Here is a 113,117-nt window from a genome sequence, read left to right as displayed (position 1 = left end):
GCGTCGAGACCACTTATTACGATCCGCGCATCGGCGCCGGCGTCGCCGCGCTGATGCGGCCGAACACGACAGCCGTTTTGACCGAGTCGCCCGGCTCGCAGACGCTCGAGGTGCAGGACATCCCCGCCATCGCCGAAGTCGCGCATGCGAAAGGCGTCTGCGTCATCCTCGACAACACATGGGCGACGCCGCTGTTCTTCCCGCCGCATGAGCGCGGCGCCGATCTCGCGATCGAGGCCGGCACCAAATATCTCGCCGGCCATTCCGATCTTCTGCTCGGCCTCGTCTCGGCGAATGACAAATGGGCCAAGCGCCTGCGCGCCACCTATAATGCTTTCGCCATGTGCCCGGGTCCCGAGGACGTGTTCCTCGCTTTGCGCGGCATGCGCACGATGGAATTGCGCCTGCGCGAGGCCGAGCGCGCCGGCCTCGACATCGCCCGCTGGCTCGCCGCCCGCCCAGAGGTCGCCGATGTGATCCATCCCGCTTTCGAGAGCCATCCCGACCACGCATTGTGGAAGCGGGATTTTCTCGGCTCGACGGGATTGTTCTCGTTTATTCTGAAGCCGGTCCCGCCGGCCGCCGTCGCCGCCATGCTCGACGGGCTGGAGCTGTTCGGCCTCGGCTATTCCTGGGGCGGCTTCGAGAGCCTGGCGCTGCCTTTCGACTGCGCCTCCTATCGCACGGCGACCGAGTGGGCGCCGGGAGGCCCGGCGATACGGCTCTCGATCGGGCTCGAGGATATCGACGATCTGAAGGAGGATCTCGACGCCGGCTTCGCGCGCCTGCGCGACGCCGCGCGGAAAGGGTGAATTTCGACCCTTTCTCGGGATACGTAGATGCCACCGATTTCGCCTATCGGCGAAAGCGCTTAATCAGGTTCGGAGGCGCGACGGAATGTCGCGGGGAGGCGGACTCGAGGGGAGTGGTTTCATGTATCGCGGGCACGGCAGGGTTCTAGATCTGGCGCCCACTTCGAACGAGGTCATGTCGGGAGTGCGGCCTTCGGCGCAGCACGAAGCGCTGCTCGCCTCCTATCTTCTCGGGCTCGGCCATGGGCCTGCCGTGGTGCGCGACCTGATCGTCGCGGACCTCGACGGTTTTCTCGACCTCGGCCTGAAGCGCCGCGCCGCGGATCAGATCGTGGTTCTGCGGGCGTTTCTGGCGCGGTTCCCGGAGGCGAGCCTGACCAACTGAAGCCCATCCCGATCGGCTTCGATGCCGAAGGAAGCGCGAGACGCCGGCGCGGCCGATATGCGCCCGAGACGAAGCCATGGCCGCATGGGAGACAGGCGAAGCCACGACCGTCAAGGCGGAAATGCGCCACGCGGCCGCGCCGAGCAACGAATTCGCCCGACTGTCGCGGCGCCGCCACGGTCGAAGCCGCTGCGTCGCGCTAATCTGAATCGGAGGATCGGATGAGAATTTTTTGCTGGCGACCCCGGTAGGATTCGAACCTACGACCTACTGCTTCGAAGGCAGTTGCTCTATCCAGCTGAGCTACGGAGTCGATCCTCGCAACCTAACATGTTCGCTCGGCGACGTCTCGGTCGCGGTGTCGGCGCGCACGCCCGGCGTGCATATCCTCCGAAGAGTTTCCGCGTTTCGATGCGGCAACCGAAAGCGAACTCGGAGGCGATGAACGTCCCTCCGGTCGTCGACCGCATGGCGACCCCGGCTGGATTCGAACCAGCGACCTACCGCTTAGAAGGCGGTTGCTCTATCCGGCTGAGCTACGGGGTCGTGACGGCGGCTGCGGTCGTCAGTGCGTCCACTGGCCGACGCGCTGCGTCTTGAAATTATCGGCGTAGGAGATGATACGGCGCGACGGCGAGCCAGGCCGGGGCTCCTCGACGCGATAGACGAGCGCCTTGCGCTCGGCATAGGCGATCGCCTCCTCCTTGGTGGCGAAGCGCAGCCTGATCTGCGCCTTGGCGTCCGACGTGCCCGTCCATCCCATCAGCGGATCGAGCTCACGCGGGGTCTCGTTCTCGAATTCGAGCACCCAGGCCTTGGCCGGTCCCGGACCGGATTGCGTCGCGCTGGGGGACGGGCGGTGAATGCGTGCGGTCATATCGGCCTCGGCAAGAGCTGGCTCGGCGCCAGCCAGAAACGAAAAAGCGGCGCTGTGGCGGAGGCTCCGCGCTAATGGTCGGGGCAGCAGGATTCGAACCTGCGACCTGAAGTACCCAAAACTTCCGCGCTACCAGGCTGCGCCATACCCCGTCTCGCGAATAGGCCGCGGAGCCCATTTCCGCCGAACGCCTCGCTAGCACGAGGGCGCGCCGCTCACAAGCGCGAGCACGCGAGCGAGGCGTGCTACCTCTCGAAAATCGGATGTCTGACCGTGTCGCCGACGGCGATCGACAGCCGTTGCGCCGCGCCGGCGGACAGCTCTATGACGGCGAGCGCCGGCCCGCCGGAGGAGATCACCCGTTCCGAATAGGGCTCCGCGCCGAGCGCCACGGAAACGACCTTTCCGGCGCGCGAGACGAAGACCATGTCGAGCGAGAGCGGCGTGTTCTTCATCCACATGGCGACAGGCCGCTCCTCGTGGAAATCGAACAACATGCCGCCGTCGGCAGGCAGCGACGGGCGGAACATCAAGCCCCTCTCGCGCTGGTCCGACGTGCGCGCCACCTCGACGCGCAGCCGATGCGCGCCCGTCGTCGTGACGATCTCGAGCGGTTCGACAACCATTTTCATCGCCTGTGGCGGCGACGATCCGGCGTCCTTCGCGCAGCCGGGAACGACCGAGGCGCAAAGGAGCAGGACGAGAAGCGTCGCGACGACGCTCGAAACTCTCCGTGACAACTCACTCGACATTTTCGCCCTCGCCGCGACCCGACCGCGGAGCGCACGACGATATTGTCGAAACGCTCGCGTTCGACAAGCATTCTGCCATTGCGGTCGGGAAATACAAAGCGGCGCCGAAGCGCGCGTCTCGCTCGGCTCTAATGGGAGGCCGGCAGCGCCGATTCGAGCGGCCGCACCTCGGTCGCCATCAGGCCCTTGGGGCCATCGCCATAGCGCACCAGCACGCTGTCGCCGGGCTTCAGCTCGGCGAGTCCGAAGCGGCGCACAGTCTCCATATGCAGGAAGATGTCGTCGGTGCCCTCGCCGCGGGTCAGGAAGCCGAAGCCTTTCACCCGGTTGAACCATTTGACGATGGCGATCTCATAGCCGCTCGACGGCGTCACTTGGACATGCGTGCGCGCAATGCCGTTCTGCGAGGGATGAATGGCGGTCGACTCGTCCATGCCGGTGACGCGGAACACCTGCATTCCCTTGACGCGCCTCTGCGCCTCGCAGACGACGCGCGCGCCTTCATAGGCCGATTGAAATCCGGAACGACGAAGGATCGTCACATGCAAGAGAATATCCGCGCCGCCATCATCGGGAACGACGAATCCGTATCCCTTCGAAACGTCGAACCATTTGATGGTCCCTGACACTTCGACGAGATCGAGCCCGGCTTCGCCGTTTTCGATATTGATGGTCGACGCGCTCAACTCATTCTGGAATGAAATTTTTGCGCCCAACAGACCAACTCCCCCTGCCGATTCGGAACGAATGCGCTCCGCTCGCCCTCGAAGACTCGAATCGCGACGCTCGCCCGTGAATCACTGTGGTTAAGATATCATCGCCACGCTTTCCTCCAACCGACTTTTTTGTCTCGCGCACCTTCGCTGTGGATACAAAGCCCGAAAATGCTTGGCGTTCCGCGGTCTCGGCAAGAGTTACGCGAAATACCGTACGAGCGCCTTCGGCGAGCCGCCGCAGCTTTGCGAGAGACGAGCGGCCGGCTCGCGCGCGCTTGCGCGGCGCCGATTTTCGCCATGAAAGCGGCGCGATTCGGCGCCAGAGCGACGAAAGGCGGGACGGCGCGGGCCGCGCGGGCCCGTTCGGTCGGGCGATCGGGCTGGACAGAGCGGCGCGAAGCAATATGCTCGTCTGTATGTTGCGGTCCGCGCGAAGCCGCGACATAGTGCGCCGCCGCCGCGATTGGTGGCGCGGTTGACCGGCCGCAATTCCCGCGAGAAGATCGCACGCCGCCAAAGGACACGGACGCTGAACGCATGACTTTCATTACGCCGCGAGACGATCGCGATCTGGCGCAGGACGGCGGCGCCCCGAACTTCGATGTCGCCTCACTCTACGCCGAGCGGGAGAGCGAGCGTTTCGCGCTGCACTCGCAGCATCTCAACGAGATGTGGGTGCGGGTGCTGAAAACGATCGGTTATGACGTCGGATTCGTGCGCGGCGTCGGCCAATATCTCTATGACCGCAAGGGCGCGCGCTATCTCGACCTGCTGAGCGGCTGGGGCGTGTTCGCGGTCGGCCGCAATCATCCTGCGCTGCGCGCGGCGCTGATGAGCGTGCTCGGCGCCGAGCTGCCCAATCTCGTGCAGCTCGATGTGTCGGTGCCCGCGGCGCTGCTCGCCGAGCGGCTGCTCTCCTTCGCGCCTTATATGGAGAAAGTCTTCTTCGCCAATTCCGGCACGGAAGCCGTCGAGGCGGCGATCAAATTTTCGCGCGCGGCGACGGGCCGCGCGGGCATATTGCATTGCGCGCATTCCTTTCACGGACTCACCTATGGCGCGCTGTCGCTCAATGGCGACGAGATTTTCAAAAAGGGCTTCGGCCCGCTGCTGCCGAATACGCGTGAGATTCCCTTCGACGATCTCGCCGCGCTCGAGGAAGCGCTGCGCCATCGCGACGTCGCCGCCTTCTTCGTCGAGCCCATTCAGGGCAAGGGCGTGAACATGCCGGCGCCGGACTATCTCGCGCAGGCTGCGGCGCTCTGCCGTAAATATGGGACGCTGCTCGTCGCCGACGAGATTCAGACCGGCCTCGGCCGCACCGGAAAATTCTTCGCCATAGAGCATTATGGCGTCGAGCCCGATCTCCTGCTCGTCGCCAAGGCGCTGTCGGGCGGCCATGTGCCGGTCGGCGCGGTGCTGACGCGCAAATGGATCTTCGACAAAATGTTCGACCGCATGGATCGCGCGGTCGTGCATGGCTCCACCTTCGGCAAGAATGATCTCGCAATGGCCGCTGGCCTCGCGACGCTCGAGGTCATCGCGAATGAGAAGCTCGTCGAGAACTCCGCCGCGAAGGGCGAGCGTCTGCTCGCAGCCTTCCGCGTCATGGCCGAACGCTACGAGCTCGTCGCGGATGTGCGCGGCAAAGGGCTGATGATCGGAATCGAATTCGGCGAGCCGCGCTCGCTGAAGCTGAAAGCCGCGTGGAACCTGCTCGAGACGGTGAATTCGGGCCTGTTCTGCCAGCTCATCAGCATTCCGCTGTTCGAGCAGCACAAGGTGCTGACGCAAGTCGCCGGCCATGGCAATCACACCATCAAGCTGCTGCCGCCGCTCACCATCGACGATTTCGATTGCGATTGGATCGAGCGCTCGTTCGACAAGGTCATCGCCGAGGCGCATCACGCGCCTGGCGCGGTCTGGTCGCTCGGCAAGACGCTCGCCGGCCATGCTCTGAAGGCCAAGCTCGGCTGACACGCCAAGGTTAACCGAATTGGGAACGCGCCTTGCTCCTGGCAGGCGCGCGACAGGGAGCCGCGCCGATTTGACACGTCGGCGCAAATTTCCGCCCTGCCGCGCTCTGCTTCGAGACGAAAGGCGTCGAATATGCGTATCAGTGCGACGATTCTGTCAGCGGCCTTGCTGGCCGCGCTCGCCGGGCTTCCCTCCCCGTCCCTCGCCGGCGCGCGAGGGCCGGTCGTCATTCGCGGGCTCGGCCCCGATGATTTTTCCCCCCGAGTCGCCGTAAATGTCCGGCCGATTCGCCCGGCCCATTCGCCGCGCCGCTGGCGGGAGCCGGAGCCGACCTATGTCCGCGCCGCAATGGCGCCGCAGCGCTATGACCGCGTCGCGTCGGAAGATGCGGCGGTGTGGCCGCAGCCGATCAGAACGCGCTATCGCACGAATGAATTCGCGCCCGCGCCCTATATCGAGCCGGCCTATTATCCGCAGAGCAATCCTTACGACCGCGCCTATCGCCCCGGCGCCTATACGGCGGCCGATCCGATTCCGCCGAGGCCTGCGCCGGTCTATGGCTATTATCTCGATGAAGGCCCCTTCCCTGCGGCGAGATGAGCGGAATCTCCCCTGGCTTTCGTGCGAAGCTTCGCGAAACGGACGCATTGATCGGCTTTGACGTCATGCGTCTGTTCGCGGCCGGAATGACGCCATAAGGGAGACGCCATGACCATGCTGACCCGGCGCGCCTTTCTGCGGGGCGCGCTCGCCGGCGCGGCTTCCGCCTTCGCGGGAGCGGCCTATGCTTTCGGCTATGGGCCGCTGCAGGCGCCGGGCGTCGCCCGCTATCGCGTCGCGCCGCGCAACTGGCCGAAGGGCTTCGCTTTGGAGATCGCCGCGCTCTCCGATCTTCACGCCTGCGATCCCTGGATGTCGATCGAGCGCATCGACGCCATTGTCGATCGGATGAATGCGCTGAAGCCCGACGTCATCGTGCTGCTCGGCGACTATGTCGCAGCGCTGCATCATTTCGCCACGCCGATCCCGGCGACGCAATGGGCGCGCGCGCTCTCGCGCCTCAGAGCTCCGCTCGGCGTGCATGCGATCCTCGGCAATCACGACATGTGGGACGATCGCAAGGTTCAGCGTCACGGCGGCGGCGAAACGATCGCGCGCAGCGCGCTCGAGGACAATGGGATTCCCGTCTATGAGAATGCGACCGTGCGTCTAGCGCACGACGGCCGCGCCCTCTGGCTCGCCGGCCTCGCGGACCAATATGCGATTTCCGTCGGACGACGCAGATGGAAGGGGCTCCACGATCTGCCGGCGACGCTCGCCGCCGTCACCACCGATGATCCGGTGATTCTATTGGCGCATGAGCCCGACATTTTTCCCGATGTGCCGGAGCGCGTCGCTCTGACGCTCTGCGGACATACGCATGGCGGACAGGTGCGGCTCTTCGGCTGGGCGCCGATCGTGCCCTCGCGCTTCGGCAATCGCTATGTCTATGGACATATCGTCGAGGACGAGAAGCATCTCATCGTCTCCGGCGGATTGGGATGCACGGGCCTTCCGGTGCGCTTCGGCGCGCCGCCGGAAGTGCTTCACATTCGTGTCGAAGCGCCGGCGGCGTGACGCGCCGGCGCGTCCGCCTCACTCGCCGGCCGCCTTCAGCTTCTCGCCACTCTGGCTGCGCGCCAGAAGCTCGGTGAGCGCGCGGCGATATTCGACCGGCATCACCTTGCGGAACTTCGGCTTGTAATTCTCCCAATCGTCGAGGATCGCGCGCGCGCGCGTCGAGCCCGTGTAGCGCAGATGATTGGAGATGAGATGCTTCAGACGCTCGGCGTCGAAGCGCGTCATATCGGTCATCACATCGACTCGGCCATGCTGCTCGAGATCGCCGCTCTGATGATAGGCCTGCGTCATCGCAATCTCCTCGTCGCGCACCGGCTCGAGATCGACCATTGCGAGATTGCAGCGCTCGGCGAAACCGCCGTCCTCATCGAGCACATAGGCCACGCCGCCCGACATGCCGGCCGCGAAATTGCGGCCGGTCTGACCGAGCACGACGACGACGCCGCCGGTCATATATTCGCAGCCATGATCGCCGACGCCCTCGACGACCGCGAAGGCGCCGGAGTTGCGCACGGCGAAGCGCTCGCCGGCGACGCCGCGGAAATAGGCCTCTCCCGCAATGGCGCCATAGAGCACTGTGTTGCCGATGATGATCGACTTCTCCGGAACGATCTGCTTGGCCTCGCGCGAGGGATAGACGATCACCTTGCCGCCGGAGAGACCCTTGCCGACATAGTCGTTCGCCTCGCCCTCGAGCCGCAGCGTCACGCCGCGTGCGAGAAAGGCGCCGAAGCTCTGTCCCGCCGTGCCGGCGGCGCGAATGTCGATCGTGTCCTCGGGCAGGCCCACATGGCCGTAGATGCGCGCCACCTCGCCGGACAGCATGGCGCCGGTCGAGCGATCGACATTGCGGATCGCCGTCTCGATGGATGTCTTCGCGCCGCGGTCGATCGAGGCGCGCGCCGCCTCGATGAGCCGATTGTCGAGAACCTTGTCGAGCCCGTGATCCTGCGCGAAGCTGTGGCGGATCGCGGCGCCCTCGCCCGCCGGCTTGTGGAACAACTTCGAGAAGTCGAGGCCCTTCGCCTTCCAATGGGCGAGCGCCTTCTCCTTGTCGAGCATCTGCATCTGGCCGATCAGCTCCTCGAAGCGGCGATAGCCCATGGCCGCCATCAGCTCGCGCACCTCTTCGGCGACGAAGAAGAAGAAATTGATGACATGCTCGGGCTGGCCGACGAAGCGCTTGCGCAACACCGGGTCCTGCGTCGCGACGCCGACGGGGCAAGTGTTGAGATGGCATTTGCGCATCATCACACAGCCCGCCGCGATGAGCGGCGCCGTGGCGAAGCCGAATTCATCCGCGCCGAGCAGCGCGCCGACGATGACGTCGCGGCCCGTGCGCAGGCCGCCGTCGACCTGCACGGCGATGCGCGCGCGCAGACCATTCAGCACCAAGGTCTGATGCGTCTCGGCGAGGCCGATCTCCCACGGGCTGCCGGCGTGCTTGATGGAGGTGAGCGGCGAGGCGCCCGTGCCGCCGTCATAGCCCGAGATCGTCACATGATCGGCGCGGCCCTTGGAGACGCCGGCGGCGACCGTGCCGACGCCGACCTCGGAGACGAGCTTCACAGAGACATTGGCGCGCGGATTGACGTTCTTCAAATCGAAGATCAGCTGCGCCAAATCCTCGATCGAGTAAATATCATGATGCGGCGGCGGCGAGATGAGGCCGACGCCCGGCGTCGAATGGCGCACTTTGGCGATCACCGCATCGACCTTGTCGCCCGGCAATTGGCCGCCCTCGCCGGGCTTTGCACCCTGCGCCATTTTGATCTGGATCATGTCGGAGTTGACGAGATATTCCGCCGTCACGCCGAAACGTCCAGAGGCCACCTGCTTGATCGCGGAGCGCGCGCTGTCGCCATTGGGCAGCGGCTTGAAACGCTCCGGCTCCTCGCCGCCTTCGCCCGTGTTCGACTTGCCGCCGATGCGATTCATCGCAATGGCGAGCGTCGTATGCGCCTCGCGCGAGATGGAGCCGAAGGACATGGCGCCGGTGGAGAAGCGCTTGACGATCTCGATCGCCGGCTCGACCTCGTCGAGCGGCACGGACGCGCGTCCATCCTCCTCCGCCGTCTTGACGCGGAACAGGCCGCGCAGATTGAGCAGCTTCTCGTCCTGCTCGTTCAAATGCTGCGCGAAGGCGCGATATTTATCCTGCGCATTGGCGCGCACGGCATGCTGCAGCAGCGACACCGTATGCGGCGTCCAGCTATGCGCCTCGCCGCGAATGCGGAAAGCGTAATCGCCGCCGACGTCCAGCGCATCGCGATAGATGGCCACATCGCCGAAAGCGTCCTTGTGACGGCGCACAGTCTCGGCCGCGATCTCGTCGAGGCCGACGCCCTCGACGCGCGTCGTCGTGCCGCGGAAGAATTCGTCGATGAAGCTCTGCGCGAGGCCAACGGCGTCGAAGATCTGCCCGCCGCAATAGGATTGATAGGTCGAGATGCCCATTTTCGACATGACCTTCAAAAGGCCCTTGTCGACCGCCTTGATGAAGCGCTTGATCGCCGTCGGCCCATCGACGTCGGACGGGAATTCCTCGGTCGAAGCCTCCAGCGTCTCGAAGGCGAGATAGGGGTTGATCGCCTCGGCGCCATAGCCGGCGAGCAGCGCGAAATGATGCACCTCGCGCGCTTCGCCCGTCTCGACGACGAGGCCCACCGAAGTGCGCAGGCCGCGGCGGATGAGATGATGATGCACGGCCGCCGTGGCCAGCAGCGCCGGAATCGGAATGCGATCCGGCCCCACCATGCGGTCGGAGAGGATGATGATGTTATAGCCGCCGTTCACCGCCTTTTCGGCGCGCTCGCCGAGCCGGTTCAGCGCCTCGCGCAGACCCGCGGCGCCGGTCGCGGCGTCATAGGTGATGTCCAGCGTCTTGGTGTCGAAGCTGTCCTCTATATGGCCGATGCAGCGGATCTTCTCGAGATCCTCATTGGTGAGGATGGGCTGGCGCACCTCGAGCCGCTTGCGCTTCGCCGAACCCTCGTGATCGAGAATATTCGGGCGTGGGCCGATGAAGGAGACGAGGCTCATCACCAACTCCTCGCGGATCGGATCGATCGGCGGATTGGTGACTTGCGCGAAGTTCTGCTTGAAATAGGTGTAGATCAGCTTCGGCTTGTCGGAGAGCGCCGAGATCGGCGTATCCGTGCCCATGGAGCCGACCGCCTCCTGACCGGTGACGGCCATGGGAAAGAGCAGCAGATCGAGCTCCTCCTGCGAATAGCCGAAGGCCTGCTGGCGATTGAGCAATGACACATCGGCGCGCGAGGCGCGAGGCTCGACGGGCTTCAGATCCTCGAGCACGATCTGCGTGCGCTCGAGCCATTGCTTGTAGGGATGCGAGGAGGCGAGCTCCTTCTTGATCTCGTCGTCGGAGACGATGCGTCCCTGCTCGAGATCGACGAGCAGCATCTTGCCCGGCTGCAGGCGCCACTTCTGCACGATCTTGTCCTGCGGGATCGGCAGCACGCCCATCTCGGACGCCATCACGACGAGCCCGTCCTCGGTCACGAGATAGCGCGCCGGACGCAGGCCGTTGCGATCCAGTGTCGCGCCGATCTGGCGGCCGTCGGTGAAGGCCATGGCGGCGGGACCGTCCCAGGGCTCCATCAGCGCGGCGTGATATTCGTAGAAGGCCTTGCGTTCGGCGTCCATCAGCGGATTGCCGGACCAGGCCTCCGGAATCAGCATCATCACCGCATGGGCGAGCGGATAGCCGCCCTGCACGAGAAATTCGAGCGCATTGTCGAAACAGGCGGTGTCGGACTGCCCCTCATAGGAGATCGGCCACAGCTTCTCGATGTCATTGCCGAACAGCGGCGAGGCGACCGACGCCTGCCGCGCCGCCATCCAGTTGAGATTGCCGCGCAGCGTGTTGATCTCGCCATTATGCGCGACAAAGCGATAAGGATGCGCGAGTCGCCAGGACGGAAAGGTGTTGGTGGCGAAGCGCTGATGCACGAGCGCGATGGCGCTGATGAAGCGCGGGTCTTTCAGATCGAGGAAATATTCCCCGAGCTGCGAGACCAGCACCATGCCCTTGTAGACGATGGTCTGCGACGACACCGAAACGGAATAATGCTCGCGAGCCGCCGGCCCCCGCGCGTAAATCTCGTTGGAGGCGGTCTTGCGCGCGAGATAGAGGCGGCGCTCGAAATCGACATCGCCGGTCACAGAGGGGCCGCGGCCGAAGAAGACCTGCCCATGCACCGGCTCGACCGCCTTCACCGCCTCGCCGAGATCGCTCGAATCGACGGGCGTATCGCGCCAGCCGAGCACGACGAGGTCCTGGCTCGCGGCGGCCGCCTCGATGAATTCCTTCGCCTTGGCGCGCTCCGCCTCGTCGCGCGAGAGGAAGAACTGGCCGATGGCGTAATGGCCGGCCTCCGGCAGCGCAAAACCGAGCTTGGCGCATTCGTCCGCGAAGAACTGGTGCGGAATCTGAACGAGAATGCCGCAGCCGTCGCCGAGCTTGGGGTCCGCGCCCACGGCGCCACGATGATCGAGATTGAGCAGGATCTGCAGACCCATCTCGACGATCTCATGGCTCTTGGCGTTATGCAGATTGGCGACGAAGCCGACGCCGCAGGAATCATGCTCTTTGGACGGATCGTAGAGGCCCTGAGCCTGCGGCAGGAGGGGGTCTCTGGCGTCGATCGCGGTCATGGCGGCGTCTCCCGGGCGAGTCCGGAGGCGGCTCGGCCCGATCGCCGCGCCCGCGTCCCCGTCCCCTATCGTCGAATTCTTCGATTTGCTCCGCAACGCGTGAAGGCGTCATCGGAGGAGAATGGTCAGCAAGGCTGACATATCAGCGGGAAATATTGTTGCCAGATTTACGCGCAGCACACAAGCAATCTGCCGCCACAAAACCGAAATCCCGGCGCATTCCACCTGCCGAGCGCGCCGCCTGCGTCCAAAGCTCGCCGCAATGGTCGCGGAAGCTCCGCTGTCGAGACGGGGCCCGACGATCAATGAAGATGTGGAGCGGTTCATGACGCTATCGAGACTGCGGCCGAAGGTCTTGCTCGCCCTTGCGAGCCTCGCGCCGATCGTGGCCGCGACGCCGGCTGCGGCGGATTTCTTCTTTCGCCCCTTCGGCTACGCCTTCCACCAGCCGGTTCCCGAGCCCGCGCCGAATGTCTCGCCGCGGGCCATCGCCGGAATTCTGGAAGAAGAGGGTTTTCGCCTCATCGGCGCGCTCGGCCGCCGCGGCGATCAAGTGGTGGCGACCGGCGTCGATCGCCGCGGGCGCTATCGGCGCTTCCTCATCGATCCCTATGAGGGCGAGATTCTGAAGTCCTGGCGCGTCGGGCCGGAGATCGTCCACGAAGCGCCGGGCGTCGGCGCGCCCTATGCCGCGCCGAAAGTGGGAGCGACAGAAGACCCTCTCGTCGTGCCGGGCCTCGGCGCCGAGCCGGCTCCGCTGGCGCGGCAGCCGTCAGCCGTGGCCCGACGAACGGAAGCGCCGGTCCGCGACCACGCAGCGGCGCCCGAAACGGTCGCGCGGCCGCACGCCGAACGCGCGCGACCCTCGCATGCAACGAAGCCGCCGGAGCGGCCTCCGACCACGCAGCGCGCCCCGCGCGCTTCGGACAAGCCGGCCTCGCTGCCTCTCGCGCCTGCGGTCAGTCCATCGCCGGCGCCAGCCGCGGGGCCGCCCGCATCGGACAAGCCGCCGACTCAGCCCGTCGCAGCGGCCCAGAAGCCCGCCGAGCCCACAATTCCGCCCCCCGCGCCGGACGCCGCGGCGTCGGGGCCACAGCAGGGCGCCGCTCGGAATTCAGGCGCCGCCGCTGCGACGCCCTCCGGCCCAGCAGATGCGGTCTCGACGGAGCCGTCGAAGGCTCCGCCAGCGAGCGAAACGGGCCAAAAGTCGACACCCGGCGGCTGAATAAAAAAAGGGGCGTCCCGAGGACGCCCTTTTTTGAACAATAGGCGCAGCCTATCGCGTCAGGCTACGCAGATCCCATCCTTTCAACCGGCTCATAAACGATCTGGTCTCCTCCCGGAATTAGGACTTCTTACGCAGAATGCCGAGAAAATAGCCATTGTGCCAGTCACTGTCCTGGTTCGACGGCAAACCGAGATTGGCGGGATGAACGCGACTGTCAGTCGAAAAAATCTCGATGCTGTAGAGAATTTCACATTGAGCGTGGGAGATTGCCTCGAATGTCCCCTCGCTCACGAATTCCCAATTCCAGTCGTCGACGATGAAAGCGAACTCGTCGTCGAGCGCCGGCAGCGCGTACAAGAGACCATCATATTGATCCTGCTTTTCGTGCGGGCCGTCGAACAGGTAGATATTGTGCTTTCCCACAGATCGATAATCGACATCTCGAAAATCGGACGTCAGCACGGAAACACGGTTCTTGCCGATGAACTTGCCGACATTCGTGAAGAACTGATCTGAAGGCCCATCGAACAAAGACCAATTATCGATCGCCGTGGCCTTGATCTTATTGCCATAGAGTGCAGAAACGAGCGTGGATCCTGCGCATGAGCCGACTTCCAGATATCTCGCATCGGGAGCTTCCGCCAATCGATTTATGAGATATCTATATTTCCTCCCGCTCATTCCCGCCATCGAGAGAACCTCGGGAGCGAGTTTCCCATAGTCGAGCTTTGCTTGTTCGAATGCGAGCCTCAGATGTTTCGCGAGATCCGTGGTGGGTTCCCCGGTGAACTGATATTGCTCGATAGTCATAAGTATCAATCCCAAGCGTCAGTAAGTCGAACGGCGCGGGGACCGTTTGCCCGTTTCGTGACGCAGAGTCAAGCCAGCGCTCGCGATCGAATATCGAAAAAAGCGCCGCCCAGCGGCTGAACGAAAAAAGAGGCGTCCCCGCGGGGACGCCTCGATTTTTTCGAAGGCTGCGAGCCGGCGCCGGTCAGGCGGCCTTGGCGTCGATCGTCTGCGCCGGAGCGCCGCCGCCGATCTCGATGCGGCGCGGCTTCTGCGCCTCGGGAATCTGGCGGACCAGATCGACATGCAACAGGCCGTTGGCGAGGCTCGCTCCCGTCACGACGACGTGATCGGCGAGCTGGAAGCGCCGCTCGAAGGCGCGGGCCGCAATGCCTTGATGCAGGATCTCGCGCTTGACGCCGGTCTCGGGCGCAGTCTCCTTGGCGCCCTTGATGGTCAGCGTGTTCTCGCGCGTTTCGATCGACAGATCTTCTCGCCCGAAGCCGGCCACCGCCAGGGTCACGCGATAGTCGTTCTCGCCCGTGCGCTCGATATTATAAGGAGGATAGGCGGGTGCCGCCTCCGGGCCCGCGCCCTGATCCAGCAGGGAAAACAGGCGATCGAAGCCGACGGTCGAGCGATAGAGCGGGGAAAGATCGAAGGGACGCATGTCATTGTCCTCCTAGAAGCGACATGTGGAGCGCGATCGGGATCGTCGTCCCCGCTCGCGCCGGGGATGAAGCGCGTCCGCTACGGCCCGCGCTGAAATTCATGTGGGAACGCGTTTCGCGCCCTGCAAGAGGCGCCGGAAACGGCCCGGTGTCGCAATTTTGTGACGGCGGCCGAGTTTTTCGCCGCGAGCGTGACGATTTCATTGACGCGGGAAATTTCGCGGCTCTAGGGTCGCGCATGGCGAAGCCCCGTTCATACGGCCCCTCGGCGAGACGCGCGTTCGTCTCGACTCTGGCGCTTTGCCTTTTCGCGTTGCAGGCGCTGTTCGCGGCCTCCGTCGCCCGATCTCACACGACGCCGGCAAACGCAGAACTCGGCGGCTTTTCCGCCTCCGCCTATTGCGAGCCGCACAGAGACGGCGGCGCGCCGCCCGCCGATCGCGGCCACGCGCCCTGCTGCATCCTCTGCGTCGGCGGACGCGACGCGCCGCCGCTCGCCGCGCCGGAGGCCGAGGAGCAAGCTTTCGCGACTCCGGTCTTCTCGATCGTCCCGCTCGCCTTTGGCTCGGCGGCGCCGGCGGAACACGAGCCAATCGGCTGGGCGAGCTCCTGGTCGTCGCGCGCCCCTCCCCTCGCCTGATCCGCCCCTCGCCCGATCCGCGCCGCATCCCGCGGCCCCCTTCGACATGAGGAAAGACAGACCGGACGCCGCTCTCGGCGCCCGGCGGACGCCTCGACGGATGGCGCCATGTTCGACAGCAAATTGCCCGACAGCAAATTGCCCGACGGCAAATTGTCCGACAGCAAATTCACACTGCGCGACCTGTTCGCGCGCACGCAGCGCGAGCTGACGCGGCTGCTCGCGCGGCGCGTCGGCCCCGATCACGCCCCGGACATCGTCCAGGAGGCGTTTTTACGCGTCGTGCATCGCAATATGACGGAGGAGATCGCCGATCCTTCCGCCTATCTGCGCCGCACGGCCGTCAATCTGGCGATGGATTTTTCGCGCCGTCGCCGGCTGGAGACGAAGATTTTCATCGCCGACGCCGACGCCTGCGACGCTCCCTCCGAGGAGGCGACGGCGGAGCAGAGGCTCGACGCCGACCGGCGCGCGCGCCTGCTCGCCGAAGCGATCGAGACGCTGCCGCCAAAATGCCGGGAGGTCTTCGTCCTGCGCATGCACGAGGACGTCCCGCAGGACGAGATCGCGCGGCGGCTGGGCATTTCCCGCAATATGGTGGACCGGCATTTGCGCATCGCCATTCGTCGCTGCCGAAACGCGGTCCAATAAAAATTCGCAGAGGCGCATCCCTTTTCGCGCCCTCGTTCGTCTGTAGGAGTGAGGAGTGAGTTTCGACCTATGACCGGCGGCCCGAACGACGACCGTGAGAGCGACGAATCGAGCGACGCCCCGGACGACGCCCAGGACGCGGCTGCTCGGGACGCGGCCGCCCAGGACGCCGCCACGGAGGACGCCGCCGTCGCCTGGTGGGTGAGGCGCGACGGCGCGCGGTTGTCCGCCGCCGAGAGCGCCGCTTTCGAGGCCTGGCTCGCCGATCCCGCCAACGCCGCGGCCTTCGAGGAAATCTGCGCGCTGTTGGGCGACGTGCGGGCGCTGAAGCCGCGCCGCGCCGCCGCCCCGGCGCAGGCGCGAAGACGACTCCGATGGGCCGTCGCGGCGGCGCTGGCCGCCTCCCTCGCGGCGCTCGCGAGCTTCGACCATCTGCGCCTCCTCTGGAGCTCCGACTTCCGCACCGCCACGGGCGAGACGCGCATCGTCGGCCTGTCGGACGGATCGAAGGTCCAGCTCGGCGCCAAATCGGCGATCGCGGTGCGTTACGCCGCCGGCAGGCGCGCGCTGACGCTGCTCGAAGGCGAGGCCTTTTTCGAGGTCGCGCCGGACGCCGCGCGGCCTTTCGTCGTGACGGCGGCGGGCGGCGCGGTGACGGCGCTCGGCACTTCCTTCGACATCGCGCTCGAAGACGGCGGCGCGCGCGTGACCGTCGCCGAGCACAAAGTCTCCATCGCGAGCCGCGGCGAGAAGACGCTGCTCGAAGAAGGACGCCAATGCGACTTCGGACCGGCGACGCCGACGAGCGCGCCCGTTCCCGTCGCCGTGCAGGACGAGACCGCCTGGCGGCGCGGCAAGCTCATCTTCGTCGATCGTCCGCTCGGCGAGGTCGTCGACATTCTCGCGCGCTATCACCGCGCCTTCGTGCTCGTGCCGAACACCGCCGTCCGCAAGCTGCGCGTCACTGGCGTCTTCGACGCGGCCGATCCGATCGGCGCCTTGCGCGCGATCGAAGCCTCGCTCGATCTCGATGCGATTCACATCGGCGATTATCTCGTGGTGCTGCGCGGATGAGGCGGAACGTCGCATCCTGCGCTCGAATTTTTTCGCGCGACGGACGTGCGAGTTTGCGCGCTCCATTCGTCAGAGTTCACAGAGGGACTGTTTCGTCCCGGCTGAGAACTCGGAGAGCGGCGGATGAAGCGGCGATTTTTTTGTCTCGAGAATAAGAACATGGGCGCGACAGCGATAGCGACGGCTCTGAGCGCTCTCGTCCTCGGCCAGGACGCGCCGGCCATAGCGCATGTCGCAATGCCGGAGACGGAACTCGCCGCCGCCGTGCGCAGCTATGAGATTCCAGCGGGCTCCATCGCTCTGGCGCTCAATCGCCTCGCCGACGCCACTGGCGCGCAGCTCGTCTACAAATCGCGGCTGACGCGCGATCTCACGACGCGCGGACTCTCCGGCGCCTTCACGCTGGAAGACGCGCTCGATCGCCTGCTCGCGGGAACCGGCATCGGCTATCGCTTGGCGCGCGATGGACGCAGCGTCGCCATCGTGCTCGCGCAGAACGAGACTGTGCGCAATGACGCCGGCGCCGTTCCTTTGCCGCCGATCGACATAGCAGCCGAGCGCGAGCGCGCGCTGCGCGCCGCCGCGAGGCGCGCGGACGGACCCTTCACGCCGATCGGCGCAACGGAAATCAGCGGCGAAGCGCTCGACGCTCAGCGTCCCAACGCCAGCGACACGTCACAGCTTCTCTATGCGGCGCCGGGCGTCGATCTCTATGAGGCGGGCGGCGTGTCGCGACTGCCCGCGCTGCATGGCCTCGCCGACGACCGCATCAAGATTCTGCTGGGCGGCGTCGAGATCACCTCGGCCTGCGCCAATCACATGAATCCGCCGCTCTCCTATATCGATCCGAACAATGTCGGAAAGATCGAGGTGCTCTCCGGCGTGACGCCTGTGAGCAAAGGCGGCGATTCCATCGCGGGCACGATATCGGTGGAGCCCAAGCCGCCGATCTTCGCCAATCCGCGCGTCGCCTCCGCGCCCGGCCTCGTCCCGTCCATCGCGCCGGGCGTCATCGCCTCCGGCTCCGTCTCGGGCTTCTTCCGCAGCACCAACAGCGGCTTCGGAGTTTCGGGAACGGCGAATGTCGCCACCGAGCATTTCAGCCTGCTCTACAATAGCGGCTACACGCGCGGCTCCGACTATCACTCCGGCGACAATGGCCCCAAGGTTCTCTCCACCGGCTTCATCTCCGAAAATCATTCGGCGACTCTCGCCTATCAGAACGACGGACATCTCTTCACGCTGAGAGGCGGATATCAGAACATTCCCTATCAGGGCTTCGTCAATCAGCGCATGGATATGACCGCCAATCGCGCCTATTCCGTCGACGCCGGCTATAAGGGCGCGTTCGAATGGGGAAGGCTCGAGGCGCGCGCCTTCTGGCAGCATACCGCGCATGAGATGGGCTTTCTCTACGACAAGCAGCCCTCCGATATGCCGATGAATACGTCGGGAACGGATTATGGCTATTCGCTGAAGGCGGAGATTCCGCTCGACCCCTCCAATCTTCTGCGCGTCGGCAATGAGTTCCACGGCAATCATCTGAACGACTGGTGGCCGCCGATCCCCGGCAGCATGATGATGGGACCCGCCACCTATTGGAACATCAACGGCGGCCAGCGCGACCGCGTCGGCACATTCGCGGAATGGGAGGCCAAGTGGTCGCCGCAATGGACGACACTGCTCGGCGTGCGCAACGACACCGTCTGGACGAACACCGGAAACGCCGCCGCCTATGACCCGCGCGTCTCGATCCCGATGGGCATGATGAGCATGGCCAATCCGGACGCTGCCGCCGCCAATCGGTTCAACGCCCGCGGCCATGCGCGCACCGACGTCAATTTCGACATGACGGCGCTCGTGCGCTATCAGGCCGACGAGACGAGCTCCTACGAGCTCGGCTATTCGCGCAAGACGCGCTCGCCCAATCTCTACGAGCGCTACGCCTTCGGCGTCGGCGGCATGGCCAGCAGCATGATCGGCTGGTTCGGCGACGCCAATGGCTATGTCGGCAATCCCGATCTGAAGCCCGAGGTCGCGCATACGGTGAGCTTCACGGCGGCGTGGCGCGACCCGGTCGATCATGACTGGGAAGCGAAGGCGACGCCCTATTTCAGCTATGTCGAGAACTTCATCGACGCCGATCGCATCGGCGGATTCACCGACAAGAATGGAAGCTGGTTCCCCATTCTGCAGTTCCGCAATCACAAGGCGGAGCTCTATGGCTTCGACCTCTCCGGCCGCGGCAAGCTCTATGAGGCGCCGGACGTCGGCCGCTTCACGCTCTCGGGCGTCATCGGCTATGTCTATGGCGAGAATCTCGATCGCGGCGACGGGCTCTATCACATCATGCCGCTCAATGCGCGCTTCGCGCTCGAGCACAAGCTCGGCGGCTGGAGCAGCGCCGTCGAGCTGCAGCTCGTCGACAGCAAGACGCATGTAAACACGGCGCGCAATGAATTGAAGACGCCGTCCTATGGCCTCGTCAATCTGCGCACGAGCTATGAATGGGACGCGTTCCGCATCGATCTCGGCGTCACCAATGTCGCCGATGTGCGCTACGACTCGCCGCTCGGCGGCTTCTATTTCGCCAACTACATGAAGACGAGCATACCCGGCGCCGTGCCCGGACAGGGCCGCTCCTATTACGCCGGCCTGACCATCAAGTTCTGACCCCTCGCCTTTTGCGCGGTCGGGCGAGTCGTGCGATAGACCGGACGAGAGGCGCGATGCGTCTCTCGTCCCGGACGCAGCAGGACCGCCCGACATGCCGCTCACCGAACCCCAGCTCATCGGAACGCCGAACAATCCCGTGCCGCCCAATGCGTCGGTCTTCGCCATTCGCACGGCGGACGGACGCATGTTGCGCGCCGCGAGCTTTTCGCCGCCACGCGGGGCGATCGGCACAGTGGCGCTGTTTCAGGGCCGGGCCGAGTTCATCGAGAAATATTTCGAGACGATCGACGATCTGCTGGCGCGCGATTTTCACGTGGTGACGCTGGATTGGCGCGGACAGGGCGGCTCGGAGCGCGACCTCGCCGATCCGCGCAAGGGCCATGTCGACGATTTCGCGCTCTATCAACGCGATCTCGACGCTTTCATCACCGATGTGCTAGCGCTGAACTGCCCCTCGCCCTGGCATGCGCTGGCTCATTCCATGGGCGGCGCCATTCTGCTCGACCGCGCCCATTCGGCGCGCTCGCCCTTCGATCGGGTGATCGTCGCCGCGCCGATGATCGATTTCGAAGGCCTGCGCTTTCCGATCGGCGCGCGCGCCATCGCCGACACGCTCGACATGTTCGGGTTCGGCGCGATGTATGTGCCGGGCGGCGGCCCGAAATCGCTCGAGGAGCTGCCCTTCGAGAACAATCGGCTGACCTCCGACCTCGCGCGCTTCGCCCGCAACGCCGATGTGGTGCGCGCCGCGCCGCATCTGGCGATCGGCGATCCGACAGTCGGCTGGGCCAACGCCGCCTTCCGCCTGATGAAGCAATTCGCCACGCCCGAATACGCCCGTTCCGTGCGCACGCCGGTGATGGCCTTTCTCTGCGGGCGCGACCGCATCGTGTCCTCGCGCGCGATCGAGCGCTTCGCGCAGCGCCTTCCGGTCGCCAGCCTCATAGAGGTTCCCGGCGCGCGTCACGAATTGCTGATGGAGCGCGGCGAATTGCGCGAGCAGTTCTGGGCGGCCTTCGACGCTTTCGTCCCCGGCGAGACGGTGGATCGCGCCTAGCGCTCTTATAGGAGCGAGCCTGAAGGCTCGCGGTCCATGGGCGCGCTTGGACCGCGAGCCTTCAGGCTCGCTTCTCGAGACACGTCAGCTCATCCGACGCGAGGCGCTAGGGCATGTTCCCGAAAAGTGCGAAGCGGTTTCGGATCACTCGAAGGCGGTCTGGAAGCGCACGATCGCCCGCGCCACTGGCCGCGTCGGCAGATAGCAAAAGGAGTTTGTGGCGATCTTCGCCTCTTTGCAATGCTCGTGCTCGGCGTTCCACTCATAGCCGAGCCGCTCCATGCAGCCGACGATCTGATCGTGCAGCACCCTGCTGTTCTTGTGCCGCTCTTCGGGCAGCTTGGTCTCGCTGTCGAGCTCGCAATCGGTCACGTCGATCTTCAGCCCGGCGAAATAGCGCCCGCTGCTGCTGCTCGTCACGAAGACGAGCTCTGTGGCGACGATGAAGGCGAGGCCGATCGCGAAGGCGACGCGCGCTTTGAACTTGCTGTCGAAATAATCGACCCCGATGAAGGACAAAGCGCCCAGAGCGAAAAGGCCGCCGCCGAGCACCAGCGTCAGCGGAGCCACAAAGGCGGCAATGTCCTCGTTCATCGGCACGTCTCCCGTCTGTTCCCGACAGGGCGCCGCCTTCCCCTCAGTCTCGAGGTAAAATGGAGCAAAAGCTCCAATCGGCAAGCGCCCCGCGGGCGAAGAGAGAACTTAGCCGCGCCGTCGCGGCCGGGCTATTCGAATCTCAGCTGGAATGCAGTGATGGTGCGGTCGAAGCCGCTCTCCGGCAGATAGCAATAGGGATTGGTGGCGACCGGCGCGTCCTTGCAGTTGCGATGCGTCGGCGACCATTCATAGCCGGCCTCCTGCATGCAGCCGAGTATGTGCTTGTGAATGATGTGGGCGTCGCCGCCGAGACGCGCCTCCGGATGCGCCGACTCGCCCTCGAGCTCGCAAATGGAGGTCTGCACCTGCTGCGCCTTGAAGAAGGAGACGCTGCTGCCGGCGAGCACGACCTCCAGCGCCGCGATGATGAAGCCGCCGACGGCGAGCGCCGCGATCGCCTGAATGCGCGACCGCAGAAATTTGATGTCGATGAAGTAGAGGCCGCCGACCGCGATCAGCCCGCATCCGATGACGAGAGCAAAGGGGGTGATGAAAACCGAGAGATCTTGATTCATAGCCATTCCTCCTGCGTTACGAGCGCGAACGCCCTTATTCGATGATCTCGCGATCATCGGTTCAGCAGGAGTCATCAGCCTCTTCGGCGGTTATAGGGGGCACCCCATCCCCTGGCGCGACGGCTCTTGCCCCCGCGACCTTATGTAGCGATTTCGATACAGAAAGGCGGCGGCGACGTCAATGCGACGGAAGACCGCCGGAGCGCTCCGAACTCGGGTCAACGAGCAGCCATCTTTCAATCGTCGTGGCCGCGCTTGTCGCGGCCACGACATGAGCGGAATATCGGCTCCTTCTCCCCCGCGTGTCGCAATGTCTCGGCGTGGATCATCTGCGACAAGCGCAGGCATGACGCGATTGTGTAGGAATTGTTAACCTGGATTCGGAGTCCTGGAAGACGGCCAGACGACTTCACTTCGCCTCGGCGAAGCCCAGCGGCTTGGCGCCGTTCCGCGCCGGAACCGGCTCGCCGCGTGTGGCGGCGGCGATGGTCACGCCCGATTCGCCGCCGGCCGCCGCGGCGATGGCCTCGGGCGTGTCGGAGAGAAAGGCGGCGAGATCGTCGGCTCCGCGCGCCGCGACCTCGGCGAGCGCTTTGTCGTCGAGAAGCGTCCACGGATCGCCGGCGCCCCGCACGGCGATTTCGTCGGTCAGACGGCGGGCGCGTCTGCCATTGTGGTCGAAGACGTCGAAGACATAGGCGAAGCGCGCCGTTCCCTCGGCGCCCGCATAGGCGGTGAGATAGAAGCGCAATCGATAGGCGGACTCCGACTCCCCGGCGGAAGCGATGTCGCGGCTCTCGGCGGCGCGGACGAAGACCGGGCGGAAACGAGCGAGCGCCTCTTCGGGCGCGCCTTCGAGACTGGTGAGCGCCACTGGCGCGCCGCGCGGGCTGACGCCGGGACGTGGCGCCGGACGCTGCCGCTGCGCGAGCTGCTCGGGCCGCGGATGGCCGATCTCCACCGCCGTATCGACGCAGCCGGCGAGCGTGACGGCGCCGAAGGCCGCGCAGAAAGGCGCGCGAAAACGGCGGGCGGAGCGTTTCAGGTCGCGCATCGTCTCCGATTCCCTCCGCCGTATGATGAATGAATTGCTAACAATGATCGACGCAGTGGTCCAGCCCCCGCATTTCCTATCCGCAATTCCCTGCGTCTCCTTTCGCGCCGTGTTTTCGCCTCACTCGCGCCATCGACCGCATCGACGATCAAGCTCACGTTAACCTTACCGACATTCGATGCGCCTCAGCAGGGCGCGCAAAGCTTTCGTCAAGGTTGACGGAACCTTCGTTTAACCCCTGCACGGATAGGACTGGCGACAGTAGAGCCGTCGTCAGAGGAGTTTCGAGGACATGGCATTCGTTTCCGCCGCGCGCGCCCTGCGCTTCGCCGTCGCCCTGCTGGCGGCGGTCTCGCTCACCGCCTGCGCCAAGAACGCCGAGGATGAAAACGCCGCGCTCGCCGGCGCCAATGGCCGCGGCGGCTATGCGGCGCCCGGAAGCCCTCAGGATTTCGTCGTCAATGTCGGCGACCGCGTCTATTTCGAGACCGATTCGAGCGAGCTGACGCCGACGGCGCAGGCCACCCTCGACAAGCAGGTCGATTGGCTGCAGCGCTATGGACGCTATTCCTTCACCGTCGAAGGCCACGCCGACGAACGCGGCACGCGCGAATATAATTTCGCGCTCGGGGCCCGTCGCGCCGAAGTGGTGAAGAATTATCTCGCCTCGCGCGGGCTCGCGGCGCCGCGCATCCGCACGATCAGCTATGGCAAGGAGCGGCCGGTCGCCGTCTGCGATGACATTTCCTGCTGGTCGCAGAACCGCCGCGCCGTGACGGTGCTCTCGGGCGGAAATTCCTGACGCGAAAATGCGCCGGGGCAAGCCCCCGGCGCTTGCATCCTCGGCCGCGATGCGGCATGAGAGCCCCGACGGCGCGCCGTCACCGCAGGAGTGTAGCTCAATCGGCTAGAGCACCGGTCTCCAAAACCGGGGGTTGGGGGTTCGAGTCCCTCCACTCCTGCCAGATTCAAAAATCACACAATAAAATCAGTCGCTTCCGTCCTGTGGGACAGCATCCGTCCCATTCGGTGGGACAGTTTGTTCCCCTGCCGTTTCCCCGATCAGCCTTACGACGCCCGATGCGACGCGCTTGCTTTTCGCCCACCAACGTAAGGTCTCGAGGCCTGCCCTAACGTCATCCAGTCGTCGAGCGTTCCGGCGCCGCCGGACGGTGATCCGCGCAACCTCGACCATGTCGAATGGACCAAGAGCCCCGCCCGTGAATCACCGGCGGGGCTTTTTCGGCGGGGCTTTTTCTGCATTAACGAAATTTGATCGATTGATTTAGGTGGCCAGCAACCGTTCGTTGCTATGGGACCGGCGCGCCAATGATTGGCGTCGAACGAGGTATCGACATGTCGGTCGATCCAGACCTCGCGCGCCTCGTCGCGCGAACAATCGAGAACACCGATCGGCTTCTCGAGGACGAAAAAGCCTCCTGGGACGTCGCCGTGAAGGGCGTCGAGAAGGTTATTGCCGACCTCGTCACTCGCTACCCACAGCACAGCGACTGGATCGAGAAGCAATTTGCAGAGTGGCGGCGCAAGCATGGTCATTGACGCGCGCTTCTTCGCAGGCTGCAACTTTTTCGTTGCGATCTCCCCTGAACCCTGGTCCGATCGGTGAAAATACGGAATCGGCGCCGGGTGGAGGCACATGATTCGAAAAAATCCCACGGAATCGTCGAAGCAGTCGGCGGTCGCCGAATTCGATCGCGTATCGACCATGTTGAGCCTGATCGACTATCTGATTGTCGAGGCCAAGCAATCAGATCCAATGGTCGAATATTTCTTGCAAATGGCGAGATTATCACTGCTGGAAGAGGAACAGGCCCGCGCCGACGTCGAAGGCCGCAATTGACGGTGACGTCGCCTCGACGCATCCCGCGCAACGCGAAGGGACCAGCTGGCGCTTTCCGGCGAGCGACGACGCCGAGCCATCGATCTGAAAACATAGCGGACCGCCGACGCTCATCCTCCGGCACGCGGACAGGTCGTCCTCCGAATTTGTCTACCGGGCTGGAGGCAGCGCCAAAGAGTGGGACAGAGTCATTGACATATCGTTGATATAATTAGATTATTCCGCCGTCAGAAAAGCGGACAATATCTGTCCAACCCGTTGAAACGCAACAGAATGGCCAGCCACTCCACTCCTGCCAGCGCCGTCTCCCGAATTTACACGATCGCTTTCTTCCCCCCGGCCGCTCCGACGAGCGCCGAAATCGCGGAAAACCGCTGGCGAATACAAAAACGCCCCGCCTGTTCATCCGAGGTCGGGGCGTTTCTCGCGCCGGCTCCTGACGGAGTCGGAATCATCTGAGACTGCGAGCGCCCTGTGGCGAAAGCAAGGCGTCGCCGCGTGCTCGAGCCGCAGATCGGCGTGAACCAAATCCCGGCTCGCGACGCGGATCAGTCGGCCTTCGGAATCAGCGCCTTCAAACGCTCCGCGCCTTCCAGAGCCGCACGGCGCGGCAGTCCCCCCGGAGGCGGTCCGCCGAGCGGCGGGCCGGCGAAATGCTCGCCGGGCGGCGGCGGCCGGAAGGGCGGCGGCGGCACAGCGCGCACCGCCCTTCTGTCGATTCTCACCTGCAGCGTCGCGACATAGCGGCCCGCGCTCTCGCGCACCTCGCCGCGTGTCGTCTCGCCGGCGGCAAGCGCGATTCCATCCGTCGAATTCAGCGTGTCGCGCAGTCGGCCGCGCGCATAGTCGCCGAGATTGGCGTAGAGAAATTCGCTCAACGCGTCGGGCAGAAAGAATTGCGAGGTCAGCCGTGCCGCCCCGCCGTCGATGATCTTGAAATGAACATGCGTGGTGCGGCCTGGATACCAGCCGGGATAGATGCTCGAGAAGCGCGCGCGTCCGTCCGCCCCGGTGATTTGCGCGCCCCTCAGAAAGGTCTTTCCGGAGAGATCGAGCTGTCTGTCCTCGCCCTGGCCGCCAAAGCCGGAATAGCGGCCTTGCGCGTCACAATGCCAGACATCGACGCGGGCGCCCGGAAGGACCGCGCCGGTTTCGTCGTGAACGATGAAAGCAATGTCCAGCGGAACGCCGGCGAGCCCTTCGGCGATGTCCGATCGCCGCAGATCGAGATCGAGATAGAAGGGCCCCTCCTCCGCCGCCGCGGTCAAGGGAGGGGCGGCGGATTCGGGAGCGGCGGTCCCCGGGAGCACGGCGGTCGCCGAACCGGCGAGCGCCACGGCCACGAGGCCGCGTCGCGTCAAAGCAATTTTCTCGCGCATCGAATTTCCTTGGTCTTCGTCAGCGCGCCCAGGATGACGCGGCCCGATGTCGGCGGCGCGGCGGAAATTCTCTCCTTTGTTTCGGCTTCGTTTCATCTCGCCGCCGGTCGCCGTGGGGTGGGCTTTCTGCGCGGAGGGGCTATAAGTCGCGGTCGTCAGCCGTCCCGCATCTCGAATGAGCCGATCTCCCGTGAAACGTCCAACGCTCGATTCCTTCCGCCGCATCGTCGTCAAGGTCGGCTCCTCGCTGCTGGTCGATCCACGCGAGGCGAAGGTGAAGCGCGACTGGCTGGCGCGGCTCGCCGGCGATCTCGCGGCGGCGCATCGGCGCGGCGCGGATGTGCTCGTCGTCTCCTCGGGCGCCGTGGCGCTGGGACGCAGCGTTCTGGGCCTGCCCTCCGGCCCGCTGCCGCTCGAGGACAGCCAGGCGGCGGCCGCCGTGGGCCAGATCGCCCTCGCCCGCATATGGGCGGAGACGCTCGGCGATCTCGGCATCACAGCGGGGCAGATTCTCGTCACCTTCGGCGATACGGAGGAGCGCCGCCGCTATCTCTACGCCCGCGAATGCCTCACCCGGCTGCTCGCGCTGCGGGCGGTGCCGGTCATCAATGAGAACGACACGGTCGCGACCTCCGAGATTCGCTATGGCGACAATGACCGGCTCGCCGCCCGCGTCGCGACCATGGCGAGCGCCGATCTTCTGGTGCTGCTCTCGGACGTCGACGGTCTCTACACCGCCCCGCCGGCGAGCGATCCGAATGCGAAGCTGATCGAGATCGTTCCGCGGGTCACGGCGGAGGTGGAGGCGATGGCCGGCGGCGCCGCCTCGCAATTTTCGCGCGGGGGAATGCGCACCAAGATCGAGGCGGCCAAGATCGCCACCACCGGCGGCGCCCATATGGTCATCGCCGACGGCCGCGTGGAGGCGCCGCTCACCCGCATAACGGAAGGCGGGCCCTGCACCTGGTTCCTGACGCCCTCGACGCCGGTGACGGCGCGAAAAAAATGGATCGCCGGCTCGCTCGAGCCCAAGGGCGTGGTGCATGTGGACGAAGGGGCGGCGCGCGCGCTGTTTTCCGGCAAGAGCCTGCTGCCGGCCGGCGTCACGGCGCTCGAAGGCGGCTTCGCGCGCGGCGACTGCGTCGTGATCCGCAATGCGGCGGGCGGGGAAATCGGCCGTGGGCTGGTGACTTACGACGCATTGGACGCGGCCCGCATCATCGGCCGCTCCTCGCGCGACATAGAGGGCCTCCTCGGCTTCAAGGGCCCGGACGAGATCATCCATCGCGACGACATGGCGCTCGCCGGCGACTGATCCGCCGACGCCTCGGATTTTCAGCCGCCGAAACTCGGGCTCCGCCGCGGCCGCGGGTCTTGGCAGAGCCAATGAGCGCTCCCATATCTCGGGCGCCTGCCCGTCGAGAGGGCTGGTTCCAACTGGGAGAGACACATGTCACCCGAAGAACGCCAACTGCTTGCCGGTCTGTTCGAGCGTACGCGCAGCGCCGCCGGCGGTCAGCGCGATCAGGAGGCGGAGAGTTTCATCGCCGAGCAGCTGAAGTCGCAGCCGGGCGCGCCCTATCTGCTGGCGCAGACGGTTCTGGTGCAGGATCAGGCGCTGCAGGCGGCCAATCAACGGCTGCAGGAGCTGGACAGCCGCGTGCATGAGCTGGAGAGCCGGCCGCCGCAGCAGCAATCGGGCGGATTCCTCGGCGGACTGTTCGGCGGCGGGGCGCAGCGCCCTGCCCCGCCCCCGCCGCGTCCGGCCCCGCCGCCGGGCTATGGCCAGCAGCCGGCCTATCCGCAGCAAGCGCCGGGCGGTCAGCCGGGCGGTCCCTGGGGCGCGGCCCCGGCCGCCGCGCCGGGTTATGCGCCTCCCGGCTACGCCCCTCCGGGCTATGCTCCTCCAGGCTATCCGCCGCAGCAGCAGGCGGCCGCTGGTGGCGGCTTTCTGAAGGGCGCACTGGGCGCGGCGGCGGGCGTCGCCGGCGGCGTGCTGCTCGCCGATTCGATCCGCGGCCTGTTCCATGGCGGGGCCGGCGGCGCGGGGAGCAATCTCGGCATAGGCTCAGGCTTCGAGCACGCCAACGCCGGCGGCGGCGACACGATCATCAACAATTACTACGGCGACCAGGGCGGCGGCGCCAATCCCGACGCCGGCTACGCCAATCCCGATCCGGGCGGCCCCGATGTGCAGAGCGCCGATTACGACACGGATACCGGCGGCTTCGACGATGGCGGCGGAGACGGCGGCTTCGACGTGTGATCGGCGGCTCTTCGGTCGAATAGAGTTTGTGAGCGGCGCGCTTCGGCGCGCCGCTCGGAACGACGCGGCGCGTCACTCGAGCTTGACGAGCAGCGTTCCGCCGAAGGTCCTCGGAAAATCCTGAATCTGAATCGTGGCCGGCGCCGTCGGCGTGCCCGCGGTCCAAGTCTTGATCCATCTCTGGTCGGCGATGTTCTTGCTCCAGAGCTGAAAGCTATAGCGACCATCGTCGGTGCGCAGGCCCAGGCCGACATTGATGAGAGAATAGGCCGGCTGCCAATATTGAATGATGGCATGCGGGTCGGTCATCTGCATCCGATCCTGCCAAGCCAGATTGACATAGCCGAAAGCGGTGACCGGCTGATCGAAGCCGCCGAAATCCTTGAAGATCGGTCCGAGCGGGTGATCGTAATTGGCGCCGACGTTCACCGCCCATTTCGGCAGCAGCTCCCAGCGCGTGTTCGAGCGCGATAGAGTCAGCGGCGCGGTGAGGAAGCCCGCGGGCGCGGGACTGGGCGTCGGCCAGATCCAATCGGACGGAGGCGCGGCTTTGGCGAAGTCGATATAGCGCGCTTCGGTGTAAGCGCCGTTGAACCGCAGCCAAAGACGCTCGACCGGGCTCCACCGCCCCGTGAACTCGAAGCCTCTCAGCCGCACATGCGGGACATTGCCGAGATAGGTCTGGCGAAGCGGCTGGCCATTGGACGCGACGAAGCTCGTATCGACCATATTGGACTGAAAATTGAAGATGTCGGTCCAATAGAAATTGAAATTGGCGATGAGCTTCTCGTCGAGCCAGTTGGTCTTGACGCCGATCTCGTAATCCCAATTCTGCTCCGGCTTGGTGAAGAGCGGCTGCCATCCGAGAAAATTCGTACCGGACCACACCGATCTCGCCGAGACATTGACCTGTGACGCCTTCTCGCCACGGCCGACCAGTCCGAACAGCAGAATATTGTCATCGATCTTGTAGGACGGGTTGAAAACGCCGGTCAGCATGTTGCGCGCGCGCGTCTGGCCGCCGGTGTCGTAATATCCGCCGCCGCCGCCGCCACGCACCGCCGTATCGGTCTGAGCGATCGTGTAAGCGGTGTTCCAATATCTCTCCCACGCGAAGACCGAGCCCTCCTTGATCTCGTAGCTGTCTCGCAAGCCGAAAGTCAGCGCGAGGCGATCGTCGACATGCAGAGTTTCCTGCGTGTAGGCGGCCGCCTGGAAGGTGCGTGACGCTCCATCGGTGTGCTGCTCGACGCGATTGAGCAATTGCGGATCGGTCGTCGCCGCGCCGAACCATCGCGCGGCGTTGCTGCCGAAATCCGTGCGGCTGAACGACCAGATTCGCTCATAGAAGGTGAAGAGGCCGAACTGCCATTCCAGCGTCTGTTCCTTCGGAGAGGCAAGGCGCAGCTCCTGGGAATATTGCGCGACATGCGGGTCGCTGAATCCGCTCGTCAGCTCGAGCTCTTCATTCTCGTTATTGTAAGTGTAATTGGGGTGATCGACATAGAAGGCCCAGGCGGAGATGGAGGTCAGCGTATTGTCGCCGATTCGCCAGTTCAGCTCGTTTGAGGCGCTTATGGTCTGCTGGCTGAAGACGGCGCTATGCGTGAATTCCGGCGAATACGGATCGATCGTCGTCATGACGAGATGAAGCCGGTTCCACAAGTTTTGGGCGAATGACGCGCCGACCGTTCCATTCGCATAGATCGGAACGGAATCGCCGATCACGCCAGTGTGGTGGTTCGCGCCGATATATTCGTGCGATGTCCCGTAGCTGAAGATCACGCGATCGGTGATATCGTCTCCGACATAGTAGAGCTGCCCGCGAATTCCCCAGCGATCATTGTTGAGATAGCCCGCGCCCGTCACCTTGTCGTTGATCCAGCCGTCGCCCTTGTCGAAATAGGCGGTCAAGCGATAGGCGAGCTTATCGTCGATGATCGGGCCGGTGACATTCAGCTTCTCGACGACATGGCTGTAATTGGCGAAAGACGTCTCCAGGGTCGCCTTGCGCTCGAAGGACGGCAATTGCGTGCGAATGATGATGTTGCCGACAGTCGTGTTCTTGCCGCCCGCCGCGCCTTGCGGGCCGAGGCCGACCTCGAAGGATTCGAGCTCGACGAAATCGGCCCATTGGAAGCCCACATTCTTGAAGAACACATTGTCGACGATGAAGCCCGTCTCCGATTCCGCGCCATTTCCGGTTCCGGCGCCGACGCCGACGCCGCGCAGGGCCGGCGTCCCCGTCTGGGGATTGGCGATATTGGGGCGGTAATTCGGAGCCAATTGCGAGAAATCGGAGAGTCGATCGAGATGCTCTTCCGTCGCACGCGTTCCATTGATGATCGCGGCCGAGCGCGGCGCCTTCAGCAGGACGCGCTCTTCCTGCCGCGTCAGCCCCTCCTGCGACGGACCGCCGACCCGCACATCTTCGACCTGCGCGTCTTGAGAGAATGCGCCGGGCGGCGCCGCGAAAACGAGCAGAGGCCCGAGCAGCAACGGCGCCGACGACGCCGTGGAACAGAGCCAATTCCGTAGATGTCTGGTAGCGCCGATCATTCGCATATCGCTGTTCCCGCCCATTAATTACATTAATATGGTAGATTTTATATGCATATGCAACAGCCTAGGCGCGGCGGCGACAGCCCCTGAAAGGTTGCAAACTGTATGAAAAATGCACGCCACTCGACAGAAGACGCGCCTTCGCGCGCCACGCATAGCGCCACAAACCATAGTGATACAATATGAAATAGAGCACCTTCTGCACGCGCTCTGCGCCCGAAAGGTCGCCTCGGCGAGATCTGCGCCACCGCTGGAAGCCCGCGACGCTCTATCTTGCGTCCCGCCCGCATTCCCCGTAACACCCTGCCCCCATGTCCGACGCATTCCGCCCCAAATCCGACTTCCTCGCGACGCTCATCGCGCGCGGCTTCGTGCATCAATGCTCCGATTTCGAGGGGCTGGACGAAAAAGCCCGCTCCGGCGAGCTCGTCGCCTATGTCGGCTTCGACTGCACCGCGGCCTCGCTGCATATCGGCAATCTTTTGTCGATCATGCTGCTCTCCTGGCTCCAGCGCACGGGCGGCAAGCCGCTGCCGCTCGTCGGCGGCGGCACCACGCGCGTCGGCGACCCTTCCGGCAAGGACGAGAGCCGCAAGCTGCTCTCTGTCGAGACGATCGACTCCAATAAGGCGGCGATCCAGAAGACCTTCGCGAAATTCCTCACCTTCGGCGCGGGCAAGACCGATGCGATCCTGCTCGACAACGCCGAATGGCTGACCAAGCTCAATTACATCGACTTTCTGCGCGACGTCGGCCGGCATTTCTCGGTCAATCGCATGTTGTCGATGGATTCGGTGAAGCTGCGGCTCGATCGCGAGCAGGAGCTGTCCTTCATCGAGTTCAATTATATGTGCCTGCAGTCCTATGATTTCGTCGAGATCGCCAAGCGCTATGGCGCGAGCCTGCAAATGGGCGGCTCCGATCAATGGGGCAATATCGTCATGGGCGTCGATCTCGGCCGCCGGCTCGGCACGCCGCAGCTCTATGCGCTCACCGCGCCGCTGCTCACCACCTCTTCAGGCGCCAAGATGGGCAAGACGGCGGCGGGCGCGATCTGGCTCGACGGGTCGATGCTCGCGCCTTACGACTATTGGCAATTCTGGCGCAACAGCGAGGACGCCGACGTCGTCCGCTTGCTGAAGCTGTTCACCTTCCTGCCCTTGGACGAGATCGAGAAGCTCGCGGCGCTCGGCGGAGCCGAGATCAACGAGGCGAAGAAGATTCTCGCCACGGAAGCGACCGCTCTGCTGCATGGGCGCGAGGCGGCCGAGCTCGCCGCCGAGACGGCGCGCCGCACTTTCGAGGAAGGCGCGCTCGCGCTCTCTCTGCCCAAGGTCACTGTGGCGGCGAGCGAGGTGGCGGCGGGAATCGGCGTGCTCACCGCCTTTGTGAAGGCGGGTCTCGTCGCCTCGACGGGCGAAGCGCGGCGGCAGATCAAGGCCGGCGGTCTGCGCCTCAACGACGCTCCGGTGATGGACGAAAAGGCCGTGCTCGCCGAGACCGATTTCGCCGACGGCGTCGCCAAATTGTCGCTCGGTAAAAAGCGGCATGTTCTGCTGGAGCGGAGCTGAGACGAGAGTCTCTCCGATCGCGGCAAAGGCGAACCATAAATCCTACTAGATGAGTTCTGCACGGGATGACATTCCTGGAGAAGCGCCCAACTGCCCCCGCGCTCCAAAATAATATTTATATGTTTCAATATGATGCGAGGCGGGGAACGGCGCAGCCATGCGCTTAAATCATATTAAATAGGTAGACATACTGTATATTTTCCCTACACTAAGCGAGACTTCGTACGCGCAGCACGCGAGCCGCTCCAAAGGAGCGGCGGGGGAGCGAGGCGGCATGGTCCGGGGGGACCATTACGGGTCGAACGGTGAGGGATTGATCGAATGGTCAGGGTCGGGGAAAGTTATTCGAATAAGCGTCTGTCTTCGAGCGCGTCAGTGGCGTCCATTCTAATGAGCCTCTCGGTGAGCGCTACGGGCGGCGCGGCGCTCGCTCAGACGCCCGCGCCCGCGCCATCGGCGGCGACACAGAGTCAGGGAGCTGTATCCACACAGATTCAGGATGTGGAAGTGACCGGAGGCACGGAAGCCGTCGGCGAAAAGCTGCTGGAGCAGGTGCTGACCAAAACCCCGCGGGCGGGAAATGTGGTGACGCAGCGCACCCTCGAGGATCAGCAGATCGACACCGTCACCGACATTTCACGCCGCGTGCCGGGCTATCGTCCGAACATCTCGACGCCGAGGCAGTCACGCAATGCGATAAGAGGCGTCGGCGTCGCGGCGGGCGGCGGAACCGGATCGCCATCGGACACCGGCTATTACGTCGACAATGTCTATTGGAGCTTCGCCGGCTTCCAATGGGGCGATCTCATCGATCTGAGCTCGGTGGAGCTCGCTCTCGGCCCGACCGGCACGTCGGGTGGCAAGAACACCAATGTGGGAGCGATCATCCTGCATACGCAGGCGCCGTCCTTCGAGCCGAAGACGACGGTGAAATCGACATTCGGCAACTACAACCACTTCAAACAGACGATCAACACGACCGGCACGCTGATCGAAGACGCCCTCGCCTATCGCTTCGCGGGCTATCTCGACCGCGGCGACGGCTGGATCAAGGATCCGTCCACGGGTTCGACCTATCAGGACACCAATCGCCTCGGATTGCATTTCCAGCTTCTGGGCGTCGGCGATGGATGGAGCGACCGTTTCAGCTTCATCTACAACGCGTCCAACGAGCACAATGACTATCTCACCGGCACGATCGGCGACACGAGCCTCGTCTATGTAAATGGAACGCGCCCTTCGACGACCTTCTTCCAGAACGTCATCAACAAGCTCGGCAAGCCCATTTGGACGATCGATCCCAACACGCCCTATATCGCGCGCAATGGTCGCGACCCGACGCATGTCTTCATGCTGTCGAATGAGTTCAACTACCTGATCGGCGACAATATGCTGACCGCCATTTCCGCGATCGGCTACGGGTCGTTCCGCAACTTGGGATATTCGGACAATCAGCTGCTGCAGCTCGGTCTCGGCTCGGGCAGCATGGACACTTATCTCATGCAGACCTCGCAGGAGTTGCGGCTGTCCTCGCCCAAGGAGCAGGAGTTCGAATGGACGACCGGTCTCTACGGCTATTTGGAATATGGCGAAGACCGTATGCACCATTACCAATATGGCGTCGACACGGCGAAATGGCTCGGCAACGCCGCCGCGCTTCCCGATCTGACGCCCTGGTGGCTCAACAAGACGGGCGACATTTCCTTCGCCGCCTATGGCCAGGGAACCTATCACGTCGATGAAAAGCTCGCGCTCACCTTCGGCCTGCGCGACAGCTATGAAATCCGCTATAGCGCGAATAAGTTTCGGCCGAACTTCTATTACGGCGTGCCCTACACCGTCTGGCAGCAGAACGCCGCGATCATCGCCGGCGGAGGCTACGGATGGGCCGATTCCGGCGGCGAGACAAAACATCACAATGGCGTCGTGGCGGTCTTCAACCCGCAATATCAGGTCAATGAGAATGTCCTGATCTATGGCCTAGTCGGCCGCGGCGACAAGCCGCAATCGGTGAACACGCAAAACACGCCGACCTACATCAGCGGCGTCGCGCAAGGGTTCAAGACCGCCTTCGCCCGGCCCGAAACCTCATGGGATTATGAGATCGGCGCGAAGACCAATTGGTTCGACGGCGCGCTGATCTCCAACGTCAATCTCTATTGGAACGATCTCTATGACTTCCAGATCACCCAGACCAAGGTGCAGACGAGCAGCGCCGGCGTCACGGCCAATGTCTCCTATCTCGGCAACGCCCCGCATGTGCGCCTGCGCGGCGTCGAATTCGTTGAGCGCTGGATTCCCTTCGAAGGGCTGACGCTGAATGCCTCGGGCGCTTATACCGAGGCCCGCTATATCGACTACAAGGACGGACCAGCGCCCGCGGATTGGGGCATCGCCGGCGGACCGGCGACCATTCCGATGAATGGTACGAGGATCAACGGCATACCCTGGTGGCAGGTCAATGGCGGGTTCAATTACGAGCACAGACTCGGCAATGCGCTCGCGGGCCTCGGCGACTGGAGCAATCGGCCAATCACCGGCTTCGTCTATTCGAACGCGTCCTGGTTCAACAAGGCGCAATATACGAACCCCTTCTCGCTGGTCCAATATTGGCAGCCGGCCTATGTGATGCTCGACGCCGGCCTCGGACTGCGCACCGACGATCGCAAATACAGCCTCACCCTCTGGTCGAAGAATCTCTTTAACAACCGGCCCTGGTCGAGCTGGTCGCCGGGCACGTCCTCGGCGCCGACGACTGTCGGAATTTCGACGCAAGGGCCGCGGACATTCGGCGTCACCTCGTCGATCACGTTTTGAAACAGCGCCATTCGATTGTCGGAGACAAAGACCAATGAACGCATCATTTCGGATCGCGGTTCTCGGCGGCGCGCTCGCGCTCGCAGCCTGCAATTCGACGAACCCGCCCAAGCCGGAAGCCGCCGTCGCCAACACCGACTACAAGAAGCTCGGCGGCATTCACGCGCATCACACGCCCGAGCAGCATGCCGCGTTTCTGAAGCGCGTCGGACAATTGCCTTCCGACGATGAAACGGATGTCGGCGGCGGCGGAGGCGGCGGCGGACATCATCACTGAGAACATGCGACACGCCTGCGCGCCTCACCGCGCAGGCGTTCGAACGAATGAAACCGACGCGCCTACCGCGGCGCCGGCGCGCTTTCCGGCAGCCGGCCCGTGCCGGTCCCGTCGATGACGCCGAACACTTTGCGCAACAGGCCGGGCGCGATCACCGATAGCGGATTCACGGTCAGCACCGGCGCGCTGAAGGCGCCGCTCACGCGAAAGCTCACCGCGAAGACGCCCTCGTGCTGGCCGCCGGCGAGCATCAGACCGATGACCGGAATATTCGACACGAGATTATTGAGCCCATAGGCCGGCACGAAAGAGCCCGACACGTCGATACGGTCGCGCGCCATGTCGATATAGCCGTCGACGGTGAGGCCGATCTCCGTCCCCGACATCACCGCGTCGCGCATCGTGAGCCGGCCATTGGACCAGCTGAAGGAGGATTGCACGCGCGCGAATTTCACCGAATCGGGATCGAAATGCGCCGCGCCCTTGTCGTCCGTGCGCGCGGCGCCCTGCATCACCAGCTGGCGGATGGCCGGCTCGTTCTGCAGATAGAAATCATTGATGCGCATGGCGCCGTCGGAACGGCCCTGATTGAGCAATATGGTCGCCGTCAGCGCGCCGCTCTCCATGCGATGATAGAGATCGAGGAAAGAGAGCAGCGCGCCGCCGTCGCTGGTCGAAAGGTCGATCTGCGGCGCGCCGCTCGGATGGCGCGTCAGCATTGCGGCGAAAGGCTCGCGGCCGAAATTGCCGGTCAGCGATAATTGCCGCGGCTTGCCGCCGCGACGCTCGAAGCGAAGATCGACATTGGAGAGGATCTGCTTGCCGTGTCCGGTGACGATCGGCGATTTGAGATCGAGATCGAAATCATCGCTCGCCGGCGGCTTGCCGGCCGTCGCGGCCGAGGGCTGCTCCGCGGAAGGCTGCGAGAGATAGCGCAGCAGCGGACGCACGTCGATATTGGCGCCGCGCACGACGAGCTTCAGCGCGTCGCCGCCGCGCGTCGCCTCGAGGCGCATGTCGTCGCCGGGCGAGAGCTTCACTTGGGAGAGCTTGGCCGAGCGCAGCACGCCGTCGCGCGCCAGCTCGACGACGCCGGAAAATTGCTGCGGCCCCGCCTCCGCCTGCAATTGCTCGAGCGCGGAGCCGTCGGGCCGCTTCACGAGTGTGAAGCTCGCGCGGCCCGGCTTGCCGAGCGCTTTGGTGACGCCGGGCAAGGGATGGTCGAGCGCGGCTTTCGAGAAATCGACCTCGAATTGCGACTCCGAATCCTCGATCGGCAGCTTGGTCTGCACCTGCACGCCGACGACGCCGGTGACGCCCGTAAAACCATAGCCGGCGCGCGCGCGCGCGGCGTCGTCGAGCGAGAGCGACAATTGCGCCTGCGCTTGCCCCTTCTCGCCGGCGGCGCGGCGCAGATCGAGCGTGACCGGCGCGCCGAACACGCGCCCCGCGCCGGTCACGCGCAGCCCCTCGCGATCCGAGACGAGCCGCAGCGCGGCGCCCTCCAGCCGCTCCTTGCCGATGAAGCGCTCCATGGAGAGATTGCTCGTCTCGGCGTCGACGGCGATGCGCGTATGCTCCTCTTTCGCGGACAGGCCGAGCTCGAAATCGATGCGCAACCTGCCCTCGATCTGTCCTTTGAGCTGATTGGCGTCCATGGGCAGGCTCGCGGCCGGCGCGACGCTCTTGAGCGAGAGAATATCGGCGACCGCCTCGACGCCGCCGGCGAGCTTCAATTCGATCCAGGCGGGCGCGGGATCGGGGCCGAGCGAAGGGGCGCGGAAGACGCCCTCGGTGATCGCGAGCCTGCGGCCCGGCGCGCTCTCCATCACGCCCGAGGAGGCGACGAAAGTGACCGTGCGGCCGGTGAGCGCGATATGGCCGTTCATGCCGTTGATCGGCCACAGGCCGGGAACCGCGTCGACGAGCGTCGCATTGTCGAGATCGAAATCGCCGCGCAAGGCGGCGTCCGGCGGCGGCCGCTCATAACGCCCGGCGGTCATCGCCTGCTGGTCGAGATCGGCGGTGAGCACGCCGCTGCGCATCACGCCGGCGGCGATATGCTCGTCCATCCACATGCGCGTCGGCGCGGCGACCTGCGTCGGCCAGATGCGCAGCACGGAGCGGATCGGCGTCTGCGTCGCGCGGATCGCATATTTGAGATGCGTCCCGTCCGGCTGCGCGCCATCGACCTGCGCCGAGGCGGTGGCGTGCACCTCCGGGCCATCGAGGTAGACCCGCTCGACCGTATATTTCTTCGCCGTGAGATCGAGCGTCGCCGAGAGGCCGGCTTTGTCTATGACGAGCGGCGCCTCGCCATGGCGCTCCGGCAGAAAGGCGCCCGGCCGCGCAAGATCGAAGACCAGCGCGAACGCCCCCGACCCTTCCGCCGGCGGCGTCAACGCGCCTTTGAAGCTCAGCCGCGCGACGCCGGTGCGGATCTCGACCGGCTCTATGGCGAGCAGCCGGCGCTCCATGTCCCAACGGCCGGAGATGGAGAGCTCCTGCAGCATGAAAGGCTCGGCGTCGGGCTCCTCGAGCCGGAAGAATCCCTCGCCCGCCGCAAATTTCCCGCTCGCCTCGACGACGCGGCCATCGCCGGCGAGCGCGAAACGCAGATCGAGCGACAAGGGCGCGTCGGTGTCGAAGGGCAGCGTGCGGGCGCCGGCGGCGAGCGCGATCTCCTCCATGGAGAGGCTGCGCAGACGCGCGTCGAGCGTGCGCGGCTCGCCCATGGCGCCCTTGACCTCGACCTCGGCGCCCACATGGCCGGAGGGGCCCGTCGCGCCGAGGCGCAGCCGCCGCGCGCCGGCGGTCTTGTCGAAGCTCAGCGCCAGATCGTCATAGACGATCGTCTTGTCCAGCGTGCGGTCGTCGATGACGAGGCGGGCGTTGGAGACGCCGATCTTGTCGATCGCGCCGACCGGGCTCTCTGGACTGACGATGAAATCCATCAGCGCGCGCAACGCGCCGGCCGCTTGCCGCAGCGAAGGAATGGCGGGGGCCGCCTGCGGCTCGGCGGAGGGCTCGGCCGGCGCCGGCGCATCGAGCGGAATGGCGACCGGATCGGCGCCCGGCGCGGAGATCGCCACCACGCCGTCGGGCAGCACTTCGAGCCGCAGCTCGAGGTCGAGCACGTCGAGCCGGCGCGGGGTCAGCCGGCCGACGAGGAGCCCCTTGGGGTCCACCGACAATTGCGCGCGCGGCGCGGCGATGATGGTGCGCTCGCCGCTCTTCATGGTCAGGCCGTTCACGGTGAGCGTGAGGCCGTGATCCGTGCTGGCGATGGCCGCCGAGCTCAGCGCGAATTGATAGCGATGGATGTAGAGGTCATCGAGCGCCTCGACGATCTTGGGGGCGAGCCAGTCGGAGGCGATGGGGCCGCGGGCGAGCGCGGCGAAAAACGCGCCGACGGCGAGCACGACGACGAGCAGCGCCGACACCGCCACCACCGAAACGCAGCGCACGACGCAGAAGGCGCGCAGCCGGAGCGAGGTGGAGCCGCGCGTCGCAAATCCCAAAAAAAAGCGCGGGATCCGCGCTCCGACCGCCGGGCCCTCATCTATCCTCTGCGTCAAACGCCCGCCCTTCGCTTCGATCGCGCTGGTCCGCTCGCGCCGCCGGGCGCGCCGGCGCCGAATCTGCACGGCGTCGAGAAGATCACAACTCGTATGGCGCGCAACTGGGGATTTTCACCAGAAACTCTTGCGAAGCGCGCCATCCTCTGCATGCTGCCGATTGTAACGGCGGATGAGACGAAAGGAAGGCGCAGTGACCGAGGCGAAGAAATCCACAGGCTTGCGCGAAGGCGACGCCGCCCCCTCCTTCGAGCTGCCCGGCGCCGGCGGCGAGACTCTCGCTCTTTCGGGCTTTTCCGGCAAGAAGCTGGTGCTCTACTTCTACCCCAAGGACGACACCTCCGGCTGCACCAAGGAGGCGATCGAATTCAACGCTTTGAAGGCCGATTTCGCCAAGGCGAAGACCGCGCTCGTCGGGGTCTCGCCGGATTCGCCGGCCAAGCACGACAAATTCCGCGCCAAATACGAGCTGAAATTCCCGCTCGCCTCGGACGAGACGAAGGAAATGCTCTCCGCCTATGGGGTGTGGGTCGAGAAGAGCATGTATGGCCGCAAATATATGGGCGTGGAGCGCTCGACCTTTCTGATCGGCCCGGACGGGAAGATCGAGAAGGTCTGGCGCAAGGTGAAAGTGCCGGGGCATGCGGCCGAGGTGCTGGCGGCGGCCAAGGGGAAGTAGAGCCCTACCCCTGGTTTTCCTGCCCGCCCCGCGGCCATTATTGCGATCATCCTGGACGCCCGCTTCGCGGGCGCCTCAGGACAAGGGGCTGAATTTCGAGCGCTTCGATCGACGGCCGGCGCTCACTGCGCCGGCGCAGCCGCGGCGCGGGCCGCGAGCTGCTTCGTCACCTCGTCCAGCCCCTTCTTCGCCGCGGCGAGCGCGGGATCGAGCGCCAGCGCCTGCTCGAGGTCGGTCTTGGCGCGCTCGAGGTCGTGCTTGCCGCGATAGGCGTTGGCTCGATTGAGCAAGGCGCGCGCATATTTGGGATCGAGCGCGACAGCCTTGCCGAAATCGGCGAGCGCGCGGTCGAAATCGCCCTTGGCGTGCAGCGTCAGCCCGCGGTTGTTGTAGGCGATGGCGAGCTTGCCGTCGCTGGCGATCGCCTTGTCGTAATCGGCCAGCGCATGATCGAGATCGCCTTTGGCCTGATAGAGCGCGGCGCGGTTGAGATAGGCCTGCGCGGATTTAGGCTCGAGCTTTATCGCCGCGTCGAAATCGGCGAGCGCGCGGTCGAGGTCGCCCTTGGCGCGATAGGCGCGGCCGCGATTGGCCAGAGCGGCGGCGGATTTCTTGTCGAGTTCCAGCGCCTTGTCGTAATCGGCGATGGCCTTGTCGAGATCGCCCTTGCCTTGATAGGCGCCGCCGCGGCCGAGATAGGCCGCCGCTTTCGGCTGCGCGGCGACGAGCTTGTCGTAATCGGCGATGGCGTGGTCGAAATCGCCCTTGGCGCGATAGGCGGCGGCGCGATCGGCGAGCGCGACCGCCGAATTGGCGTCGATCTCCAGCGCCTTGTCGAAATCCGCGAGCGCGCGCTCATGATCGCCTTTGGCGTGATAGGCGCCGCCGCGATTGACGAAGGCGGCGACGCGATTCGCCTTGCTCTCCTTGTCGCCGCGGGCGATCACCTCGCCACAGCCCTCTATGCGCTTGTCGGGATCGGCGGAGCGGCAGCCGGCCCATCCGTCGTCCTTGGCCTCGGCGGCGACGCAGAAGAGGGAAAGGGCGGCCGCCAGAGCGAGGCGGAGCGGCGAATGAAACGGGGTCGAGACGAAAGCGAGGGGCGCCATGTGGCCGACGGGCTCCTTATTGTTGACCATTTCACTATGATTTCATTTCGCCGCTTCGAGGGCAATCGGAAAAACTGCGCATTGGGACGGCGTCACCATGCGAATCCGCGTGACAAAGGCGCATAACGGAACGCGCGCGACGTCGTAAAGTCCTCCAAACCGCGGCCTCGGCCGCCGCGATAGTTCATTTTACGAAACAGCTCAATAGATTGAACCTGTTTTTGCGAGGTCCGGAGCCGGCGCCCGGCGCTGGCGGCGCGGCGACGGCCGAGGTCGGTTTGCGCTCGGGCGCGGCCCCGCCTCCGCCCCGAAAGCCCCTCAAATCGGAAAATCGGTCGAAAACATGCGACAAGACTCTTCAGGACCACAAAAAAGTACTCTAAGACTGCAAGCCGATGAGCCTCTTGACCTCTACCGATGATCTCGCCGCCGCCTGCGCCCGTCTCGCCAGTCATCCCTTCGTCACCGTCGACACGGAATTTTTGAGGGAAACGACTTTCTGGCCCAAGGTCTGCGTCATTCAGCTGGCCTCGCCCGAGGAGGCCTTCGCCGTCGACACATTGTCCGAGGGCCTGGACCTCACGCCGTTTTTCGAGCTGATGGCCGATGAGCGCGTGGTCAAGGTCTTCCACGCGGCCCGCCAGGACCTGGAGATCGTCTGGCGGCTGGCCCGGCTGATTCCGGCCCCGCTGTTCGACACGCAGGTCGCCGCCATGGTCTGCGGCTTCGGCGATCAGGTCTCCTATGTCGAGCTGGTCAAAGCCATCTCCAAGGAGAGCCTCGACAAATCCTCGCGCTTCACCGATTGGTCGAAGCGGCCTCTGTCGGCGGCGCAGATCGAATACGCCATCGCCGACGTCACCCATCTCCGGCAGATCTACACGCATTTGCGCGCGCGGCTCGAGCGCTCCAACCGGCTCGACTGGCTCGCCGACGAAATGCGCACGCTGACCACGCCCGAGACCTATGAGCAGAGCCCGGAAAACGCCTGGGAGCGCCTGCGCCATCGCGTGCGCAAGCCGCGCGACCTCGCCGTGCTGATGGAGCTCGCCGCCTGGCGCGAGAGCGAAGCTCAAGGCCGCGACGTGCCGCGCTCGCGCGTGCTCAAGGACGACATGCTGATCGAGATCGCGCTCGCCGCGCCGCGCACGCAGGAGGCGCTCGGCAATCTGCGCGCCTTCCCGCGCGGGCTCGAGCGCTCGCGCTCCGGCGCGGATATCGTCGCGGCGGTGGAGCGGGCGCTCACCCGCGACCCCGCCACCTTGCCGCGCATAGAGCGCGAGAAGCGCGGCAGCTCCAGCGGCGCCACGGTCGAGCTGCTCAAGGTTCTGCTGCGGCAGGTCGCCGAAGAGACGGGCGTCGCCACCAAGATGATCGCCACCGTCGAGGACCTGGAGGCGATCGCCGGCGACGATGCGGCGGATGTGCCCGCCCTCTCCGGCTGGCGACGGACGATCTTCGGCGACAAAGCCCTGCTGCTCAAGGCCGGACGGCTGGCTCTGGCGGTCGAGAAGGGCAAGGTCGTCACGCTCGACTGGCAGGAGCTCGACGAGTCCGCATCGCGCTGAGCTCGCCGGCCGGGTGGGGAACTCCCCCACCTTTTACCGTTAGATATACCTATTCTTATGGGCGGGAGCGGGCAGGCCTCGAGCCGACCCGACTGCGCGCGCGCGCCTGTCCGTTTTGCGACGCACAACTCGTCTTCCAATCTGAATTCATTGTAGAATCGTATAGTTCGATAGATGTCGACCTGCGACAAAGCGCGCCTTGAAATTCTGCTGCTGCGCTGCAACATACGGTCATGTTGCGACGCAATGAGATCTCGACGTGGCTTCGGCGCGTGGAGGCCCTGGGTCGCAGGGCGCTTCCCGGCGCCGCTATTCGAGACGAGGAAGGACAAGACCATGATGACAGCAGGAAAACGCATCTTCGCTCTGGCCCTCGCCGCTGTGCTGAGCCTCACGGCGGGCGTATCCCTGCGCGCCGAGCCCCGCGGGCCGGCGACTTCGTCGCCAGTGACGCTGAAGCCGCTCGCCGCGGTCAGCTTCGACGCGGGCCAGAAGCATGTGTTGAGTTACTTCGTCAGCGGCGACGGCGCCTGCCGGTTGACGGTGATCATCTTCGACGCGCCATCGCTCGACGAAGCGACGCCCGCGACGGCCACGACCCGGCTCATCGTGCCGATCTCCAGCGGCAAGTCGGCCAATCTCGATACGGCTGTCGCCAAGACGCTGCGCTTCGCCTGCTCGGCCGACGCCGCCGCCATGACCGTGACCGCCCATGAGCGCGTCGCGGCCCACGCCGCCTATTGAGGTCTGAGAGAAGCGCCGCCTCCGTTCAGCCGACGGAGGCGGCCGCCTCTATGACGGCCTCGGCTCCGATGAGACGGCCGAGCGCCTTGGAGCGGCTGGCCAGCCGCTCGCTCCCGAGATCGGCGAATTCCCCCGGCAGGGACAGGACCAGCCTCCCCCCATGCACGACGAGCGGCGTGCGCGGCAGAACGCCGGGCATGGCCGCCGTCAGCAGATAGGCGACGCGCAAGGCCGCCGACAGCACGCGCGCGCGCTCCAGCAATCGAGGCGACAGCAGGCCGCGCACCGGCAAAGCGCTCTCGCTCTCGGAACCTGCGTGACGCAGCACCGCGACCAGCGCCAGAAAGGCGCGGCCGGGATGGTCGACGGCCACGAAGGCGGAATTGGCGATCACATTCATCGCCTGATTGGCGCGATAGTCGGGATGGGCGCGCCAGCTCACATCGGAGAGAAAACAGGCCGTGTGGCGCAGCCGCGCCTCCTCCTCCGTCTCCTGCAGGCTGGAAGAGGCGAAAAGCGCGTCGGTCCAGGCGATGAGGTCGTCGCCATAGCCCGGCGCGCGCGCCATGGCCCGCTCGAGCTCGCGCGCCGCGGCGACCAGCGGATCGGCCGCACGCTGCTCCGCCGACAAACGCTCATAGAGCAACCCTTCGCGAACGCCCGCGGCCGAGATGACGATCTCCTTGGGCCGCGCCTTGCGAATCACCTCGTCCAGCACGATCGCCCCATAGGCGAGCAGCGGACGGCGCGCCGTCGAGACCGCGGCGATATCGGCCAGCGCCTCGCTGTCGACGCGCTCCAGAAGGCTGGCGAATTCGGCCGCGTCGCTCGTCGGAATGCGGTAATTATGCATCATGTCGAGCGGATAATTGCGCTGGCGCATATGCAGCCGCGCCAGCGCGCGCCAAGTGCCGCCGACGGCGTAGAAGGCGCGGCCCTTCAGCCGCTGCAGCGGAAGCGCCTCGTCGATCGCCTTACGGGCGATTCGCGCCGCCTGCCGCGTCGAGCGGCTGGCGGCGTCCATCAGCGCGAGGCCGCCGAGCGGCAATGTCACCCCCTCGCCCATCGCGCCGCCGTGAAGGTCGATGAGCTCCAGCGAGCCGCCGCCGAGATCGCCGACGACGCCGTCCGGCTCGTGAATGGCGGAGATCACGCCGAGCGCCGAGAGCTCGGCCTCGCGGCGGCCCGACAGCAGCGAGATCTCGCGGCCGATCGCCTCACTCGCCGCGGCGAGGAAGGCGGCGCCGTTGACGGCGTCGCGCGCCGCGGCGGTCGCGATCACCTCTATGTCGCAGATTTCCATGATCTCGCAGAGCGAGCGGAAGCGCCGCAGCGCCGCCAACGCCTTGCGAATGGCGTCGTCCGGCAGCCGGCCCGTGGTGACGACGCCACGTCCGAGCCCGCACATGGCCTTTTCGTTGAAGATCGGCGTCAGCGCCCGTTGCAGCCCCGCATAGGCGACGAGGCGCACCGAATTGGAGCCGATGTCGACGATCGCGACGGGCCGATGCGCATCCGCGGGCGCCGCGGACTCGATCTCGGCCGCCTCAATCCTCGCGCGGCTTGAGGAGCGAACGCGGACGCCATTCCTTGAGAGACTTGCCACGGCCAGAGAGACTCGGGTTGGTCATGAAGTATTTATGGGCGTTGAACCGCTCTTCGCCCTCGGGGGGTGTTATGCGTAAGGACGAGCCATCCGGCAAGACACGATAGCTCTGTTCGTTGTCGATGAGATTGGCCAGCATGATCTGATCCAGAATCTGCTGGTGGACGGTCGGATTGGTGATCGGCATCAGCACCTCGACGCGGCGGTCGAGATTGCGGGGCATCAGATCGGCCGAAGAGATATAGACATGGGCTTTGGCGTGCGGCAGCGCATGGCCGCCGCCGAAGCAATAGACGCGGGCGTGCTCGAGGAAGCGCCCGACGATGGATTTCACGCGGATATTGTCCGAGAGGCCGGGAACGCCCGGCCGCAGGCAGCAAATGCCGCGCACGACGAATTCGATCGACACGCCCGCCTGCGAGGCGTGATAGAGCGCGTCGATGATCTCGGGATCGACGAGAGCGTTGCATTTGCCCCAGATCGCCGCCGGCTTGCCGGCTTTGGCGAAGCCGATCTCCTGCTCGATATGCTCGAGCAGCCTGGTCTTGAGCGAGATGGGCGAGACCGCCATGCGCTCGAGCCCGGCGGGCTCGGCATAGCCGGTGATGAAATTGAAGATGCGCGAGACATCGCGGCCGATCGCCGGATCGGCGGTGAACAGCGAGATGTCGGTATAGATGCGCGCCGTCACCGGATGGTAGTTGCCGGTGCCGACATGGCAATAGGTGACGATGGCGGCGCCCTCGCGGCGCACCACCATCGACAATTTGCCGTGCGTCTTCAGCTCGATGAAGCCGAACACCACTTGCGCGCCGGCGCGCTCCAGATCGCGCGCCCAACGGATGTTGGCCTCCTCGTCGAAGCGCGCCTTCAGCTCGACCAGCGCCGTCACCGATTTGCCGGCCTCCGCCGCCTCCACCAGCGCGCGCACGATCGGGCTGTTGGAGGAGGTGCGATAGAGCGTCTGCTTGATCGCGACGACATTGGGATCGCGCGCCGCCTGCTGCAGGAATTGCACGACCACGTCGAAGGATTCGTAGGGGTGATGGACCGCGAGGTCCTTCTGCTTGATGGCCAGGAAGCAGTCGCCGCCATTGTCGCGCACGCGCTCGGGAAAGCGCGGCGTGTAGGGCTTGAATTTGAGATCGGGCCGGTCGAGCGCGACGAGCTCGGAGAGATCGTTCAGCGCCAGCATTCCGTCGAGCACGAAAATCTCGTCCCCGCCGACGTCGAGCTCCTCGGCGACGAGGGCGCGGAGCGCTTCCGGCATGTCGGCGGCGACCTCGAGGCGAATCACCGAGCCGCGGCGGCGGCGCTTCAGCGCCGTCTCGAACAGGCGCACGAGATCTTCCGCCTCTTCCTCCACTTCGAGGTCGCTGTCGCGGATGAGGCGGAAAATGCCCTGCCCCTTGAGCTGATAGCCGGGGAACAGCTTTTGCGCATTGATGGCGATCAAGGTCTCGAGCAACATGAAGCGCTCGCGCCCCTGCCCCGTCCCATGCCCCGTCCCTTGCGCGCTCGGCAGGCGCACGAAGCGCTCGATCTTGGACGGCAGGCGCACCAGCGCATGCAGCGTCTTGCGATCGCCCGGACGCACCAGCTCGAGCGCCAGAGTGAAGCCGAGATTGGGAATGAAGGGGAAAGGATGCGCCGGATCGATGGCGAGCGGCGTCAGCACCGGGAAGATGCGCGACATGAAATGCTCTTCGAGCCATTCGCGATCGGATTTGGAGAGATGTCCCGGCTCGACGAGGACGATGCCGACATCCTCGATCTCGCCGCGCAACTCGCGCCAACGCCGCGTCTGCGCCATGGTGAGCAGCGCCACGCGCTCGTTGATCTTGACGAGCTGCTCGGCCGGCGTCAGCCCGTCCTGCGACAGAGTGGCGACGCCAGTGCGCACCTGGCCGCGCAGGCCGGCGACGCGCACCATGAAGAATTCGTCGAGATTATTGGCGGAGATGGAGAGGAAGCGCAGCTGCTCGAGCAGCGGATGATTGCGGTTGGAGGCCTCCTCGAGCACGCGGCGGTTGAACTCGAGCCAGGACAATTCGCGATTGATGAAGCGCTGCGGCAAAGCGGCGAGCTCGTCGGGCCGCTCCAACAGATCGCCCGGCTTGTCCATGACGGGAATGTCCGCGCCGGTGCGCTCGGCCTCGAGATTGTCCTGGATATGCTTCGTCATGCTTTTTCCACCTCTCGCGCGCCGTCGCGACTCTGACAGATTTTCCGCCACCCGGAACCCCTCATGCGCCGCGCGCCGCGTCGAGAAGCTGGAGCAGCTCCCCGGCGAGCGCGCGCGTGACCGGCCGGCCGCGCGAGAGCGCCTCCTCGTCGAGCATGCGCACAAAGGCGCGCGCCGCCTCGAGCGAGCGCTCGAGCCGAAGCGCGACATAATCGACGAGCGTCGCCTCGACCGCCAATTGGCGGTCGCGGAACAGCTTCTCCAGCACGGCGCGAATCAGCGAATCGTCCGGCGCGCCGATTTCTACGACCGGCGCACGACGTAAACGCGACAATAGGTCGGGAAGCGCAATATTCAGCGCGGACGGCGGCCGCCGCGACGAGATCAGCAGCGACCCGCCGCTCTCGCGAATAAAATTCATCAAATGAAACAAGGCTGTCTCATCCGCGACAGCCTCCAGCCCGTCGAGCAGGACGGCAGCGCCGGCGAGCCGGCCGGGCTCCGGAATCTCGCCCGGCGCAACCAGACTCGCGCCATTGCGACGGGCGAAGATCGCGCCGAGATGGGTCTTGCCCGACCCCGGCGGGCCGACGAGCAGCAGAGCGCTGTCCGGCCAGTCCGGCCAGCGCCCGATCATCTCGAAGGCCGCGCGATTGGCGGCCGAGATCAGAAAATCCGCCTCGCCATAGCGCGGCTCGCCCGCCAGATCGAAGAACAGCTGGGCGGGACCGCGGCGAGAATCGCCTGCGCCGGGCATGGGCTCAGCTCTCCCCCGGCGCGGCCGGTCCGAGAAACAGCGCGCTCCGGCGATAACGCCGGATCAGGAAACGCAGGATCACGCCGAGCGCCGCCGCGACCGGCGCCGCCAGCAGCAGGCCGGTGAAGCCGAATAATGATCCCGCCGCGAGCAGAGCGAACATCAGCCAGACCGGATGCACGCCGATCGAGCCGCCGACGAGCCGCGGCGACAGCACATTGCCGTCGAGGAACAGGCCCGTGGAGACGATCGCCACCGCCATGGCCGGCAGGCGCCAATCCGGCCAGCCCTGCACCAGAGCGACGATGATCGAGAGGACGAAAGCGGTGATCGAGCCGACATAGGGCACGAAGCTCAGCACGCCCGCGCTGACGCCGATGAGAAAGCCGAAATTCAAGCCGATCAGCGACAGGCCGATGCTGTACCACAGCCCCAGAAACAGGCAGACGAGCGCCTGGCCGCGCAGAAAACCAGCGAGCGCCTTGTCGATATCGCGCGCGATGGCGCGCACGTCCTCGCGATGGCGCGGCGGCACCAGCTGATCGAGCGTCGCGACCATATCGTCCCAGTCGAGCAGAATATAGAAGGCGACGACCGGCGTGATCACCACCAGCGACGCCATATTGACGAGCGCCGCGCCGCCGGAGACCAGCGATTTCAAGAAGGCGCCGCCCATACGCGCCGCTTCGCTGGCGAGATCATTGACATATTTCTGCGTGTCGAGCGAAGCGTCCGAGGTCGGCAGGCCGAGCTTCTCATAGACGCTCCTCACGAAATCGCCGGTCGCCTCGCGGCTGACGCGGGTGAGCAATCCCTGCAGAGTGGTGAGATAGCCGGGCAGGCTCTCGATGAACTCCGTCAATTGCCGGGTGAGCACCGGGGCGACGAGCACGACGATCACCGCCGCCAGAACGACGAACACCGTCAATATGGCGAGCGAGGCGCCGAGCCGCGAGAAGCCGAGCGTCTGCAGCCGATCGGCGACCGGATCGAGCAGATAGCCGAGCGCGAGGCCCGCCATGAAAGGCGCGAGAACCGAGCTCAGAAAATAAAACAGCGCGAAGACGAATAGAATCGCCGCCGCCCAAAGGGCGAGCGGCCGCTCGAGCCCCGATCCGCCCGGAATGCGGCCCGACTCTATTTCACGCTCCGACATCGTCCGGCCCCATGAGCTCGACCCAGCGCCAGAGATAGACGGCCGCCGAAGCGACGGTCAATGCCGCGACGACGGCCGAGACCAGGCTCGTCGCCCCGGCGAGAGGAATGGCGAAGGCCTCGCCGGCGAGCGCAATGGCGGCGAGCAGGAGCTGCGCCGCCGTCGTCGCCTTGGAGACCGGCAAGGGGCTGAGATCCATCGGCCGCCGTAGCAACCAGGTGACGAACACCGCGCCGACGATCATCACATCGCGCGAGATCACCAGCAGAGCGAGCCAGGGCGGCAGCACGCCCTTGATCGCCAGCGTCGCATAGATGGAGACGATGAGCGCCTTGTCGGCGATCGGATCGAGCACGGCGCCGAGCTCGGTGCGCAGATCGAAGGTCTTGGCCAGCCAGCCGTCGAGCGCGTCCGACGCCCCGGCGAGGACGAAAATCGTGAAAGCGGCGCGCCAATGATCGCCGACGATCATATCGATCGCCGCCGGCGTCAGGACGAGACGCCCGATCGTGATGAAATTCGGCAGCCAACGCAGACAGAGTGAGCGCATGACGATCATATCTGGTGCGCCGCAGGCTCGGCGCTAGACTGCTTTCCGATCCGCGTCGGAAGAATGCGCGCGCCCGTCCCGAATGTGACGCTCCGCACACACGCGCGAAACAGCCGGCCTATTGTCGCTGAAACCGCCCCCGCCGCTCGCCGGGTCCAGACGCTCCAAAGGTTAGGGCGAAAGCGTCGGCGCCGATATCGGTAACAATACCTAGAGCGTTTCCAGCCGAAGCGGACACCGGTTCGGCGTTGGAAACGCGTCAAAACAAAAGTGTCTCGTTTTAAAATAGCGCTCGAAAAGGAATCCATTATGGCCCAGCAAGTTCTCATGAAATTGGCGAATGGCGGCTGCTCCTGCTGCGATCCTCCGCCCGCGCCGGGCATTGCGATCGACGGCTCCGTCGGCCGCGGCGGGCGCAATCTCCCCAATGACGTCCGCACCATCCAAGCCGCCCTGAACAATGTGAGCTCGGCCGATGGCGGCCCGACGTTGAAGCTCGCGGTCGACGGTTTCGTCGGACCGCTCACCATCGCCGCGATCGAGAAATATCAGACACGCAAGCTCGGCTGGGCGGATGGGCGCATCGATCCCGACGGCCCGACGATTCACGCGCTGAATGGCCAGAGCGGCGGCGTGGCCGCGCCGGCCAAAGGCGGCGCCGCGCCCACGCCGCCGCCCAAAGCCACGGCGGAGCAGAACGCCAAATTCGTCGAGCGCATCGGCTTGCTGCTGCCGCGGGCGCGACACTGGATCTCGATGGCGCAGCTCAATATCGACATGGCGTCCGAATTCGTGCGCCGCGCTCCGCCCGGCCGCAGCGATCCGTTTCCCTCGCTGCACGACATCGGCAAATCACAGCTCGGTCTCTTCGACAAATATTTCCATGCCGGAAAACATTCCAACGCGACCAAGCTGCAGCAGCTGCAGAAAGCCAAGCGCATCTATGATTCGATGAACACCGTCATCACCCATTCGCTGCTGCAGGCGCCGATGTTCGGTTGGGGCGTCGGCTATTTCCAGCCGGACCCCGCCGACGGAACGCTCGCCGCGCTCAATTATGTCGCCTACACTTTCTACGGCGGCTGGCAGGCCCGCCGCCCGGACGGCAGGCCGCGGCTTTCCGGCGACGATAATTACAAGGGCCGCAAGGATCTGCGCGAGGACACGATCTTCTTTCCGGTCGGGCAGCTCTTGACGAAGACGGACAATTACATGCTCGAGACGATCATTCACGAGCTCGCGCATTTCGTCGGCCCCGGCGTGAAGAGTCCCGACCGCATCGGCGACCACACCTACGACACCAGGGCCGATTTTCTCACCGTGAACAATTGGACGGCCCTGCACACGGCCGAATGCTACGGCTATTTCGCCGCGGAATCGGCTCTGCGCAACTCGATAACCATACCGATCCACTGATCTCGGAAGGCGTGATCAGCAGGACGCGATCGACCAGACGCGATCGACCGGGCGCGGACGGTCGATCGACGTCTATTTCGACATCGACGCCTATTTCGACATGCAGGCCTTGATGGCGCTCGAGGCCTTCATCGCCTCGAATGTGTCGGCGCAGAATTTTTCGAGGCTCGGGCGCAGCTCGGGATTGGAGGCGTTGGCGCGCAGGCTCATCGCCCCTTCGAGCAGCTCCTTTTGCGCGGCATGAATATTGGCGCGCGGCAGCTCGACCGTGCATTCCTCATAGCGCGTCAGCAGCGCGTCGCAAACCGGAATGCCGGTCGCATCGACGGCGAGCGCCGGCGTGACGAAGAGGAGAGCCGCCGCGAGAGACATGAGATGTTTCACTGCCGAATTTTCCCTTATCGTCCAACCCGGCCGTCCCTATAGAGGCTCTGGCGCAAAAAGAAAACGGGCGACGGGCGCTCGCGCGGCCCGTCGCCCAACTCTGGCGCTGTGTCTCGCGAACGCCCGAGATTCCTTCGCGAAAGGCCGTCACAGCCCCGCGAGATAGCCGGTCGGGTCGACCGGCGTCGAACCTTTGCGCAGCTCGAAATGCAGCTGCGGCGAGCCGACATTGCCCGACTGGCCCGATTTTGCGATCGTCTGGCCGCGCTTCACCTGATCGCCGCGCTTCACATCGAGCTCGCCATTATGGGCGTAGGCGGAGACGAAGCCGTTGGGATGGCGGATCAGCACCAGATTGCCATAGCCCTTGAGCTCGCTGCCGGCGTAGGCGACGACGCCGCCCTCGGCCGCCTTCACCTGCGTGCCCTCGGGCACGGAGATATTGATGCCGTCATTGCCGCCCGAGTTGAAGCCCTGGATGATGCGGCCGCGCGCCGGCCAGCGGAACTCAGGACGCGCGTCGGCGGCGGCCGCGGAGGCGGCGGGAGCGGCTTTTTCCTCGGCCGGCTGCTGCGGCGGGATCGAGGCGGTCGGCGTCTTGTCGATATTGCGCTGCGGCTGCGGAGCCGGCGCGGCTTCGGCGAAACGCTGCGGCTTCTCGGCCTGCGGCGCGGCGCGAGCGATCTCCTTCGCCGGAGCCGGCTCGGGCTTTTTCTTGGCGATCTTCTCGGCGCGGGCTTCCGGCTCCGCCTTGCGGGCGGGCTCCGCCTGAGCGAGCTTGCGCTGCGGCTCGGCGGGCTTCGCTTTGACGGGCTCGGACTTGACGGGCTCCGCCTCCTTCGTCCGCTGCGCGAGCTGCGCGCGGGCCGGGCGGGTCTCCACCTGCTTCGGCGCGGGCGCCGGCCGGGCGGGCTGCGCCTGCACAGGCGCCTGAGCGATCTGCCTGGGCGTCGCGGGCTTCGCCTCCGCTAGCTTCGGCGCCGGCTTTGCGGGCTTCGGCGCGACTTGGACCAAAATCTGCGCCTGCTTGACAGGCGCGGGATGCGGACGTTCCGCCACCGCCTGCTTCTCCGGCTCGGGCTCGACACTCGAGGACTTCTTCCTGGGCTCGGCCGGAGCGGCGGCTTTCTTCTCCGTCTTGCGATCGCGGACATCCGCCGTCCTGGCCGCCGGCTGGGACTGCGGCTGCGGCTTGGGCTGCGCGGCGACATGGACGGGAGCCGCGGCGGCGACCGGCGCAGGAGCGGGAGCGGCCACGGGAGCGGCGGCGGAGGCCCGATAGATCGGGATCACCATCCGCGAGCCCGGATGCACCTCGGCCGCCTTGCCGAAGCCATTGACGCGCAGCAGCGCGTCGACCGGCACGCCATAGCGTGTGGCGATCACGCCGGCCGATTCGCCTTCGGCGACGACCACAGGCGTGCCGCCCTCGGCGCTCCAATGATTATAGGCGCCCGCGATGCGGGCCGGCGCCGGCGCAGCGGCGACGGGCGCGGGGGCCGCAGCGGGAGCGCTGTGAGCGACCGCCTGCGGCGGAGCGAGCGGGCGCTGCTCGACGACGCTGCGGCGCACGGGATTGGTCCCGGTCGGCGCGCGATCGACGCGGCCCACGGGCGCGGAATCCTGGAACGGATTGGTGAAAGGATCGGCGAAGCGGGAAGCGTCCGAACAACCGGCGAGCAGACCGGCGGCGCCCGCTGCGAACATGAGCCGCTTAGCGACCCGCGACAGAAAAACACGACGCTCAATTGCCATGACGCGACCTACACTCGAACGCAACTTCACTGCGCTCATCTAGCCACAGGCCGGTTAAGGGAGCGTTTAAGATGAATGCGAGTTCACCCGCGCCTCGAGGATTTTAGGTAAATACGGGCGCTCACAGAGCTTTGGCGCGACCGGCGAGCGCCGCGCCGAGCCGGCAGGAGCCGATATCCGTCTCGCTCCACAGCGCCTCCGCCTGGCGGCGCGTCAGCCGCAGCCGCTCCACCGGACGAGCGTCATCCGAGGTCGGAGGCTCGAATCGGCCGAACACGGCCGCGCCGCCCGGCGCGAGCGCGGCCAGAACCGCCTGCGGCGGCTCGTGGAAAGACATATGCAGCACGATGCGGTCGAAGAAGCCCTGCGTCTCCTCGGCGGCGAGGCCGTCGCCGAAGCGCGTCTCGACATTGGCGAGCTCGAGCTCGGCGAGCCGCCGCCCCGCCTCGATCGCCAGCGTCTCGTAACGCTCGATCGTCACCACCTCGCGGGCGAGCCGCGACAGCACGGCGGCGCCGAAGCCCGAGCCCGTGCCCACCTCCAGCACGCGATGATGCGGCTCCACGCCCAGAGCCTCGAGCCTGCGCGCGAGATCGGCCGCCGCCGGCATGGTCTGGCCGCAGCCGATCGGCAGCGACATGTCGCGGGCGGCGAGATCGCGGAAGCGATGCGGCGCGAACAGCGCGCGCGGCGTCGTCTCGAAGGCGCGCATGATCGAAAGGTCGCGCACGCCGGCGCGCCGCAATTGCAGGAGAAGCGCCGCGCGAGCCTCGATCGACTGTCCTTCGCCGGCGCGCTCCTCCATTTGGCCCCTATTCGAATGCGGCGGAGAGCCGCGTCAGCGTCGGATGGTCGGTGAAGTCGAGGCGCAGCGGCGTCACCGAAATCTTATTGGCCTCGACCGCCTCGAGATCCGTGCCCGGCCCCGGCGTGAAATTGCCGCGGCGGAAGGATATCCAATAATAGGGAATGCCGCGACCGTCCTTGCGATCCTCTATGTGCATCAGATCATTGCTGCGCTGGCCCTGCATGGTGACGGCGACGCCCGTCACCGCCAGCGGCTCGCAATTGGGGAAATTGACATTCATCAGCACGCCCGGCGGAATGCCCGCCGCGACGAGCTTGCGAATGATGTCCGCCGCATGCATCTCGGCGCAGGCCCAATGGATGTGCTGGCGGCCGGCGAAGAAATCATAGACCTGCGACAATGCGATGGAGGGAATGCCGAGCAGCGTGCCCTCTATGGCGCCGGCGATGGTGCCGGAATAGCTGACGTCCTCGGCGAGATTCTGGCCCGAATTGACGCCGGAGAGAATGAGATCCGGCGGCTTGTCGGCGAGCAGCTTGCGCACGCCCATGATGACGCAATCGGTCGGCGTGCCTTTGACCGCGAAATGGCGCGAGGAGATCTCGCGCAGGCGCAGCGGATCATTGATGGAGAGCGAATGGGCGACGCCCGACTGCTCGCTCTCCGGCGCGACGACGAAGACGTCGTCGCTGATCGTGCGGGCGACGCGTTCGGCCAGCGCGAGGCCCGCGCCGTGAATGCCGTCGTCATTGGTGATGAGGATGCGCATATGCTCACAAACGCTGATCGTTGGCGTTCCGTCTCCCACTCGTGGGAGAAGGTGGCCCTCGCGTCAGCGAGGGTCGGATGAGGGCTCGTCGTGTTCTTCGTGCCCGACGAAGGAAACGCGAGCCGAAAGGGCCCTCATCCGACCCCGCTTCGCGGGGCCACCTTCTCCCGCAAGCGGGAGAAGGAATCGCGCATGTAGATTTCGCTAAGGGCTACCTCGCCGCGGCGATTCGCTCCAGTCCGCCCATATAGGGGCGCAGAGCCTTCGGAACCGTGACGGAGCCGTCGGCCTCCTGATAATTCTCCAGCACAGCGACGAGCGCCCGGCCGACCGCCACGCCCGAGCCGTTGAGCGTATGCACGAAACGCGTCGCCTTGCCCTCGGCGGGGCGGAAGCGCGCGTTCATGCGCCGCGCCTGGAAATCGCCGCAGACCGAGCAGGAGGAAATCTCGCGATATTTCCCCTGCCCTGGCAGCCACACCTCGAGGTCGTAGGTCTTCTGCGAGGCGAAGCCCATGTCGCCGGTGCAGAGCGTCACCTTGCGATAGGGCAGCTCGAGCAATTGCAGCACTTTCTCGGCGCAGCCGGTCATGCGCTCATGCTCCTCGAGCGATTGCTCGGGCGTGGTGATGGAGACGAGCTCGACCTTGTAGAACTGATGCTGGCGGATCATGCCGCGCGTGTCGCGTCCCGCCGCGCCCGCCTCGGCGCGGAAGCAATAGGTGCCGGCGGTGAAGCGCAGCGGCAGCTGCGATTCGTCGAGGATGGATTCGCGAACGAGATTGGTGAGCGGGACTTCGGCGGTGGGGATGAGCCAATAGTCGCTCGTCGGCTCGTCCGATTGGCCATCACCGCGACCGGCGGCCACGGAAAACTGATCGTCACGGAACTTCGGCAATTGCGCCGTGCCGAACATGGCGTCGTCGCGAACCAAAAGCGGAGGATTTACCTCCGTATAGCCATGCTGATCCGTGTGCAGATCGAGCATGAATTGCGCGAGCGCGCGCTCCAGCCGAGCGACGCCGCCCTTGTTCACGACGAAGCGCGCGCCGGAGAGCTTGGCCGCGGTCTCGAAATCCATCAGCTTCAGGCCTTCGCCTATGTCGAAATGCTCTTTCGGCGGATAGTTGAATTGCCGCGGCTCGCCCCAGAGCAGAACCTCGACATTGTCGTGCTCGTCCTTGCCGTCCGGCACTTGCTCGAGCGGCGTGTTGGGAATTTCCGACAGCGCCTTGTCGAGCGCGGCGCTCGCCTCACGCTCGGCCTGCTCGAGCTGCGGGAAATCCTCCTTGAGCTTGGCGACTTCCGCCTTCAGCGCCTTGGCGCGGGCGGCGTCCTTCTCGCGCATGGCGAGGCCGATCTCCTTGGAGGCGCCGTTGCGCCGCTCCTGCGCCGCCTGCAGCGCCCCGATCGCAGCGCGACGCGAATCGTCGAGGGCGAGCAGGCGTTCGGACAAAGGCTCGAGGTTCCGGCGCCGGCGGCCAGCGTCGAAAACGGCGGCGTTATCGCGAATCCATTTGATGTCGTACATGAAAATTCATCCGCCGCTCGTGCGAGGCCCTCATCCGACCCTCGCTGACGCGAGGGCCACCTTCTCCCGCACGCGGGAGAAGGGAGCGGCCGACGTTTCGCGAAAACGAAGGGCGCGATTCCTTCTCCCACTCGTGGGAGAAGGTGGCCCCGCGAAGCGGGGTCGGATGAGGGCCCTTCTCCCGCATGCGCGAGAAGGGGTCAAGCCGTCGTCGTAGACTGCTCCGCCGCCCGTTTCTTCTCGATCCAGCGCACGGAAATGATCGAGGCCTCGTAGAGCAGCAGTCCCGGAATGGCGAGCGCCAGCTGGCTGAACACATCCGGCGGCGTCAGCACCGCCGCCACGATGAAGACGAGGACGATCGCATAGCGGCGCTTCTCGGCGAGGAATTTCGACGAGACGATGCCGATCTGCCCCAAAAGCGTCAACGCCACCGGAAGCTGAAAAACGACGCCGAAGGCGAGCACCAGCGTCATGATCAGCGACAGATATTCGGACACACGCGGCAAAAGCTCGATCTGCGCCTTGCCGGGCTCGTTGGCCTGCTGCATCGAGATGAAGAAATGCAAGAGGTTCGGCATGACGAGGAAATAGACGACGAGCGCGCCCAGCGCGAAAAAGACCGGCGTCGCGATGAGATAGGGGCGGAAGGCCTGGCGCTCGTGGCGATAGAGGCCGGGCGCGACAAAGGCGTAGACCTGCCCGATGACGATCGGACAAGAGACGAAGGCCGCCATGAACATGGCCACTTTGATCTGCGTGAAGAAATATTCTTGCGGCGCCGTGTAGATGAGCTTGGCCTCCGGCCCCGCGGCGATCGTATAGGGCACGACCAGAAGATTGTAGATGTCCTTGGCGAAGAAGAAGGACAGGATGAATGCGCCGAAAAAGGCGAGCAGCGCGCGGATGAGCCGCTCGCGCAGCTCCATCAGATGCTCGATGAGCGGCGCCTTGGTGGCGTCAATGTCGGCGTCGGTCATCTCGCCTGACTTTCGGCAGGGGTCGCGGCAGGCGTCGCGGGAAGCGTCGCGGCCTCGCTCGCCGGCTCCGGCGCGGGCGCAGCTTCGAGCGCAATGGGCGCTTGCGCGGCGGGCGCGAGTTCGACGGCCTTGCTCTCCTGCTCGTCGCTCTCCTGCTCACCGCTCTGTGGCGGAGCCGGCGGCCCCTCGATCGCGCCGACGATCTGCTCGCGCGCCTCTTTGAGCGGATCGAAGGCGACGTCCTTGCCGACGCCGGCGAAGGCCGAATCGACCTCGCTCTTCAAATCCTTGTGCACATCGGCGATTTCGGCCTCGCGCATCGCGTCCATGAACTGGCCCTGGAAATCGGCCGCCATGCGCCGCATGCGTCCGGTCAGCTGGCCGATCTGGCGCAGAACGCGCGGCAGGTCCTTGGTCGGAATCGCGACGAGCGCGACGATGCCGATGACGATCAGCTTTCCGGGATCGAGATCGAACATGGTCTCTTCTGCGCCTGCGCTCGGCCGCCGAGGAAAAGGGTGACGTCAGGCCTTTTTCGCGTCGACCGGCTTGTCGTGAAGGTCACTGGCGTGGGCATGGTTCGCGAGCGGCTGATGGTCCAGAGCCTTCGCCGGCTCCTCGACCTTCGCCTCGGTCTCGTCGTCGGCGAGGCCCTTCTTGAAGGCCTTGATGCCCTTGGCGACGTCGCCCATCACGTCGGAAATCTTGAAGCGCCCGCCGAACAGGATGAAAGCCACGGCGCCGACGATAATCCAGTGCCAGATCGACAGACCGCCCATGGCGCGAACCTCCACTCGTCTTTGTGGGCCGGCGAGGCCGACCGAAACTGTCCGGGAACCTAGGACGGCGGACGCGCAAAAACAAGTTGGATCGCCGCTCCCGCGTCGAATTCTCCGACCGCGCCGATAGGATTTCGGCGTCCCGCCGCGAGACCTTGCGAAAGCGCGCTAATCCTCGGGCGTCTAATCCTCGGGCGACTCCGGCTCTTCCGGCGCTTCGGGCTCCTGCAGATATTCGAGCTCGAGCTCCACCTCGGCCTCTCCCTCCAACGGCTCCTCGTCCTCTTTGAGCGAGGCGTCGTCGGTCGGCTGCGGCACGTCGAACCCTTTGGGCAGGCGGCCGTCGAAGAGGCCTGCGCCGCGCAGCTCCTCGAGGCCGGGCAGATCGCCGATCTGCTCGAGGCCGAATTGCATCAGAAAGCCGTCGGTGGTGCCATAGGTCAGCGGCCGGCCGGGCGCGCGGCGGCGGCCGCGCAGGCGAATCCATCCTGTCTCCAACAGCACGTCCAGCGTGCCCTTGGCCACGGCGACGCCTCTGATATCCTCGATCTCGGCGCGCGTCACCGGCTGGTGATAGGCGACGATGGCGAGCGTCTCCAGCGCGGCGCGGGAGAGCTTCTTCTGCTCGACCTGCTCGCGGGCCAGCACCCAGCCGAGATCGGCCGCTGTGCGGAAGAACCATTTGCGCCCGACCCGCGTCAGCGTCACGCCACGGTCGGCGTAATCCTGCTTCAGCCGCGTCAGCGCGGCCTCGACATCCGCTCCAGCCGGCAGGCGGCGGGCGATCTCGGTCTCGTCGAGCGGCTCGCTGGCCGCAAACAGCAACGCCTCGGCGACGCGCGCCGCCTCGCGCAGCGTCGCCTCCTCGCGGGCGAGCGTCGCCTCGTCGTCGAACAATTCAATGGGTCGCAAGGCTTGCGCCAAATGATCTCTCCCTCGCCTTTGAACCGCGAGCCTTCCGGCTCGCTACTCCGAGGCTTCGCCTGGCGAGCCGGAAGGCTCGCGGTCCAGTTCCGTCTCCCGCCGCCTCAGCCAGATCGGCGCGTAGGCGCGGTCCTGGCGAATGTCGAACCGCCCTTCCCGCACCATTTCCAGCGAAGCCGAAAAAGACGAGGCGCGAACGGTGCGCGCCGTTTGAATATCCACACAATAATCCAACAGATAATCGTCGAGCGCGGTCCATTGGGCCGCGATTCCGGCGAGCCGCTCGAGCGTCTCGCGCGCCTCCGCCAGCGACCAGACATTGCGCTGGCGCAAAGTCACCCGGGACACGGCCTGCTTCTGGCGCTGGCGGGCGTAGGCCGAGAGCAGATCATAGAGGCTCGCCGTATAGGTCGACGCAGTCCTCGTCTCGACCCCCTCGGGCCGGCCGCGCAAGAACATGTCGCGGCCGAGCCGCGCCCGCTCCTGGAGCTTGTCCGATGCGGCGCGGATCGCCTCGAGGCGGCGCAGCCGATCGGCCAGCGCCGCGGCGAGATCGGCGGCGGAGGGCTCCTCGCCGGTCTTGGGCTGCTCCGGCAGCAGAAGGCGCGACTTCAGATAGGCGAGCCAGGCGGCCATCACCAGATAATCGGCGGCGAGCTCCAGCCGCACGCGCCGCGCCTCCTCGACGAAGGCGAGATATTGCTCGGCCAGCGCCAGAATGGAGATGCGCGCCAGATCGACCTTCTGGCGGCGGGCGAGCTCGAGCAGCAGATCGAGCGGGCCCTCGAAACCATCCACATCGACGAGGAAGGCGGGCTCCGCCTCGGCGCGCTCATGTTCGCCGGCGATGTCGAAAGCCAAATCCTGCGCCATCTCGCCTCACGGCGTCCTCTCACGCCCCCGCCAACGGGAAGCGACGAGATTGGGCCGATCAGACGCCGGCCGCAAGAGCCGCGTCGAATTGCCGGGCGCCGTCCACAGGATCGAAATCCTTCGGCGTGGCGATTTTGGCCAGCGCCGCGCGGGCCCGCTCCAACGCCCGGCCGGCGAGCTCCCCCGCCCCTTCCGCCACCGCGCGGGCTTCCGTCAGCTCGCCATTGCAGTGCAGGACCACGTCACAACCAGCGACGATCGCCGCTTCGGTGCGCTCGCGGAAGCCGCCGGACAGCGCCTTCATGGAAATATCGTCGGTCATCAGCAGGCCGTCGAAGCCGATGACGCCGCGGATGATTCCGTCGATCACCGGCTTGGACAGAGTGCCGGGCCGCTCGGGATCGATCGCCGTATAGACGACATGGGCGGTCATGCCAAGCGGCAGATCGGCGTCGGCGCGGAAAGGAATGAAATCCTGCGCCTCCAGCTCGGCGCGCGGCGCGTCGACGACGGGGAGCTCGAGATGGCTGTCGGCCCGCGCGCGGCCGTGCCCGGGAATATGTTTGATCACCGGCAGCACGCCGCCGTCGAGTAGCCCCTCCGCCGCCGCCCGGCCGAGCCGCGCGATCTCGGACGGCGCGCGGCTATAAGCGCGGTCGCCGATGACATTATGGGAGCCGTCCACAGGGACGTCGAGCACCGGCAGGCAGTCGACATTGATCCCGACCTCGCGCAGATCATGGGCGATGAGCCGCGCGCCGAGCCGGACGAGGCGGGCCGTCTCCTCGGGGGCAAGCCGCAGCTTCTCGAAGGCGGCGGCGGACGGATAGGCGCGCCAGACCGGCGGCCCGAGCCTCTGGACGCGCCCGCCCTCCTGATCGACGAGGATGGGAGCGTCGTCGCCGATCTGCTCGCGGATTTCCGACGTGAGGGCGCCGAGCTGCTCGCGCGACGCGACATTGCGCTTGAACAGGATCACGCCCCAAGGCCGCGCCTCGCGCAGGAAGGATTTCTCCTCCTGCGCGAGGGCGAGGCCGGCGCAGCCGCAGATGAAAGTGCGCGTCACGGAGCCGCCATCCCTTTAATTGGCGGCGACGAAGCAGGAGCCGCCCGACGCCTTGACCTTTTCGCAGACGCCGACCGCCGCCTCGCGGCTCATGCCGGCGGCGCGCACGCGATAGACGGATTTCTCGCCGACCTTGGCGAGGCGGAAGCCGAGCCGCCGTCCGCCGAGCTGCGAACCAAATTTCGAATTCACCGTCTGCATCAGCCGGCGCGCCTCGTCCTCCGAGCCGGCGGCGCCGAATTGCACGGCGAAACCGCCATTGCCCGCCGGAGCGACCTCGGGCGCGGCAGGCTCGATCGCCGCCGTCTGCTCGGGAACGGCGGCGGTCGGCGCGGCGGGCGCCGGCTTGGGACGCGGCGGCTGAGCAACTTTGGGCGTCGTCGCCGGCTTGGCCGGGCTCTTGGGCGTCGCGGTCGGCGGCTCGGCGGCGGCCTCGACGGCGCTCGGCCTCGCGGCGAGAGACGGCGGTCGCGCCGGGGGCGCGACATTGGTCGGCGCTGGACGGGCGATCGCCGGCGTCGGCGCGTCATTGTCGAGGACCGTGCCATCCGGCCGGACCGAAACGGTTTTTACGCGCCGCGGCTCGGCGCCATAGGGATTATTGGCGCCGCCGGCGGGAGCCGACTCGTGCGGCGCGTCGACCGGCCCCTCGCCGAGCTTGACGACGCGGATGGCCGCCGCCGGATCGACGGGCTGCTCCTGCTTGGAGACGACCTTCTTGACCGGGGCGTTCTGATTGCGGTCGAGCACGGCCGCGCCGCGTTGGGGAGCCGCCGCCTCGGCGACGGTGGAGGGCTGCACCTTGGCGGGCCCCTCCGGCGCCTTGATGGTGGCGAGCTCCTGCGGCGCGACGACGCCGCCGCGATGGCCGAGAGCCAGGCCGACGCTCACCGCGCCGACGCCGGCCAGAGCGACGACCGCGTGCCAGGGCCGCAGCCGATCGCGCAGCGCGCCGAAAAAGCCCTTGCGCTCCTGCGGCTCGTCGTAAGGCTCGTCCATCTCGACGCCATAGTCGAGATAATCCTGCTGCTCGTGCTGCGCCCATTCCGTCTCGGCGGGGGCGCGCACGGCGTAATAATCGTCCGATTGCGCCTGCTGCTGCGAGGCGGGCGACGTCTGTGAGGCCGGAGACGTCTGTGAAGCCGGAGACATTGGCGGCAGCGCGCCGCGCAGCTCTGTCGTCTCGAAAACGTCTCTATGACCCACGGCAGGCTCCCGGCGTTGCGGCTCGGCGAACACCTTCCCATAAGGATCGGCCGCGGCCGCCGCCTCGTCGCCGTGCAACAGCCGCGCCAGCTCGGCGAGCGGATCGCTCTTCCCCTCGCCCATGCCCGGCTTCTCCTCCTGCGGCTCGCCGCCGCGCAGACGCCGCTCGAACTCGCTGATGTCGATGGAAGGCCCTCGGGCCGTCGCCTCGCGCATGATGCACCTTCCTGCTCACTTCCCGACGGACGCTTCGTCGCCCTTACCAAACGCGAACGCGCCGCGCTCATGCGCCGGCCACGATCACCGCATCTCGTCGGGGGCGCTCACGCCGAGGAGTCTCGAACCCGACGCCAGGACGCAAGTCAAAGAAACGACCAGCGCCATTCGCGCATAGGTCGAATTTCTATCATCTGCATTAACAAAGCGTAATTGTGGCCGATCTTTGCCTTTGTTCCAATGAGAATGGAAGACGCTCGCCAGATCGTAGAGATAGAAGGCGATTCGATGCGGCTCATGGGCCGCCGCCGCCGATTCGATCAGCCGCGGATATTGGGAGATCGCCTTGGCGAGCGCGATTTCGCCTTCGTCCTGCAATAGTTCCAGAGGCGCGGCGGCGAGCGCCTTCGCCGAGACGTCGAGATCGGGAAACGCGCCGAGCGCCTGCCGCACCGCCGATTTGGCGCGCGCATGGGCGTATTGCACATAGAAGACGGCGTTGTCCTTCGATTGCTCGATGACCTTGGCGAGATCGAATTCCAGCGGCGCGTCATTCTTGCGAAACAGCATCATGAAACGCACGGCGTCGACGCCGACCTCGTCGACCACCTCGCGCAGAGTGACGAAATCGCCGGAGCGCTTCGACATTTTCACCGGCTCGCCATTGCGCATCAGCTTCACGAGCTGGCAGAGCTTCACATCGAGCGTGACCTTATTGTCCGAGAGCGCGGCGACGGCGGCGGTCATGCGCTTCACATAGCCGCCGTGATCTGCGCCCCAGACGTCGACGAGAGTGGTGAAACCGCGGTCGATCTTGGATTTGTGATAGGCGATATCGGCGGCGAAATAGGTGTTGGAGCCGTCGGATTTCTTGAGCGGGCGGTCGACGTCGTCGCCGAAATCGATCGAGCGGAACAAGGTCTGCTCGCGATCCTCCCAATCGTCCGGCAATTGGCCTTTGGGCGGCGGCAGGCGGCCGTCATAGACGAGGCCGCGCGCGCGCAGCTCGTTTATCTCCTTGTCGATCTCCGAGAGGCCATTGATCTTCTCATGCAGCGTCCGCTCGGAGAAAAAGACTTCATGGCGGATGTCCAGCGCGGCAAGATCGTCGCGGATCATCGCCATCATGGCGTCGATCGCCGCGCGCTTGACCGGCTCCAGCCATTCGCTCTCGGGCTTGTCGAGGAGGTCGCGGCCATGCGCTTTCGCAATGGCTTCGCCGGCCGCCTTCAGATAATCGCCCGGGTAGAGGCCTTCTGGAATGGCGATCGTCTCGCCGAGCGCCTCGCGATAGCGCAGGAAGGCCGAGCGAGCGAGCACGTCGACCTGCGCGCCGGCGTCATTGATGTAATATTCGCGCGTGACCTCTGCTCCGGCGAAGGCCAGGAGATTGGCGAGCGCGTCGCCGAACACCGCGCCGCGGCCATGGCCGACATGCATCGGCCCGGTCGGATTGGCCGAGACATATTCGACATTGATCTTGGCCGTGAGCGCTCCCCTGCCCTGCGGCCTGCCATAGGCTTCGCAGTCGTTCAGCACGGCGCGCAGCACATCGGCGTAGAGGCTCGGCTTCAGGCGAATGTTGATGAAGCCCGGCCCCGCCACCTCCGCCTCGGCCACATTGGGCAGATCGGCGAGCGCCGCCGCGATCTCGACCGCGAGCTGGCGCGGATTGGCGAAATTGGCCTTGGCCTCCTTGGCGAAGACCATGGCCGCATTGGTGGCGAGATCGCCATGGGCGGCGTCCTTGGGCGGCTCCACGACGAAACGTGAATAGTCGAGCGTCTCCGGCAGGCGCCCGGAGGCCTTGATGGAATCGAGAATAGCGGCGATGGCGACGTGGAAGTCGGAAAAAATGTTCATCGAGGGTCCGGGCCGAAGCGATTGCGGCCGGCGGTTTAGCAGAATGGCGGCCGAAACGCATCTTTTCCCATTTCTGCCACGTCGGCCTGCCTCCGGCGTCGCTCGCGGCGTCGCAACGAGCTCCCCTCGTGACACGCCGCATTTCCTGCTATCTTGCCCGCAGCATCGTCCTCGAACATATATTCGACCGTCAGGGACACCGAATGAGCAATGCCGTTCCGTTCGACACATTGAAGTTCGTCGAGAAGCTCGAAGCGGGCGGGTTTACGCACGCTCAGGCGAAGGCCGCGGCTGAGGCCTTCGCGGAGGCGACCAGTCAGGAACTCTCGACCAAAACCGATATTGCTTCGGTTCGGTCCGACATAGAGATCGCCAAGCGCGACCTGAAGATATGGTTCGGCTCGGTTATGGTCGTCGCCGTCGGCGTCATTCTCGCCGCGATCCGCTATCTTCCGCCAGGAAATTGAAGCGCCAGCCCGTCATTTTTCATTGGCAGATCATTCGTCTATGCTCCAGCTCGCGACTTCCCTGCCGTCGCCGTCCAATATGCGGAAGCCGTGCGGCAGAGGCTTATGCGTGCGCTGAACGATCACATTCGCAAACAGTGACTTGGCATGCGTGACGGCCTTGTGCACGTCGCTGATGTCGGTGTTCATCCGGTCGATGACCTGAGCAATCGCTCCCTCTGGAGCGGCGCCGACGAATTCGATGACGAGCATGGGAGCCTCCCGGTCAGAGCCAGGAGGTCGGGCGCGGGAAGGGCTCCGTCAAGGCGCGTTGCGGTCCGCCCTCAGCCGAGCGACATTTTCTCGCCGAACAGCTTGCGGTATTCGCCGAGCGCGTAACGATCGGTCATTCCGGCGATATAATCGGCGATATGCCGGGCCCGCGCGGCGCCCTGCTCGGCGCTGGCGAGATCGGCCCATTCGGGCGGCATCTGGCCGGGATCGTCGAAATAGACCGGGAAGAGCCGCGAGATCACCTGCTCGGCGCGGTCCCAGACGCCGACCACCTTCTCGTGCCGATACATGCGCGGGAAGAGAAAGGCCTTGATCGAGCGGTCGGCCTCGGCCATGGGCGGCGAAAAGGCCACGGTCGCGACACCGGCGCGGCGCACATCCTCGACGCTCCGCGCCGAAACCAGCCGCAGGCGCTTTTCCGACTGGATGATGGCGTCCTCGACGAATCGGGTGATGACGCGCCGGCCCAGCTCGTGAATGACCCGCGTCCGCTCGAGGTCCCCATAGACGGCCCTTATCTCGTCCAGCATCACGCCGATGAAGGGAACGCTCGCAATGTCCTCGAGCGAGAACAGGCCCGCGCGCAGCCCATCGTCTATGTCATGGGCGTCATAGGCGATATCGTCGGCGAGCGCCGCCGCCTGCGCCTCGGCCCCGGCGAATGTGTCGAGCTCCAGCGGAAACAACGCGTCGAACTCGGCCACATAGGGAGCGAGCGCCCGATTCGCGCGCGGGCCGCGCACAGGGCCATTGTGCTTAACGAGGCCTTCCAGCGTCTCGAAGGTCAGGTCCAGCCCGTCATAGCGGGCGTAGCGGCGCTCGAGCAGAGTGACGACGCGCAGCGCCTGGGCGTTGTGGTCGAAGCCGCCATAGGCCTCCATGCAGCGCTGCAGCGCATGCTCGCCGGCATGGCCGAAGGGCGTATGGCCGAGATCATGGGCGAGCGCCACCGCCTCGGCGAGATCCTCGTCCAGCGCCAGCGCCCGGGCGAGCGCGCGGGCGATCTGCCCCACCTCTATCGTATGGGTCAGCCGCGTGCGGAAATGATCGCCGTCGAGCGGCACGAAGACCTGCGTCTTATGCGCGAGGCGACGAAAGGCCGTCGAATGGATGATGCGGTCGCGATCGCGCTGGAACTCGCTGCGCGTCGGCGACGCCGATTCGGGAAACAAGCGCCCGCGCGAGGCCGCGGGATCGCTGGCGTAAGGGGCGCGGCCGGAAGCGGGGATCGCCAATCGTCGGCTCCTGTCATTGCAAGGTCGCGCAAGCGGCCATATCTTGGTTTCGCATATCCCGGCCGCGCAACGCAGCGCAAGGGACGAGGCCGGAAGAAGGAAGGCCGTGTCGAAATGAGCGAATCCGGAACGATTGCCAAAGTGGAGATGAGCGAGCGAGCCGCCAAGCGCGTCCTCGCCATTCTCGCCGGCGAAGAGGCGGGCGCGGCGTTGCGCCTCGCGGTCGACGGCGGCGGCTGCTCCGGCCTGCAATACGCCTACACGGTCGAGACAACGCCGAAGCCCGAGGACGTCGCCATAGAACGCGACGGGGCGAAAATCGTCGTCGATCCGGTCTCCGTCACCTATATCGCCGGCGCGCGCATCGATTATGTCGAGGATCTGATGGGCCAGTCCTTCCGCGTCGAGAATCCGAAGGCGACCGCCTCCTGCGGCTGCGGCTCGAGCTTCTCGGTCTAAATCCGGCGCGCCCTCCTTTTCGGAGCCCTGGCTTGCAATCTCTGTTCATCGGCCACTCTTATATCGACGTCACCATGCGCACGCATGTCATGCCCAAGGGCGACGAGAAGGATGTGGCGGAGGATTACGCCGTCTCCTTCGGCGGCAATGCGGTGACCGCCGCCTTCGCCTGCGCCAAGCTCGTCGGCGAGGGCGTCGATCTTTTGACCCAGCTCGCGCCCGACTGGCTCGGCCATATGTTCATGGATATGGCGGCCACCTATGGGATTCGCGTGCATCCGCGACGGGTGCGGCGCTCCTCGCTGTCCTTCGTTCTGCCCAAGGAGGGCAAGCGCGCGATCCTGCGCGCCCGCGACGGGAATTTCCTCGAGGAGTTCCCGCGTCTCGACACATCCGGCCTGCGCGCCCTGCACAGCGACGGGCATATCGCCGACGCCGCGCTCCATTACGCGCGCGCCTGCCGCGAGATCGGCGCGCTGACCTCGCTCGACGGCGGCGCGCTGCGGCCGGGCATCACCGAGCTGCTGGAGTTCATCGACGTCGCCATCGTCGCCGAACGGCTCTGCGAGCAGATGTCGCTGTCGGAGGCGGACATGCTGGCCTTTCTCAAGAGCAAGGGATGCCGAATCGGCGGCGTCACCAATGGCGAGAGGGGAATGCTCTGGTACGACGAGAGCGGCGAGGTGCAGCGCCTCCCCTCCCTGCCGGTGCCGGCGGAGCGAATTGTGGACACTTCGGGCGCCGGCGACGTGTTCCACGGCGCCTATATGGCCTCCTATCTGGAGCGGCCGGACGCGCTTTGGCGCGAGCATTTCCGCTTCGCGCGGGCGGCGTCGGGCTTCAAGATCCAGCATTTGGGCAATGAGGCGGGCCTGCCGTCGCAGAATGACATAGTCGCGACACTCGCGCTTTTTCCGCCTGCCGATTGAATGGCTTGTGGAGAGTCCGGAAGGAAATCCGGAAAGGTCGCGAACAGGGCTTGGCAAGAGTGCGTAGAGCTTGCTATATGCCCGCCACCGTTCCCCGATAGCTCAGCCGGTAGAGCAAGCGACTGTTAATCGCTGGGTCGCAGGTTCGAGTCCTGCTCGGGGAGCCAATCGCCATTTTCCCCCGAAATTCGCCACCTTCGCAGGCGAAGCCTCGACGCCGGCGCGTTCATCGCGACCCGAACGGCCGACGACGTCGAATGGTGAAATCTTCTTTCGTTCACTAGCCCCGCCGCCCTCCACGACGGAGCCTGCGCCGCTTTTGCGTCAGAAATCGTCCGGGTCTGAGAGCACTGCGTGCACCTGTCCCATGATCGCCGACAGCATATAAAGCGCCGCATGCTGCGGATTTCCGTGACACGCCTTGGCGGCGACGATGATCACGGACGATGTATTGACGGATATCGCAAGCAGAATATCGTCCACCATACGCCTACCTCTTTCACCTTCGATAAATTCTCTGATGTCGCTAAATTTTACCGTATCTAGCTCGTCACATATTTGTGCTATATCACTGTTAATGTCTACAATCATGCCTTATCTCCATTTTAATTTCGAACTTCGAGCTCATTTGCGGCTTTTGACGCCACAGCGATCGAATAGATGCTATTTTCATTTAACTGTGCTTATATTTGATGATACATTTGTAATCGTGAGCCACGCTATTCACAGCTGCGCGAGCGAGACCCCAGCTTCGGACATCGCCCCTGGGAATTTCGCTCCTCGGCGCCTAGATTGGCGGCACGGGAGCCCCGCCATGCAAAAAACCATCGTTGTCACCGTCTCGCACGATCTCGGAGTCGAGACCGCGCGGGCGCGCGTCGCCGCCGGTCTCGACCAGCTGCGACGGGACTTTGTGGACAAGCTCGCACATTCCGAGGTCGCCTGGACCGAAAATGCGGCCGATCTGAAGGTCGTCGCCTTCGGCCATGCGATGCAGGCGCGAATCGACGTGCTGGCCGATTCGCTGCGCATAGAGGTCTTGCTGCCGTGGCTTCTCGCCGCGCTCACCGGCCGCATCCAATCCGCGCTCGCCCATAGAGCCGGCGAGGCGCTGCAGATCGAGCGCAAGCCGGAGCGCTGAGGCTCAGCGCCGCTCGCCGGCGGCCGGCCGCGCCGCGCGACGACGATAATATTGCAGGCGCGTCGTGCGCAGGCCGTCGACGCCATGGCGATCGATGAAGCTCGCCCAGGCCTCGAACTCGTCTCTGGTGAGCGAATAGCGCCGACAGACCTCGTCGAGCGAGATCCGCCCGCTCCGCACCGCCGCCACCACCTCGGCTTTGCGGCGCGCCACCCAGCGCGTCGTCGCCGGAGGCAGGCTCGCGAATTCGCGTCGATTCTCGACGCCGGCGTTGTCGCCGACCGGACCACGCGTCGTCATGGCGCCGCTCCAAAGGGAGTTCCCGCGTCACATCGCGGAAGGCGCGAGATTTCCAGCAAAGGTTGAAGAAAGTCTTGCAGCGCGGAGAGGCGCGACATGCCCGCTTAACCACGTCCGGCCCCGGCGCCGACCATTCACCGCGCCATGGTCTAGACTGCGCCTCGATTCGCAATCGGAGACGTCCCATGTCGAAAGCCCTGCTCGTCGCGTCGATCGTCGCAGGCGCCGTCGCATTCGCTGGTTCGGCGGCGGCGGAGCCTTTGGGCGCCATGCGTTCCCGCGACGGGGGCGTCCAGCCCTCCCCGCGCGCGCAGGCCGCGCAGGAGCGCCACGATCTCTGGGAAGGACGCGAGCGTCTCGCCGAGCAGCGCCGGCGCCATCGCCACAGGCAGTCCGCCGGCCAGAACGCGAGCGGCCCTCAGGGCGCCCCGAACGGGGGCTATAATTACGGCTATGGCGGCGGCTATTCGGGCGATTACGACAATCCGCCATACCGCCCCGCGCCGCCGCAATCGCCGCGCGGGCTGCATGATGGCCTCTGGTATTACTGAAGCGTCGGCGCAGCGCCCTCCCCGCCGCCGCGGCGCTCCAGCGCCGAGCTCACGATCTCGAGCGCTATGGCCAGCAGCGCCTCGGCGTCATTGGGCTTGACGAACACCTTGTCGGCGCCGGCGCGCATCGCCTCCTCATGGATCGAGGGGGCGGTGGAGGTCGTCAGCACGAACACCGGCAGATCCTTGAGCAGCAGCGAGCGGCGCAGCGACTTCAGAAACTTCACCCCGTCGAGCCGCGGCATGTTGAGGTCGAGCACCAGCACATCCGGAAGCTTGTCGGTGATCTCCTCGCGCGAGACCAGAAAGATCGCGTCGAGGCCATTGTCCACCTGCTCGCATTCGATTTCGCGCTCCAATATGGAGCGCACGGAATCGAGGGCTCGCTTGAACAGGAAGACGTCGTCCTGATCGTCCTCGATGATTAAAACGCGGCAAGCCCGGTTCTTCGTCTCGACAGCGGACATGGGACTCCCCATCTTCTCGATTGCGCTCGTTTCTTCCGACTCTGTTTCCTAAATAGGATGCGGCCGCCCCGCGCGCAGCCGACGAGCGTATCAAATGCGCGCGACAAGGGGTGCGAGAATGAGCTTCGACAGCATAGGCGAGGATCAGTTTCGCCTCGCGGTGGAATCGGCGCCCGCCGCCATGATCGTCAGCAGCGCCGACGGCCTCATCCAATTCGTCAATGCGGAGACCGAGCATATGTTCGGTTATCGTAGCGACGAACTGGTCGGGAAGTCCATCGATATTCTGGTCCCCGCGCGCATGCGCGCGGCGCATTCCTCCTTGCGCCAGAGCTTCTTGGCGCATCCGAGCAAGCGGCCGATGGGCGTCGGCCGCGATCTCAAGGCGACGCGCCGCGACGGCAGCGAGTTTCCGGTCGAGATCGGGCTGACGCCGATCGAGAGCGAGGACGGCCCCGTCGTGCTCGCGACCGTGCTGGACATCACCGCGCGGCGCGAGGCCGAGAATGCGCTGTCGCAGCGCGCGGCGGAGCTCGAGCGCGCCAATGAGCGGCTCGCGCAATTCGCTTATGTCGCCTCCCATGATCTACAGGAGCCGCTGCGCAAGATCGCCGCCTTCTCCGACATTCTCGAGCAGGCGATCTCCTCCGCGAACCAGACCGACATGACCTACGCCAACAGCGTCATGCGCTCCTCCGCGCTGCGCGCGCGCGAGCTCGTCGACGATCTCTTGACCTATTCCCGCGCCATCAATGACGCGCAGAATGTCCAGGAGCTCGATCTACGCGAGGAAATCGAGCTCGCGATCGACGATCTCTCCGAGACAGTCGCCGAAACCGGCGCGCGGCTCCGCATAGAGGCGCCGCATGTCGCCTTTCGCGCCGATCGCTCGCAATTCGCGCGGCTCACGCATAATATCGTCTCCAACGCGCTCAAATATCGCAAGCAGGATTGCGCGCCGGAGATCGTCGTCTCGACGACGCAGAACGAGCGCGAGATCGTCGTCGCTTTCGCCGATAATGGCATTGGCTTCGAGAGCAAATACGAGCAGCTCGTCTTCGAGCCGTTCAAGCGGCTGCATCCCAAGGGCCGCTATCCCGGCACAGGCATCGGCCTGGCGATCTGCAAATCCATCGCCGACCGTCATGGCTGGCGGCTCTCGGTCGCATCGCAGCCGGGACAAGGCTCGACTTTCTATGTCGCAATTCCGATGGGAAAGGTCGGCGATAAGGAGTAGGAAGTCGCACTTTGCCGGCTACTCATCCCCACGCGGAGACACGATGATGATCGACCTCCACTATTGGCCTACGCCCAATGGCCACAAGATCACGATTTTTCTCGAAGAGGCGGGACTGGCCTATCGGATCGTCCCAGTGGACATATCCAAAGGCGAGCAATTTGCTCCGGCCTTTCTCGCCATCTCGCCCAATAATCGCATGCCGGCGATCGTCGACCATGCGCCGGCCGACGGCGGCGCGCCGGTTTCGCTGTTCGAATCCGGCGCCATCCTCGTCTATCTCGCCGAGAAGACGGGCCATTTTCTGCCGAGCGATCTGCGCGGCCGCGCGCGAACGCTGGAATGGCTGTTCTGGCAGGTCGGCGGCCTCGGCCCCATGGCCGGGCAGAATCATCATTTCCGCAATTACGCGCCGGAGAAGATCCCTTATGCGATCGATCGCTATGTGAACGAGACCAATCGCCTCTATGGCGTGATGGAGCGGCGGCTCGCGGGACGCGACTTCCTCGCCGACGATTATTCCATCGCCGACATGGCCGCCTATCCCTGGATCGTTCCCTATGAACGGCAGGGACAGAGTCTCGATGATTTTCCGAGCCTGAAGCGGTGGTTCGAGGCGATCCGCGCGCGGCCGGCGGTCGAGCGCGCCTATGCGAAAGGCGAGGCTGTCTCCCGCCCGCGCGACGGATTCACGGAGGAGGAGCGAAAAATTCTCTTCGGCCAGACGGCGGCGAGCATTGGCGGCGCCGGCTGAACGCGCTCACTCGCCGCGCTCAGTCACCGCGCTCACTCGCCGCGCTTCTTGGCCTCTTGCGCGAGGCGGCGCTTCTTGTTCCGCCACGACGCGAAGAAGACGACGACGAGAAACACATTGATGGCGAGGACCCATTTGTCGCTCCACGACAGATGGCTCCAGATCGTCTGCAGATAGGACAATTCGCTCTCCCTTTGCGGACGCTCGCGGTCCGCTTTTTTTCATTTTTCGCCGCCGCAACGGCGTCGGTCCGGAATTTACGCGCAATGGCGCTTTCGATAAAGGGCCGGCGCTCTCATCCCGCCCGCAGCAGCTTCACCGCCTCGTCGCGCTCGAAGAGATAGAGCAGAACCCTGAGCGCCTCGCCGCGGGGGCTCGACAGCTCGGGATCGCGGCGCAGGATCAGCTCGACGTCGTCGCGCGCGGTCGCCAGCAGCCGCGCATGAGCGGTAAGATCGGCGAGGCGAAAGCCGGGCAGGCCCGATTGCCGCGCGCCGAGAATTTCTCCCTCCCCGCGCAGGCGCAAATCCTCCTCGGCGATGCGGAAGCCGTCCTCCGTCTGCCGCAGCATCACGAGCCGCGCCTTGGCCGTCTCGCCGAGCGGACCCCTGTAGAGCAGCAGGCAGGAGGATTTGCCGGAGCCGCGGCCGACGCGCCCGCGCAGCTGATGCAATTGCGCGAGGCCGAAGCGCTCGGCGTGCTCGATCACCATGACCGTCGCCTCGGGCACGTCGACGCCGACCTCGATCACCGTGGTGGCGACGAGAATGCGCGTCGCGCCCTCCTTGAACGCCTCCATGGCGGCGTCGCGCTCGGCGGCTTTCATGCGGCCGTGAACGAGGCCGACGATCTCGCCGAATATGCGTGTGAGATCTTCATGACGGTCTTGCGCGGCGGCGAGGTCCAGATCCTCATTCTCCTCGACCAGCGGGCAGACCCAATAGACGCGCGCGCCCGAAGCCAGAGCGCGGCGTACGCCCTCCACCACATCGCCGATGCGCGAGACCGGCAGCGCCCGCGTCTCTATGGGCGAGCGGCCGGGCGGCTTCTCGTCGAGGATTGAGCTGTCCATATCGCCGAAATAGGTGAGCGCCAGCGAGCGCGGAATGGGCGTCGCCGTCATCACCAGAACATCGACGCTCTCGCCCTTGGCGCCGAGCGCAAGACGCTGCTGCACGCCGAAGCGATGCTGCTCGTCGACGACGGCGAGGCCGAGATCGGCGAAGGCGAGCTCGCCCTGCACCAGGGAATGCGTGCCGATGACGATATCGACGCCGCCCGCCGCGATCGTCTCATAGAGGCGCGCGCGCTCTGACGGCTTGGCCCTTCCGGTGAGCAGGGCGAGGCGCAATCCCGCGCCTTCGGCCAGCGGCAGCAGGCGCTCGTAATGCTGGCGCGCGAGAATTTCCGTCGGCGCCATCAGCGCGGCCTGGCGCCCGCATTCGACGACGCTCGCCATGGCCAGCAGCGCGACAATGGTCTTGCCGGCGCCGACATCGCCCTGCAGCAGCCGCAACATGCGCCGCGAGGAGCCCAAATCCTCGCGTATCTCGACCAGCGCGCGCTGCTGGGCGCCAGTGAGCGCATAAGGCAGCGCCGCCTCTATGACGCGCGTGATGCGGCCGTCGCCGGCGCTCTCGCGGCCCGGCTCGCGGCGCATTTTGGAGCGAATGAGCCGCAGCGCCAATTGCTGCGACAGCAATTCGTCGAGCGCGAGACGCTGGCGCGCCTTGCTCATAGGCTCTATATCGGCCGGCGATTTCGGGTGATGCGCCGCGGCGAGCGCCGTCGCGAAATCGGGGAGGCCGTTGGCCGCCAGCACGGAGGCGTCCTGCCACTCCGGCAGCTTGGGCAGACGCTCCAGCGCCCCCGCGACGGCGCGTTGCACGAAGCGCTCCTGCAAGCCTTCCGTGAGGCCATGCACCGCCTCGGCCGGCGGCAGCTTGGCGAGGCCCGCCTCGTCCAGCACGCGGTCGGGATGCACGATCTGCCGGCGCCCGTCATAGAGCTCGATCTTGCCGGAGACCCAGCGCGTCGCGCCGATGGGCAGGCTACGCTCGATCCAATCGGCGTTGGAGAGGAAGAAAACCAGCTCGGCGTCGCCGGTGTCGTCCTCGACATGGACTTTGAACGGCGCCTTGGAATTGCGCCCCTGCGGCTTGCGATGCTCGGTGACGCGCACCTTCAGCACGACCACGCGATCCTGCGGCGCCTCGGCGATGGTCGGGCGCAGGCTGCGATCGACGAGATTGATCGGCAGATGAAACAGCACGTCGACGAGACGCGTTTCCTTGCCCGGCCGGGCCAGCAGCCGGTCGAAATGCTTGGCCGTCTTCGGGCCGATCCCGGGAAGGGCGGCGGCGCGGCCGAACAGAGGATCGAGGATCGAGGGACGCATAAAGCGCCTTTTCCCTCATCGGAGACGCTTTGTCATGTCGCTCTGCACGCTGGCGCGAATTCTGATCGCTCGAACGATTCCGTTCGAGCGGAATGCGCTAATCCGGCAGCACGTCCGGCGTCTCCCAGGCGAGATGCTGGCCGCCGTCCACGGCGATCATCTGCCCGGTGACGCTGCGCGCCTCGGCGAGATAGACCACCGCGTCGACGACGCCCGAAACATCGGCCGCGCGGCGCAGTGGGACTCCGCGCGCCTCCGTCTCGAAACCTTTTTGCCCATGCACGGCGTTGGGAAACACCGGCCCCGGCCCCACGGCGTTGACGCGAATGCGCGGCGCGAAGGCCTGCGCCATGGTGCGCGTCGCCGTCCACAGAGCGGACTTCGCCAGCGTATAGGTGAAATAGCGTGGCGTCGGCCGAAACACGCGCTGATCGACGATATTGACGATCGCCCCCTCGGCGTCCTCCGGCAATTGCGCCGCCATGTCGCGCGCCAGCAGCAGCGGCGCGCGCAGATCGACGGCGAATTGCCGGTCGAGCACATCGACCGTGAAATCCTGCGCCGCATCGAGCTCGAACACCGACGCATTGTTGACGAGCAGCGTTATCGGCCCGAATTGGCGCGCGGCGAAGCCCATGAGGTCCTGCGTCTCGCGCGCGTCGGCGAGATCGGCGCCGACCACCGCCGCGCGGCCACCCTTGGAACGGATCGCCTCGGCGGCGAGCTCGGCCTCCTCGACGGAGCGGCGCGAGGCGTGCAGCACCACGGGACGTCCGGCATGCGCCAGCCGCGCCGCGATCGCCAATCCGATCCGTCGCGCCGCGCCGGTCACCAGAACCGGCCCCGAACCGCCTGCGCTCATCGCTCGAATCCCCATCGTCCTCGCGAGCAAGGCAATTCTCACGCCGCAGCGCCGAGGTCAATGCGCGATCGAGACGTAACCTCAGGCGATTTTACACATTATTAGGCAATCTGAGCGGCCGTTTGCGATAGGATGATCTAAGATTCGATCGATGAGAACATGAAAATATCGGTTAATTCTAAATATATCATGGTTTCGACATAATCAATACATTGAGCGGCGCGCCGGTTTTGCTTTGAGACGAGCACGGGCTCGGGCGGCGCAAGGTTCCGTTAACGTGAACGATTTTAATTCGACTGAGCTCTGGCTGGGCCTTGCCCCTCGCCCGCGCCGAGTTTTGTGACCGCGAGCCGAAGGCCCCGAAGGCGCGCGAATGTGGAGTCGAGTTCGATGAGACCTATGCTGCTTCCCGCGCTGCTGGCGCCCGCCCTGCTCTGCGCCGGCGCATCCGCCCTCGCCGCCGATCTGCCGCGGCGCTCGGCGCCCGCCGCCGATTATTACAGCCCGCCGCCCGCCTTCACCTGGCAGGGCTTCTACCTCGGCATCAACGGGGGCTATGCGCTGGGCGCGTTCCAGAACGGCAGCAAGAATCTGCTGGGCGACCCGAATGGATGGGTCGTCGGCGGCACGGCGGGCTATAATCTCACCTTCGCTCCGAATTTCCTCGTCGGCGTCGAAGCGGACTTCGATTTCAACAGCTCGAAGGACGGCCGCTCGCCTTTCGTCGGCGTCTCCGGCAATGGCTCCGTCGACAACACGCTCACCATTCGCGCGCGTGCCGGCGTCACTGTCGATCGCGCATTGCTGTTCGTCACCGGCGGCTTCGCCGGCAGCAACACGACGGCGAGCGTGAACAATGCGTTCCAAGGCTTCTACGGCCAGCAGTCGAAATTCCTCGCCGGCTGGGCGCTCGGCGCCGGCATAGAATTCGGCCTCGCGCCCAATCTCTCCGCCAAGGCCGAATATCTCTTCACCTCGGTCGGCGGCGATCGCTATTTCGATTTCTCGGCCAATTCGCTGCAGACGAATATCGATACGTCGACGATCCGCGGCGGCGTCAACTATCACTTCTAGAGCGTTTCAAGCCGAAGTGGACGCCGGTTCGGCGTTGGAAATGCGTCGAAACAAAAGCCTGGAGTCTTTCCGCGTTTCAATGAAACACGGAAAGACTCTAGATGTGCGCGCCGATCCCGCCGAGAGAGCGGGGTCGGCGTCCTTCATTCCCGCGCGTCGCCATCGACGCGGATTTCGAGCCGCTCAATGAGCGTGCGGCTTGGTCAATGCGCGAGAACCGGCTCTGAAAAGCAGATAGGCGACGATCGACACGGCGACGACGGTGATCACCACGGCCTCCGCGAGCAAAGTGAAAACGATCGGATCATTGGCTCCGTAAATGGACATTGCCGGTTCCTCCAGTCGCCTGTGCGATATTTCGAGACGCCAAGCTTGCATGAGAGATTAGGCATTCGATCACGCGTGCGACGAGCGCGCGCGTCGCCGCAGCGTCAAACAACCGCAGCAGCCCGCAACCGCAGCAACGCGCAACCGCAGCAACACGAATAATTTTGATTTTCGTCAAAAGAGAAATTGATCACGGCGACGAATGCGCCGCGCATCGAAAGACGCGCGCCTCTCGCCGACGCCATTTGGCGACCTAGTTCAATCTCGTTCGGAAAGATCGCGGCAACACACGCGCGTTCTTTCGCAGCATGGACGAAGGAGATCGCACCATGAGCACAGTCGTCAGATTGTCGGCGGTCGTGTTGGCGCTCGTCGTCGGCCCGCTCGCCGTCGACGCCGCCGTCGCCAAGGAAAAGCATTGTCGGCAAGTGTGCGAAGAGAGAACCGAATATGAGCCGCCGCCATGCGAGCACAGGACGAGCTATGTGCAGCGCATCGTCGAGCGCCGGACCGTCTATGTGGCCCAGCCCGAGGTGGTGGCGACGCCGGTGATCGCCTACCCCGCCTATTCATATGGGTACGCCTACCCGTACGGCTATGGCGCGGGCTATGGACTCGTGGGGGCGAGCTACGGCGGTTGGGGCTGGTAGATCGGAGCCGCGAGCGCGGCGCGACGCCTCGGAGCGCGCCGCGCCGCGCGACTCGATTACGCGTTTGACAATGTCGAGGCCGCGCCTGATAGTTCAAGTCGAAATTTTTTCAGGCTGGCGAAGATGATCGACAAACATAATGGCGAATTTCACGGCGACGAATCCGGTTCGGAGACGTCGCCGAAACTCTCCCGTCGCGCGCTGCTGGCGGGATTGTTCGCGCTTCCGATCGTCGCGCTCGACGCCAGCTCCGCCGAGGCGCAATATATCGGCTTCGGCCCCTTCCGGCTGCATCTCGGCCCGACCGGCGGCGGGTATCACGGCGGCGGAGGCTATCCCTATCGCACGCGCCGTCCCCCGCGTCAGGCCGTCCACCATCACGGCGGCGGAGGCGGCGGCTCCCGCCAGGCCTCGCGACGCAGTCGCCGCGGCGGCGGCAATGGGGGCGGAGGCGGCGGCGATACGGGCGGCGGCGCCAATAGCAGCGCGACCGGGCTCGGCAAGGCGGATTACTGAAAAACCCCGCCGAAGCGCGTCGATCAATATTTGCCCGATTTGCGGAGCGCCTCCAGAGCGTCGGCGGCGCCGGGAAAATCCTGCGCCTTAGCGAGGCGATAGAGATCGCCGGCCTTCTTCACATCCTTCTTCAGAATATTGGGCACGCCCTTCTCATAGGCCTTGCCCAGCCAGAACTGGCCGCGGGCGTTGTTTTGCTCCGCCGCCTTCATGAACCAGCGAACGGCCTCGCCGAGATTCTCGCCGCCCTCCGCGTCGCCGTTCTGATACATATTGCCGAGCATCGCCTGCGCATCGGGAAAATCCTTCTCGGCGGACTTCTTGATCCATTTGAAGGCGGTGGGAAGATGCTGGGGACGCCCCTGCCCTTTCAGCGAAATCATGCCGACGATGAATTGCGCCTCTCTTTCGCCCGACTCGGCGAGCGGCTCGCCGATCGCAAAGGCGTGATCGAACTCTTTCTCCTTCACCGCGCGGCGTAAATCGGCGACCGTTCCGGACGAGCCGAGCGAGGCTTTCTCGACAGTGGCGGTCTTCTGGCCCGGCACGGTGGACGGCTGGCAATCGGCTATGCTGAAGCCCTCATTGCATTTGGGCTTGGCCGGCGCGTCATTGGTCGACAATGCCGGTCGGTCGATCTCGTTTCGCACCGGCTTGATCTCGCCGATCTGACCGTAATCATAAGTCTTCGCCGTCTGCCGACGATCGATCTCGGGCTCCGCCGCGCGTCGGTCGCGCTCTATTCGCTCATCGCGCTTCTTTGCTCCGGAGTCGTCCCCACCGCCGCCGAACAGCAGCGGCGCGACGGCCGCAAAGGCGACGATCGCCACCGACACGCCCTGCAACGCCGGATGAAACGATTTGAAGCGCCGGACCAGCGAGGTCGAGCGGCTCCGGGCGACGGCGAGAGCGACGGAGGGCAAGGAGGCCGCGGCGCCGGCGCTCGCGGTCTGCGTCGCTCTGTCGAGCAGATGGGCGGGGCTCTGCACGATCGCCGTCGCGTCGACGCGCAGGGCCGTCGCGCCGATCGCGTCGCTGAAGGCGCGGATCGACGGATAGCGCTGCTCGGGCCGCTTGGCGAGCGCCTTCATGATGGCGGCTTCCAGCTCCGGCGACACGCCCGCAACGCGCGGCACCAGCGGCGGCGGGTCCTTGCCGATCTGCGCCTGCAGCAGCTCGACCTCGTCGAGCCCGGCGAAAGGCGGCGCGCCCGAGAGGATCTCATAGAGCACGACGGCGAGCGAATAGAGATCGCTGCGCTCGTCGCCCTCGCTGCCGCGGCGCTGCTCCGGCGCCATATAGAGCGGCGTGCCGATCGCCGTGCCGGCGCGCGTCATGCGCACGCTGCCCTGCACGCGGGCGATGCCGAAGTCCATGATCTTCACGCGCCCGTCATTGCCGATCATCAGATTGGACGGCTTTATGTCGCGATGGATCACGCCCATCTGATGCGCATAGGCGACGCCGTCGGCGGCCTGCGCGATAATGGCGAGGCTCTCCTTGACGCCGAGCGGTCCGCCGCGCTCGCGCAGCACATCGTCGAGCGCGCGGCCGCGCACCAGCTCCATCACCATGTAGAGCTCATTGCCATCGGGCAGGAGCGAATAGAGCGTCGTGATGTTCGGATGATTCAAACGCGCGAGGCTCTGCGCCTCCGCCTTGAATCGCCCGACGAATTCGGGATCCTGGGTCAGCTCGGCGCGCAGCGATTTGATCGCGACCTCGCGCTCGATGAAAGTGTCGAATGCGACATGCACCTTGCCCATCGCCCCGGAGCCGAGCAGCTCGACGATCCGGTAATGGCCGATCATTCTCTGGTCGCTCATGACACTATGCCTCTATCGAACGACGATGACGCGCGTCGGCGGCGCGCCGTCCGCGACGACTGAAATCTTCTGTGTCGCCGCCTGATCGGCGCGCGCGCCGGGCGGCTGCGCGACGATGCGAAACACGCCGACCGAAATATTGTCGTGCCCCCCCGCCGCGAGGGCGGCGTCCACCAGCAGACGGCAGGATTCCTGCGGCGCGCGCTCGGGAATGATCGCGGCCAGTTCCGCCTCGGAGACGAGATTGGAGAGGCCGTCGGAGCACAAGACGATCGCGTCGTCGGCCTCGAGCGGCAGGCCCTCCGACCAGATCGTCGGCGCGACCTCCTTGCGCGTTCCGACCGCCTGCAGAATGACATTGCCGCCGGGGCTGCGATCGGCCTCCTGCTGCGTCATCACGCCGTCGCGCACCAATTGCGCATGGAGCGTCTGATCGTCGGAGAGCTGCGTGACCTCGCCGCGCCGGACGACATAGGCGCGGCTGTCGCCGACATGGGCGAGCCACAGCCTGCCGTCACGAATGACGACGGCGGTGCAGGTCGTGCCCATTCCCTTGCATTCGGGCTCGCGCTCGCTCTGCTCGAAGATCGCGCGATTGGCGGCGTCGAACGCCGCCTTCAGCGCGCGCGGCGGCTCGACGTCGAGCGAGTAGAACACGCGGCGCACCACTTCCGTGGCGAGAGCGCTCGCCACCTCGCCGGCGGCGTGGCCGCCCATGCCGTCGGCGACGATGGCGAGATAGCCCGATTTCGCTTCCGGCGCGTCCGGCGCCGGCGCGACAAAGGCGACGCTGTCCTCATTGGAGGAGCGCACGCGGCCGACATCCGTCCGCATCGCGCCGACGACGCGGAATGCGCCCAATGGAGCCTCGAGGCCCGTCGCCATTGTCCCCGACCTTCGATCAGTTGCGCTGCGCGCGCAGCAGGTCCCGCCCGAATTTGATCGGCACGGCGAGCGTCACGCGCGCGTCGCCGCGGCTGCGGCTATAGGTGAATAGGCCGATGACCTTGCCATTCGAGTTGAACACCGGACCGCCGCTATTGCCGGCGCCCGTCGCCAGCACGGAGAGCTGAATGCGCTCGCCGGCGCTGGTCAGCGTCACGCCGTCCTTCTCCTTGAAGCCGGTCGACAGTTTCGAGACGATGCCGTCCGTCACCGTCGCCTCCGGAATGACCTCGTTCTGAATGCGCGTCAGGCCGTTCTCCACCGTGACCTGCCGTTGGACATTCTCCACCGAAATGCCCGGATAGCCGAGCACGATGACCTTCTCGCCGATCGTCACCGTGTCGTCGTCGGCGAGCTCGACCTTGTCCAATATCTGCGGCGAGTCGATCTTGATGAGCGCCGCGTCGGAATCGGCCGAAGCGCGCACGAGAGTGGCGTTGACGCCGAGCCGCGCGCCGGGGAAACGCACCTCGAGCTGCTCGTTGCGGCCCTCGAATGTGCGCTGCTCATTGCGGGTCATGTCCGGAATATTGTTGCGGCCGATCGGGATGGCGACGCTCGACGGGAAAATGACGCCGCCCGCTTCCGGGACCCACATGTTCAAATCGCTATAATCGTCGGATTCGAGATCGATGACGCCATATTTGCGCAATTTGGCGTTCTTCGCGCCCGGGCCGCCGCCGAGATCGAAGACGAAGCCGAAGCGAGACGTGTCGTACGTCACCTTCCAGCCGGCCGCGACATGCTTGTTGGTGAGCAGATAGCCCTGCTCGTTGACGACGAATCCGGACCCGTGTCCCGCGCCGGCGATCTGCAGATTGGAGCGCTGATCGTCCTCGAGCGTCAGCCAGCGCACCACCTTGCCATTGGGCAGGCGCACATAGGCCGGCAGCGTGTCCTTGCCGATCTTGAACGTCTGATGGAAGATCGGCTTGCCGGTCTGCGTGTCGAAGAGACGCCAGCGCAAATCGATGCGCGCGGTGGCGTTGGCGTATTTGTTGTAGATGTCGAGCGGCGTCATGCCGATGAGATTGGTCTTCACCTCGCCCTGGATAGCCGCCGTGCGCTGGTCGACATGCTTGGTGTCGGCCTTGACGTCGGCGAGCTCCGCCTGATGACGCTCGTCGTCCTTGATCTGCTTCCAATAGACGGCGCCGCCGCCAAGCGCGATGAAGGCGAGGAGACCCGCCGCCACGGCGCCCCAGGTGCGGCTCACGGAGCGGCGCTCCTCGACGATCAGCCGCTGCACGGTCTCATGGCCGACCCCGGCCTTGTGCGGCGGCGCCGACGTCGTGGAAGAGGTGATCTCGGCGACGGCGGTGGAGGCCGCCGTCTGCGCCGTCTCGATCAGCCGCGTCGCGGCCGAATCGTCGATGCCGATGACGCGCGTGCGCGCCGCGAAGCTGGCGGGGCGCGGCTGCAGATCGAAGGTGAATTTCGGTCCTTTCGCGCCGCCGAGCTCGATCTTGTCCTCGGGCAGCAGCTCGGCCTCCTGCGAGATGCGCTGGCCGTTGAGAAAAGTGCCGTTGCTGCTGTTGAGATCGATGAGCTTGAATTTCGCGTTGTCGCCCTCGCCTTCGATGCGGATCACGGCGTGCTGGCGACTGACCACCCCGTCTATGGTGGGGTCGAAAGCGATTTTCGAGGTCGGATCACGGCCGATGGTGATCTCCTGGAGATCGCCAATCGGAAGCTGTTCTATCTGATTGGCCTTCGACCCAGACAAATGTCGAATGACGACGCGCTCGACGACTCCACCCATAGCCCCGCCCCTGAAAAAAACCGCGACTTTGCCTCGGCGCGCGAAAAAACAAAAAAATGCGCCTATGTCGCCTCGATTTACAGAATACCAGCGGCCCGAGCCGGCTAGCAAGAGGACTTCGTCGGCGCGAGCGCTGGCCGACTTGCGCCGGGCGGCCCGATCGTATAGCACGTTCGCGCTGGACGATGAGCGCGGAGTCCTTCGCCTGATGAGCAAGAAGCCCTTGAACCTAGTGCATTTGTCGACGCTGGTCGCGGTCGCGATCCTGGTCGGCACCGAGCTCGTCGGCGCCTCCTGGGCCGCCGGCTGGGCGCTCGGCGGCCTGTTTCAGCTCGACCCGGCCGTGAGCCGCATTTTCGAGATCGTCTTCGCGCTGGCGGGTTTCGTCGGCCTGTATTTCTTCATGCGCACGGCCGTCCGCCATGAACCGATACGCTGAGTTGCCGATTCGCTGATCTCACGCGCCTTCGGCCGACGACCGACGCTCCCTTAGCGCTGCGAGGTTCCCCACATGATCGACGACACAGATCGCCGCTCCTTCCTCAAGGCCGCGGCGGCCACGAGCGCGCTCGGCGCAGCGGGCGCGACCGACGCCCACGCCCAGCCCGTTTCCGGCCGCCTCGATCTCGGGGCGCCCGAGCCCTTTTCCTTCGAGCGGCTGAAGGAGACGGCGCGTCGCCGCGTCGCCGAGCCGTTTCGGCCGCCGAGCCAGCCCGATCCCGAGATCACCTCGAAGATCGACTATGAGGCCTGGGGCAAGATCAGCTACGACACGAATTACGCGCTCACCACCGGCGCCGGGCGTTTCCCGGTCGAATTCTTCCACCTCGGCATGTTCTTCAAAAAGGCCGTCCGCATGTATGCGGTCGAAGGCGGCCAGGCGCGCGAGGTGCTCTACAATCCGAAATATTTCGACATGCCGGAGGATTCGATCGCGCGCCGGCTGCCGCCGGGAGCCGGCTTCGCCGGCTTCCGCATCCAGGAGCCGAAGGACGGCCCGCTCGACTGGCGCAAGAACGACTGGGTCGCCTTTCTCGGCGCGTCCTATTTCCGCGCCATCGGCGCATTGCGCCAATACGGACTCTCGGCGCGCGGCGTCGCGCTCGACACATGGGTCTCTGGCCGGCCGGAGGAATTCCCCGACTTCACGAATGTCTATATCGGCCCGGAGACCGAGGACGGACTGACGCTGCATCTTTTGCTCGAGGGCCCTTCCATCGTCGGCGCCTTTCGCATTCTCGCAAAGCGCGGCAAGGGCGTGGTGATGGATGTCGACTGCTCGCTGCATTTGCGCGGGAGCTTCATTCGCTTCGGCATAGCGCCGCTCACCTCCATGTATTGGTTCTCCGAAACCAAAAAGCCGACCGCCGTCGATTGGCGGCCGGAGGTGCATGATTCCGACGGGCTCGCAATGTGGACCGGCCGCGGCGAAAGACTGTGGCGTCCGCTCAACAATCCCGATCGCGTGATGGCCTCCGCCTTCTCGGATGAAAATCCGAAAGGCTTCGGCCTGCTGCAGCGCGACCGCAATTTCGATCATTATCTCGACGGCGTGTTCTACGATCGCCGCCCGAGCGTGTGGATCGAGCCCAAGGGCGATTGGGGCAAGGGAGCCGTGCAGCTCGTCGAAATTCCGACGGATGACGAGATCCACGACAATATCGTCGCCATGTGGGTTCCCGAGAAGCCCGCCGTCCCCGGCGCCTCCTTCGATTTCTCCTATCGTCTCCATTGGCTCGCCGACGAGCCCGACCCGACGCCGCTCGCGCGCTGCGTCGCGACGCGGCTCGGCAATGGCGGCCAGCCCGGCAAGGCGCGCCCCAAGGGCGTGCGCAAATTCATGGTGGAGTTTCTGGGCGGCCCGCTCGAACGCCTGCCCTTCGGCGTGAAGCCCGAGCCGGTGCTGTGGTCCTCGCGCGGAAGCTTCTCCTACATCTACACGGAGGCGGTCTTCGACGGCGTGCCCGGCCATTGGCGCGCGCAATTCGATCTCACCGTCGAAGGGAATGATCCTGTCGAGATACGGATCTTTTTGAAGCACAAGGACGACGTGCTGTCGGAGAACTGGCTCTATCAATATCACCCGTTCTGAAGGCGCTGCGCTCAGCGCGCCGCGTCGAGCCGCGAGGGATAGTCGCCCTCGTTCAGAATGCGCGCCAGCGCCTCTGCGGACCGGTGCCAGGACAATATGTCGCAGGCCTGGGCGGGGGCCGGCGCGGCGAGCGCCTCCTTCATGCGGGCCAGCAGAGCGTCGCTGTCGCCGGGCTCGAAATAGGAGACCCACTCGCCGCCGACCTCCCGGAAGACCCGAATGTCGCTGGCGATCGCGCGCGCGCCGAAATGCGCGGCCTCGACGAGCGGCAGGCCGAAGCCTTCCGCGATCGAGGGAAACACCAGCGCACGCGTGCGCTCGTAGAGATAGCGAAGATCGGCGTCGCTCGCGCCCTGCAGCCAGAACAGGCGCCGGCCGAATTCGGGATGCTCGACGATGCGTCGTTCCAGAGACCGCACATTCCAGCCCTTCGAGCCGACGATGACATAGCGGACGTCGGCGCCCTCCTTCCACCAGCGGTCGAAGGCGCGGAGCGCGATCGCATGGCCTTTGCGCGGCTCGAGCGTGCCGACGCCGAGGAAGAGCGGCTGAACGCCCGCCGCCGCCTGGACGGCGCGCGCCGACGGCGCCTCGCCGGGCGCCCGAAAATCCGCGCCGAGCGGCCACCAGCCGAGCCGTAATCCAGGCTTGACGAGCAAAGGCCTCGCGCGCGCATAGGCCTCGAAATCCTCGATGACGGCCTTGGAAATGCCGATGATCGCGTCGCTTTTTCGAACGAGCAGATCGAACCATTCCGCAAAGGCGAGATGCGCCGAATTCGTCACCACCGACGGATAGAGCAGCGGAATGAGGTCGTAGAGGCAGCCGATCGTCTCGCCGCCCGCCAGCGCCACCCGATCGATCATCTGCGAATATTCCGCGGTGAGATGCCAGCCGGCGTCGAGCAGCAGAAATTTGTCGCCGGCCGCAGGCGTCACCTCATCGGGCAGATTCTCATGGGTGAAATGGGAAAAAAGCCGCCCGTCCTCCATGAAAACGGGAATTCCGGCGCCGCTCTCGACCATGGCGCACGCGATCTCGCGCACGACGCGCTGAATGCCGGTTCGGCCGATGGTGCGATGAGTGGCCGTCATATCGATGAGCAGCCGCGCGCTCGTCGCGGGCGCGGGAATATCGCCCGTCAGGGCCATGCGCCACGCCGTCGCCTTTTCGCCGCCCGGCTTGCGCCACACGCCGTCGTGCAGGCGGCCGAGCCCGAGCAGGCGCGTCAACGTCCAATAAAACTCACGGGCGCGGGCATAGACGAATTTCGTAAAATCATCGACCTCGCTGAGCGCGAGCTCGTCGATCTCCGCCTTCATTTCCTGCAGCAGATAGGCCTCGATTTGGCCATCGCCCGTTGTTCTTTCGACCATATGTCCGCGACCTCTCTATCGTCGTCGCAGACAATAACGGCAGGGTCGAGCTAATCCAAATAGCCGTGTCGCCGAAGCGCGCACGCGGCCAAGAGCGCCCGGCGAAGAGCGCCCGGCCGAGAGCGCCTCGGATGCGAAAACGCCGGCCGTGATCGCTGACGGATCGCGGCCGGCGTAGCGCAAGCGAGAGCGTCTCGCTCAGAACGCCCCGTGCGAAATGATGGGCGCGTAGTGGACCAGGGTCAGGATCAGAGCGATCGCGCCGATGAACCACGCCAGAGACTTGACGATGTCCTTCCCAGAAGTCTGCAGAGCCATTTTCTTCTCCATTAGACGCCGCCGCTCGTTTTTTTCGAATTGGCTGCGTGCAGAGGCGTCGAGACGTCGCAGCTTATCTATCGAATGGCGACATATTTCGTCGCGCGCAAGTTAATTTTTCGAGCAGGTCCGGAAAACGGCTCACTGCGCCTGTTGCGGCTCGCCAGCGTCCGGCCGAGCCTCGCCCGGACCCTTCAACTCCTCATGGCCCGAGCGATGATCCTCTCGAGGCGTATCACTCTCTCGAGGCGTATCTGCGGCGCCGCGACCATTCGCCTTCTCCCACCGCTCCATCGCCTCCGCATCATGCGCATGCGTGGCGTCGGGCGCGTCGATCGCCGCGTCGATCTGCATTTCTCCGGCCTTCTCGAACACCAGCGTGAGCTCGAATCCCCAGCCGACCGGATTGATCTTCTTGATGCCGGAGAGATGGATGAAGGAGCCGCCGGGCGCGAGAGTCACTTTCGAGCTGTTGGGGAAGAAAATCGCATCTGCCACAACGGCGAACTGGGGGGCGACATGCAGATCGAAGCCGCCGATCTGAGGAGATTTTACCCCGATCAGACGATCGGCGGCGTCACCGCGGTTATAGACCACCATGAAGAGATTGGCGTCGCTCTCGCCGTCGCGCGGCGCGCGCAGCCAGGGATGCTCGACCTTGAGCCCGCCCTTTTCATACTCATGCGCATTGGCGAGGCCGAAGCCGCCCGCCGCGAGCGCAGCGCCTCCGGTCAAAAACAGAACGCGCCGTCGATCGATAGACATGGCCGCCTCCTCTTCGGCGAGCCGCGGGATCGCGGCGTCGCTACATGACGACGAAAGCGCTACGACAAAAGCGCTCCTCCGCGATCAGGCTCGCGGCGGCTTCGCCTTGAAGGAATTCTTGTACCAGAGTCCGAATCCGACCAGTCCCAGCGCGGCAAAAAATGTCGCTATCGTGATGTCGCGCGTCTCGGTCTCGCCGACCGAGAAGGGAAATCGTGAAACATATTCTTTCGATCCGTCGTCGTTCCGCGCTTTCACCAATCCGATGAACTTGCCTTTTTGCTTGAAGTCGTATTCGAAATTGAGCGTGCCGGTGCGATATTTCTTCGCCGGCACATAGGTCTCCGTGTTGTGCTCGAGGTTTTCATCGTCGCTGGACTGCCCGACGTCACGCAGAATGCGAATTTCCAGATTCATGTCGCGCAGCTCGTCCTGCACGGCGTCGAGGACGATGATGGTCGGGCCGACATCGGGAATGTCGTCGCAGAACTGCTCGCGCGACTTCAACGGCTGATAGCCGGTGAAGTTCATCTGATCGGGCCCGATCTTCATCTTGCATTGGCCATCGTCGATGCTGACGCCCCCATGCGCCTGCGCCTGCGTCGCACAGCCTATGCTCACGAAAATCACAGCGGCAAAAAATCGGACGATCATCGCATTCCTCCCGGTTTCGCACGTCATTCGCGCGCGCGTTTGGCCCGAGCGCCGCCGCCGTTCGGCCACTCATCGTTATACGATGGATATATATCGTATAGCGATATAAATGCAAGACGCCATTGCGCGCGCTCTGGCGCCGACAAGCCCGGCGGGCGCCTTGACCAGGCGCCGGGCGAAGGTCATCATGTGCGCTTGGCCGAAAATCGCGGCGGAGAATCCGGGGGAGCGAGGAAAATGTCGACGGCGCTCGAGAGCCGCCCTCAGGAAGCCGACGACGACAGCCGCCCCTCGGAGGAGGAGCTTCGCGCGCTCGCCAATTTCCGCTACGCGCTGCGGCAGTTCCTCGCCTTCAGCGAGCAGGCGGCCGCGACGGTCGGCCTCACCATGCAGCGCTATCAGGCGTTGCTCGCCATCAAGACCTTTCGCGCCGGGGCCCATATCAGTGTCGGCGAGCTCGCCGAGCAATTGCTGATCCGCGATCACAGCGCGGCCGAGCTCGTCTCGCGTCTCGAGCAGGCCAAGCTCGTCAAGCGCAAGAACGATCCGCTCGATCGGCGCCGTTCGCTCGTCGTGCTGACGTCGCTCGGCGACCGCCGACTGGCGCAGCTCGCCTTCGTGCATCTGCGCAAGCTGCGCGCGGAAAAAAGCTCCTTTCTCCCGCTCTTCCAATCGGCGCAAGAAGCGGACGCGCAGCAGCGCGGCGAGGCGTCCGATCACGCTCCGGCGCAGAGCTGATATGCGACGAACGGGCCTTCTCGCCGCCTCGCTTCTGTTGCTGTCGCCATCGCTGTGCGCGGCCGACCAAGCGGCGCTTCGCCCCACGCAGTTCGTCCGGCGCGGAGCCGTCATCTGCCTGCGCCGCCCGGATTTGACGAAGATCGAGCGCGCCACGAACAGCCTGCGCTATTTCGGCCAGCTCCGCGCGCTCATCGCCGAAGGGCGCTGCCGACGCTATGCAGAGCGCGAGAAAATCGTCGAGATCGGCGCGATCGAGCAAGCCGAACGACACGCCGTCGTTTCCATCAGAACAGACGAAAAGCCCGACATCGTTCGGTGGATTTCACCGCGCGACATTCGGGAGATCAGACGCTTCTCGCATCGCCGCTGATGGCTCTGAACGACCCCCGGAGCCGTCTTCGCGGACGGCTCCGAGAGACGAGCGGCGCAGGTGGGATCAGCTCTGCGACGACCAAGGACGCATGAAGCTCAGCACCGTCGCGCTCAGCGTGCTGCCGGTGAGCACGACCGTCGCGCCGAGAGCCAGCAGAGCAACGAGATTGAGAACGAGATCATTGGTGCTTCCCGCGACCGCGAGAACGCCGAGCACGATCGCGCCCAATCCGGCCAGCGCCTGAATGCCGGCGGAGCCGGAGGCCATCTCGCTCGCCAGAAATTCGCCGCCGATATTCTGCGACTGTGAGGCGGAGGCGTCGTTCCTCGCCTGCGCATGACGCAATGTGTAGAGGTGCCACACCGCATTGCTGCTGAGCACGAGCGCGGTTCCGAAGGCGATCGTCGCGATCGGCGTCAGAACGCCGGAATTAATGCCGAGCAGCGAGAGCACGCCGAGCACAATTCCCGCCGCTCCGACGAGGAAGACAGCCGAGAGGCTGCCGCCTCCGAAATGTTCGAAATTCGCGGTTTTCGCGCCCGCGGGAAAGATGATCTGCGCATATTCGGACAGCATCGTGCCGCCTTGAATGAGCAGCGCGACGCCGAACACGATCGTCGCGATACCGGCCATGAGCGGCGGATTGACGCCGGCGAGCCCACAAACGGCTAGAACTATTGTTGCGATGCCTCCCACCGCATCGACGAGGCCGCCATAAACTGCGGCGTTTTCTTGCACTGTCGCCTCTCGGAAGGTCATGGACATGAGGACACTCCGTTTCCCTGCAGCCCGTCCTGCAACCCCGCGCACCATCTAGTTGCGGTGTCCGAGCCGGCAAGAGCGACGATCGCGCCCGTCGGCGCGAGCGTCGCCGTGCGCGCTCCGACATCGAAACGGCGACAGGAACCAATCCCAGCCGAACGTGTTCAGTGGAGTCGGGGAATTGTTTTGTCGGGCGGCCGGCCCCATTGGCGACGGAGGGCGTGATGAAATACAGAACTCTCGAAGAAATAACTAAACTTGCAGGTGTCGAGCCGGTCGAAGCGCGGCGCGAGCAAGCCTCGCTGCGTCGCGTCCGATTGGAGCGGCTCGCCACTTTGATCGAAGCGCATGTCGGACGCATTCGCCTCTTCTCGATGATGGAATACGTGCCCGTGAAGGAGCGGATCAAACTGCGCCAGGACGAGTCGCCCTTGTCGATCGCCTATCGCGACGCTTTCTTCCGCGAGCAGGGTTTGAAGGGCGACAGGCTCGGCGACGCGATCGACTTCTTCCATCTGTCCATGCGCGAAGCGCATCATATTTTCTGCGATTGCAACTATTCCGGCGCGATCACGCCCGGCGCCGTCGCCGCGCGCGCGCGCTCGATCGCCGAAAAGAAATCGCTCGGCGAGCTGTGGCGGAGCTTCACGCAGCGTCTCGGCCTGGCGTGAGTTGGTCGAAGCGGCGCCGAAGCGCGCCGCGCTGAACAGGCGTTCGCCGCTTTGCCGGCGAACGCCTGTTCAGACTCTATGCGAGATTTTCAGGCCGCCGTCACCCGGCGCCCGGCGTTCATCAATGCGAAGGGCGCGCCGGACAAGAGAATGTCCAATGCGGCGAGCGATTGATGCCGCCCGTTCACCGAAAGCCGCGGCAGCGCCGAGAGATGATCGCGGTGCTCGGGAAAAATCATGCCGGGACGCGTCGTCACCGCGCTCGTAAAGCCGAGGCGCGCGGCGAGCTCGAATTCTCTTCGTCCCGCCGATGTCGGATCGCCGACCGGATAGCAGAAATGGGGGACCGGCCGCTCGAGCTCGGCTTCTATGCGCAGCCGGCTCTCGGCCATCTCGAAGATCGCCGTCGCGCAATCGACCTTGGCCAATCGCGCATGGGTCACGGAATGCGCGCCGATCGTCGCGAGCTGGTGACGCGCCAGCGCGCGCAGCTCGCTCCATCCAAGACACAGCCGCCGTGTCAGCGCATGCGGCTCGAGCCGCGCTTCAGCCGACAGAGCGGTAACGACGCGCAGCAGCTCCGCCTCGTCGCCAGCGCGCAATTGCGCATAGATTTCGGCGAAGGCGCTGCGCTTTTCCGCCGCCGTCGCCGTATTGCAGCGCACACGCCTGCCGCCGGCGATGACGTCGAGACGATCGAGACGTCGGATCGCCTCCTCGAGCTCGACCCACCACAGTCGCGCCGAAGCGTCGGCGTATCCGGAGGTGAGATAGAGCGTGAAAGGCGCGCCATGGCGCTCCAGCACCGGCAGCGCATGCTCGACGAAATCCCGATAGCCGTCATCGAAGGAGAGCACGGCGAAGGGCGCTTCCGGCGCACCCTCGCGCAGCCGCGTCAGCGCGGCCTCCAGCGAGACGATCTCGACGCCGCGCCCACGCAGCCATAGGATCAGCGCATTCAGGAACTCCGGCGTGATCTCCAGCGGCTGATTGGGCTCGAAAGCCTGCTCGAGCCGCGGCCGCACGCGATGAAACATCAATATCGCGCCGAGTCCGCGCGTAAAGGGCTCGGCCAGACGGTGGGCGCCGCTCGCGCGGAAGAACTCCATCCCCGCTTCGATCGCCAATCGACGCCATTTCGTCACAGCCGCGCCTCCCGCGCTATTGTTCTTCTCGCGCCACCATCTCGAGGTCTCGTTGACCTTTCCTTGCTAGTGTCGCGAAGAAGCGCAAACATCAGCAATGCGGCGACGATATGGTTAACGCAAGAGCAGAAGACCTCAGAGTAGAAAATCTCATGGAGCTGTCGCGGTTCGAAACGGCGGGCGACGAAATCGCGCTCGATGTCTTCGCCTCTTTCGCGGATGCGCGCGGAGATTGGGAGACGCTGTTCGCCGACGCTCCGGCGAGCGCCTATCAATCTTTCGGCTTCGCGCGCGACTGGTTCGAGACTTTCGGATGCGCCCGCGGCCTCGAGCCGATGATCCTCGTCGCGCGCCAGACCGCCAGCGGGCGCCCGCTCGCTCTGCTCGGACTCTGCGTCGCGCGGCTCGGGCCGCTGCGGATCGCGCAATTTCTCGGCGGCAAGGAGAGCAATTTCAATCTCGGCCTCTTCGCCGCGGAGGCGCGCCTCGACGCCGCCGCCATTCGCGCGCTGCTGCGCCGCGCCGCCCGCGCGGCCGGCGTCGACCTCTATCGACTCGCCAATCAGCCGCAGGCTTTCGAGGGCGTCGCCAATCCGCTCGCCCTCCCCGGCGCGGCGCCGAGCCCCAGCTTCGCCTATGGGACCAGCCTGCCGGCGACTTTGAGCGCGCTCGACACGCGCTTTTCCAGCGATGCGCGGAAAAAGCTGCGCAAGAAGCAGGCGCGGCTGGAAAAAATGGGCGCGCTCGTCTTCGAGCATCGCGCGGAGGGCGCGCGCGGACGCGAGATCCTCGAGGTTCTCCTCGCGCAAAAGGCCGAGCGATTGCAGGACGCCTCTTTCGACAATGGCGCGATGCGCGATTTCGTTCTCGGCCGCTGCGGCGGCGCGCTGGAGGCTCATGCGCTGACGCTCGACGGGCGCATCATCGCGACCTATGCCGGCTTCACCCATCGCGGACGCTTCTCCGCAATGCTCAACTCCTTCGCATCGGAAGACGAGATCGCGCGCTCTTCGCCGGGCGATCTCCTGCTGCATTCACTGCTGCGCGATCTCATCGCGCGCAGCGTCGGACGTTTCGATCTCGGCGTCGGCGAAGCGCGCTATAAGAACGCTGTCTGCGACGAGACGATCGCGCTCGTCGACAGCATCATTCCGGCGACGCCGCTCGGCGCGCTCGCCGCGCCCCTCCTCGCCGCTCTCACGCGCGCAAAGCGCGCCGTCAAGCAGAACCCGCGGCTCTTTGCGTCGCTCACGCGGCTGCGCCGTCTCGCGCGATGAGACTCAGGCGGCGGAAGCGCCGACGGCGCTCTCCTCCTCGAGCAGGAAGGCGTCGCTGACGCCGGCCTGCGCCAGCTCGTCGATCACCGCCTCGGCGGCGCGCTCGGAGCCGCTCACCAGCACGATGTCGAAGGATGGCGCGAGGAACATGGCGCGATCATAGTCGCGCGTGGCGAAGACGATGAAGTCATAGGTCTGCGCCAGCGCCTCGAGCACAGACTCGGCGTCCTGATCATAGCCCGCCGCGGCGCGTCCGCCCGGCATGACGTGCAGACGCGAATCCAGATCGCGGTGAATGGCCTCGCCGAAGGTCGCGGCGCCGCTGGCGAGATCGGCGAGGCCGAGCGGCCGGGCGCGATCGATCTCGGGCACGAGCCGATCAAAGAGCTCTCCCTCCGCCTCGGCGTCCGCCGCCACGATTATGGCGAGGCCGCGCCGCGCCAGCGCGCGCGACAGAGTCACGGCGCTGTCGAAGCTCTGCTCCGCATCGGCGCAGCCGACCATGAGAACCTTGACCGACAGCGTCGCCATGCGGGCGGCGTCGATCCGGCCGACGACGCTCGAACGATGCGTGCGCATGGTTCGATCCTCGAGCTTGGGCGTGTGCGGATCGGGCGGCGCCGAAAAGCGCGCGGTCTGCGGCGTCGCGATCTGCGGCGTCGCGATCTGCGGCGTCTCCTCCGGCTCGGCGAAGGCGGGCTCGCGCCGTTCCGTCGCGATGCGGACCTTCGGCGGCGCTTCCAGCGCATCCTCGGGCGGCGCCGGAAGCGGCGTCGGGCCGGCGACTCGCGCGCGGCCGCCGAGCAGCTCGATCGCGACGATGGAGCCGGCGGTGAGAACGAAAGCGGCGATCGTCGCGAAAGCGGTGATCGGCAGCTTTTTCGGGAAGGAGGGAAGCGGCGGCGCGACGGCGCGCTGGATCACCCGAGCATCGGCGGGCGACGCCTTGGGCCCATCGCGCGCCAGCGCCTCCTGATATTTGGCCGAATCCGCCTCGAGCTGGTCCTTCAGCACGCGCGCGGCGCGCTCGAGTTCGCGCAGCTGCACCTCATCGGCGCCCGCCGCGCCGGCGACGCGCTTCTGCTCATCCATGGCCCGGGTCAGATTCTCCACGCGGGAGAACGCGATATGGGCCTCGTTCTCGAGCGTGCGCGCGGTGCGCTCGGCCGCGCGCCGCCAATCGGCCTCGAGATCGGCGAGCTGCGCCTGCAGCTCCTTTATGCGCGGATGGCCGGGCAGCAGCGTGCGCGATTCGAGAGCGAGCTGGGCGCGCAGCGACACGCGCTGCTCGCCGATGCGGCGGATCATCTCATTATTGGCGACATCCGGAATCTCGCCGACGCGATTTTGGCGCAGCATGTCGCGGACGAGCTTCGCCTTGGCCTCGGCGTCGGCCTGCGCGGTGCGCGAGATCGAGAGGTGATTGGTGAGATCGCCGAGCTGCTGCGTGGCGATCGTCATATTATTCGTGCCGGCGAAGAGGCCGGAGCGCGAGCGGAACGCCTCCACCTTCGCCTCGGCCTTGGCGAGGCGCTCGCGCAGATCGATGATCAGCGGGCTCAGCGACTGGGCGGCGTCGCGCGCGTTCTCGCGCTTCGCCTCGCGCTGTATGTCGATATAATAGGAGGCGATGGCGTTGGCCGCCCGCGCCGCGAGATCGGGATCACGGGCGGAGAACTCGATCTGCAGCACGCGCGTCTTGGTCGGCGAGAGCACCTGCAGCTTGTCGAAATAAGCGTCCAGCATGCGCTCTTCCGGCGCGAGCTTGGACGGATCGCGCGTCAAGCCCAGCATCACGCCGATCTTCGCGCCGAGCCCGAGGCCGTCGGCGAGCGGGTCGAATTCCGAATTGCCCTGCAGATCGAGCGATTTCAGCACGCGGCGCGCGAGATCGCGCGAGGTGAGCATCTGAATCTGGCTCTGCACCGCCTCGGCGTCCGGCGCGGCGGCGGGATCGGCGCGCTCCTTGTCGGCGCGCGTCAGATAGCTCTCCTGATTCTCGAGCAGGACGCGCGCCTCGGCGGTGTAGCGCGGCTTGACGACATTGACGAAAATCAGCGCGCCGAGAAAAGCCGCGAGCGTGACGCCGATCACAATGCGGCGGCGGCGCGACAGAGCGGCGGCGATCTGCCCCAGATCGATCTCGCCATGCGCGATCTCGCCGTGTCGGATCTCGCCCTGCGCGATCTCGCCCTGAGCGCTCCCCGCACCATCGTCAGAGTGGCCGAAATTCATCTGCGAACTCCATGTAGCGCGCAGACCATGTACCGAGATTATGGTTTCCGCAGGGTTAACCGCGGCAATCTTGCGCCATCCGAGGGGCGATCGCGCTTCGCCGATCGGCCGATCAGGCTTTGTTAACCATGAGTGCTTAAAAAATTCCTTCGGAACTCCGTTCGTAAGCTGTTCCTCGAGCCCGAGATTCTAAATGCCGAGATATGGCTTCCTCTTCTTCTGGCTGATGATGTGCGCGACATTGTCGGGCTGCGCCCTACCGGGCGCCTATATTCCGGAGCTGCTGGCGACCTCGACCGAGGAGCCCTACACGCTCGCGGCCGGCGATCGGCTGCGCGTCATCGTGTTCGGCCAGGACGCGATCTCCAACAGCTATACGGTCGACGGCTCCGGCCACATAGCGATGCCGCTCATCGGCATCGTGCCGGCCGCCGGCCTCACCACCCAGGCGCTGCAACATGAAATCGCCGCACGTTTGCGCAACGGATTCATCCGAGACCCCCGCGTCTCGGTGGAAGTCGAGGCGTATCGGCCGTTCTTCGTGCTCGGCGAAGTGCTCAGCGCCGGACAATATCCGTTCGTCGAGGGACTGACAGTGCAGAAGGCCATCGCCATAGCGGGCGGATTCAGTCCGCGCGGCTATCAAGGAGAAGTCGATCTGACGCGCGACTACGGCGGCGTGCCGGTTACCGGCCGGGTGCCTCTGCTGCAAGCGGTCAGACCGGGAGACACGATCACGGTTCGCGAACGGATTTTCTGAAGAAATATGCGAGCGGAGCGGCAGAGCCAGGCGAGTGACGACACGGCCCCCGGACGGCTGCGCATCGTGCATGTCATGCGCGCGCCGATCGGCGGCCTGTTTCGTCATGTCGTCGATCTCGCCGGCGCGCAGGCCGCGCGGGGCCATGCTGTCGGGCTCATCGCCGATTCCTCGACCGGCGGCGAACGCGCGGAGGCGGTTCTGCGAATGCTCGAGCCTTCGCTGGAGCTCGGCGTCACGCGTCTGTGCATGCGCCGCCTACCGAGTTGGAGCGACCCGATCGTCGCCTTTCGCATCGCCTCGGCGCTGAGGCGCCTTTCGCCCGACGTCGTCCACGGACATGGCGCGAAAGGCGGCCTCTACGCCCGTCTGCCGGCGTTGCTGCCCTTTTTCCCGTCGCTGCCCCATCCGCATATTCGTGTCTACACGCCGCATGGCGGCAGCCTGCATTTCGACCGGAACACGCTGGTCAATCGTCTCTATCTCTCGGTCGAAAGAGCGCTCGAGCGGGTGACCGACTTCATTCCCTTCGAGAGCGCCTATGCGCAAAAACGATTCGTCGAGGCGATCGGCATCTCCCGCGCCGTGGCGCGCGTCGTGCCCAATGGGCTGCGTCCGCAGGAGTTCGAGCCGCTCTCGCCGATCGCCGACGCCGCCGATTTTCTCTATGTCGGCGAGTGGCGCCGCTTCAAAGGCGTCGACACGCTGATCGAGGCGCTGGCGCTCATCCGCGACGAGACCGGCGCGGCGCCGCAACTGACGCTCGTCGGCTCCGGGCCGGACGAGGCGGCCCTGCGCGCGCTCGCCGAACAGCGCGGCGTGAACGAGCGGCTGTCGTTCGCGCCGCCCATGCCGGCGCGCGAAGCGCTACGTTTGGGGCGCATATTGGTCGTGCCGAGCCGCGCCGAGTCGCTTCCCTATATCGTGCTCGAGGCGATCGCCGCGCGCACGCCGCTCGTCGCCACAAATGTCGGCGGCATTCCCGAGATTTTCGGCGATTATGCGGATCGGCTCATCGCGAGCGACGATCCCGCCGCGCTCGCCCGCGCGATGATCGCCGCCGGCCGCATGGACGAGGCGTCGCGACGCCGCGCCAGCGACGAGCTCGCTGAAAGAGTAGCAGAAAATTTCTCTTTGACGGCGATGGAGGAGGCGGTGCTGCGCGGATATCGCGACGCGCTGGAAGCCGCCGGACATCGCCGCTCCGCGGAGGCCGTGCTGCCGCAGAGAGCCTGATGAGTGGAGTGACGTCATGTGTGCATTCGCCTTACGCGACATCAAAGCGGACGCCCCCGCCAATGACGACGGCCGTGTCGCCTCGAGGCTGGCGGAAATCGCCGCCGACGCCCGGCCGACGCCCGCCTATTCGCCGATCGTCCTCGCCGGCCTCGTCCGCAGTCTCGAATTTCTGCTGATCGCGGCCGGCGGCTTCGCCGTGCATCGACTGCATGTCGCGCCCGCCTATGGCTATGGCTTCGAATATTTCATCGTCATTCCGGGCATGGCGCTGCTCGCCGTCATCGCCTGGCAGGCGCTCGACCTCTACACGCCGGCCGCCTTTCGCTCGCCGATCGGCCATGGCCTGAAGCTCGCCGGCGGCTGGACTTTGGTCTTTCTCGCCGCGCTCGCGGCGATCTTCTTCCTGAAGCTCGACAACGCGCTGTCACGCGTGTGGCTGCTCGGCTGGTATGCCGGCGGGCTCGGCGTGCTGGCGGCGGAGCGCTTCGCCGTCGCCGCCGTGGTGCGGTCGCTGACGCAGCAGGGCAAGCTCGACCGCCGCACCGTCATCGTCGGCGGCGGCCCCGCGGCCGAGCCGGTGCTGCGCGATCTCGCAGCCGCGCAGCAGGACAGTGATCTGCGCATTCTCGGCATTTTCGACGACCGCCGCGACGACCGCTCGCCGGATGTCGTCGCCGGCTACCCCAAGCTCGGCACGATCGACGATCTCGTCGAATTCGCGCGCCACACGCGGCTCGATCTCGTCATCTTCACCCTGCCCATCTCCGCCGAGGCGCGCCTCCTGCAGATGTTGCGCAAGCTCTGGGTGCTGCCGATCGACATTCGTCTCGCCGCCCACACCAATAAGCTGCGTTTCCGCCCCCGCTCCTATTCCTACATCGGCAATGTTCCGGTGCTGGACGTCTTCGACAAACCGATCGCCGATTGGGACGTGCTGGCCAAATCCGCCTTCGACAAAATCGTCGGCGCGATCTGCCTCGTTGTTTTCGCGCCGGTGATGGCGGCGGTAGCGCTGGCGGTCAAGCTCGACTCGCGCGGCCCGGTGCTGTTCCGCCAGACTCGCTACGGCTTCAACAATGAGCGGATCGAGGTCTATAAATTCCGCTCCATGTACGCCGACAAGCTCGATCCGGCCGCCTCCCGGCTCGTCACCAAGGGCGATCCGCGCGTGACCCGCGTCGGGCGCTTCATCCGCAAGACCTCGCTCGACGAGCTGCCGCAGCTGTTCAATGTCGTGTTCCGGGGCAATCTGTCGCTGGTCGGCCCGCGTCCACACGCCATGCACGCCATGGCGGCCGAGCATCTCTATGACGAGGTCGTCGACGGCTATTTCGCCCGCCATCGCGTCAAGCCCGGCCTCACCGGCTGGGCGCAGATCAATGGCTGGCGCGGCGAGACCGACACGCCGGAGAAGATCCAGAAGCGCGTCGAATGCGACCTCTACTACATAGAGAATTGGTCGATCCTGCTCGACATCTACATTCTCGCGCTCACGCCGATCGCGCTGCTGAAGACCGAGAACGCCTATTGACGCGGGAAGCCTCGCCGTGGCGAGGAAATGCGAGCCTCTAAGGCTCGCGGTCCAGGGAGCGCTTCGGACCGCGAGCCCTCAGGCTCGCTTCGTCTCGGGGATCATTGCTCGACGCCGCGCCAGAGCCTATCCTGGCCTTCGCCGCGGCGCTGAACGCTCACGGCCCACGACCTCATCAAGAACATTAACATGAGCAGAATTTTCATTATTCTGCTTTGACTTATCCAGAGAAGTTGATGCAGCGCTCGAACCTTCTCATCGTCTTTCTCGCCGCGCTCGAGGGCGCGGCCGGCGTCGCTCTCTCGGCTGCGGCGGCGCATATTTCGAGCGCCGCCAATCTCGACACGGCAAGCCGCTTCCTGATGATCCACGCCGCGGCCGCGCTCGGCCTCGGCGCGCTGCTGGCGGCGAAGCCGCCGCTGTCGCGCTGGCTCACGGGCGTGAGCTTCGCCCTCATCGCCGGAGTCGCGCTGTTTTCCGGCGACCTCGTCGCCCGCACCTTCGCGGGCGATCGGCTGTTTCCCTATGCGGCTCCGATCGGCGGCTCCCTGACCATAGCGAGCTGGCTGGCTCTCTCGGTCTGGGCGCTCGCGGCGCAGCGCGTGAAATAGCTTTGCGCGCGAGATAGCAGCTGCGCCGCCACGGCGGCAGATGAGGCTATTCCGCTCTGGACAGGCGCCGGAATCGATCCCACGATCGCGAGCGTGGGGGCGGTTGCATGGGGGCGATGGAACAATGGCGCGTCGAGGCGCCGGTCGGCCGGCGCGTGCTCGTCGTCGAGGACGAGCCGCTGATCGCGCTCGCGCTCGAGGAGACGCTCGCCGAGCATGGTTTCCGCGTCGTGGCGTCGGCCCAGACCGTCGCCGTCGCATTGCGACACGTCGCCGGCGTTCAATTCGACGTCGCGCTGCTGGACTTGGCGATCGGCGCCGAGAGCGTGGAGCCGGTCGCCGACCGCCTCGCCACAATGGAGCTCCCTTTCGTCTTCGCCACCGGCTATGGCCGTTCGGCCCTGCCCCCGGCGCATGCCGGGCGTCCGATCGTCGAAAAGCCCTTCCGCACCGAGGCGCTGATCGCCGCTCTGATCGCCGCAGCGCGTCGCGCCGCGCAAAACGCCTGAGACGAGGGGCGGCTTGTCTCTCGCGATCACGCTCCATTTAAGGGGGAGTTGCGTCAAAACGGGTGCCGCGTCATGTCATCGCGTAAAAGCGGCGATCGGGGAACATCGCCCCATCGTCGCCTCGCCGCCCTCGGCGGCCTGATCCTGGCCTTTCTCATCGCGGCGCTCGAGCCACCTCCCGCATTCGCCCAGGACTTTTTTCAGCAATTGTTCGGCGGCGGCGGAGGCGGCGGCTATTCCAACTATGGCGGCGGCTATCCGAGCTATCGCCGCCACGCCAATTCCCGGCGCCACGCCTACGTCCCCCGGGAGCGGCGGGCCGAGCCGCAGTCGCGCTGGCGTCCGCGAGCCCTCCGCAGCGGCGGCGAGCCGGAACGCTCGGTCTATACAGAGACAGCGAGCGGCGGGCGCTCTTATTGCGTGCGCGAGTGCGACGGCTATTTCTTCCCCGTCGGCCTCTATTCGAACGCGAGCGACACGGCGAGCCATCAGCGCGCCTGCGGGCGTCTCTGCCCCGGCGCGCGGACGACGCTCTATGTCATGCGCGGCGGCTCCGACAAGATGGAGGATGCGGTGGCGGCGCGCGGCGGCGGCAGCTATTCGCGGCTGATGGCCTCTCTCCAACGCAAGGGCGAGGGCAAGGCCGAGGGGGACAAGGAATGCTCCTGTCACACGGGACAGTCCAATGAGAGCTCGATCGAGGCCATCTATCTCGACCCGACGCTGCGCCGCGGCGACGCGGTGATGACGACGCATGGCGTCGAAATCTTCCACGGCGGCAGCCGCTACCCCTATTCGAGGAATGATTTCCGTCCACTCGCCCGTTCACCCGATCTCGACGAGCCAGTCCGTCGCCGCCTGGCCGCGCTGGAGCGCGCCAGCAAGCACGCACGCGGCGCCATCGAGCGCCGCGCCGCGCGGCCGCTGGGCGAGCGTCGCAGCCAATCCGGCGGGCGTGAGCCACGCGACTGATCCAACCTCGGACACCCAGGGATGAACAAGGCGAGCCTTGCTGTGGGCTTGCCATCGTGCTCCGGTGTCGATATGCCGGACGGCGCCGCACACGTCCGGGACGATGCGCAGCGGAGGCCCTTGACCGTCGTCTCTTTCGAACAATGGTGCGGCGCGGAAAATATCATAGAGTCACCATGGCAATAGATGAGTTGATCTGATTGTCGATCTCTGTCGCCTACGATATTTTCGCGTCGCCGATCGATAGCGGCGCGACCTGCGCCGAGTTCTGACCCTCTAGTGCATGAATGAAAGGGCAATCGTCTTGAGTGTCGCCCCCTGTCCTTACCGCTCCTTTCCGGACTCGTCGTTTTGGTCGCGGTCAATCGCCAGAAAGGCGCCCCATGAAATAGACCCGATGACGACACCGTCATTTTCTATTTCGAGAACGGACAAGATTGCGACCGCAGGGAGCTGTTTTGCTCAGCATATCGCCAGGCATTTGAAAGACGCCGGATATTCTTATTTCGTGTCCGAACCGGCTCCCTCGATGTTTCCGCAAGATGTCCAAGAAAAGTTCGGATTCGGGACGTTCTCGGCGCGTTTCGGTAATATCTATACGGCCCGCCAGCTGGTCCAGCTTCTTGATCGAGCCTATAACTTATTTCATCCCGTCGATGATGCATGGCCGACAAAAAACGGCTTCCTCGACCCGTATCGGCCATTCATACAACCCGTTCCTTTCCCCTCACGCGAGACCCTGGACGCCGACAGGCGCATGCATTTCGCTGCCGTCCGCAAAATGGTCGAGGAGTGCGACGTTTTCATCTTTACGATGGGGTTGACCGAGGCCTGGATCAATCGCCGCGATGGAGCGGTTTACCCGGTTTGCCCAGGCTGCGGAGCGGGCGATCACCGGCCTGACGAGCATGTCTTCAAGAACTTCGACTACGCCGAGATTCTCGCGGATATGAACGGCTTTATCGAACGGTTCCGCGAACGCAACTCATCGGCCAAGATCATCGTAACAGTGTCGCCGGTACCTCTGGTCGCGACAGCCGAGAACCGACATGTTCTCACCTCGACTGTCCATTCCAAATCGGTACTGCGCGCTGTCGCCGGAAAGTTGGACGAGTTGGGCCTCGTCACTTACTTCCCGTCCTATGAGATCATCACGAATCCCGTCGGCGCCGCGCGATATTTTGCCGACGATCTTCGCTCTGTCACCGCAGACGGCGTCGCACATGTAATGCGTATATTTTTTCGGCATATGTGCGGAGAAGAAAGTCATCCTGTCGCACAAGTGGAGCAGACCGCGCCCAACGTAGACCCACTCCTCCAGCGAATATCGAAGAAACATCTCGAGAAGCTCGCAGTGATTTGCGACGAAGAAAATCTCGAAAAGCATAGGTGAGCCATGCGGCGTGTCGTGTTATTCGGTGATAGTCATGCTCATGCATTCGTCGAAGCCTCACGGATTTGGCATTTTTTCGAAGGAGATCAGGCGGACGAACCTTTTGTGTCCCACATGATCGATTGCGGCCTGATTTATCACGAAATCGTCATCGAACAGGCGGATGGGAAAACCCGCCTCAATCCTCTTTTCGAGATTGCGCTCGACCGCATGTACCTGCTCGATCGATTCTCGGGGGAGTATAAATCTGACAACGATATCGGCCTAATGCTTGGATTCGCGGATGTCCACCTCCTCGGATTCATCTCCGAGCTTTTCACGGATTTCGGCGATCTACTTACCGCGGATAACATAGCAAACGGGCCGGGATTCGTTTATTTTGAGATGCTCGTCGAGATGTTTCGGGGTCGACTTGCCAAAGTCGAGAAGGCGGTCGTATTTCTGCAGGAAAAGGGATTTGGGGTATTTCTCGTTGCAGGTCCCCCTCCGTCATCCGATGTCGCGATTTCGAACGCACGCGGATCGGATTTCACGCCGGCGAGTAGCGCAGTTCGACGCGCGATATTCCTCGCCATAAAGCGCGCGCTTGCGGAAATCGCACAAAGACGCGGCATTGGGTTCGTCGGCGACCATAGCGGTTTCGAAACCGACGACGGCATGCTCGACGAGCAATACGTCGACGACGGAGTCCACGCGAACGCGATTTACGCGCGAGACTTCGTACCTGTGATATTGAGGGAGCTCGGAAGAACTGTCGCGCCCTACAAGCGCGGCGCCAACGATGGCTAGAATCTGCCTCCAAGCGCCTTTTTTGCTTGATCTACGACGTATCGAAACAGAGGTTCCCTCTTTTTCGAAATGCTGCTTAATTCAATCGCTCGTCCTCCTCTGAGGGAATTTCGACGGCGGTCGCCGACGCGCTCGCCATCCTCCGCTGCGGCGCGCGAGACCAGGGCCGGTCCTCGCCCGGGCCGCGGGCTGTGCGCCATTCCACCGCCTCGGCGGCGAAGCGCAGCGTCACCGCCCCCGTCTCGGCGAGCTTGCGGCGGTCGAGGAGTATCGACGCCCCACAGCCCGCTGGCGCATAAAAGGGCGCGATGACGATGGCGGCGCGGGCGCAATCCTCGATCAGCGCCTTGCGATCCGTCACCAGAGCGACCGAGCGGCCGTCGACCGCTCTCGCCACGCAGCCGAGATCGTCGCAGGAGACGCCGCCGCGCGCGTCGGCCGGCGCGCGGGAGTCGGCGTCGGCGCGCAGCCATTGCTCGCCGACGAAGGAGAGTTTCCCGCGGCCGAGCAGAGCCAGCTCGCCGGTCGGCAGCCGCAGCGCCGCGGCGTCGCCGCCGGGGGCGACGGCGAGATCGAACCCCTCTCCATTCGCCGCGCCGAAGAGGCCGAGCGCCGCGAGGGGAATGGCCATCGCCCGGAATATCCAAGTCCGCCACAGGACGAGCGACAGAACGGCGAGCGAGAGAAACAGGATCGCGAAAGGCGCGAAGCTCTTGACCGGAAGGCTCGCCCCCGGCGCGGCGGCGATGAGCCGCGCGATCGACGTCACCAGATCTATGCCGAAGCCGAGATAGCGCCACACCGGTCCGTCGAGGCCGAAAGGATAGAGAAAGGCGCCGAGCAGCGCCCCCGGCACGGCGAAGAATTCGATGATGGCCAAAGTCAGCGGATTGCCGATCAGCACATAGGGGCTCAACTCGTGGAAATCATCGGCCATGAAGGAGGCCGTCGCCGATGTGGCGCAGAGCGTCGCGAAGATCGGCGCCGCCGGCCCGCGCAGCAGCAGCTCGCCGGCGCTCTCTCGCCATTTCGCGAGGCGCGATGGCGTCCGGCCGAAAACCGGCGGCTCGCGCCGGCGGTCGATCAGCGCGCCGCGCGCCTCATAGACGGCGACGAGCGCCGCCACAGCGGCGAAGGAGAGCTGAAAGCTCGCGCCGAGCAGCGCCTCCGGCTGGAAGGCGACGACGAAGACGACCGCTAGAGCGAGATTGCGCATCGACAGCGATGGGCGGTCGAAGAGCACTGCGACGAGCATGATCGTCGTCATGACCAGCGCGCGCTCCGTGCCGACGCGCGAGCCCGTGCCGATGTCGTAGAGAATCGCCCCGAGAATGGCGAGGCCGGCCGCCCATTTCTTGATCGGATAGTTCAGCGCCAGCGTACGCGAAAGCGCCAGCAGCCGCCGAAAGCCGACGAAGAAAATGCCGGCGACCAGCGTCATCTGCACGCCGGAAATGGTGATGATATGGAAGATGCCGGCGCGGCGGATCAGCTCTTTCGCCTCCTCGCTCAGAAAATCGCGCTTGCCCGTCACCATTGCGGCGGCGATCGCGCCGGTGTCGCCGCCGAGCGCACGCTGGACACGCGTGGCGAGCGCATTGCGCAGCCGATCGATGGCGGCGAAGAAACGCAGCGATAGAGGCGCGGGATCGGGCGGCGGCAGGATGTCGATGCGGCCGAGCGCATTGCCGACGCCGCCAAGCGAGGCGAAATAGGCGTCGCGCGAGAAATCATAGCCGCCGGGCAGCGCGGCATGGGCCGGCGGCAGCACGCGCGCCTTCAACCCGATGAAATCGCCGGCCGCGAATTTCGCCTCGCCCCGCGTCGTCAGCCGCACGCGCAGCGGAGCGACGTCATTCGGCAATCCTTCGGCGCTGGCAAGGCGCAGAATGAAGCGCGCGCCATTGGGGCGCGGATCGAGCTCCTCGACGAAGCCGGTCAGAACGCCGACGCCGGCGCGCGGAACAATGGGCGCATCGACGCGCGCGGCGCGCCAGACGGCGGCGAAGAAGCCGCCACAGACGCAGGCGATTACGAGAAAAACCGCGCCGGCGCGATGCGCGCGAAAGGCGAAGGCGAGCGCCGCAAAGGCGGCGAAGCCCGCCGCCGAAAAAGCGAAAGAGGGCTCGCGATCGGCGCCGAAATAGAGGATGACGCCGGCGCCCGCCGCCACCGGCAGCCATAGAAACGGCCGCCGCAGCGCGATTTCCTCTTCCAGCGCCGCGCGCGCGGCGGCGGATAGCGACGCGAAAGCGGCCGAAATGGCGGGGCGAATGACGCCCCTCGCCCGATCGGCCGCGCCGGCGACGGCTTTCGCGCTCCAACTCAAAAGGGCCTCGGCTATGGCTGCTCGAACAAGGTCGAGCCCATGCTATCCCGAAGCCGGCCGGCGCGCGAGCGTCCCGCGGGTCGCAATATCAAAAGCGCGTCGTCAGATCGGTCAGCCAATCGGGCGAGGAGGCGACGAGCGCCGCCTCCAACGGCTTGTCGAGGCCGGTCGCGATCAGCAGGCCGACCGAGGCCAGCGCCGCGCCGAGCGCGCCCTTGCCCCATTTGCCGCCGACGAGCAGCGAATGCCGCAGCCGCGTCGAAAGGCTCCGCGACGCCGCGCCGAGCGCGACCAGCGGCAGGCCGGCGCCGAGCCCGAAAGCGCCCATCACCAGGCCGACCTGGCCGAGATTCTGGCCCTGCGCGGCGAGCAGCGAGGCGGCGCCCAGAGTCGGACCGGCGCAGGGGCTCCACACGGCGCCGAGCAGCAGGCCGAGCCCCAATTGGCCGCGCAGCCCATGCGTCGAGAAGCCGGCGAAGCGGCGCTCGATCCAATCGGCCACGGGACCGCCGGCGGCGGCGAGCCGCACTTGCAGCGCCGGCGCCGCGAGCAACACGCCGAGCGCGATCATCAGCAGCGCCGCGCCGAAGCGTAGCGCGTCGCCGTCTATCCCCGCCCCGAAGCCGATCAGCGCCAGAAACAGGCCGATGGCGACGAAGGAGGAGGCGACGCCGAGGGCGAGCGCCGCCGGCCCCATTTTGTGCTCCGAAGCCGCCGCGCCGAGGATGATCGGCAGCAGCGGCAGCACGCAGGGCGAGAGGATGGAGAACAGGCCCGCCAGAAAGGCGAGCCCCGCTCCGGCGAGATCGGCCCCCATCACAGCGCCTTGTCGAGCAGAGCGGCGATCGAGGCCGCATTGGTGTCGCCGACGGAACGGCCGGTCTCGCTCTTGCCCTTGAACACGATGAGCGTGCTCTGCGTGGTCGCGCGGAAGCCGCGCAGCGCGTCCTTCTGGCTGTCGAAATCGACTTGGAACACCTGCAGCGTCCCGAATTTGGCGTCGCTCTCGAGCTTCTCGAGAATCGGCTGCTGCGCTTTGCAGGTGGGGCACCAGGGCGCATGAATCTCGACGAGGATCGGCTGGCCCGCCGTCTGCGCCGCCGCGAAGGCCTGTGGCGTGAAAGCGTGTTTCTCGGCGGCGAAGGCGGGAAGGGAAAAGAGCGCGGCGCCGAGCAAGGCGGCGGCGAAACGTGATGACATTGGCGATCCTTTCGGGTTTCGATCACGAGGGCGCCGACGCATCGGAGCGGCTCCCGAGCTGATGTTCGCAGGCGAGGCGTCGAATGTTACGCGATCCGAGCGCGCGCCTTCGAGGCCGCGCGCTTTCGCGCATGAACCGCGCGTTATGGAGCCGCGCGCAAGCGCCCGCACGCGCGGACGCGAGCGGGTGGGACGAGGTCGTCCGGGACGCCGGGGCCTCCCTTGGCCACGGCATTCGCAAAAGAAGCGCATTCGGAATGCCCCGAGGGTCCCGGACGCGGTCTGCCTCTGCTCTCCACCGCCTCCGGGCCCAGGGTTGTTTTCCCCTCTCGGGTAGTCTATCCCCGCGCGAACCTCGGATATTCGGCCGGCTTTCGCGTTCGTCTCCGAACGCCTCCGCACGAAGGAGAAGCCGGACCGGCGGCGTGGCGTCGAGCGCGCGAACGAGGGTAGCCGCCCCGCCTCTCTCGAAACCGCCCCCTCGCCGGCCCCGCCCCTGCCCGGACGACGCCCTTGCCATTCGACGAGGGTGGCCGAGTATAGGAATATTTTCCGTAAAATGTCAAGAGTCGCGCCCCACCTCCCCCTTGAGGGGGAGGGTCGGCCGGCGGAGCCGGACGGGGTGGGGTGATCCCCGAGACTTAGGGGAGTCACCCCTCCCGAGCGCCTTCGGCGCTCGCCCTCCCCCCTCGAAGGCTATCGGATCGACTCTGCGGCCGTCATGGCCGGGCTTGTCCCGGCCATCCACGCCAAGCAGCTGATAAACCAAATGAAAGCGCCCGCCATGGACAAATTTCATCCCGCGTCGGACGGCGCCGGAGCGTCGGCGTCTCGCCAAACTTTCGAGACGCCTCGGCGTGTCGGCGTGGCTGGCCGGGACAAGCCCGGCCATGACGTCGCGGGGCCGCATTCGATAGCCAGTCGAGGGGGAAGCGGGGCGCGTCTTCGTGTCGAAAACGACAGTCTTTTGCTGCGGCGGGGCACATCCGCGCCGACTCTCGTTGTGCGCGCCGCGATAGATTTCATCAAGGCGATTCTGCGATCTCGCGCCTGTTGTCGGCTCGGCCTTGCGTTTTCGTGGGCGCCTCCGCATTCTCGCGGGACGCGGAGATTTTTTCATGACGGAATTGGACGGCGGCGAGGAGCGGCCGAGGATTTATGATCTAGAGAGCCTCGAGCAATGGCTCGACGCTGTGCCGCCAGACCGGCGATCGCAGGCGGCCGTCGTCATCGCGGCCCGCGCGGCGCTCCGCGTTCTGCCGGTGATCGAGCAAAGCGCCACCAAATCGCGGGCGCGACAATTCGGCGACTTGGCGCTGGCGGTCTTCTGGGCTACCGCGTTGGCGCGGGTCGCAGCCAAATATCCGACCTGCGCCAAGGACCTTCGCGCCGTCGACGCCGCCGACGCCGCCGACGCCGACGCCGCCGACATCGGTAACGCCGCCGCCTACGCCGCCGACGCCGCTGACGCTGCCGCCTACGCCGCCGCTGACGCCGCTGACGCCGCTGACGCCGCTGACGCCGCCGCTGACGCCGCCGACAACGCCGCCGAGATCTGGAGTTCGACATCCGCCGACATTGCGGCGCTCGAAGCAGGCCGATCGCCGAGCGGTCTTGCGGGAGATCCGCTCTGGCCACAGGGCGCGCCGCCATGGGCGACCGAGCGTTGGAGGCTCGTTCGCCAACTCCTCGCGGGAGCACATTGGCGGCCCTGGCTCGACTGGTATCAGCGCCGTCTCGACGGCGTAGAGCTCTCCGAGGAGGTCGAGCTTCTCTTCGCGACGCTCCCCGTCGACCCGAAAGAGAAAGACCCCGCCGAGCAGAATGCGCTGCTCGCGCAGGAAATCGCGCGGCTGACGGCCTCAACTTGGCCGCCGAAAGAATCCTGGGATTTCTTCATCAGCTATTCAACGCCCGACGACAGTTTCGCTCGAGAGACGGCGTCGGTCCTGGAGGAGGCCGGCTATTCGACATTCGCCATGTTCAAGGACATAGCCGTCGGCAATAATCTCGTGCGCGAAATGCAGGACGGCTTGAGCCGATTGACGCGATTGATCGCTCTACTTTCGCCAGATTACGAAAAATCGGACCATTGTCGGGCGGAATGGGCCTACGCTTACAATCGCGATCCTTCGGGCCGAGAAAGGCGACTGATCGCATTTCTCGTCCGCGAAACCGAATTGAACGCTCTTGCGCAGCAGATCGTCTACAAATCGCTCGTCGGGCTGACGCAGGAACAGAGGAAAGCCGCGATCCTCGCCGCCGTCGCGCCTCGAAAGCCGCCGCCCGCGCCGGTCGAAAACGTCTCGGCGCCCTTCTCCTTCGGCTGGACGTCTTCGGTCAAGCTGACCATCGTCGCGGGACCGCAGAACACACCCGTGTTTCCATTCGCGAATAGCGCCGCGGATCACCAGTCTCGCCTCGAGGCTTGTCGCAAGCTCGCAAGCCGTTCGGCGGAGTTTCTGCGAAGCGGCCAATTCAATGCTCGACCCGGCTATCTTCGCGCGCTCGACGAATATCTCGAAGACTTGCCGACAATGCCAGGACAAGGAAGTTTTCTTCTCGCGGACAACGCTGCTCGAACGCTTCACGACCAACTCGTCGAAGACTTCGATGTGATTGCGATCGAATTGAAGGCGCGTGTGACGCGGGTTCTCGAAACGCACGCATCTCTCCGCAACTTTTATCCCGACATCGAACAATACTACAAAGAGGTGAAAAGCGGCCGGCTCACGCAGCCGCTGCCGATCGACGCCGTCGAAGGCTTCGTCCGCACCGTCGAAGAGCACACACCCGATGTGTTCGAAGAGAATGTTTCGTACGAGTTGCACAAGGTCGAGCGAGAGCCGGAGGCGCCAGCGCCTTCGCCGGCCGCCGCCGCCGAGGCGACGCCCACCCTGCCGCCCGATCCTCTCGCCGGCGTCGATCCGAAAAAGTCGCACGACTTCGGCGTCGCCAGCTCAGTCAACGCGCTCTACAAGGCGTTCCTCAACGGCAAGGACGTTTCGCAATCGGTCAAAGGCTGGGACGAGATCGCGCATGAGCTCGGCGAGAACGCTGGCCCTGTGATCGAATGGCTGAAATCCTTTCTGCGCTGAGCCTTCGCTCCCCTCCCCCGTCTTGGCCGGGCTCGTCCCGGCCATCCACGCCGGGACGCAACGGACGCGTCTCGAAGCTTCTCAGGGACCCTCATCCGACCCTCGCTGACGCGAGGGCCACCTTCTCCCGCAAGCGGGAGAAGGAGACGCGCCCGAGGTCGCTGGTCTTCCGTCCCGAGGCTCTCACGCCCCCGCAGTTCCCCCCTGGCCCGCAGCGTGCTAGACGGGCCCCCACGCTAATTTCTCGGGAATCGTCAGCCGCGCTCATGCCCCAAGCCGTCACGCCTCAAGTCGTCACGCCCCAAGTCGTCACGCGCTTCGCCCCCTCCCCCACCGGCTTCCTCCATATCGGCGGCGCGCGCACGGCGCTGTTCAACTGGCTCTACGCCAAGCGGCATGGCGGGCGCTTCCTGCTGCGCATAGAAGACACGGATCGCGAGCGTTCCACCCAGGGCGCCATAGACGCTATTCTCGATGGAATGCGCTGGCTGGGCCTCGATTGGGACGGCGACGTCACCTATCAATTCGCGCGCGCGCCGCGCCATCGCGAGATCGCCGAGGAACTGCTCGCCAAAGGCAAGGCCTATCGCTGCTACGCCAGCGCGCAGGAGCTCGAGGAGATGCGCGAGACCGCGCGCGCCGAGGGCCGTCCGCCCCGCTATGACGGGCGCTGGCGCGATCGCGATCCCAGCGAGGCGCCGGCGGGCGTCGCACCGGTCATTCGGCTGAAGACGCCGCAAGAGGGCGAGACGGTGATCGAGGACGCCGTGCAGGGCCGCGTCGTGTTTCCGAACAAGGATATCGACGATTTCGTGCTGCTGCGCTCGGATGGCGCGCCGACCTATATGCTCGCCGTCGTCGTCGACGATCACGATATGGGCGTCACGCAGATCATCCGCGGCGACGATCACCTCACCAACGCCGCGCGGCAAAAGCACATCTATGAGGCGCTCGGCTGGGAGACGCCCAAGCTCGCTCATATTCCGCTCATCCATGGGCCGGACGGCGCCAAGCTCTCCAAGCGCCATGGCGCGCTCGGCGTCGACGCCTATCGCGGCATGGGCTATCTGCCCGCGGCGCTGCGCAATTATCTGCTGCGCTTGGGCTGGAGCCAGGGCGACCGCGAGTTCTTCTCGACGCAGGAGATGATCGAGGCGTTCGATCTCGAGAGCATTCATCGCTCGCCGGCGCGCTTCGACTTCGTGAAGCTCGAGAATATGAACGGCCATTATCTGCGCAGCAGCGACGATTCCGAGCTGCTCGACGGGCTGGTCGCGACGCTGCCCTATCTCGAGGGCGGCGCGGCGCTCGCCGCCAAGCTCGACGACAAGCGCAAAGCGCAGCTCGCCGCCGCCATGCCCGGCCTCAAGGCGCGCGCCAAGACGCTCAACGAGCTGGTCGACGGCGCCGGCTTCCTCTTCGCCGAGCGGCCGCTGGCGCTCGACGCCAAGGCCGCCGCGCTTTTGTCGCCTGCCGCCTGCGCGAATCTTTCCGCTTTGATCGAGAAGCTCGCCGCGCTCGACGAATGGAGCGCCGCGGCGACCGAGACCGTCGTGCGCGAGACCGCCGCCGCGCTCGGCGTGAAGCTCGGCGATCTCGCGCAGCCGCTGCGCGCCGCGCTCACCGGGCGCACCACCTCGCCCGGCATTTTCGACGTGCTGACGATTCTCGGCCGCGAGGAGAGCCTCGCCCGCCTGCGCGATCAGGCTGCGCAACGCGCTTGAACGGCGGGCGAGGGATGCTATAGTTTGTGCAACGCACAAACAGGTCCTCTGCTCGACCCTATGCGCCGCATCGCCGCGTCACGACAGAAGCGCGCGAGCCACTGCGGCGCGGCGACCGACGCATATCCGCCGGCTAGCGCAGGAGGGTTTTGAATTTAAAGCGACTTTCGTTCGATCGAACGGACCCGGCGGTCCGTCGGCGCAAGAATGCCCCGATGTTCGTACGAATGCGCTTGCCGTTTCGAGCCGCAGGGGCGAAGCGCGGCGCGGGCGTGGCGTAATATATGCTGCGGTGTTTCGCCGGGAGCCGCAATTTGCACGGACAACGCGAAAAGGTGGGGCCATGACGAAAAAAGAAGCGTCCTTTCACACCGGCGAGAAAAGCGTGAGCCTGCCGATCATGGAGGGCACGATCGGCCCCAGCGTCGCCGACATCCGCAAGCTCTACGGCGATACGGGCATGTTCACCTACGACCCCGGCTTCACCTCGACGGCGAGCTGCGAGTCCAAGATCACCTATATCGACGGCGACGAGGGCATTCTCCTCTATCGCGGCTATCCGATCGACCAGCTCGCCGAGCACGGCGACTTTCTCGAGACCTGCTATCTGCTGCTCTATGGCGAATTGCCGACGGCGACGCAAAAGGCCGATTTCGACTATCGCATCACGCGCCACACAATGGTGCATGAGCAGATGGCGCGCTTCTTCCAGGGCTTCCGCCGCGACGCGCATCCGATGGCGGTGATGGTGGCCTCGGTGGGCGCGCTCTCGGCCTTCTATCACGACTCGACGAATATCGCCGATCCGGTCGAGCGCATGGTCGCCTCGACGCGCATGATCGCGAAGCTGCCGACGCTCGCCGCGATGGCCTATAAATATTCGATCGGCCAGCCCTTCGTCTATCCGAAGAACGACCTCGACTATACGTCGAACTTCCTGCGCATGTGCTTCGCCGTGCCCTGCGAGGAATATAAGGTCAATCCGGTGATGTCGCGGGCGCTCGACCGCTTCTTCATGCTGCATGCCGATCACGAGCAGAACGCCTCCACCTCGACCGTGCGTCTCGCGGGATCGTCCGGCGCCAATCCCTTCGCCTGCGTGGCGGCGGGCATCGCCTCGCTGTGGGGCCCGGCGCATGGCGGCGCAAACGAGGCGGTGCTGAAGATGCTCGCCGAGATCGGCACGCCGGAGCGCATTCCGATCTATATCGCCAAGGCGAAGGACAAGAACGATCCGTTCCGCCTGATGGGCTTCGGCCATCGCGTCTATAAGAATTACGATCCGCGCGCGAAGATCATGCAGCGCACGACGCGCGAGGTGCTGGCCGAGCTCGGCGTCAAGGACGATCTCCTCGATGTGGCGATCGAGCTGGAGCGCATCGCTCTGCACGACGAATATTTCATCGAGAAGAAGCTCTATCCGAACATCGACTTCTATTCCGGCATCACGCTGAAGGCGATGGGCCTGCCGACGACCATGTTCACCGTGCTCTTCGCGGTGGCGCGCACAGTCGGCTGGATCGCGCAATGGAAGGAGATGATCGAAGATCCGGGCTCCAAGATCGGCCGCCCGCGCCAGCTCTATACGGGCGAGAAGCAGCGCGATTATCTGCCCATGTCCAAGCGCTGATGTCCAAGCGCTGATCTCGAGACGCTGATCTTCTTCGCGGCCGTCGCTCGGACCGGACGGCCGCGAAGCATTGTGCGCGAACGCACAGCCATACGCCTCCGCTCCCGCCATTGTCTCCGCATGATTGCTGAGGAGGCGGAAATGATCGAGACGGGGTCCTATGAATTGCTCTCTTTCGAGGAAGCGCGCGACAGGCTGCGTTTCGATCGCGAGATCAGCCTCGGCCTCTTCGATCTCTCCTCCTTCCGCATCGCCTATTGCCCGCGCGATTTCGTCTATGTCGGCGACATAGAGCTCTATCAATGGATGTGGCGCCACAGGATCGCGGGAATCGTCGTCGACGGCGATGTGACGATCGAAGGCGATCTCATGGACAATTCCTTCGACGGCTCGGCGGCCTTCGTGCTGGCGCGCGGCGATCTTCGGGCGCGCACAGTGACGCTCGGCGGCGCCGAGGTGGTCGTGCGCGGCGATATGCGCGCGGAAGGCCCCGTCTTCAATAATTCGAGCGCCGGCCGCTGCGAGATCGGCGGCTCGCTCTATGCGAGCCATCTGGTGACGGACGATCATGCGACGGTCATCGCCGGGCGCACGCCGGCGCGCTCTTTCGCGCTCGGCTATGTCGATCCGACGATGAGCGAGAAGCTGCGAACCGCGAAATCCTATCTCGACATATTGACGACGGAA

General features: G+C 65.4%; 103 protein-coding genes, 5 tRNA genes and 1 riboswitch (2 of these 109 running past the window's edge). Of the genes, 53 read left to right on the top strand and 55 right to left on the bottom strand.

Annotated elements, in window-relative coordinates; all coding sequences use genetic code 11:
- Together metC and AC6IY7_RS17090 are read left to right on the top strand one after the other, a co-directional pair.
- Positions 1-812, top strand: the 3' portion of a protein-coding gene (metC, locus tag AC6IY7_RS17095) for a cystathionine beta-lyase (RefSeq protein WP_497780604.1). The gene continues 385 nt to the left of window position 1, outside the view; only the last 812 of its 1,197 coding nucleotides appear in the window; its start codon lies beyond the left edge, outside the window; it ends in the stop codon at positions 810-812.
- Between the two features lie 175 nt (positions 813-987).
- Positions 988-1,197 carry a hypothetical protein gene (locus AC6IY7_RS17090; protein ID WP_497780603.1) on the top strand — a complete coding sequence of 70 codons (210 nt, stop codon included), beginning with the start codon at positions 988-990 and terminating at the stop codon, positions 1,195-1,197.
- A gap of 236 nt (positions 1,198-1,433) precedes the next feature.
- On the opposite strand, the gene AC6IY7_RS17085 is transcribed toward AC6IY7_RS17090, so the two are convergent.
- The 6 genes from AC6IY7_RS17085 to AC6IY7_RS17060 all read right to left on the bottom strand — a co-directional run bounded on the left by AC6IY7_RS17085 (position 1,434) and on the right by AC6IY7_RS17060 (position 3,542).
- Positions 1,434-1,510 (bottom strand) — tRNA-Arg (locus tag AC6IY7_RS17085).
- Between the two features lie 156 nt (positions 1,511-1,666).
- Positions 1,667-1,743, bottom strand: a tRNA-Arg gene (locus AC6IY7_RS17080).
- A gap of 19 nt (positions 1,744-1,762) precedes the next feature.
- On the bottom strand, positions 1,763-2,074 hold the full coding sequence (locus AC6IY7_RS17075; protein ID WP_497780602.1) for an ETC complex I subunit: 312 nt from the start codon (positions 2,072-2,074) through the stop codon (positions 1,763-1,765).
- Between the two features lie 75 nt (positions 2,075-2,149).
- A tRNA-Pro gene (locus AC6IY7_RS17070) sits at positions 2,150-2,226 on the bottom strand.
- A 93-nt stretch (positions 2,227-2,319) separates the two neighbouring features.
- A complete protein-coding gene (locus AC6IY7_RS17065; RefSeq protein WP_497780601.1) occupies positions 2,320-2,700 on the bottom strand; it encodes a DUF192 domain-containing protein in 381 nt (126 codons plus the stop codon).
- Positions 2,701-2,954: 254 nt separating this feature from the next.
- Positions 2,955-3,542, bottom strand: a complete 588-nt coding sequence (locus AC6IY7_RS17060; RefSeq protein WP_497780600.1) for a cold-shock protein — start codon at positions 3,540-3,542, stop codon at positions 2,955-2,957.
- Positions 3,543-4,079: 537 nt separating this feature from the next.
- Between AC6IY7_RS17060 and AC6IY7_RS17055 the strand changes: the two genes are divergently transcribed.
- The 3 genes from AC6IY7_RS17055 to AC6IY7_RS17045 all read left to right on the top strand — a co-directional run bounded on the left by AC6IY7_RS17055 (position 4,080) and on the right by AC6IY7_RS17045 (position 7,136).
- Positions 4,080-5,519: an aspartate aminotransferase family protein gene (locus AC6IY7_RS17055; protein ID WP_497780599.1), complete on the top strand. Its 1,440-nt coding sequence runs from the start codon at positions 4,080-4,082 to the stop codon at positions 5,517-5,519.
- 132 nt (positions 5,520-5,651) lie between these two features.
- Positions 5,652-6,119 carry a hypothetical protein gene (locus AC6IY7_RS17050; protein ID WP_497780598.1) on the top strand — a complete coding sequence of 156 codons (468 nt, stop codon included), beginning with the start codon at positions 5,652-5,654 and terminating at the stop codon, positions 6,117-6,119.
- Positions 6,120-6,233: 114 nt separating this feature from the next.
- Positions 6,234-7,136: a metallophosphoesterase gene (locus AC6IY7_RS17045; protein ID WP_497782870.1), complete on the top strand. Its 903-nt coding sequence runs from the start codon at positions 6,234-6,236 to the stop codon at positions 7,134-7,136.
- A gap of 18 nt (positions 7,137-7,154) precedes the next feature.
- Here AC6IY7_RS17045 and gltB read toward each other — a convergent pair whose 3' ends face one another.
- Positions 7,155-11,816, bottom strand: coding sequence for a glutamate synthase large subunit (gltB, locus tag AC6IY7_RS17040; RefSeq protein ID WP_497780597.1), 4,662 nt, complete (start codon positions 11,814-11,816; stop codon positions 7,155-7,157).
- A gap of 325 nt (positions 11,817-12,141) precedes the next feature.
- Between gltB and AC6IY7_RS17035 the strand changes: the two genes are divergently transcribed.
- Positions 12,142-13,041 carry a hypothetical protein gene (locus AC6IY7_RS17035; RefSeq protein WP_497780596.1) on the top strand — a complete coding sequence of 300 codons (900 nt, stop codon included), beginning with the start codon at positions 12,142-12,144 and terminating at the stop codon, positions 13,039-13,041.
- Between the two features lie 120 nt (positions 13,042-13,161).
- Here AC6IY7_RS17035 and AC6IY7_RS17030 read toward each other — a convergent pair whose 3' ends face one another.
- A complete protein-coding gene (locus AC6IY7_RS17030; RefSeq protein WP_497780595.1) occupies positions 13,162-13,854 on the bottom strand; it encodes a hypothetical protein in 693 nt (230 codons plus the stop codon).
- A gap of 184 nt (positions 13,855-14,038) precedes the next feature.
- Positions 14,039-14,503: an Hsp20 family protein gene (locus tag AC6IY7_RS17025; RefSeq protein WP_497780594.1), complete on the bottom strand. Its 465-nt coding sequence runs from the start codon at positions 14,501-14,503 to the stop codon at positions 14,039-14,041.
- Between the two features lie 239 nt (positions 14,504-14,742).
- Between AC6IY7_RS17025 and AC6IY7_RS17020 the strand changes: the two genes are divergently transcribed.
- From AC6IY7_RS17020 to AC6IY7_RS17000, 5 genes are all read left to right on the top strand, one after another.
- Positions 14,743-15,144 (top strand): hypothetical protein, encoded by a 402-nt coding sequence (locus AC6IY7_RS17020; RefSeq protein WP_497780593.1) that lies wholly within the window; start codon positions 14,743-14,745, stop codon positions 15,142-15,144.
- Between the two features lie 108 nt (positions 15,145-15,252).
- Positions 15,253-15,795 carry an RNA polymerase sigma factor gene (locus AC6IY7_RS17015; protein ID WP_497780592.1) on the top strand — a complete coding sequence of 181 codons (543 nt, stop codon included), beginning with the start codon at positions 15,253-15,255 and terminating at the stop codon, positions 15,793-15,795.
- A gap of 69 nt (positions 15,796-15,864) precedes the next feature.
- Positions 15,865-16,869, top strand: coding sequence for a FecR family protein (locus tag AC6IY7_RS17010; protein WP_497780591.1), 1,005 nt, complete (start codon positions 15,865-15,867; stop codon positions 16,867-16,869).
- Between the two features lie 159 nt (positions 16,870-17,028).
- Positions 17,029-19,542, top strand: a complete 2,514-nt coding sequence (locus AC6IY7_RS17005) for a TonB-dependent receptor (protein WP_497780590.1) — start codon at positions 17,029-17,031, stop codon at positions 19,540-19,542.
- A 94-nt stretch (positions 19,543-19,636) separates the two neighbouring features.
- Positions 19,637-20,602 (top strand): alpha/beta fold hydrolase, encoded by a 966-nt coding sequence (locus AC6IY7_RS17000; protein WP_497780589.1) that lies wholly within the window; start codon positions 19,637-19,639, stop codon positions 20,600-20,602.
- Positions 20,603-20,746: 144 nt separating this feature from the next.
- Here AC6IY7_RS17000 and AC6IY7_RS16995 read toward each other — a convergent pair whose 3' ends face one another.
- The 3 genes from AC6IY7_RS16995 to AC6IY7_RS16985 all read right to left on the bottom strand — a co-directional run bounded on the left by AC6IY7_RS16995 (position 20,747) and on the right by AC6IY7_RS16985 (position 22,828).
- A complete protein-coding gene (locus AC6IY7_RS16995; RefSeq protein WP_497780588.1) occupies positions 20,747-21,196 on the bottom strand; it encodes a hypothetical protein in 450 nt (149 codons plus the stop codon).
- Between the two features lie 131 nt (positions 21,197-21,327).
- Positions 21,328-21,774 (bottom strand): hypothetical protein, encoded by a 447-nt coding sequence (locus AC6IY7_RS16990; protein ID WP_497780587.1) that lies wholly within the window; start codon positions 21,772-21,774, stop codon positions 21,328-21,330.
- A 58-nt stretch (positions 21,775-21,832) separates the two neighbouring features.
- Positions 21,833-21,895, bottom strand: a riboswitch (Fluoride riboswitch).
- Positions 21,896-22,183: 288 nt separating this feature from the next.
- A complete protein-coding gene (locus AC6IY7_RS16985; protein ID WP_497780586.1) occupies positions 22,184-22,828 on the bottom strand; it encodes a hypothetical protein in 645 nt (214 codons plus the stop codon).
- A gap of 292 nt (positions 22,829-23,120) precedes the next feature.
- Here AC6IY7_RS16985 and pal point away from each other — a divergent pair, with 292 nt between their 5' ends.
- From pal to AC6IY7_RS16965, 4 genes are all read left to right on the top strand, one after another.
- Complete coding sequence (pal, locus tag AC6IY7_RS16980) at positions 23,121-23,630, top strand: peptidoglycan-associated lipoprotein Pal (RefSeq protein WP_497780585.1); 510 nt, start codon at positions 23,121-23,123, stop codon at positions 23,628-23,630.
- 86 nt (positions 23,631-23,716) lie between these two features.
- Positions 23,717-23,793 (top strand) — tRNA-Trp (locus AC6IY7_RS16975).
- A gap of 364 nt (positions 23,794-24,157) precedes the next feature.
- Entirely contained in the window at positions 24,158-24,388 is a 231-nt protein-coding gene (locus tag AC6IY7_RS16970) for a hypothetical protein (RefSeq protein ID WP_497780584.1), read from the top strand.
- A 166-nt stretch (positions 24,389-24,554) separates the two neighbouring features.
- Positions 24,555-24,689 carry a hypothetical protein gene (locus AC6IY7_RS16965; RefSeq protein ID WP_281433676.1) on the top strand — a complete coding sequence of 45 codons (135 nt, stop codon included), beginning with the start codon at positions 24,555-24,557 and terminating at the stop codon, positions 24,687-24,689.
- Positions 24,690-25,237: 548 nt separating this feature from the next.
- On the opposite strand, the gene AC6IY7_RS16960 is transcribed toward AC6IY7_RS16965, so the two are convergent.
- The gene (locus tag AC6IY7_RS16960; RefSeq protein ID WP_497780583.1) at positions 25,238-26,068 is read right to left on the bottom strand and encodes a dioxygenase family protein; all 831 of its coding nucleotides are present in this window, start codon (positions 26,066-26,068) and stop codon (positions 25,238-25,240) included.
- A gap of 175 nt (positions 26,069-26,243) precedes the next feature.
- Here AC6IY7_RS16960 and proB point away from each other — a divergent pair, with 175 nt between their 5' ends.
- Positions 26,244-27,383 carry a glutamate 5-kinase gene (gene proB / locus AC6IY7_RS16955; RefSeq protein WP_497780582.1) on the top strand — a complete coding sequence of 380 codons (1,140 nt, stop codon included), beginning with the start codon at positions 26,244-26,246 and terminating at the stop codon, positions 27,381-27,383.
- Positions 27,384-27,518: 135 nt separating this feature from the next.
- Entirely contained in the window at positions 27,519-28,334 is an 816-nt protein-coding gene (locus AC6IY7_RS16950) for a DUF2076 domain-containing protein (RefSeq protein WP_497780581.1), read from the top strand.
- A gap of 72 nt (positions 28,335-28,406) precedes the next feature.
- Here the strand turns inward: AC6IY7_RS16950 and AC6IY7_RS16945 are convergent, their stop codons facing one another.
- Positions 28,407-30,893 carry a TonB-dependent receptor gene (locus AC6IY7_RS16945; RefSeq protein ID WP_497780580.1) on the bottom strand — a complete coding sequence of 829 codons (2,487 nt, stop codon included), beginning with the start codon at positions 30,891-30,893 and terminating at the stop codon, positions 28,407-28,409.
- Between the two features lie 314 nt (positions 30,894-31,207).
- On the opposite strand from AC6IY7_RS16945, the gene tyrS reads away from it, so the two are divergent.
- From tyrS to AC6IY7_RS16930, 3 genes are all read left to right on the top strand, one after another.
- Positions 31,208-32,467 (top strand): tyrosine--tRNA ligase, encoded by a 1,260-nt coding sequence (gene tyrS, locus AC6IY7_RS16940; protein ID WP_497780579.1) that lies wholly within the window; start codon positions 31,208-31,210, stop codon positions 32,465-32,467.
- Positions 32,468-32,842: 375 nt separating this feature from the next.
- Positions 32,843-35,284: a TonB-dependent receptor gene (locus AC6IY7_RS16935; protein WP_497780578.1), complete on the top strand. Its 2,442-nt coding sequence runs from the start codon at positions 32,843-32,845 to the stop codon at positions 35,282-35,284.
- 34 nt (positions 35,285-35,318) lie between these two features.
- Positions 35,319-35,561 (top strand): hypothetical protein, encoded by a 243-nt coding sequence (locus tag AC6IY7_RS16930; RefSeq protein ID WP_497780577.1) that lies wholly within the window; start codon positions 35,319-35,321, stop codon positions 35,559-35,561.
- A gap of 62 nt (positions 35,562-35,623) precedes the next feature.
- Here the strand turns inward: AC6IY7_RS16930 and AC6IY7_RS16925 are convergent, their stop codons facing one another.
- Positions 35,624-39,082, bottom strand: a complete 3,459-nt coding sequence (locus AC6IY7_RS16925; RefSeq protein ID WP_497780576.1) for an AsmA-like C-terminal region-containing protein — start codon at positions 39,080-39,082, stop codon at positions 35,624-35,626.
- Positions 39,083-39,311: 229 nt separating this feature from the next.
- On the opposite strand from AC6IY7_RS16925, the gene AC6IY7_RS16920 reads away from it, so the two are divergent.
- Entirely contained in the window at positions 39,312-39,818 is a 507-nt protein-coding gene (locus AC6IY7_RS16920) for a peroxiredoxin (RefSeq protein WP_497780575.1), read from the top strand.
- A 122-nt stretch (positions 39,819-39,940) separates the two neighbouring features.
- Here the strand turns inward: AC6IY7_RS16920 and AC6IY7_RS16915 are convergent, their stop codons facing one another.
- The gene (locus AC6IY7_RS16915) at positions 39,941-40,927 is read right to left on the bottom strand and encodes a tetratricopeptide repeat protein (RefSeq protein ID WP_497780574.1); all 987 of its coding nucleotides are present in this window, start codon (positions 40,925-40,927) and stop codon (positions 39,941-39,943) included.
- A 395-nt stretch (positions 40,928-41,322) separates the two neighbouring features.
- Here AC6IY7_RS16915 and rnd point away from each other — a divergent pair, with 395 nt between their 5' ends.
- Both rnd and AC6IY7_RS16905 read left to right on the top strand, forming a co-directional pair.
- On the top strand, positions 41,323-42,495 hold the full coding sequence (gene rnd / locus AC6IY7_RS16910; RefSeq protein WP_497780573.1) for a ribonuclease D: 1,173 nt from the start codon (positions 41,323-41,325) through the stop codon (positions 42,493-42,495).
- Positions 42,496-42,831: 336 nt separating this feature from the next.
- Entirely contained in the window at positions 42,832-43,239 is a 408-nt protein-coding gene (locus AC6IY7_RS16905; protein WP_497780572.1) for a hypothetical protein, read from the top strand.
- Between the two features lie 25 nt (positions 43,240-43,264).
- Here the strand turns inward: AC6IY7_RS16905 and ppx are convergent, their stop codons facing one another.
- The 5 genes from ppx to AC6IY7_RS16880 form a co-directional block, all read right to left on the bottom strand.
- Complete coding sequence (gene ppx, locus AC6IY7_RS16900) at positions 43,265-44,845, bottom strand: exopolyphosphatase (protein ID WP_497780571.1); 1,581 nt, start codon at positions 44,843-44,845, stop codon at positions 43,265-43,267.
- Positions 44,787-47,030, bottom strand: a complete 2,244-nt coding sequence (locus tag AC6IY7_RS16895; protein ID WP_497780570.1) for an RNA degradosome polyphosphate kinase — start codon at positions 47,028-47,030, stop codon at positions 44,787-44,789. The genes ppx and AC6IY7_RS16895 overlap by 59 nt, the downstream gene beginning before the upstream one ends.
- A gap of 61 nt (positions 47,031-47,091) precedes the next feature.
- Positions 47,092-47,787, bottom strand: coding sequence for a P-loop NTPase family protein (locus tag AC6IY7_RS16890; protein ID WP_497780569.1), 696 nt, complete (start codon positions 47,785-47,787; stop codon positions 47,092-47,094).
- Between the two features lie 4 nt (positions 47,788-47,791).
- Positions 47,792-48,943 carry an AI-2E family transporter gene (locus tag AC6IY7_RS16885; protein ID WP_497780568.1) on the bottom strand — a complete coding sequence of 384 codons (1,152 nt, stop codon included), beginning with the start codon at positions 48,941-48,943 and terminating at the stop codon, positions 47,792-47,794.
- The gene (locus AC6IY7_RS16880; protein ID WP_497780567.1) at positions 48,930-49,493 is read right to left on the bottom strand and encodes a CDP-alcohol phosphatidyltransferase family protein; all 564 of its coding nucleotides are present in this window, start codon (positions 49,491-49,493) and stop codon (positions 48,930-48,932) included. Before AC6IY7_RS16880 ends, AC6IY7_RS16885 begins: the two co-directional genes overlap by 14 nt.
- 309 nt (positions 49,494-49,802) lie before the next feature.
- Here AC6IY7_RS16880 and AC6IY7_RS16875 point away from each other — a divergent pair, with 309 nt between their 5' ends.
- Complete coding sequence (locus AC6IY7_RS16875) at positions 49,803-50,909, top strand: peptidoglycan-binding domain-containing protein (protein WP_497780566.1); 1,107 nt, start codon at positions 49,803-49,805, stop codon at positions 50,907-50,909.
- Between the two features lie 90 nt (positions 50,910-50,999).
- On the opposite strand, the gene AC6IY7_RS16870 is transcribed toward AC6IY7_RS16875, so the two are convergent.
- The 13 genes from AC6IY7_RS16870 to argS form a co-directional block, all read right to left on the bottom strand.
- Positions 51,000-51,293, bottom strand: a complete 294-nt coding sequence (locus AC6IY7_RS16870) for a hypothetical protein (RefSeq protein ID WP_497780565.1) — start codon at positions 51,291-51,293, stop codon at positions 51,000-51,002.
- A 147-nt stretch (positions 51,294-51,440) separates the two neighbouring features.
- A complete protein-coding gene (locus AC6IY7_RS16865; RefSeq protein WP_497780564.1) occupies positions 51,441-53,000 on the bottom strand; it encodes a LysM peptidoglycan-binding domain-containing M23 family metallopeptidase in 1,560 nt (519 codons plus the stop codon).
- 169 nt (positions 53,001-53,169) lie between these two features.
- Positions 53,170-53,853, bottom strand: a complete 684-nt coding sequence (locus AC6IY7_RS16860) for a protein-L-isoaspartate O-methyltransferase family protein (RefSeq protein ID WP_497780563.1) — start codon at positions 53,851-53,853, stop codon at positions 53,170-53,172.
- A gap of 7 nt (positions 53,854-53,860) precedes the next feature.
- Positions 53,861-54,625, bottom strand: a complete 765-nt coding sequence (gene surE, locus AC6IY7_RS16855; RefSeq protein WP_497780562.1) for a 5'/3'-nucleotidase SurE — start codon at positions 54,623-54,625, stop codon at positions 53,861-53,863.
- 211 nt (positions 54,626-54,836) lie between these two features.
- Positions 54,837-56,156, bottom strand: a complete 1,320-nt coding sequence (gene serS, locus AC6IY7_RS16850) for a serine--tRNA ligase (RefSeq protein WP_497780561.1) — start codon at positions 56,154-56,156, stop codon at positions 54,837-54,839.
- A 200-nt stretch (positions 56,157-56,356) separates the two neighbouring features.
- Positions 56,357-57,136, bottom strand: a complete 780-nt coding sequence (tatC, locus tag AC6IY7_RS16845) for a twin-arginine translocase subunit TatC (RefSeq protein WP_497780560.1) — start codon at positions 57,134-57,136, stop codon at positions 56,357-56,359.
- The gene (locus AC6IY7_RS16840) at positions 57,133-57,615 is read right to left on the bottom strand and encodes a Sec-independent protein translocase subunit TatA/TatB (RefSeq protein ID WP_497780559.1); all 483 of its coding nucleotides are present in this window, start codon (positions 57,613-57,615) and stop codon (positions 57,133-57,135) included. Before AC6IY7_RS16840 ends, tatC begins: the two co-directional genes overlap by 4 nt.
- 45 nt (positions 57,616-57,660) lie before the next feature.
- Positions 57,661-57,915 carry a twin-arginine translocase TatA/TatE family subunit gene (locus AC6IY7_RS16835; RefSeq protein ID WP_497780558.1) on the bottom strand — a complete coding sequence of 85 codons (255 nt, stop codon included), beginning with the start codon at positions 57,913-57,915 and terminating at the stop codon, positions 57,661-57,663.
- A gap of 183 nt (positions 57,916-58,098) precedes the next feature.
- Positions 58,099-58,839, bottom strand: coding sequence for an SMC-Scp complex subunit ScpB (gene scpB / locus AC6IY7_RS16830; protein WP_497780557.1), 741 nt, complete (start codon positions 58,837-58,839; stop codon positions 58,099-58,101).
- 42 nt (positions 58,840-58,881) lie between these two features.
- Positions 58,882-59,712 (bottom strand): segregation and condensation protein A, encoded by an 831-nt coding sequence (locus AC6IY7_RS16825; protein WP_497780556.1) that lies wholly within the window; start codon positions 59,710-59,712, stop codon positions 58,882-58,884.
- Between the two features lie 58 nt (positions 59,713-59,770).
- Positions 59,771-60,778 carry a beta-N-acetylhexosaminidase gene (gene nagZ, locus AC6IY7_RS16820; protein ID WP_497780555.1) on the bottom strand — a complete coding sequence of 336 codons (1,008 nt, stop codon included), beginning with the start codon at positions 60,776-60,778 and terminating at the stop codon, positions 59,771-59,773.
- A 15-nt stretch (positions 60,779-60,793) separates the two neighbouring features.
- A complete protein-coding gene (locus AC6IY7_RS16815; RefSeq protein ID WP_497780554.1) occupies positions 60,794-62,200 on the bottom strand; it encodes an SPOR domain-containing protein in 1,407 nt (468 codons plus the stop codon).
- 84 nt (positions 62,201-62,284) lie between these two features.
- Positions 62,285-64,063: an arginine--tRNA ligase gene (gene argS, locus AC6IY7_RS16810; protein ID WP_497780553.1), complete on the bottom strand. Its 1,779-nt coding sequence runs from the start codon at positions 64,061-64,063 to the stop codon at positions 62,285-62,287.
- A 203-nt stretch (positions 64,064-64,266) separates the two neighbouring features.
- Here argS and AC6IY7_RS16805 point away from each other — a divergent pair, with 203 nt between their 5' ends.
- Entirely contained in the window at positions 64,267-64,530 is a 264-nt protein-coding gene (locus tag AC6IY7_RS16805) for a DUF1640 domain-containing protein (RefSeq protein ID WP_497780552.1), read from the top strand.
- Between the two features lie 30 nt (positions 64,531-64,560).
- On the opposite strand, the gene AC6IY7_RS16800 is transcribed toward AC6IY7_RS16805, so the two are convergent.
- Together AC6IY7_RS16800 and AC6IY7_RS16795 are read right to left on the bottom strand one after the other, a co-directional pair.
- A complete protein-coding gene (locus AC6IY7_RS16800) occupies positions 64,561-64,782 on the bottom strand; it encodes a hypothetical protein (protein WP_497780551.1) in 222 nt (73 codons plus the stop codon).
- Between the two features lie 71 nt (positions 64,783-64,853).
- Positions 64,854-66,038, bottom strand: coding sequence for a deoxyguanosinetriphosphate triphosphohydrolase (locus AC6IY7_RS16795; RefSeq protein WP_497780550.1), 1,185 nt, complete (start codon positions 66,036-66,038; stop codon positions 64,854-64,856).
- 114 nt (positions 66,039-66,152) lie between these two features.
- Here AC6IY7_RS16795 and erpA point away from each other — a divergent pair, with 114 nt between their 5' ends.
- From erpA to AC6IY7_RS16780, 3 genes are all read left to right on the top strand, one after another.
- Entirely contained in the window at positions 66,153-66,497 is a 345-nt protein-coding gene (gene erpA / locus AC6IY7_RS16790; RefSeq protein WP_497780549.1) for an iron-sulfur cluster insertion protein ErpA, read from the top strand.
- 32 nt (positions 66,498-66,529) lie between these two features.
- Positions 66,530-67,426, top strand: coding sequence for a sugar kinase (locus AC6IY7_RS16785; RefSeq protein WP_497780548.1), 897 nt, complete (start codon positions 66,530-66,532; stop codon positions 67,424-67,426).
- A 91-nt stretch (positions 67,427-67,517) separates the two neighbouring features.
- A tRNA-Asn gene (locus tag AC6IY7_RS16780) sits at positions 67,518-67,593 on the top strand.
- Positions 67,594-67,750: 157 nt separating this feature from the next.
- Here the strand turns inward: AC6IY7_RS16780 and AC6IY7_RS16775 are convergent.
- Entirely contained in the window at positions 67,751-68,017 is a 267-nt protein-coding gene (locus tag AC6IY7_RS16775) for a hypothetical protein (RefSeq protein WP_497780547.1), read from the bottom strand.
- Positions 68,018-68,240: 223 nt separating this feature from the next.
- Between AC6IY7_RS16775 and AC6IY7_RS16770 the strand changes: the two genes are divergently transcribed.
- Complete coding sequence (locus AC6IY7_RS16770; RefSeq protein ID WP_497780546.1) at positions 68,241-68,567, top strand: polyhydroxyalkanoic acid system family protein; 327 nt, start codon at positions 68,241-68,243, stop codon at positions 68,565-68,567.
- 3 nt (positions 68,568-68,570) lie between these two features.
- On the opposite strand, the gene AC6IY7_RS16765 is transcribed toward AC6IY7_RS16770, so the two are convergent.
- Positions 68,571-68,867: a DUF1153 domain-containing protein gene (locus AC6IY7_RS16765; protein WP_497780545.1), complete on the bottom strand. Its 297-nt coding sequence runs from the start codon at positions 68,865-68,867 to the stop codon at positions 68,571-68,573.
- Positions 68,868-69,052: 185 nt separating this feature from the next.
- Between AC6IY7_RS16765 and AC6IY7_RS16760 the strand changes: the two genes are divergently transcribed.
- Positions 69,053-69,418: a hypothetical protein gene (locus tag AC6IY7_RS16760; RefSeq protein ID WP_497780544.1), complete on the top strand. Its 366-nt coding sequence runs from the start codon at positions 69,053-69,055 to the stop codon at positions 69,416-69,418.
- Here AC6IY7_RS16760 and AC6IY7_RS16755 read toward each other — a convergent pair.
- The gene (locus tag AC6IY7_RS16755; RefSeq protein ID WP_497780543.1) at positions 69,412-69,885 is read right to left on the bottom strand and encodes a response regulator; all 474 of its coding nucleotides are present in this window, start codon (positions 69,883-69,885) and stop codon (positions 69,412-69,414) included. The two genes, AC6IY7_RS16760 and AC6IY7_RS16755, sit on opposite strands and share 7 nt — an antisense overlap.
- 118 nt (positions 69,886-70,003) lie before the next feature.
- Between AC6IY7_RS16755 and AC6IY7_RS16750 the strand changes: the two genes are divergently transcribed.
- Together AC6IY7_RS16750 and AC6IY7_RS16745 are read left to right on the top strand one after the other, a co-directional pair.
- Positions 70,004-71,122 carry a sensor histidine kinase gene (locus AC6IY7_RS16750; RefSeq protein WP_497780542.1) on the top strand — a complete coding sequence of 373 codons (1,119 nt, stop codon included), beginning with the start codon at positions 70,004-70,006 and terminating at the stop codon, positions 71,120-71,122.
- Positions 71,123-71,168: 46 nt separating this feature from the next.
- A complete protein-coding gene (locus AC6IY7_RS16745; protein WP_497782868.1) occupies positions 71,169-71,876 on the top strand; it encodes a glutathione binding-like protein in 708 nt (235 codons plus the stop codon).
- Positions 71,877-71,908: 32 nt separating this feature from the next.
- Here the strand turns inward: AC6IY7_RS16745 and AC6IY7_RS16740 are convergent, their stop codons facing one another.
- The 3 genes from AC6IY7_RS16740 to AC6IY7_RS16730 form a co-directional block, all read right to left on the bottom strand.
- The gene (locus tag AC6IY7_RS16740; RefSeq protein ID WP_497780541.1) at positions 71,909-72,058 is read right to left on the bottom strand and encodes a hypothetical protein; all 150 of its coding nucleotides are present in this window, start codon (positions 72,056-72,058) and stop codon (positions 71,909-71,911) included.
- A 113-nt stretch (positions 72,059-72,171) separates the two neighbouring features.
- A complete protein-coding gene (gene recG / locus AC6IY7_RS16735; protein WP_497780540.1) occupies positions 72,172-74,274 on the bottom strand; it encodes an ATP-dependent DNA helicase RecG in 2,103 nt (700 codons plus the stop codon).
- Between the two features lie 97 nt (positions 74,275-74,371).
- Complete coding sequence (locus tag AC6IY7_RS16730; RefSeq protein ID WP_497780539.1) at positions 74,372-75,136, bottom strand: SDR family oxidoreductase; 765 nt, start codon at positions 75,134-75,136, stop codon at positions 74,372-74,374.
- Between the two features lie 390 nt (positions 75,137-75,526).
- On the opposite strand from AC6IY7_RS16730, the gene AC6IY7_RS16725 reads away from it, so the two are divergent.
- A complete protein-coding gene (locus AC6IY7_RS16725) occupies positions 75,527-76,210 on the top strand; it encodes an outer membrane protein (RefSeq protein WP_497780538.1) in 684 nt (227 codons plus the stop codon).
- A 183-nt stretch (positions 76,211-76,393) separates the two neighbouring features.
- On the opposite strand, the gene AC6IY7_RS16720 is transcribed toward AC6IY7_RS16725, so the two are convergent.
- Positions 76,394-76,537, bottom strand: coding sequence for a hypothetical protein (locus AC6IY7_RS16720; RefSeq protein WP_497780537.1), 144 nt, complete (start codon positions 76,535-76,537; stop codon positions 76,394-76,396).
- A 329-nt stretch (positions 76,538-76,866) separates the two neighbouring features.
- Here AC6IY7_RS16720 and AC6IY7_RS16715 point away from each other — a divergent pair, with 329 nt between their 5' ends.
- On the top strand, positions 76,867-77,187 hold the full coding sequence (locus AC6IY7_RS16715; protein WP_497780536.1) for a hypothetical protein: 321 nt from the start codon (positions 76,867-76,869) through the stop codon (positions 77,185-77,187).
- A gap of 123 nt (positions 77,188-77,310) precedes the next feature.
- Entirely contained in the window at positions 77,311-77,703 is a 393-nt protein-coding gene (locus tag AC6IY7_RS16710) for a hypothetical protein (RefSeq protein WP_497780535.1), read from the top strand.
- Positions 77,704-77,726: 23 nt separating this feature from the next.
- Here the strand turns inward: AC6IY7_RS16710 and AC6IY7_RS16705 are convergent, their stop codons facing one another.
- Genes AC6IY7_RS16705 through AC6IY7_RS16695 form a run of 3 tightly spaced genes read right to left on the bottom strand, consistent with a single transcriptional unit; the run spans position 77,727 to position 82,236 of the window.
- The gene (locus AC6IY7_RS16705) at positions 77,727-79,529 is read right to left on the bottom strand and encodes a serine/threonine-protein kinase (RefSeq protein ID WP_497780534.1); all 1,803 of its coding nucleotides are present in this window, start codon (positions 79,527-79,529) and stop codon (positions 77,727-77,729) included.
- A 12-nt stretch (positions 79,530-79,541) separates the two neighbouring features.
- Positions 79,542-80,414: a protein phosphatase 2C domain-containing protein gene (locus AC6IY7_RS16700; protein ID WP_497780533.1), complete on the bottom strand. Its 873-nt coding sequence runs from the start codon at positions 80,412-80,414 to the stop codon at positions 79,542-79,544.
- Positions 80,415-80,430: 16 nt separating this feature from the next.
- Entirely contained in the window at positions 80,431-82,236 is a 1,806-nt protein-coding gene (locus AC6IY7_RS16695; protein ID WP_497780532.1) for a trypsin-like peptidase domain-containing protein, read from the bottom strand.
- A 208-nt stretch (positions 82,237-82,444) separates the two neighbouring features.
- On the opposite strand from AC6IY7_RS16695, the gene AC6IY7_RS16690 reads away from it, so the two are divergent.
- The gene (locus tag AC6IY7_RS16690; protein WP_497780531.1) at positions 82,445-82,675 is read left to right on the top strand and encodes a hypothetical protein; all 231 of its coding nucleotides are present in this window, start codon (positions 82,445-82,447) and stop codon (positions 82,673-82,675) included.
- Between the two features lie 72 nt (positions 82,676-82,747).
- Positions 82,748-84,328 carry an OpgD/OpgG family glucan biosynthesis protein gene (locus tag AC6IY7_RS16685; RefSeq protein ID WP_497780530.1) on the top strand — a complete coding sequence of 527 codons (1,581 nt, stop codon included), beginning with the start codon at positions 82,748-82,750 and terminating at the stop codon, positions 84,326-84,328.
- Positions 84,329-84,339: 11 nt separating this feature from the next.
- Here the strand turns inward: AC6IY7_RS16685 and AC6IY7_RS16680 are convergent, their stop codons facing one another.
- The 3 genes from AC6IY7_RS16680 to AC6IY7_RS16670 all read right to left on the bottom strand — a co-directional run bounded on the left by AC6IY7_RS16680 (position 84,340) and on the right by AC6IY7_RS16670 (position 87,441).
- The gene (locus AC6IY7_RS16680) at positions 84,340-85,704 is read right to left on the bottom strand and encodes a glycosyltransferase family 4 protein (protein ID WP_497780529.1); all 1,365 of its coding nucleotides are present in this window, start codon (positions 85,702-85,704) and stop codon (positions 84,340-84,342) included.
- A 459-nt stretch (positions 85,705-86,163) separates the two neighbouring features.
- Complete coding sequence (locus AC6IY7_RS16675; RefSeq protein ID WP_497780528.1) at positions 86,164-86,787, bottom strand: copper chaperone PCu(A)C; 624 nt, start codon at positions 86,785-86,787, stop codon at positions 86,164-86,166.
- 84 nt (positions 86,788-86,871) lie between these two features.
- Positions 86,872-87,441: a hypothetical protein gene (locus AC6IY7_RS16670; RefSeq protein ID WP_497780527.1), complete on the bottom strand. Its 570-nt coding sequence runs from the start codon at positions 87,439-87,441 to the stop codon at positions 86,872-86,874.
- Between the two features lie 237 nt (positions 87,442-87,678).
- Here AC6IY7_RS16670 and AC6IY7_RS16665 point away from each other — a divergent pair, with 237 nt between their 5' ends.
- A complete protein-coding gene (locus AC6IY7_RS16665; protein ID WP_497780526.1) occupies positions 87,679-88,179 on the top strand; it encodes a MarR family winged helix-turn-helix transcriptional regulator in 501 nt (166 codons plus the stop codon).
- A gap of 1 nt (position 88,180) precedes the next feature.
- Positions 88,181-88,552, top strand: coding sequence for a hypothetical protein (locus tag AC6IY7_RS16660; protein WP_497780525.1), 372 nt, complete (start codon positions 88,181-88,183; stop codon positions 88,550-88,552).
- Between the two features lie 66 nt (positions 88,553-88,618).
- Here AC6IY7_RS16660 and AC6IY7_RS16655 read toward each other — a convergent pair whose 3' ends face one another.
- Entirely contained in the window at positions 88,619-89,320 is a 702-nt protein-coding gene (locus AC6IY7_RS16655) for a hypothetical protein (RefSeq protein WP_497780524.1), read from the bottom strand.
- A gap of 221 nt (positions 89,321-89,541) precedes the next feature.
- Here AC6IY7_RS16655 and AC6IY7_RS16650 point away from each other — a divergent pair, with 221 nt between their 5' ends.
- Positions 89,542-89,988, top strand: a complete 447-nt coding sequence (locus tag AC6IY7_RS16650; protein WP_497780523.1) for a hypothetical protein — start codon at positions 89,542-89,544, stop codon at positions 89,986-89,988.
- An 89-nt stretch (positions 89,989-90,077) separates the two neighbouring features.
- Here the strand turns inward: AC6IY7_RS16650 and AC6IY7_RS16645 are convergent, their stop codons facing one another.
- Positions 90,078-91,097 carry a polysaccharide deacetylase family protein gene (locus tag AC6IY7_RS16645; protein WP_497782867.1) on the bottom strand — a complete coding sequence of 340 codons (1,020 nt, stop codon included), beginning with the start codon at positions 91,095-91,097 and terminating at the stop codon, positions 90,078-90,080.
- A 188-nt stretch (positions 91,098-91,285) separates the two neighbouring features.
- Between AC6IY7_RS16645 and AC6IY7_RS16640 the strand changes: the two genes are divergently transcribed.
- Positions 91,286-92,410 carry a GNAT family N-acetyltransferase gene (locus tag AC6IY7_RS16640; protein ID WP_497780522.1) on the top strand — a complete coding sequence of 375 codons (1,125 nt, stop codon included), beginning with the start codon at positions 91,286-91,288 and terminating at the stop codon, positions 92,408-92,410.
- Positions 92,411-92,413: 3 nt separating this feature from the next.
- Here AC6IY7_RS16640 and AC6IY7_RS16635 read toward each other — a convergent pair whose 3' ends face one another.
- Positions 92,414-94,645, bottom strand: coding sequence for a Wzz/FepE/Etk N-terminal domain-containing protein (locus AC6IY7_RS16635; protein WP_497780521.1), 2,232 nt, complete (start codon positions 94,643-94,645; stop codon positions 92,414-92,416).
- 193 nt (positions 94,646-94,838) lie between these two features.
- Between AC6IY7_RS16635 and AC6IY7_RS16630 the strand changes: the two genes are divergently transcribed.
- From AC6IY7_RS16630 to AC6IY7_RS16595, 8 genes are all read left to right on the top strand, one after another.
- Positions 94,839-95,405 (top strand): polysaccharide biosynthesis/export family protein, encoded by a 567-nt coding sequence (locus AC6IY7_RS16630; RefSeq protein ID WP_497780520.1) that lies wholly within the window; start codon positions 94,839-94,841, stop codon positions 95,403-95,405.
- 6 nt (positions 95,406-95,411) lie between these two features.
- Positions 95,412-96,641, top strand: a complete 1,230-nt coding sequence (locus AC6IY7_RS16625) for a glycosyltransferase family 4 protein (protein WP_497780519.1) — start codon at positions 95,412-95,414, stop codon at positions 96,639-96,641.
- A gap of 16 nt (positions 96,642-96,657) precedes the next feature.
- A complete protein-coding gene (locus tag AC6IY7_RS16620; protein ID WP_497780518.1) occupies positions 96,658-98,175 on the top strand; it encodes an undecaprenyl-phosphate glucose phosphotransferase in 1,518 nt (505 codons plus the stop codon).
- Between the two features lie 236 nt (positions 98,176-98,411).
- Positions 98,412-98,786, top strand: coding sequence for a DUF423 domain-containing protein (locus AC6IY7_RS16615; RefSeq protein ID WP_497780517.1), 375 nt, complete (start codon positions 98,412-98,414; stop codon positions 98,784-98,786).
- A gap of 107 nt (positions 98,787-98,893) precedes the next feature.
- Positions 98,894-99,295 (top strand): response regulator, encoded by a 402-nt coding sequence (locus tag AC6IY7_RS16610; RefSeq protein WP_497780516.1) that lies wholly within the window; start codon positions 98,894-98,896, stop codon positions 99,293-99,295.
- Between the two features lie 72 nt (positions 99,296-99,367).
- A complete protein-coding gene (locus AC6IY7_RS16605; protein WP_497780515.1) occupies positions 99,368-100,267 on the top strand; it encodes a DUF2865 domain-containing protein in 900 nt (299 codons plus the stop codon).
- Between the two features lie 397 nt (positions 100,268-100,664).
- Entirely contained in the window at positions 100,665-101,660 is a 996-nt protein-coding gene (locus AC6IY7_RS16600) for a GSCFA domain-containing protein (RefSeq protein ID WP_497780514.1), read from the top strand.
- Positions 101,661-101,663: 3 nt separating this feature from the next.
- Entirely contained in the window at positions 101,664-102,449 is a 786-nt protein-coding gene (locus AC6IY7_RS16595; RefSeq protein ID WP_497780513.1) for an SGNH/GDSL hydrolase family protein, read from the top strand.
- A gap of 76 nt (positions 102,450-102,525) precedes the next feature.
- Here the strand turns inward: AC6IY7_RS16595 and AC6IY7_RS16590 are convergent, their stop codons facing one another.
- From AC6IY7_RS16590 to AC6IY7_RS16580, 3 genes are all read right to left on the bottom strand, one after another.
- Positions 102,526-104,778, bottom strand: coding sequence for a ComEC/Rec2 family competence protein (locus tag AC6IY7_RS16590; protein WP_497780512.1), 2,253 nt, complete (start codon positions 104,776-104,778; stop codon positions 102,526-102,528).
- A gap of 88 nt (positions 104,779-104,866) precedes the next feature.
- Positions 104,867-105,595, bottom strand: coding sequence for a cytochrome c biogenesis CcdA family protein (locus AC6IY7_RS16585; RefSeq protein ID WP_497780511.1), 729 nt, complete (start codon positions 105,593-105,595; stop codon positions 104,867-104,869).
- Positions 105,595-105,978, bottom strand: coding sequence for a thioredoxin family protein (locus AC6IY7_RS16580; protein WP_497780510.1), 384 nt, complete (start codon positions 105,976-105,978; stop codon positions 105,595-105,597). Before AC6IY7_RS16580 ends, AC6IY7_RS16585 begins: the two co-directional genes overlap by 1 nt.
- Positions 105,979-107,096: 1,118 nt before the next feature.
- On the opposite strand from AC6IY7_RS16580, the gene AC6IY7_RS16575 reads away from it, so the two are divergent.
- The 4 genes from AC6IY7_RS16575 to AC6IY7_RS16560 all read left to right on the top strand — a co-directional run.
- On the top strand, positions 107,097-109,076 hold the full coding sequence (locus AC6IY7_RS16575) for a toll/interleukin-1 receptor domain-containing protein (protein ID WP_497780509.1): 1,980 nt from the start codon (positions 107,097-107,099) through the stop codon (positions 109,074-109,076).
- Between the two features lie 266 nt (positions 109,077-109,342).
- Complete coding sequence (gene gltX, locus AC6IY7_RS16570; protein WP_497780508.1) at positions 109,343-110,800, top strand: glutamate--tRNA ligase; 1,458 nt, start codon at positions 109,343-109,345, stop codon at positions 110,798-110,800.
- A 343-nt stretch (positions 110,801-111,143) separates the two neighbouring features.
- Positions 111,144-112,430: a citrate synthase gene (locus tag AC6IY7_RS16565; protein WP_497780507.1), complete on the top strand. Its 1,287-nt coding sequence runs from the start codon at positions 111,144-111,146 to the stop codon at positions 112,428-112,430.
- 141 nt (positions 112,431-112,571) lie between these two features.
- On the top strand, positions 112,572-113,117 hold the 5' portion of the coding sequence (locus AC6IY7_RS16560) for a hypothetical protein (protein WP_497780506.1). It continues 102 nt past the right edge of the window; only the first 546 of its 648 coding nucleotides appear in the window; its start codon is at positions 112,572-112,574; its stop codon lies off the right edge, out of view.

The organism is Methylosinus sp. is20ea (assembly GCF_059718135.1).
This window is presented reverse-complemented; position numbering and strand designations above follow the sequence as displayed.

Coding starts and splice junctions, on each gene's coding strand:
- AC6IY7_RS17090 (WP_497780603.1), top strand. CDS start 988: ATGTCGGGAGTGCGGCCTTCGGCGCAGCACGAAGCGCTGCTCGCCTCC.
- AC6IY7_RS17075 (WP_497780602.1), bottom strand. CDS start 2,074: ATGACCGCACGCATTCACCGCCCGTCCCCCAGCGCGACGCAATCCGGT.
- AC6IY7_RS17065 (WP_497780601.1), bottom strand. CDS start 2,700: ATGGTTGTCGAACCGCTCGAGATCGTCACGACGACGGGCGCGCATCGG.
- AC6IY7_RS17055 (WP_497780599.1), top strand. CDS start 4,080: ATGACTTTCATTACGCCGCGAGACGATCGCGATCTGGCGCAGGACGGC.
- AC6IY7_RS17050 (WP_497780598.1), top strand. CDS start 5,652: ATGCGTATCAGTGCGACGATTCTGTCAGCGGCCTTGCTGGCCGCGCTC.
- AC6IY7_RS17045 (WP_497782870.1), top strand. CDS start 6,234: ATGCTGACCCGGCGCGCCTTTCTGCGGGGCGCGCTCGCCGGCGCGGCT.
- gltB (WP_497780597.1), bottom strand. CDS start 11,816: ATGACCGCGATCGACGCCAGAGACCCCCTCCTGCCGCAGGCTCAGGGC.
- AC6IY7_RS17035 (WP_497780596.1), top strand. CDS start 12,142: ATGACGCTATCGAGACTGCGGCCGAAGGTCTTGCTCGCCCTTGCGAGC.
- AC6IY7_RS17030 (WP_497780595.1), bottom strand. CDS start 13,854: ATGACTATCGAGCAATATCAGTTCACCGGGGAACCCACCACGGATCTC.
- AC6IY7_RS17025 (WP_497780594.1), bottom strand. CDS start 14,503: ATGCGTCCCTTCGATCTTTCCCCGCTCTATCGCTCGACCGTCGGCTTC.
- AC6IY7_RS17020 (WP_497780593.1), top strand. CDS start 14,743: ATGGCGAAGCCCCGTTCATACGGCCCCTCGGCGAGACGCGCGTTCGTC.
- AC6IY7_RS17015 (WP_497780592.1), top strand. CDS start 15,253: ATGTTCGACAGCAAATTGCCCGACAGCAAATTGCCCGACGGCAAATTG.
- AC6IY7_RS17010 (WP_497780591.1), top strand. CDS start 15,865: ATGACCGGCGGCCCGAACGACGACCGTGAGAGCGACGAATCGAGCGAC.
- AC6IY7_RS17005 (WP_497780590.1), top strand. CDS start 17,029: ATGGGCGCGACAGCGATAGCGACGGCTCTGAGCGCTCTCGTCCTCGGC.
- AC6IY7_RS17000 (WP_497780589.1), top strand. CDS start 19,637: ATGCCGCTCACCGAACCCCAGCTCATCGGAACGCCGAACAATCCCGTG.
- AC6IY7_RS16995 (WP_497780588.1), bottom strand. CDS start 21,196: ATGAACGAGGACATTGCCGCCTTTGTGGCTCCGCTGACGCTGGTGCTC.
- AC6IY7_RS16990 (WP_497780587.1), bottom strand. CDS start 21,774: ATGAATCAAGATCTCTCGGTTTTCATCACCCCCTTTGCTCTCGTCATC.
- AC6IY7_RS16985 (WP_497780586.1), bottom strand. CDS start 22,828: ATGCGCGACCTGAAACGCTCCGCCCGCCGTTTTCGCGCGCCTTTCTGC.
- pal (WP_497780585.1), top strand. CDS start 23,121: ATGGCATTCGTTTCCGCCGCGCGCGCCCTGCGCTTCGCCGTCGCCCTG.
- AC6IY7_RS16970 (WP_497780584.1), top strand. CDS start 24,158: ATGATTGGCGTCGAACGAGGTATCGACATGTCGGTCGATCCAGACCTC.
- AC6IY7_RS16965 (WP_281433676.1), top strand. CDS start 24,555: ATGTTGAGCCTGATCGACTATCTGATTGTCGAGGCCAAGCAATCAGAT.
- AC6IY7_RS16960 (WP_497780583.1), bottom strand. CDS start 26,068: ATGCGCGAGAAAATTGCTTTGACGCGACGCGGCCTCGTGGCCGTGGCG.
- proB (WP_497780582.1), top strand. CDS start 26,244: ATGAGCCGATCTCCCGTGAAACGTCCAACGCTCGATTCCTTCCGCCGC.
- AC6IY7_RS16950 (WP_497780581.1), top strand. CDS start 27,519: ATGTCACCCGAAGAACGCCAACTGCTTGCCGGTCTGTTCGAGCGTACG.
- AC6IY7_RS16945 (WP_497780580.1), bottom strand. CDS start 30,893: ATGATCGGCGCTACCAGACATCTACGGAATTGGCTCTGTTCCACGGCG.
- tyrS (WP_497780579.1), top strand. CDS start 31,208: ATGTCCGACGCATTCCGCCCCAAATCCGACTTCCTCGCGACGCTCATC.
- AC6IY7_RS16930 (WP_497780577.1), top strand. CDS start 35,319: ATGAACGCATCATTTCGGATCGCGGTTCTCGGCGGCGCGCTCGCGCTC.
- AC6IY7_RS16920 (WP_497780575.1), top strand. CDS start 39,312: ATGAGACGAAAGGAAGGCGCAGTGACCGAGGCGAAGAAATCCACAGGC.
- AC6IY7_RS16915 (WP_497780574.1), bottom strand. CDS start 40,927: ATGGCGCCCCTCGCTTTCGTCTCGACCCCGTTTCATTCGCCGCTCCGC.
- rnd (WP_497780573.1), top strand. CDS start 41,323: ATGAGCCTCTTGACCTCTACCGATGATCTCGCCGCCGCCTGCGCCCGT.
- AC6IY7_RS16905 (WP_497780572.1), top strand. CDS start 42,832: ATGATGACAGCAGGAAAACGCATCTTCGCTCTGGCCCTCGCCGCTGTG.
- AC6IY7_RS16895 (WP_497780570.1), bottom strand. CDS start 47,030: ATGACGAAGCATATCCAGGACAATCTCGAGGCCGAGCGCACCGGCGCG.
- AC6IY7_RS16890 (WP_497780569.1), bottom strand. CDS start 47,787: ATGCCCGGCGCAGGCGATTCTCGCCGCGGTCCCGCCCAGCTGTTCTTC.
- AC6IY7_RS16885 (WP_497780568.1), bottom strand. CDS start 48,943: ATGTCGGAGCGTGAAATAGAGTCGGGCCGCATTCCGGGCGGATCGGGG.
- AC6IY7_RS16880 (WP_497780567.1), bottom strand. CDS start 49,493: ATGCGCTCACTCTGTCTGCGTTGGCTGCCGAATTTCATCACGATCGGG.
- AC6IY7_RS16875 (WP_497780566.1), top strand. CDS start 49,803: ATGGCCCAGCAAGTTCTCATGAAATTGGCGAATGGCGGCTGCTCCTGC.
- AC6IY7_RS16865 (WP_497780564.1), bottom strand. CDS start 53,000: ATGTTCGCAGCGGGCGCCGCCGGTCTGCTCGCCGGTTGTTCGGACGCT.
- AC6IY7_RS16860 (WP_497780563.1), bottom strand. CDS start 53,853: ATGGAGGAGCGCGCCGGCGAAGGACAGTCGATCGAGGCTCGCGCGGCG.
- surE (WP_497780562.1), bottom strand. CDS start 54,625: ATGCGCATCCTCATCACCAATGACGACGGCATTCACGGCGCGGGCCTC.
- serS (WP_497780561.1), bottom strand. CDS start 56,156: ATGTACGACATCAAATGGATTCGCGATAACGCCGCCGTTTTCGACGCT.
- tatC (WP_497780560.1), bottom strand. CDS start 57,136: ATGACCGACGCCGACATTGACGCCACCAAGGCGCCGCTCATCGAGCAT.
- AC6IY7_RS16840 (WP_497780559.1), bottom strand. CDS start 57,615: ATGTTCGATCTCGATCCCGGAAAGCTGATCGTCATCGGCATCGTCGCG.
- AC6IY7_RS16835 (WP_497780558.1), bottom strand. CDS start 57,915: ATGGGCGGTCTGTCGATCTGGCACTGGATTATCGTCGGCGCCGTGGCT.
- AC6IY7_RS16825 (WP_497780556.1), bottom strand. CDS start 59,712: ATGGCGCAGGATTTGGCTTTCGACATCGCCGGCGAACATGAGCGCGCC.
- AC6IY7_RS16815 (WP_497780554.1), bottom strand. CDS start 62,200: ATGCGCGAGGCGACGGCCCGAGGGCCTTCCATCGACATCAGCGAGTTC.
- argS (WP_497780553.1), bottom strand. CDS start 64,063: ATGAACATTTTTTCCGACTTCCACGTCGCCATCGCCGCTATTCTCGAT.
- AC6IY7_RS16805 (WP_497780552.1), top strand. CDS start 64,267: ATGAGCAATGCCGTTCCGTTCGACACATTGAAGTTCGTCGAGAAGCTC.
- AC6IY7_RS16800 (WP_497780551.1), bottom strand. CDS start 64,782: ATGCTCGTCATCGAATTCGTCGGCGCCGCTCCAGAGGGAGCGATTGCT.
- erpA (WP_497780549.1), top strand. CDS start 66,153: ATGAGCGAATCCGGAACGATTGCCAAAGTGGAGATGAGCGAGCGAGCC.
- AC6IY7_RS16775 (WP_497780547.1), bottom strand. CDS start 68,017: ATGATTGTAGACATTAACAGTGATATAGCACAAATATGTGACGAGCTA.
- AC6IY7_RS16770 (WP_497780546.1), top strand. CDS start 68,241: ATGCAAAAAACCATCGTTGTCACCGTCTCGCACGATCTCGGAGTCGAG.
- AC6IY7_RS16765 (WP_497780545.1), bottom strand. CDS start 68,867: ATGACGACGCGTGGTCCGGTCGGCGACAACGCCGGCGTCGAGAATCGA.
- AC6IY7_RS16760 (WP_497780544.1), top strand. CDS start 69,053: ATGTCGAAAGCCCTGCTCGTCGCGTCGATCGTCGCAGGCGCCGTCGCA.
- AC6IY7_RS16755 (WP_497780543.1), bottom strand. CDS start 69,885: ATGTCCGCTGTCGAGACGAAGAACCGGGCTTGCCGCGTTTTAATCATC.
- AC6IY7_RS16750 (WP_497780542.1), top strand. CDS start 70,004: ATGAGCTTCGACAGCATAGGCGAGGATCAGTTTCGCCTCGCGGTGGAA.
- AC6IY7_RS16745 (WP_497782868.1), top strand. CDS start 71,169: ATGATCGACCTCCACTATTGGCCTACGCCCAATGGCCACAAGATCACG.
- recG (WP_497780540.1), bottom strand. CDS start 74,274: ATGCGTCCCTCGATCCTCGATCCTCTGTTCGGCCGCGCCGCCGCCCTT.
- AC6IY7_RS16730 (WP_497780539.1), bottom strand. CDS start 75,136: ATGAGCGCAGGCGGTTCGGGGCCGGTTCTGGTGACCGGCGCGGCGCGA.
- AC6IY7_RS16725 (WP_497780538.1), top strand. CDS start 75,527: ATGAGACCTATGCTGCTTCCCGCGCTGCTGGCGCCCGCCCTGCTCTGC.
- AC6IY7_RS16720 (WP_497780537.1), bottom strand. CDS start 76,537: ATGTCCATTTACGGAGCCAATGATCCGATCGTTTTCACTTTGCTCGCG.
- AC6IY7_RS16715 (WP_497780536.1), top strand. CDS start 76,867: ATGAGCACAGTCGTCAGATTGTCGGCGGTCGTGTTGGCGCTCGTCGTC.
- AC6IY7_RS16710 (WP_497780535.1), top strand. CDS start 77,311: ATGATCGACAAACATAATGGCGAATTTCACGGCGACGAATCCGGTTCG.
- AC6IY7_RS16705 (WP_497780534.1), bottom strand. CDS start 79,529: ATGAGCGACCAGAGAATGATCGGCCATTACCGGATCGTCGAGCTGCTC.
- AC6IY7_RS16700 (WP_497780533.1), bottom strand. CDS start 80,414: ATGGCGACGGGCCTCGAGGCTCCATTGGGCGCATTCCGCGTCGTCGGC.
- AC6IY7_RS16695 (WP_497780532.1), bottom strand. CDS start 82,236: ATGGGTGGAGTCGTCGAGCGCGTCGTCATTCGACATTTGTCTGGGTCG.
- AC6IY7_RS16690 (WP_497780531.1), top strand. CDS start 82,445: ATGAGCAAGAAGCCCTTGAACCTAGTGCATTTGTCGACGCTGGTCGCG.
- AC6IY7_RS16685 (WP_497780530.1), top strand. CDS start 82,748: ATGATCGACGACACAGATCGCCGCTCCTTCCTCAAGGCCGCGGCGGCC.
- AC6IY7_RS16680 (WP_497780529.1), bottom strand. CDS start 85,704: ATGGTCGAAAGAACAACGGGCGATGGCCAAATCGAGGCCTATCTGCTG.
- AC6IY7_RS16675 (WP_497780528.1), bottom strand. CDS start 86,787: ATGTCTATCGATCGACGGCGCGTTCTGTTTTTGACCGGAGGCGCTGCG.
- AC6IY7_RS16670 (WP_497780527.1), bottom strand. CDS start 87,441: ATGATCGTCCGATTTTTTGCCGCTGTGATTTTCGTGAGCATAGGCTGT.
- AC6IY7_RS16665 (WP_497780526.1), top strand. CDS start 87,679: ATGTCGACGGCGCTCGAGAGCCGCCCTCAGGAAGCCGACGACGACAGC.
- AC6IY7_RS16660 (WP_497780525.1), top strand. CDS start 88,181: ATGCGACGAACGGGCCTTCTCGCCGCCTCGCTTCTGTTGCTGTCGCCA.
- AC6IY7_RS16655 (WP_497780524.1), bottom strand. CDS start 89,320: ATGTCCATGACCTTCCGAGAGGCGACAGTGCAAGAAAACGCCGCAGTT.
- AC6IY7_RS16650 (WP_497780523.1), top strand. CDS start 89,542: ATGAAATACAGAACTCTCGAAGAAATAACTAAACTTGCAGGTGTCGAG.
- AC6IY7_RS16645 (WP_497782867.1), bottom strand. CDS start 91,097: ATGGAGTTCTTCCGCGCGAGCGGCGCCCACCGTCTGGCCGAGCCCTTT.
- AC6IY7_RS16640 (WP_497780522.1), top strand. CDS start 91,286: ATGGAGCTGTCGCGGTTCGAAACGGCGGGCGACGAAATCGCGCTCGAT.
- AC6IY7_RS16635 (WP_497780521.1), bottom strand. CDS start 94,645: ATGAATTTCGGCCACTCTGACGATGGTGCGGGGAGCGCTCAGGGCGAG.
- AC6IY7_RS16630 (WP_497780520.1), top strand. CDS start 94,839: ATGCCGAGATATGGCTTCCTCTTCTTCTGGCTGATGATGTGCGCGACA.
- AC6IY7_RS16625 (WP_497780519.1), top strand. CDS start 95,412: ATGCGAGCGGAGCGGCAGAGCCAGGCGAGTGACGACACGGCCCCCGGA.
- AC6IY7_RS16620 (WP_497780518.1), top strand. CDS start 96,658: ATGTGTGCATTCGCCTTACGCGACATCAAAGCGGACGCCCCCGCCAAT.
- AC6IY7_RS16615 (WP_497780517.1), top strand. CDS start 98,412: ATGCAGCGCTCGAACCTTCTCATCGTCTTTCTCGCCGCGCTCGAGGGC.
- AC6IY7_RS16610 (WP_497780516.1), top strand. CDS start 98,894: ATGGGGGCGATGGAACAATGGCGCGTCGAGGCGCCGGTCGGCCGGCGC.
- AC6IY7_RS16605 (WP_497780515.1), top strand. CDS start 99,368: ATGTCATCGCGTAAAAGCGGCGATCGGGGAACATCGCCCCATCGTCGC.
- AC6IY7_RS16600 (WP_497780514.1), top strand. CDS start 100,665: ATGACGACACCGTCATTTTCTATTTCGAGAACGGACAAGATTGCGACC.
- AC6IY7_RS16595 (WP_497780513.1), top strand. CDS start 101,664: ATGCGGCGTGTCGTGTTATTCGGTGATAGTCATGCTCATGCATTCGTC.
- AC6IY7_RS16585 (WP_497780511.1), bottom strand. CDS start 105,595: ATGGGGGCCGATCTCGCCGGAGCGGGGCTCGCCTTTCTGGCGGGCCTG.
- AC6IY7_RS16580 (WP_497780510.1), bottom strand. CDS start 105,978: ATGTCATCACGTTTCGCCGCCGCCTTGCTCGGCGCCGCGCTCTTTTCC.
- AC6IY7_RS16575 (WP_497780509.1), top strand. CDS start 107,097: ATGACGGAATTGGACGGCGGCGAGGAGCGGCCGAGGATTTATGATCTA.
- gltX (WP_497780508.1), top strand. CDS start 109,343: ATGCCCCAAGCCGTCACGCCTCAAGTCGTCACGCCCCAAGTCGTCACG.
- AC6IY7_RS16565 (WP_497780507.1), top strand. CDS start 111,144: ATGACGAAAAAAGAAGCGTCCTTTCACACCGGCGAGAAAAGCGTGAGC.